General features: G+C 70.3%; 85 protein-coding genes, 3 tRNA genes and 1 pseudogene (2 of these 89 only partly in view). 41 read left to right on the top strand and 48 right to left on the bottom strand.

Annotation, left to right across the window (positions count from 1 at the left end; translation table 11 throughout):
- The 5 genes from IPJ17_04810 to IPJ17_04790 all read left to right on the top strand — a co-directional run.
- A protein-coding gene (locus IPJ17_04810) for a F0F1 ATP synthase subunit alpha (GenBank protein QQR74910.1) crosses the window boundary here: on the top strand, positions 1–603 show its end. The gene continues 1,125 nt to the left of window position 1, outside the view; only the last 603 of its 1,728 coding nucleotides appear in the window; its start codon lies beyond the left edge, outside the window; the stop codon is at positions 601–603.
- A gap of 30 nt (positions 604–633) precedes the next feature.
- Positions 634–1,509, top strand: a complete 876-nt coding sequence (gene atpG, locus IPJ17_04805) for an ATP synthase F1 subunit gamma (GenBank protein ID QQR74909.1) — start codon at positions 634–636, stop codon at positions 1,507–1,509.
- Between the two features lie 15 nt (positions 1,510–1,524).
- On the top strand, positions 1,525–2,973 hold the full coding sequence (gene atpD / locus IPJ17_04800) for a F0F1 ATP synthase subunit beta (GenBank protein QQR74908.1): 1,449 nt from the start codon (positions 1,525–1,527) through the stop codon (positions 2,971–2,973).
- Between the two features lie 7 nt (positions 2,974–2,980).
- Positions 2,981–3,388, top strand: coding sequence for an ATP synthase F1 subunit epsilon (gene atpC, locus IPJ17_04795; GenBank protein QQR74907.1), 408 nt, complete (start codon positions 2,981–2,983; stop codon positions 3,386–3,388).
- A 72-nt stretch (positions 3,389–3,460) separates the two neighbouring features.
- Entirely contained in the window at positions 3,461–4,090 is a 630-nt protein-coding gene (locus IPJ17_04790) for a hypothetical protein (protein ID QQR74906.1), read from the top strand.
- A 66-nt stretch (positions 4,091–4,156) separates the two neighbouring features.
- On the opposite strand, the gene IPJ17_04785 is transcribed toward IPJ17_04790, so the two are convergent.
- From IPJ17_04785 to IPJ17_04775, 3 genes are read right to left on the bottom strand one after another with little or no spacing between them, the layout of a single operon-like run.
- Positions 4,157–4,885 carry an RDD family protein gene (locus IPJ17_04785; protein ID QQR74905.1) on the bottom strand — a complete coding sequence of 243 codons (729 nt, stop codon included), beginning with the start codon at positions 4,883–4,885 and terminating at the stop codon, positions 4,157–4,159.
- Positions 4,882–6,909, bottom strand: a complete 2,028-nt coding sequence (locus IPJ17_04780; protein ID QQR74904.1) for a hypothetical protein — start codon at positions 6,907–6,909, stop codon at positions 4,882–4,884. Before IPJ17_04780 ends, IPJ17_04785 begins: the two co-directional genes overlap by 4 nt.
- A 45-nt stretch (positions 6,910–6,954) precedes the next feature.
- Positions 6,955–8,373 (bottom strand): hypothetical protein, encoded by a 1,419-nt coding sequence (locus IPJ17_04775; GenBank protein ID QQR74903.1) that lies wholly within the window; start codon positions 8,371–8,373, stop codon positions 6,955–6,957.
- 12 nt (positions 8,374–8,385) lie between these two features.
- Here IPJ17_04775 and IPJ17_04770 point away from each other — a divergent pair, with 12 nt between their 5' ends.
- Positions 8,386–9,417, top strand: a complete 1,032-nt coding sequence (locus IPJ17_04770; protein ID QQR74902.1) for a DUF1573 domain-containing protein — start codon at positions 8,386–8,388, stop codon at positions 9,415–9,417.
- A 99-nt stretch (positions 9,418–9,516) separates the two neighbouring features.
- On the opposite strand, the gene rph is transcribed toward IPJ17_04770, so the two are convergent.
- The 4 genes from rph to IPJ17_04750 form a co-directional block, all read right to left on the bottom strand.
- Positions 9,517–10,353 carry a ribonuclease PH gene (gene rph / locus IPJ17_04765; GenBank protein ID QQR74901.1) on the bottom strand — a complete coding sequence of 279 codons (837 nt, stop codon included), beginning with the start codon at positions 10,351–10,353 and terminating at the stop codon, positions 9,517–9,519.
- A 101-nt stretch (positions 10,354–10,454) separates the two neighbouring features.
- Entirely contained in the window at positions 10,455–11,234 is a 780-nt protein-coding gene (locus IPJ17_04760; GenBank protein ID QQR76087.1) for a glutamate racemase, read from the bottom strand.
- Between the two features lie 17 nt (positions 11,235–11,251).
- Entirely contained in the window at positions 11,252–11,851 is a 600-nt protein-coding gene (locus IPJ17_04755; GenBank protein QQR74900.1) for a GerMN domain-containing protein, read from the bottom strand.
- Positions 11,848–13,407, bottom strand: a complete 1,560-nt coding sequence (locus tag IPJ17_04750; protein QQR74899.1) for an N-acetylmuramoyl-L-alanine amidase — start codon at positions 13,405–13,407, stop codon at positions 11,848–11,850. Before IPJ17_04750 ends, IPJ17_04755 begins: the two co-directional genes overlap by 4 nt.
- 107 nt (positions 13,408–13,514) lie before the next feature.
- On the opposite strand from IPJ17_04750, the gene IPJ17_04745 reads away from it, so the two are divergent.
- The 9 genes from IPJ17_04745 (at position 13,515) to IPJ17_04705 (ending at position 25,047) form a co-directional block, all read left to right on the top strand.
- Entirely contained in the window at positions 13,515–13,913 is a 399-nt protein-coding gene (locus tag IPJ17_04745) for a VOC family protein (protein QQR74898.1), read from the top strand.
- Positions 13,914–13,967: 54 nt separating this feature from the next.
- Positions 13,968–14,043 (top strand) — tRNA-Glu (locus tag IPJ17_04740).
- Between the two features lie 738 nt (positions 14,044–14,781).
- Positions 14,782–16,116, top strand: a complete 1,335-nt coding sequence (locus IPJ17_04735) for a TolC family protein (protein QQR74897.1) — start codon at positions 14,782–14,784, stop codon at positions 16,114–16,116.
- Positions 16,113–17,321 carry an efflux RND transporter periplasmic adaptor subunit gene (locus IPJ17_04730; GenBank protein ID QQR74896.1) on the top strand — a complete coding sequence of 403 codons (1,209 nt, stop codon included), beginning with the start codon at positions 16,113–16,115 and terminating at the stop codon, positions 17,319–17,321. The genes IPJ17_04735 and IPJ17_04730 overlap by 4 nt, the downstream gene beginning before the upstream one ends.
- Positions 17,322–17,328: 7 nt before the next feature.
- Positions 17,329–20,457, top strand: coding sequence for an efflux RND transporter permease subunit (locus IPJ17_04725; GenBank protein QQR74895.1), 3,129 nt, complete (start codon positions 17,329–17,331; stop codon positions 20,455–20,457).
- Positions 20,458–20,466: 9 nt separating this feature from the next.
- Positions 20,467–20,805 carry a P-II family nitrogen regulator gene (locus IPJ17_04720; protein QQR74894.1) on the top strand — a complete coding sequence of 113 codons (339 nt, stop codon included), beginning with the start codon at positions 20,467–20,469 and terminating at the stop codon, positions 20,803–20,805.
- Positions 20,795–22,960: a cadmium-translocating P-type ATPase gene (cadA, locus tag IPJ17_04715; GenBank protein QQR74893.1), complete on the top strand. Its 2,166-nt coding sequence runs from the start codon at positions 20,795–20,797 to the stop codon at positions 22,958–22,960. Before IPJ17_04720 ends, cadA begins: the two co-directional genes overlap by 11 nt.
- A gap of 241 nt (positions 22,961–23,201) precedes the next feature.
- Positions 23,202–24,065 carry a Crp/Fnr family transcriptional regulator gene (locus IPJ17_04710; GenBank protein ID QQR74892.1) on the top strand — a complete coding sequence of 288 codons (864 nt, stop codon included), beginning with the start codon at positions 23,202–23,204 and terminating at the stop codon, positions 24,063–24,065.
- Positions 24,066–24,171: 106 nt separating this feature from the next.
- Positions 24,172–25,047, top strand: a complete 876-nt coding sequence (locus IPJ17_04705) for a hypothetical protein (GenBank protein ID QQR74891.1) — start codon at positions 24,172–24,174, stop codon at positions 25,045–25,047.
- A 38-nt stretch (positions 25,048–25,085) separates the two neighbouring features.
- Here IPJ17_04705 and IPJ17_04700 read toward each other — a convergent pair whose 3' ends face one another.
- Complete coding sequence (locus tag IPJ17_04700) at positions 25,086–26,042, bottom strand: pirin (GenBank protein QQR74890.1); 957 nt, start codon at positions 26,040–26,042, stop codon at positions 25,086–25,088.
- Between the two features lie 589 nt (positions 26,043–26,631).
- Between IPJ17_04700 and IPJ17_04695 the strand changes: the two genes are divergently transcribed.
- On the top strand, positions 26,632–27,813 hold the full coding sequence (locus IPJ17_04695; GenBank protein ID QQR74889.1) for a hypothetical protein: 1,182 nt from the start codon (positions 26,632–26,634) through the stop codon (positions 27,811–27,813).
- A 12-nt stretch (positions 27,814–27,825) separates the two neighbouring features.
- On the opposite strand, the gene IPJ17_04690 is transcribed toward IPJ17_04695, so the two are convergent.
- From IPJ17_04690 to IPJ17_04675, 4 genes are all read right to left on the bottom strand, one after another.
- Complete coding sequence (locus tag IPJ17_04690; protein QQR74888.1) at positions 27,826–30,261, bottom strand: DUF3857 domain-containing protein; 2,436 nt, start codon at positions 30,259–30,261, stop codon at positions 27,826–27,828.
- 340 nt (positions 30,262–30,601) lie between these two features.
- The gene (locus IPJ17_04685) at positions 30,602–31,516 is read right to left on the bottom strand and encodes a hypothetical protein (protein ID QQR74887.1); all 915 of its coding nucleotides are present in this window, start codon (positions 31,514–31,516) and stop codon (positions 30,602–30,604) included.
- 252 nt (positions 31,517–31,768) lie between these two features.
- The gene (locus tag IPJ17_04680; GenBank protein ID QQR74886.1) at positions 31,769–34,303 is read right to left on the bottom strand and encodes a serine/threonine protein kinase; all 2,535 of its coding nucleotides are present in this window, start codon (positions 34,301–34,303) and stop codon (positions 31,769–31,771) included.
- Positions 34,293–34,814 (bottom strand): sigma-70 family RNA polymerase sigma factor, encoded by a 522-nt coding sequence (locus IPJ17_04675; GenBank protein ID QQR74885.1) that lies wholly within the window; start codon positions 34,812–34,814, stop codon positions 34,293–34,295. Before IPJ17_04675 ends, IPJ17_04680 begins: the two co-directional genes overlap by 11 nt.
- A gap of 161 nt (positions 34,815–34,975) precedes the next feature.
- Here IPJ17_04675 and IPJ17_04670 point away from each other — a divergent pair, with 161 nt between their 5' ends.
- Positions 34,976–36,199: a hypothetical protein gene (locus tag IPJ17_04670; protein ID QQR74884.1), complete on the top strand. Its 1,224-nt coding sequence runs from the start codon at positions 34,976–34,978 to the stop codon at positions 36,197–36,199.
- A gap of 58 nt (positions 36,200–36,257) precedes the next feature.
- Here the strand turns inward: IPJ17_04670 and IPJ17_04665 are convergent, their stop codons facing one another.
- Both IPJ17_04665 and IPJ17_04660 read right to left on the bottom strand, forming a co-directional pair.
- Positions 36,258–37,964 carry a VWA domain-containing protein gene (locus IPJ17_04665; protein ID QQR74883.1) on the bottom strand — a complete coding sequence of 569 codons (1,707 nt, stop codon included), beginning with the start codon at positions 37,962–37,964 and terminating at the stop codon, positions 36,258–36,260.
- A 93-nt stretch (positions 37,965–38,057) separates the two neighbouring features.
- Positions 38,058–39,587 carry a polysaccharide pyruvyl transferase family protein gene (locus IPJ17_04660; protein ID QQR74882.1) on the bottom strand — a complete coding sequence of 510 codons (1,530 nt, stop codon included), beginning with the start codon at positions 39,585–39,587 and terminating at the stop codon, positions 38,058–38,060.
- 160 nt (positions 39,588–39,747) lie between these two features.
- On the opposite strand from IPJ17_04660, the gene IPJ17_04655 reads away from it, so the two are divergent.
- Complete coding sequence (locus IPJ17_04655; protein ID QQR74881.1) at positions 39,748–40,623, top strand: phytanoyl-CoA dioxygenase family protein; 876 nt, start codon at positions 39,748–39,750, stop codon at positions 40,621–40,623.
- Between the two features lie 48 nt (positions 40,624–40,671).
- Here the strand turns inward: IPJ17_04655 and IPJ17_04650 are convergent, their stop codons facing one another.
- Both IPJ17_04650 and IPJ17_04645 read right to left on the bottom strand, forming a co-directional pair.
- The gene (locus IPJ17_04650; protein ID QQR74880.1) at positions 40,672–43,926 is read right to left on the bottom strand and encodes a protein kinase; all 3,255 of its coding nucleotides are present in this window, start codon (positions 43,924–43,926) and stop codon (positions 40,672–40,674) included.
- Positions 43,923–44,477 (bottom strand): RNA polymerase sigma factor, encoded by a 555-nt coding sequence (locus IPJ17_04645; GenBank protein ID QQR74879.1) that lies wholly within the window; start codon positions 44,475–44,477, stop codon positions 43,923–43,925. Before IPJ17_04645 ends, IPJ17_04650 begins: the two co-directional genes overlap by 4 nt.
- A 106-nt stretch (positions 44,478–44,583) precedes the next feature.
- Here IPJ17_04645 and IPJ17_04640 point away from each other — a divergent pair, with 106 nt between their 5' ends.
- Positions 44,584–45,633, top strand: coding sequence for a hypothetical protein (locus IPJ17_04640; protein ID QQR74878.1), 1,050 nt, complete (start codon positions 44,584–44,586; stop codon positions 45,631–45,633).
- Between the two features lie 36 nt (positions 45,634–45,669).
- Here IPJ17_04640 and IPJ17_04635 read toward each other — a convergent pair whose 3' ends face one another.
- Both IPJ17_04635 and IPJ17_04630 read right to left on the bottom strand, forming a co-directional pair.
- Positions 45,670–47,232 carry a hypothetical protein gene (locus IPJ17_04635; protein QQR74877.1) on the bottom strand — a complete coding sequence of 521 codons (1,563 nt, stop codon included), beginning with the start codon at positions 47,230–47,232 and terminating at the stop codon, positions 45,670–45,672.
- Positions 47,229–49,364 carry a sulfotransferase gene (locus tag IPJ17_04630; protein ID QQR74876.1) on the bottom strand — a complete coding sequence of 712 codons (2,136 nt, stop codon included), beginning with the start codon at positions 49,362–49,364 and terminating at the stop codon, positions 47,229–47,231. The genes IPJ17_04635 and IPJ17_04630 overlap by 4 nt, the downstream gene beginning before the upstream one ends.
- A gap of 215 nt (positions 49,365–49,579) precedes the next feature.
- Here IPJ17_04630 and IPJ17_04625 point away from each other — a divergent pair, with 215 nt between their 5' ends.
- From IPJ17_04625 to IPJ17_04615, 3 genes are read left to right on the top strand one after another with little or no spacing between them, the layout of a single operon-like run.
- A complete protein-coding gene (locus tag IPJ17_04625) occupies positions 49,580–52,516 on the top strand; it encodes a PAS domain S-box protein (protein ID QQR74875.1) in 2,937 nt (978 codons plus the stop codon).
- Positions 52,513–52,947: a response regulator gene (locus IPJ17_04620; GenBank protein QQR74874.1), complete on the top strand. Its 435-nt coding sequence runs from the start codon at positions 52,513–52,515 to the stop codon at positions 52,945–52,947. Before IPJ17_04625 ends, IPJ17_04620 begins: the two co-directional genes overlap by 4 nt.
- Before the next feature lie 7 nt (positions 52,948–52,954).
- Entirely contained in the window at positions 52,955–55,006 is a 2,052-nt protein-coding gene (locus IPJ17_04615; protein ID QQR74873.1) for an EAL domain-containing protein, read from the top strand.
- A gap of 60 nt (positions 55,007–55,066) precedes the next feature.
- On the opposite strand, the gene IPJ17_04610 is transcribed toward IPJ17_04615, so the two are convergent.
- From IPJ17_04610 to IPJ17_04600, 3 genes are all read right to left on the bottom strand, one after another.
- Positions 55,067–55,936, bottom strand: coding sequence for a DNA cytosine methyltransferase (locus IPJ17_04610; protein ID QQR74872.1), 870 nt, complete (start codon positions 55,934–55,936; stop codon positions 55,067–55,069).
- A 17-nt stretch (positions 55,937–55,953) separates the two neighbouring features.
- Positions 55,954–56,532 (bottom strand): peptidylprolyl isomerase, encoded by a 579-nt coding sequence (locus tag IPJ17_04605; GenBank protein QQR76086.1) that lies wholly within the window; start codon positions 56,530–56,532, stop codon positions 55,954–55,956.
- A gap of 143 nt (positions 56,533–56,675) precedes the next feature.
- Positions 56,676–57,518, bottom strand: a complete 843-nt coding sequence (locus IPJ17_04600) for a hypothetical protein (protein ID QQR74871.1) — start codon at positions 57,516–57,518, stop codon at positions 56,676–56,678.
- Positions 57,519–57,891: 373 nt separating this feature from the next.
- Here IPJ17_04600 and IPJ17_04595 point away from each other — a divergent pair, with 373 nt between their 5' ends.
- The gene (locus IPJ17_04595; protein QQR74870.1) at positions 57,892–60,363 is read left to right on the top strand and encodes a DUF4388 domain-containing protein; all 2,472 of its coding nucleotides are present in this window, start codon (positions 57,892–57,894) and stop codon (positions 60,361–60,363) included.
- A gap of 60 nt (positions 60,364–60,423) precedes the next feature.
- A complete protein-coding gene (locus IPJ17_04590; GenBank protein QQR74869.1) occupies positions 60,424–60,594 on the top strand; it encodes a hypothetical protein in 171 nt (56 codons plus the stop codon).
- 33 nt (positions 60,595–60,627) lie between these two features.
- Here the strand turns inward: IPJ17_04590 and IPJ17_04585 are convergent, their stop codons facing one another.
- The 5 genes and pseudogenes from IPJ17_04585 to IPJ17_04565 all read right to left on the bottom strand — a co-directional run bounded on the left by IPJ17_04585 (position 60,628) and on the right by IPJ17_04565 (position 67,618).
- Entirely contained in the window at positions 60,628–61,752 is a 1,125-nt protein-coding gene (locus tag IPJ17_04585) for a homoserine dehydrogenase (GenBank protein QQR74868.1), read from the bottom strand.
- Positions 61,753–61,856: 104 nt separating this feature from the next.
- A pseudogene (locus tag IPJ17_04580) lies at positions 61,857–63,636 on the bottom strand (acyl-CoA dehydrogenase C-terminal domain-containing protein).
- 3 nt (positions 63,637–63,639) lie between these two features.
- Entirely contained in the window at positions 63,640–65,973 is a 2,334-nt protein-coding gene (locus IPJ17_04575) for a 3-hydroxyacyl-CoA dehydrogenase (protein ID QQR74867.1), read from the bottom strand.
- A 2-nt stretch (positions 65,974–65,975) separates the two neighbouring features.
- Positions 65,976–67,112, bottom strand: a complete 1,137-nt coding sequence (locus tag IPJ17_04570; protein QQR74866.1) for a thiolase family protein — start codon at positions 67,110–67,112, stop codon at positions 65,976–65,978.
- Between the two features lie 80 nt (positions 67,113–67,192).
- The gene (locus IPJ17_04565) at positions 67,193–67,618 is read right to left on the bottom strand and encodes a MerR family DNA-binding transcriptional regulator (GenBank protein ID QQR74865.1); all 426 of its coding nucleotides are present in this window, start codon (positions 67,616–67,618) and stop codon (positions 67,193–67,195) included.
- A 222-nt stretch (positions 67,619–67,840) separates the two neighbouring features.
- Between IPJ17_04565 and IPJ17_04560 the strand changes: the two genes are divergently transcribed.
- Together IPJ17_04560 and IPJ17_04555 are read left to right on the top strand one after the other, a co-directional pair.
- On the top strand, positions 67,841–69,280 hold the full coding sequence (locus tag IPJ17_04560) for a glutamine synthetase (GenBank protein ID QQR74864.1): 1,440 nt from the start codon (positions 67,841–67,843) through the stop codon (positions 69,278–69,280).
- Between the two features lie 113 nt (positions 69,281–69,393).
- Complete coding sequence (locus tag IPJ17_04555; GenBank protein QQR74863.1) at positions 69,394–69,891, top strand: periplasmic heavy metal sensor; 498 nt, start codon at positions 69,394–69,396, stop codon at positions 69,889–69,891.
- A 58-nt stretch (positions 69,892–69,949) separates the two neighbouring features.
- On the opposite strand, the gene IPJ17_04550 is transcribed toward IPJ17_04555, so the two are convergent.
- The 5 genes from IPJ17_04550 to IPJ17_04530 form a co-directional block, all read right to left on the bottom strand.
- Positions 69,950–71,275, bottom strand: a complete 1,326-nt coding sequence (locus IPJ17_04550; GenBank protein ID QQR74862.1) for an ABC transporter permease — start codon at positions 71,273–71,275, stop codon at positions 69,950–69,952.
- Complete coding sequence (locus IPJ17_04545) at positions 71,265–72,167, bottom strand: ATP-binding cassette domain-containing protein (GenBank protein QQR74861.1); 903 nt, start codon at positions 72,165–72,167, stop codon at positions 71,265–71,267. Before IPJ17_04545 ends, IPJ17_04550 begins: the two co-directional genes overlap by 11 nt.
- An 84-nt stretch (positions 72,168–72,251) precedes the next feature.
- Positions 72,252–74,387 carry a glycosyltransferase gene (locus IPJ17_04540; GenBank protein QQR74860.1) on the bottom strand — a complete coding sequence of 712 codons (2,136 nt, stop codon included), beginning with the start codon at positions 74,385–74,387 and terminating at the stop codon, positions 72,252–72,254.
- The gene (locus IPJ17_04535) at positions 74,384–77,098 is read right to left on the bottom strand and encodes a glycosyltransferase (GenBank protein ID QQR74859.1); all 2,715 of its coding nucleotides are present in this window, start codon (positions 77,096–77,098) and stop codon (positions 74,384–74,386) included. Before IPJ17_04535 ends, IPJ17_04540 begins: the two co-directional genes overlap by 4 nt.
- Positions 77,099–77,148: 50 nt before the next feature.
- A complete protein-coding gene (locus IPJ17_04530) occupies positions 77,149–78,516 on the bottom strand; it encodes a hypothetical protein (protein ID QQR74858.1) in 1,368 nt (455 codons plus the stop codon).
- A gap of 208 nt (positions 78,517–78,724) precedes the next feature.
- Between IPJ17_04530 and IPJ17_04525 the strand changes: the two genes are divergently transcribed.
- Entirely contained in the window at positions 78,725–80,629 is a 1,905-nt protein-coding gene (locus tag IPJ17_04525) for a hypothetical protein (protein QQR74857.1), read from the top strand.
- A gap of 34 nt (positions 80,630–80,663) precedes the next feature.
- Here the strand turns inward: IPJ17_04525 and IPJ17_04520 are convergent, their stop codons facing one another.
- The 3 genes from IPJ17_04520 to IPJ17_04510 form a co-directional block, all read right to left on the bottom strand.
- Positions 80,664–81,911: a DUF4785 family protein gene (locus tag IPJ17_04520; GenBank protein QQR74856.1), complete on the bottom strand. Its 1,248-nt coding sequence runs from the start codon at positions 81,909–81,911 to the stop codon at positions 80,664–80,666.
- 16 nt (positions 81,912–81,927) lie between these two features.
- Positions 81,928–82,746: a hypothetical protein gene (locus tag IPJ17_04515; GenBank protein ID QQR76085.1), complete on the bottom strand. Its 819-nt coding sequence runs from the start codon at positions 82,744–82,746 to the stop codon at positions 81,928–81,930.
- 315 nt (positions 82,747–83,061) lie between these two features.
- Positions 83,062–83,155: transfer RNA gene (locus IPJ17_04510), tRNA-Ser, on the bottom strand.
- A 125-nt stretch (positions 83,156–83,280) separates the two neighbouring features.
- Here IPJ17_04510 and tkt point away from each other — a divergent pair.
- The 5 genes from tkt to IPJ17_04485 all read left to right on the top strand — a co-directional run bounded on the left by tkt (position 83,281) and on the right by IPJ17_04485 (position 88,586).
- Positions 83,281–85,308, top strand: a complete 2,028-nt coding sequence (gene tkt, locus IPJ17_04505) for a transketolase (GenBank protein ID QQR76084.1) — start codon at positions 83,281–83,283, stop codon at positions 85,306–85,308.
- Positions 85,309–85,459: 151 nt separating this feature from the next.
- Positions 85,460–86,071 carry a hypothetical protein gene (locus IPJ17_04500; GenBank protein QQR74855.1) on the top strand — a complete coding sequence of 204 codons (612 nt, stop codon included), beginning with the start codon at positions 85,460–85,462 and terminating at the stop codon, positions 86,069–86,071.
- A gap of 14 nt (positions 86,072–86,085) precedes the next feature.
- Positions 86,086–87,207 carry a L,D-transpeptidase gene (locus IPJ17_04495; protein QQR74854.1) on the top strand — a complete coding sequence of 374 codons (1,122 nt, stop codon included), beginning with the start codon at positions 86,086–86,088 and terminating at the stop codon, positions 87,205–87,207.
- A gap of 10 nt (positions 87,208–87,217) precedes the next feature.
- Positions 87,218–87,931 (top strand): L,D-transpeptidase, encoded by a 714-nt coding sequence (locus tag IPJ17_04490; protein ID QQR74853.1) that lies wholly within the window; start codon positions 87,218–87,220, stop codon positions 87,929–87,931.
- Positions 87,932–87,935: 4 nt separating this feature from the next.
- Positions 87,936–88,586 carry a hypothetical protein gene (locus tag IPJ17_04485; GenBank protein QQR74852.1) on the top strand — a complete coding sequence of 217 codons (651 nt, stop codon included), beginning with the start codon at positions 87,936–87,938 and terminating at the stop codon, positions 88,584–88,586.
- A 33-nt stretch (positions 88,587–88,619) separates the two neighbouring features.
- Here the strand turns inward: IPJ17_04485 and IPJ17_04480 are convergent, their stop codons facing one another.
- The 3 genes from IPJ17_04480 to serS form a co-directional block, all read right to left on the bottom strand.
- The gene (locus tag IPJ17_04480) at positions 88,620–89,372 is read right to left on the bottom strand and encodes a M48 family metallopeptidase (GenBank protein ID QQR74851.1); all 753 of its coding nucleotides are present in this window, start codon (positions 89,370–89,372) and stop codon (positions 88,620–88,622) included.
- 70 nt (positions 89,373–89,442) lie between these two features.
- Positions 89,443–89,532 (bottom strand) — tRNA-Ser (locus IPJ17_04475).
- Positions 89,533–89,592: 60 nt separating this feature from the next.
- The gene (gene serS, locus IPJ17_04470; GenBank protein QQR74850.1) at positions 89,593–90,873 is read right to left on the bottom strand and encodes a serine--tRNA ligase; all 1,281 of its coding nucleotides are present in this window, start codon (positions 90,871–90,873) and stop codon (positions 89,593–89,595) included.
- Positions 90,874–91,036: 163 nt separating this feature from the next.
- On the opposite strand from serS, the gene IPJ17_04465 reads away from it, so the two are divergent.
- The 7 genes from IPJ17_04465 to IPJ17_04435 are packed head-to-tail and all read left to right on the top strand — an operon-like array spanning position 91,037 to position 100,355.
- Positions 91,037–92,734 (top strand): hypothetical protein, encoded by a 1,698-nt coding sequence (locus tag IPJ17_04465; GenBank protein ID QQR74849.1) that lies wholly within the window; start codon positions 91,037–91,039, stop codon positions 92,732–92,734.
- Positions 92,731–94,893, top strand: coding sequence for a hypothetical protein (locus tag IPJ17_04460; protein QQR74848.1), 2,163 nt, complete (start codon positions 92,731–92,733; stop codon positions 94,891–94,893). Before IPJ17_04465 ends, IPJ17_04460 begins: the two co-directional genes overlap by 4 nt.
- Positions 94,890–95,849 carry a glycosyltransferase family 2 protein gene (locus IPJ17_04455; protein ID QQR74847.1) on the top strand — a complete coding sequence of 320 codons (960 nt, stop codon included), beginning with the start codon at positions 94,890–94,892 and terminating at the stop codon, positions 95,847–95,849. Before IPJ17_04460 ends, IPJ17_04455 begins: the two co-directional genes overlap by 4 nt.
- Positions 95,825–96,730: a glycosyltransferase family 2 protein gene (locus IPJ17_04450; protein QQR74846.1), complete on the top strand. Its 906-nt coding sequence runs from the start codon at positions 95,825–95,827 to the stop codon at positions 96,728–96,730. The genes IPJ17_04455 and IPJ17_04450 overlap by 25 nt, the downstream gene beginning before the upstream one ends.
- On the top strand, positions 96,727–97,743 hold the full coding sequence (locus IPJ17_04445) for a glycosyltransferase family 2 protein (GenBank protein QQR74845.1): 1,017 nt from the start codon (positions 96,727–96,729) through the stop codon (positions 97,741–97,743). Before IPJ17_04450 ends, IPJ17_04445 begins: the two co-directional genes overlap by 4 nt.
- Positions 97,740–98,894 (top strand): glycosyltransferase, encoded by a 1,155-nt coding sequence (locus tag IPJ17_04440; protein QQR74844.1) that lies wholly within the window; start codon positions 97,740–97,742, stop codon positions 98,892–98,894. Before IPJ17_04445 ends, IPJ17_04440 begins: the two co-directional genes overlap by 4 nt.
- A gap of 6 nt (positions 98,895–98,900) precedes the next feature.
- Positions 98,901–100,355 carry a sugar transferase gene (locus IPJ17_04435; GenBank protein QQR74843.1) on the top strand — a complete coding sequence of 485 codons (1,455 nt, stop codon included), beginning with the start codon at positions 98,901–98,903 and terminating at the stop codon, positions 100,353–100,355.
- A gap of 102 nt (positions 100,356–100,457) precedes the next feature.
- Here IPJ17_04435 and IPJ17_04430 read toward each other — a convergent pair whose 3' ends face one another.
- The 8 genes from IPJ17_04430 to IPJ17_04395 form a co-directional block, all read right to left on the bottom strand.
- Positions 100,458–101,456, bottom strand: coding sequence for a 4-hydroxythreonine-4-phosphate dehydrogenase PdxA (locus IPJ17_04430; protein QQR74842.1), 999 nt, complete (start codon positions 101,454–101,456; stop codon positions 100,458–100,460).
- 9 nt (positions 101,457–101,465) lie between these two features.
- Positions 101,466–101,819 carry a hypothetical protein gene (locus tag IPJ17_04425; protein ID QQR74841.1) on the bottom strand — a complete coding sequence of 118 codons (354 nt, stop codon included), beginning with the start codon at positions 101,817–101,819 and terminating at the stop codon, positions 101,466–101,468.
- Positions 101,816–102,553, bottom strand: a complete 738-nt coding sequence (locus IPJ17_04420) for a hypothetical protein (protein QQR74840.1) — start codon at positions 102,551–102,553, stop codon at positions 101,816–101,818. The genes IPJ17_04425 and IPJ17_04420 overlap by 4 nt, the downstream gene beginning before the upstream one ends.
- 153 nt (positions 102,554–102,706) lie before the next feature.
- A complete protein-coding gene (gene purD, locus IPJ17_04415) occupies positions 102,707–103,996 on the bottom strand; it encodes a phosphoribosylamine--glycine ligase (GenBank protein QQR74839.1) in 1,290 nt (429 codons plus the stop codon).
- Positions 103,993–104,874 (bottom strand): 4-hydroxy-3-methylbut-2-enyl diphosphate reductase, encoded by an 882-nt coding sequence (gene ispH / locus IPJ17_04410; GenBank protein QQR74838.1) that lies wholly within the window; start codon positions 104,872–104,874, stop codon positions 103,993–103,995. Before ispH ends, purD begins: the two co-directional genes overlap by 4 nt.
- A 44-nt stretch (positions 104,875–104,918) precedes the next feature.
- Positions 104,919–105,554: a cupin domain-containing protein gene (locus IPJ17_04405; protein ID QQR74837.1), complete on the bottom strand. Its 636-nt coding sequence runs from the start codon at positions 105,552–105,554 to the stop codon at positions 104,919–104,921.
- The gene (locus IPJ17_04400) at positions 105,547–106,257 is read right to left on the bottom strand and encodes a sigma-70 family RNA polymerase sigma factor (protein ID QQR74836.1); all 711 of its coding nucleotides are present in this window, start codon (positions 106,255–106,257) and stop codon (positions 105,547–105,549) included. The genes IPJ17_04405 and IPJ17_04400 overlap by 8 nt, the downstream gene beginning before the upstream one ends.
- Positions 106,258–106,342: 85 nt before the next feature.
- Positions 106,343–107,017 carry a DUF3108 domain-containing protein gene (locus IPJ17_04395; protein QQR74835.1) on the bottom strand — a complete coding sequence of 225 codons (675 nt, stop codon included), beginning with the start codon at positions 107,015–107,017 and terminating at the stop codon, positions 106,343–106,345.
- Positions 107,018–107,080: 63 nt separating this feature from the next.
- Between IPJ17_04395 and IPJ17_04390 the strand changes: the two genes are divergently transcribed.
- The gene (locus IPJ17_04390; protein QQR74834.1) at positions 107,081–108,694 is read left to right on the top strand and encodes an AAA family ATPase; all 1,614 of its coding nucleotides are present in this window, start codon (positions 107,081–107,083) and stop codon (positions 108,692–108,694) included.
- Here IPJ17_04390 and IPJ17_04385 read toward each other — a convergent pair.
- Positions 108,678–109,805: a calcium/sodium antiporter gene (locus tag IPJ17_04385; protein QQR74833.1), complete on the bottom strand. Its 1,128-nt coding sequence runs from the start codon at positions 109,803–109,805 to the stop codon at positions 108,678–108,680. The two genes, IPJ17_04390 and IPJ17_04385, sit on opposite strands and share 17 nt — an antisense overlap.
- Positions 109,806–109,963: 158 nt before the next feature.
- On the opposite strand from IPJ17_04385, the gene IPJ17_04380 reads away from it, so the two are divergent.
- Positions 109,964–111,487: a putative Na+/H+ antiporter gene (locus IPJ17_04380; protein ID QQR74832.1), complete on the top strand. Its 1,524-nt coding sequence runs from the start codon at positions 109,964–109,966 to the stop codon at positions 111,485–111,487.
- A gap of 309 nt (positions 111,488–111,796) precedes the next feature.
- On the opposite strand, the gene IPJ17_04375 is transcribed toward IPJ17_04380, so the two are convergent.
- The gene (locus tag IPJ17_04375; protein ID QQR74831.1) at positions 111,797–114,082 is read right to left on the bottom strand and encodes a hypothetical protein; all 2,286 of its coding nucleotides are present in this window, start codon (positions 114,080–114,082) and stop codon (positions 111,797–111,799) included.
- A gap of 1,073 nt (positions 114,083–115,155) precedes the next feature.
- Positions 115,156–115,343 carry the 3' portion of a hypothetical protein gene (locus tag IPJ17_04370; GenBank protein ID QQR74830.1) on the bottom strand. Its footprint extends 1,048 nt past the window's final position, so 188 of the gene's 1,236 nt are visible here — the last part of the coding sequence; its start codon lies beyond the right edge, outside the window — the gene reads right to left on this strand; it ends in the stop codon at positions 115,156–115,158.

Raw genomic sequence — 115,343 nt, 5'->3', positions numbered from 1 at the left:
CCGGACTCCGGCGGCTCGATGACCGCGCTGCCGATCATCGAGACGCTCGAGGGTGAGGTCTCCTCCTACATTCCGACGAACGTGATTTCGATCACCGACGGCCAGATCTACCTCGAGCCCGACCTCTTCTTTGCCGGTGTCCGCCCGGCGGTCAACGTCGGTATCTCGGTGTCGCGCGTCGGCGGCAACGCCCAGCGCAAGGCGATGAAGCGGATCGCCGGCAGCTTGCGACTCGACCTCGCCGCCTTCCGCTCGCTCGAGGCCTTCGCCCAGCTCGGCACCGACGTCGACGCCGCGACCCAGCGGCAGCTCGACCGCGGCCGGCGCATGGTCGAGCTGCTCAAGCAGCCGCAGTACAAGCCGCTCGGCGTGTGGGAGCAGGTGGTCTCGATCTACGCCGGCACGCAGGGCGTGCTCGACGATCTGCCGCTGCCGAAGGTGGCCGCGTTCGAGGCTGCGCTGCTCGCCCACGTGCGCGACGAGCATCCCGAGATCCTCGAGACGATGGCCCGCACCGGCGACCTCGCCGGCGAGTCCGCCGACCGTCTGAAGAAGGTCATCAGCGAGTTCAAGCAGCACTGGCAGCGGAGCCAGGAGGGCTGAGGCGGCGGCCCGCCGCCGAGGAACGAGGTCATGGCCAATCGCCGCGTCCTGGTCAAGCGCCGCCGTTCGGCGCAGAACATCCGCAAGATCACCCGCACGATGCAGCTGGTGGCGACCGCCCGCTTCCAGGCGGCCTTCACCCGCGCCGTCGCCTCCCGGCCGTTCGTCGACAAGCTCGCCGAGCTCGTCGCCGACCTGGGCGGTGCGGGCGAGCTGTCGCATCCGCTGCTCGCCGCCGCCAATCCGCACGCTCCCGAGGCACTGCTGGTGCTGACCAGCAACCGCGGGCTCTGCGGGGGCTACAACGGCAACCTGCTGCGGACGGCCAGCGAGGCGCTGCGCCAGACGCCGGCGGCTCGCACCGAGCTCCACGCCTTCGGCAAGAAGGGCATCGCCTTCTTCCGTTTCACCCGGCGGGAGATGGCGTCCCAGAACATCGAGATCAGCGATTCGCCGCGCTTCGAGCAGGTCGAGCTGGTGGCCCGGGAGCTGATGGAGCGCTTCCGCGCCGGCGAGATCTCCGCCGTCCGCGTCGTCTACATGCGCTTCTTCTCGGCCGGGCTGCAGCGGCCGGAGGTGGTGCAGCTCCTGCCGCTGGTCGCCACCCCCGCGGCGACGACCGGCGGGGCGCCCGCCGCTCCCCGGCGGGGCGAGCTCGAGTTCCACCCCGACGCCAAGTCGCTGCTCGACGACATGCTGCCGACCACCGTCAAGGTCCGCCTCTACCAGGCGTTCCTCGACGCTTCCGTCTCCGAGCAGAGCGCACGGATGGTGGCGATGAAGGCCGCCACCGACGCCGCCGAGGAGATGATTCGCAGCCTCACGCGCCAGTACAACCGCGCCCGGCAGACCCACATCACCATGGAGCTGCTCGACATCATCGGCGGCTCCAACGCCCTGGCTTGAAACGAGAGACCGGACATGGAACAGGCCAACATCGGCAAGATCACCCAGATCATCGGCTCCACCCTCGACGCCCACTTCGACGAGGCGCGGCTGCCGTCGATCTACAACGCCCTGCGCGTCGAGGTCGAGCGCAGCGTGCTCGGCCAGACGACGCGCGAGATCCTCTGGTGCGAGGTCGCCCAGCACCTCGGCGGCGGCAAGGTGCGCGCCGTGGCCCTCGGCTCGACCGACGGTCTGCGACGCGGCCAGGACATCGTCGACACCGGGAGCGCGGTGACGGTCCCCGTCGGTCTCGAGACGCTCGGCCGGGTCTTCAACCTGGTCGGTGAGCCGATCGACGACCGCGGTCCGGTCGACGTCAAGGCGCGGCGCGCCATCCACCAGTTCCCCCCCGAGCTCGCCGACCTCTCGACCAAGACCGAGATCTTCGAGACCGGCATCAAGGTGATCGACCTGCTCTGCCCGCTGGTGCGCGGCGGCAAGGCCGGCCTCTTCGGCGGCGCCGGCGTCGGCAAGACGGTCATCATCCAAGAGCTCATCGCGCGTCTCGCCCGCTTCCACTCCGGCTACTCGTGCTTCGCCGGCGTCGGCGAGCGGACCCGCGAGGGCAACGACCTCTGGCTCGAGATGCAGGAAGCCAAGATCGGCGACACCGGCAAGTCGGTCATCGACCAGACGGTGATGGTCTTCGGCCAGATGAACGAGCCGCCGGGCGCTCGCCTGCGCGTCGCGCTCTCGGCGCTGACCATGGCCGAGCACTTCCGCGACCAGACCGGTGCCGACACGCTTCTCTTCATCGACAACATCTTCCGCTTCACCCAGGCGGGCTCCGAGGTGTCGGCGCTGCTCGGCCGCATGCCGTCGGCGGTGGGCTACCAGCCGACGCTCTCGACCGAGATGGGCGAGTTGCAGGAACGGATCACCTCGACGAATCGCGGCGCCGTGACGTCGATCCAGGCGATCTACGTGCCGGCCGACGACTACACCGACCCCGCGCCGGCCAACGCCTTCACCCACCTCGACTCGACGGTGAACCTCGAGCGCTCGATCTCCGAGAAGGGCATCTACCCGGCGGTCGACCCGCTCGCCTCCTCGAGCCGCCTGCTGTCGCCCGAGTTCGTCGGCGAGCGTCATTACGCCGTGGCCCGGCGGGTGCAGGTGATCCTGCAACGCTACAAGGATCTGCAGGACATCATCGCCATTCTCGGTGTCGACGAGCTGTCGGAGGACGACAAGCTGGTCGTGCGGCGCGCCCGCAAGATCGAGCGCTTCCTCTCCCAGCCGTTCTTCGTCGCCGAGCAGTTCACCGGCTTCGCGGGCAACTACTGCCCCCGCACCGAAACGATCCGCTCCTTCGAGGAGCTCTGCGACGGCAAGTGGGACCATCTGCCGGACCAGGCGTTCATGTACGTGGGCGCGATCGAGGAGGCTGCGGCCAAGGCCGAGAAGATGGCCCAGGAGTAACCCCGTCATGGCCAGCGGCGATACTTTTCAACTCGACGTCGTCACCCCGGAGCGGGTGGTGCTCTCCTGCCGGGCGACCTACGTCTCCTTCCCGGCTTTCGACGGCGAGATGGGCATCCTGCCCCACCGCGCGCCGCTGGTCGCCAAGCTCGGGACCGGCGTGTTGCGGGTCGAATCGGGCGCGAGCGACCACCGCCGCCTGTTCGTCGACGGCGGTTTCGCCCAGATGGCCGGCGAGAAGCTGACCATCCTCACGGAGAGTGCCCGAGAGCCCGAGGCGATCGACCTGGCGGCCGTCGACCGGGAGCTTGCCGCCGCCCGCGCGATCCGCGTGCGCGACGACGCCTCGGTCGAGCGACGCGATCGCTCCTATGCTCGCGTTCGCGCGCAGCGGGCGCTCGCCACCAAGCGTTGACCTGACCCGGCGGTCGCCATCGTGCGACCGCCGGTTTCGCCCGCTCTCCTGCCGAGCGCGTAAGCTCCCCTCATGGAGCCGAGACCCTCGTCCGCCTACGACCCGATCTTCTCGCCGCCGTCTCCCGACGCCGCCGAAGAGGCGGACCGCGGCGACCTCGAACGGGCGCGGCGGGAGTTTCGTGCCGCCAGCCGCCCCTTCCTCCGCACGCCGCTCTCCTGGCTCGTCTGGGGCCTCGTCCTGCCAGCCGCCAGCCTCGCCACGCCGGCGGCCGATCGCCGTGGCGCCGAGTCCGGCGTCCTGCTGCTCTGGTCGGTCGCCGTGCTCGTCGGCGGCGCGCTCGAGCTCGCGGCGCTCTCCCGCACCCGCGCCGTCGGCTCGGCAACACCCCTTGCCTCCTGGGCGCTGCGCGTTCAGGGCAACCTCTCGCTGACCGCGGTGCTGCTCTCCGCCGCGCTCGTCTGGCACGAGGCGGCGGCGCTGCTTCCCGGCCTCTGGCTGCTGCTGTTGGGACACTCGTTCTTTGTGCTCGGCGGCCTGGCCTTCGCGCCGATGCGCACCACCGGGGTGATCTACCAGCTCGGTGGCGCAATCGCCCTCTGGCCTGCCGGGAGCCCCCTGCTCGTGCTCGCCGCGACGACGGCCGCCGGCAATCTCTGGATGGCTTGGTCGATCTGGTCGCGCGACGGCGACGAAGACTGAAACGACGCCGAAACCGGGGTCCCACGACCCGGCTCCTCGCACGGCGAGCGCGGGAGCGGGCCCGACTCAGCTCGCCGCGGAATCGACCGGCAGGGTGAGCGACCCCGAGAGTCGATCGGCGAGGGAACGCCCGCCCAGCGCGAGCAGGCCCGGCAATCCGGCGAGAGCCAGGGTGAGGAGACTGCCGAGCCAGCGACGCGCCGTCTGGCCGAAGGCGAGCGGCTCGGCATCCTCGCTGCGCGCGACGATCCCGGCCCAGACCATCCCCGGCGTCTGTCCCCAGAAGGCGAGCGAGATCACGCTGTAGAGGAACGAGAACGCCGCGACGAAGGCCAGGTAGGCCGGCCAGTCGCTCCAGCGCACCGCCGCCCCCAGGCGCATCGCACCGATCGGCAGCAGCGCGAGAACGGCGACCAGCAGCATTCCGTCGGCGGTCGCGGCCTTGAAACGGGATGCGACCGTCGCGACGTGACCGTCCAGGCTCGCCTCCGTCGCCTCCTGCTCCTCGGCGGACCGGTCTCGCGCCCCCCGAGCCAGGCGGGGCCAGTCGGCCGGCTCGGCCGGCGGGGCCTGGGGCAGGCGCTCGAGAGGAAACGGCACGGTCGGACGGCTCTCCGGCGCCACGCTCTCGGCCTGGAACAGCGGCAGGGTCTCCCGCGTCGCCCCGCGGCGGGTGCCGCGACGGGAAGGCCGCTGGAGCTCCTCGACCCCAGTCTCCTCGGTCGTCTCGTCGGCCGATTGCAGCGGCAGATCGAAGAGACTCGGCTCGTCCGGCGAGGAGGGAGTGTGATTCATCGCGCGGGCAGGTACTTGACGAAGATACGGAACAGGAGATCCTCGCCCCGCTCCTGGTAGGACTTGGTGAAGAGGGCGAGGCGCTGGATCTCGCGGTCGCGCGCGTCGATGTTCAGTGCTTCGCGGAACTTCTCCGCCGCGGCGTTGGCGTCGCCGCGCTGCAGGTCGCGCACCCCGAGGTTGTAATAGGCGTCGACCATCAGCCGCTGCACGTCCCGATTGCGCGGATCGGCCTCTCGCTTGCGCCAGAGGTTGTTCAGCATGAACTCCCACTCGCCACGCCGGAACAGGTCCATCTCCGCGGCCAGTGGCGCCGCGCGCTCGCGGGCCTGCACGGCCAGCGCTGCCGGCTCCGCTTCGAGCGCGGCGAGCGCCGAGGCCTGGTCGAAGAGCATCACGGCGCGGACGTTCTCGCCCTCGGCGAAGGCGGCGCGGGCGGCACTGACCAGCCCGTCTCGCTTGGCGAGGATCTCGGGCGCCGGACCGTCTCCCGGCGGCTTCTTGCCGTCCTCCGCCGACTCCCACTGGGAGATCAGCGTTCGGGCCTCCGCCTGCACCGGACTGTCGGGCGGCAGACGGCGAAGCTGCGCGATGGCCAGGGTCGTCTTTCCTTCGGCATGAAGCGCCCGCGCCCGGGCGATCGGATCCACCACCGCGGCCACCGGCGTCGGTGTCGGCGTCGAGTTCGGGAAGAGGCGCTCGCGGCTCGTCCAGAGGAACCAGGCCCCGACGAGGACCGCCACGAGCACCGCTCCACCCACCAGGACGAACATCCGGCTTCCGCTGCTCGCTCCGCGGCGGGCGGTGACCGCCACCCGGGAGCCGACCGGCGCCGCGCGCTTCATCTCTTCACCGGGATCCGGAGGGACAAAGACCTCCTGCTTCAGCTCGGCCCGGCCACGCGGCTCTTCCTCGCCTCCCGGCGCGGGCCGGGACGGCGCCGGCGGAGGCGAACCGACCGCCGGTCCGAGCTCGGCAGCCGTCACCGCCCCGAGGCGATCGAGGTACTCACGAGCCGCGAAGTAGCTCGGCGCGAGCTCGAGCACACGCTCGAATCCGGCGCGCGCTCCCGCACGGTCTCCCGCCTCGAAACGCGCGGCCGCGTCGTGGAAGACCTCCTCGGCCTCCCGCTCGCGTTCCGCCTTGAGCCGTCGCGCCACTTCGATCTGTTGCGCCGCCTCGCGGTGGTCGATGTCGATCAGGAAGATCCGCGACCAGGCGTCGATGGCCACCTGATACTCGCCACGGTCGAAGGCCGCCTGCCCCTCGTGCATCAGCTCGTCGATCCGGCGGTCGCTCCCGCCGCCGGCATCGCGCGAGCCGGGCCCGAACGGCTCGTCGTCGAGCGCAAGACCGCCCAGGCTGAACGCCCCCGGCTCCACGCCCGGTGCGCCGGCAACCGCCCCGGCAGCCGGCCGCGCCAGGCGCCGGATCTCCTCGATCTCGGGATGGGTCGGGTCGAGCGCTGCGACCTTGCGCAGGAACCCCTCGGCCTCTTCCGCTCGCCCGCCGATCGCCGCTCGCCGAGCCGAGTCGAGGAATGGCCGGATGTACGGCTCCGCCTCGGCCCCGCTCTGCGCCTGCTCGGCGAGCCGGCGCAGCTCCGGATCTCCCTGCACCGCGAGCGCCTCGGATTCGGCCAGCCGCAGCGCATCGTCGAAGCGACGCTGCCCCACCAGGCTCGTCAGCTGGCTCTTGAGCTCGGCGGCATCCATGCCGAATTCCGGAAGCAGCGGCAGCTCGGGGAGATCCAGATCGTCCTCGGCCCCCCACTCTCGCTCCGCGGGGGCCGGCGCCAGGAACGACGAGACGTCAACGGGACCGGTCGCCGTCGCCAGTCGGTCGGCGAGCTGGCGAGCCGGAGCGAAATCCGGGTCGAGCCGGAGGACGAAGTCGCAGCCGAGGAGAGCCTCCTTGAGGCTGCCCTTGCCGGCGAGATCGAGCGTCTGGCGGAAGGTGCCTTCGACGCGCTGCTGGATCTCGGGGGCGAGCGAGGAGTTTCCGGGATAGGTCGGGTTCGCCATCACCTGCTCTCGCTGCGGAATGTCGGTCGCATGGTAGCAAAGGCCTCAGGGGTGGACAACTTGATCCCGACGCTCTTCCAGGCCGGCGAGGAGGCGCCGCGGCAGTTGGCCGAAGCTGCCCGACGACATCGTCACCAGCACGTCGCCCGCCCGGGCTCCGGCAAGCGCCGCCTCGAGCAGCTGGTCGAAACTCTCGCAGGCCCTCGCCGGATGCCCACTCGCGACCAGGTCGGCGACGAGCCCTGGCAGATCGAGTCGCTCGTCGGGAGCGAGTCGATCCCGGTGGAAGAGCGGCGCGAAGAGCGTTTCGTCGGCCCGACAGAAGGCCTCGAAGTAGGCCTCTCGCAACATCGCCCGGCCCGCGGTGAGGCTGCGCGGCTCGAACATCGCCACCAGGCGGCGGCCCGGGAAGCGCTCACGCAGGGCTTCCAGCGTGCAGCCCACGGCGGTCGGATGATGGGCGAAGTCGTCGACCACGACGATCCCGCCGACCTCGCCGACCACCTCCTGGCGTCGCTTCACGCCGTGAAAGCGCCCGAACGCCGCGGCGAGCTCCGGCGCGCTGATCCCGTCGGCGCGTGCCGCCGCCCACACCCCGAGAGCGTTCGTCGCGTTGTGGCGCCCCCAGATCGGCAGCGTCACCTCCACCGTCCCGGCCTGGCGATCGGCGACCTGGAGGCGAAGCCCCGCGTCGCCGAACTCCGGCGGCGCGGCGAGGCCCACCTCGTTGCCCGGCGTCAGGCCGTAGAAGGTCACCGGGCAACGCGCCTCGCCCGCGAGCTCGCGCACCGCCGCGGAGTCGCCGCACGCCACGAGGCGTCCGCTCGGCGGCAGCAGCGCGATCAGGCGGGAGAAGGCGGCGCGGAGGCTGGCGAAGTCGGGGTAGAGATCGGCATGGTCGTGCTCGAGGCTGGTCAGCAGCACGGTCTCCGGCCGGTAGTGCAGGAACTTCGCCCCGCGGTCGAAGTAAGCGGCGTTGTACTCGTCGCCCTCGATGACGAAGCGTTCGCCGGCACCGTGAGCGAAGCTCCCCGGCAGATCGAGCGGCAGGCCGCCGATGAGATAGCCCGGGGCACGCCCACAGGCCGCGTAGGCCCACGCGGCCATCGCCGTCGTCGTCGTCTTGCCGTGCGTCCCGGCGACGACCAGCGGACGGCGATCGGCGAGGAAGAAGCGCGCCATCGCCTCCGGCATCGACAGCCGCGGCAGGGCGAGCTCCTCGGCCCGGACCGCCTCGACGTTGTCGCGCCGCACGGCGTTGCCGACGACGACGAGGCCGGGACGTGGCTCGAGGTGGGCCGGGTCGAATCCGACGAGCGGCTCGATGCCCGCCTCGCCGAGCAGCGTGCTCATGGGAGGATAGAGGGGGCCATCCGACCCGGTCACCCGGTGGCCCTGACTTTGCAGGAGACAGGCGAGCGGCGCCATGCCGGTGCCGCCGATTGCGATCAGGTGGATGTGCATGGAGAGGGCGCGATGACGAATTCGACTCGAACTGCCATTTTGACACAGCTCCTGGGGCTGTTCGCGGCGACGCTTCTCGTCGCTCAGGAGCCCGCCGCCAAGCCCCAGCCCCAACCGCGCGCCTCCGTCGCCGAATCGGTCCACGACGCCGGCAGCATCGGCAAGGGCGAGAAGGTCAGCTTCGACTTCGTGATCCAGAACGAGGGCGACGCCGAGTTGCAGATCCTCGAGGTCGTGCCGTCGTGCGGCTGCACGGTGGCGAGCTTCGACAAGACGATCGCCCCCGGCGCCTCCGGCAAGGTGCACGCGGAAGTCGACACGACGAGCTTTCTCGGCCCGATCGCCAAGAGCATCACCGTGCTCACCAACGACCCGGCCAACCCGCGCTTCCAGCTCACGCTCCAGGCCGACGTGAAGTCCCACGTCTTCGCTCAGCCCGGTTACGCACGGTTCATCTACGTCCAAGGGCTTCCCGCCGGGACGATCAAGCAGCAGATCTGGTCGAGCGATCTTGCCGACTTCAAGGTTCTCGGCGTCACCTCGCCCTATCCCTTCGTCACGGCGAGCTTCCACGAGGCGGCCGAGGCCGAGCGCAAGGCGGAGGTCCCGGGGAAGCAGTGGATCGTCGAGACGAAGATCCTCCCCGACGCTGCCGTCGGCGCCCTGACCGAGTCGATGGTCGTCCGGACGAACCACCCGAAGCAGCCCGAGATCACCATCCCGATCTCCGGGTTCGTCCGCCCGCTTCTTGCGGCCACCCCTCCGGTCGTCGACTTCGGTTCGGTCGAGCTGACCGAAGCCAAGCGGGTGAGCATCACCCTGGTCAACTTCGACGAAGCGGCGATTGAGATTCAGAAGGTCGAGTCGACGCTGGCCGGGATCGAGACCTCGGTACAGGTCACCCAACCGGGACACCGCTTCCAGGTGCGCCTGCTGCTCAAGCCCGAGATGGCCAAGGGCGCCGTCTCCGGGGTGGTCAAGGTCTACACCACGAGCGAGAAGAAGCCGATCTTCGAGATCCCGGTCAAGGGCACGGTCCTCTGAGCACCGCCGCGGATCGGCCCGGCAACCGCCGGCCGGTCCGCGCCCTTTCGGCCGAGCCACGCGACCCGGCTTCGTCGTCCCGCGTTCTTCCGGACCCGGCTACCCGGCCGGCTGTCCGCGCCACAGATCGCGTTCGTCGCGCGCCGGTGCGCTCCGGCGCCGGCCCCGCTGTCGCAGCGCTTCGACTTCGGCGAGCATCGCCGCCACCTCCTGGCTCTGCAGCGCCGCCAGTCGCTCGATCCCGGCGAAGGCCAGGTCGAGGAGCGCGTCGAGCTCGGCGCGGGAGAAGCGGCGGCGTTCCGCCGTGCCCTGGATCTCGATGAGCTCACGCTCCGCCGTCGCCACGACGTTCATGTCGACGTCCGCACGCTGGTCTTCGTCGTAGTCGAGATCGAGCAGCGGAACACCGTCGCAGATCCCCACCGAGACGGCGGCCACCGTTGCCGTGACCGGCCACTGCGCCAGGTCGCCGGCGAGGAAGAGCTTGGCGAGCGCCTGCACCAGCGCCACGTAGCCGCCGGTGATCGCCGCGCAGCGCGTCCCCGCATCCGCCTGCAAGACGTCGCAGTCGACGATCACCGAACGCTCGCCGAGCTTGCCGAGGTCGATGACCGAACGCAGGCTGCGACCGACCAGTCGCTGGATCTCCGAGCTGCGTCCGGACGGCCGCCCGGCCTGGACCTCCCGCTGCGAGCGCGTCGAGGTCGCGCGCGGCAGCATCGCGTACTCGGCCGTCACCCATCCCTGCCCTTTTCCGGCGAGAAACGACGGCACACGGTTCTCCACCGTGGCGGCGACGAGCACGCGGGTGTCGCCCGCCTCGATCAGGACGGAGCCTTCGGCATGCTTGAGGACACCGCTCTCGAAGCGGACGGGGCGGAGGGCGTCGGCGGGACGTTCGTCGCGACGGCGGAGGGCGTTGGGGAAGGAGCTCATGGCGGGCATCCTATCCGCCTCGGCCGATGGCGCTCGGTCCGCGCCGACGCCGCGGCGCAAGGTCGCGACCTCGCCGCGGGTGCGGCCGGCCTCGATCCCGGTCAGACCAGCTCGACGAGCTCGAGCGACACCGCGCTCCCGAGGATGCGTTCGGCAAGGCGACCGAAACGCTCGGCGGCGTCGGTGATCAGGAAGTGATCCTCCCCGCTCCTGGCGCCGGCCAACAGGCCGCGCCCGGCAAGCTCCGCGGCGAGCTCGCTCGCCACCGCTTCGCCCGAGTCGACCAGCTTCACGCCGTCGCCGAGCAGGCGGCGCAATACCGGCGCGAGCAGCGGGTAGTGCGTGCAGCCGAGCACCAGCGTGTCGATCTTCCGGGCGAGCAGTGGGGCGAGGTAGCGCTCGGCGACCAGATGAGTCACCGGGTCTTCGAGCCACCCCTCCTCGACCAGCGGAACGAAGAGCGGACAAGCCTGACCCACCACCTCGAGCTCCGGTCGGCGCCGGCGCAGCGCCTCACCGTAGGCATCCGAGCGGATCGTCGACTCGGTGGCGATGACGCCGACGCGGCCCGCGCTCGCCGCGGCGGCACGCGCGGCGCCAGGTTCGATCACCCCCCAGACCGGCACCGGGCTGGCAAGCTCCGGCAGGGCGAGCGCCGACGCCGTGTTGCAGGCCACCACCACCGCCTTGACGCCGCGCTCCACCAGCAGGTCGACGTTGCGCTGCGTGTAGCGCGCCACCGTCGCGGCGGACTTCGTTCCGTAGGGAAGGCGCGCGGTGTCGCCGAGATAGAGCACGGTCTCGTCGGGCAGGTGGCGGCGCAGCGCCGAAACCACCGTCAACCCGCCGACTCCGGAGTCGAACACGCCGATCGGCTGCATCACGACGAGCGCCGCGCTCAGGGCGGCGAGGTCAGCAGTTGGCGGTTGGCGACCAGCGGTGAGCCGGTGTTGACGTGCCCCGAGAGCGATGGCCGCTGTTCGCCGTTCCAGAGGAGCACGACCCGTTCGGCCTCCGGCAGGTTCCACACGACGCTGTCGACGAGCGCGAAGACGCTCAGCATCTCCATCTCCGAGCCGGTCGCCGGCGGCGGGGCCCCATCGGCACCGCGCAGGTCGATGTAGGCCGTGCCGTCTGGCAGCACGAGAGCGCGTCCCAAGGTCACCTCGGCGGGAAAGGCCCGCACCAGGCCCGAGCGCGTCGGGCCGTCGAGCAGCGCGCGCACCAGGCGGCCCGCCGCCTCCGATGGCGACCCTCCGGCCATGAGCTCACGCGGCTCGGGCACCAGCAAGGCGTTCTCGGAAGGGAAGTAGAGCTTGACCTCCCAAGGGACGTCGGCGGCTGGAGCCGACGGCACGTCGTGCGGTACGGCAGCCGCTTCGGCCGGAGGGGTGGGGACGGGGAACCCTCCTCGCCGGTTCAGCAGGAAGTAGCCGACGCCGACCGCCAGGGCGCCGAGCAGCGCACCGACGAGGATCGCCACGAAGCGCCGGCTCACGGCGCCCCCACGACCGCGGCGGGCGACGCCGGAACGGCCGGCTCGGCGCTCCCTTCCGTCTCCGCCTTGAATCGCGAGATGGCGCGGACCAACGCCTCGGCGAGCGCGGCGCGGTAGGCCGGCGTGCGGAGCTTCTCCTCCTCCTCGCGCGTCGAGATGAAGCCGAGCTCGACGAGCACCGCCGGCATCGCCGCTCCCATGAGCACTCGGAAGGGCGCCTGCTTGACCCCACGGTCGGTGAGCTGGAGCTCCGTGTTGAGCTCTTCCTGGATAACCGCGGCGAGGCGCTGGCTCGCCGCGAGATGCTGGCTCTGGGCGAGGTCCCAGAGGATGAGCTGCAGGCCGGGATCGAGCCCTTCGGCTCCCGGCGTCGGCGCGGCCAGGTTCTCCACCTCCGCCGTGCTCGCCGCCCGCTGGTCGCTCGCCTTGAGGCTCAGCAAGTAGGTCTCAGCTCCCCGCGCCCCACCCCGTGGCGAGGAGTTGAGATGGATCGAGACGAAGAGGTCGGCCTTGTTCTGGTTGGCCAAGGCCGCACGGTCGTCGAGCCCGAGATCGACGTCCTCGGTCCGGGTGAGCAGCACCTTGGTCCCGAGCCGCTGCGCGAGCCGCCCCTGGAGCTCCTGGGCGATCTGCAGCGTCAGCTCCTTCTCGGCCGTTCCCGCCGGTCCGATCGCCCCGGTCTCCGAACCGCCGTGGCCGGGGTCGAGCACGATGGTCCGCAGCTCCCGCCGGCGCGGTGCCGTCGCGCCACCCGCTGCCGGTGCGCCGGGCACCGCCTCGTCCTGGTGCACGATGTCGAAGACCAGCCGGAACGGCTCGCGGAGCTCGTAGTGGTCGGCACGGCAGCCGGGCGCGAGCTCGATGCGGATCCGATCGCTGGCGATGCCGATCTCGCGCACCAGCGGATCGTCGCCCCACTCCTTGCGCGCCGGCGCGATCACCCGGTCGCCGAGGAGCTCGACGTCGACGCCACCTTGCCGAACCCGGACGCGATAGCGCGGCGGCTCGGGAAAGCGCAGGACGAGGGTGCTGATCCCCTGGAGATTGACCAGGTCGACCGCGAGGGGCAGGTCGCGCGCCTGTGGCCGATTGACCCGCAGGCTGCCGCCGTCTTTCCATTCGAAGCCGATGCCGAGCACGGCGCCGAAGGTGCGCTGCAGCAGGTCGATCGGCACGAAGAGCTCGCCGTCGACGACCACCGGCGCCTGCGACAGGGCGAGGATCTCGTCACCGATGGTCAGCGAGGGGCTCCCCGGGGCCAACAGGGTCTTCGACTCGCCGAGAAGGAGGCCGTAGCCCTCACCGAGGGCCGCCGGCTCGAGCTGTCCACCGAGGCGGGCCACGACCGGCGTCAACGCGACGAGCGGACCGGCGGTGGTCATCGCCCAGTCGAGCGGGCGACTCTGCTGTTCGACCACCAACTCGCCGGTGCCGCGGCCGGTGAGGGCCGCCGGAGGGGTGGTGGGGGGCTCGGGCGGGGCCTCCTGGGCAAGGACGCCGGCCGCCGCGAAGAGAGAGGCGACGACGAAAAGCGCGCGAGAGCGGAGCGCGGTCACGTCCGCGGAGGATAGCATTAGGGCGTCGCGCGATCTGGCGTCGCCGCCGCGAGGTGTAGGATGCTCGGCGTCGATCGGAATCACGCGAGGTCCGCAGGAGAGACGGCATGGAGATCCGGCAATTCCGCGTGGTGGTGCGCGCCCGCGACTTCGAGCGCACCTGCCGCTTCTACGGCGAGGTCCTGGCGTTCCCCCGCCTCCAGAGCTGGGATCGCGAGGACAGCCGTGGCGCGCTCTATCAGGCGGGTGCGGGAGCGATCGAGGTGCTCGGCCGCGGTCACGGCGCTCGCCTCGACGGACGCGACGAGGCGTTCGACTACGAGGGGCCGGAGCAGAAGCTCGCCCTCTCCTTCGTCGTCGCCTCGGTCGAGAAGGCTTACGAGGAGATCTCGTTCCGTGAACGCAACATCCCCGGCGGTCTGATCCGCGAACGCGACGGCTCGACGGTCTTCCAGACGCACGACCCGGACGGCGTCCGCCTGTCCTTCCGCCAGAACGGCGCCTGACTCTTGGCCGCCACGCGCGGTCCTGCTATAGTTCCCCGGCCCTTCGGGGCGTCTGGCGCATTCGTCTAGTGGACTAGGACGCTGGCCTCTCACGCCGGTAACACGGGTTCGAATCCCGTATGCGCTACCAGCATCTAAACCACCTAAATCAAGGGATTTATTGTGTCTCGATGCATCGCGGCGATGCTTCTGACCTTCTATTCTTCGGAACCGCGAGGTCGATCTTGTCGGGGCTGCCTTGCCGCGAACGAACGCGAGCATTTTCTGCCTTCCGGCGCACCGCCGGATGACGGCGAGGGCGTACGGGAATCTTGGGGAGCGCTTCGATAGGTCCACCGCCAAAGTCGAACGAGAGTCATTGCCTCGCTGGCGGACGGCGTGGCCGCTGCGATACTCTCCGCCGGTGATTTGGCTCCGTCGCATCGCCGCCACCTTGGCGCTTCTCGTCGCCTTACCGGGCGCGGGCGAAGCCCTCGAGAACGTGGTGCATATCGTCGCGCATGGCCACACGGCGCATGCCGACGGTACCTCGGACCGTCACCAGCCTCCAGGGCGTGAGCATGGCTGCTCGGGAGCGTTCCACCTCTGCCACTGTTGCCCCTCGGCATCTGCCGTGCTGAGCTCCGCAGGGAACCTTCAGCAGGTCCAGACCGCTCGAATCGCAGCACCCTCAGCGTTCGCCGAGCCGGCTTCGTTCACGCACGCCACGCCCGAACGCCCTCCTCGCACCTAGCTCTCCGACCGTAGTTCCGCAAGCGCGAGGGTCGAGCTCGACCGGTCGCGGCGCTGCGCGCCGCACCCTCGTGCCATGCCGGATGGGCCACAGCGCGCCTCGGTCGCGCGCGTGGCCGTCATCGGAGAGCACAACTTGGCCTACTCATCTCCTTCGCGTCGGCGCCTGCGCCGGCTCGAAATCAGCCTTCTGCTCGGTTGCCTTCTGGCGAGCCCGAATGCCCGGGCTCAGCCGGCGGCGGTTGATCCTGCCGCGGCCGGCCTGACCATCGACCGGGCGATCGCGCTCGCGTTCGAGCGCAGCCCGCAGGTTCAGTCCCAGTCAGCGGACCTCCGCCGAGCTGAGGCCGAGCTCCTGGGTTCGCGCGTCTATCCCTTCAACCCTGTCATCGAGGCCTCGCGAGCACGACGCGACGATGGTCAGGAGCAGACTCATGATCGCGAGCTCGGGATCTCGCAGGAATTCGAAATCGCCGGCCAGCGCGGCAAGCGCATCGCCGCTGCGTCCAGTTCTCTCGACGCCATTCGCCTGCGCGTCTCGCGGGCGCGCCAGGAGCTCGCGGCGAGCGTCGGCGAAGCCTTCGTCGTCGCCCTTCAGGCTCGCGAGCTCGAGAAGCTGGCGAGATTCGAGCAGGACATTGCTCGCAACCTCGCAGAGTTCGAGCAGCGACGGCTGGACGCCGGCGCCGGGACGCTCGTCGACTTGAACCTCGCGCGGGCCGCGGAAGGGCGCGCCGAGCGGAAGGTGGAGCTTGCCATCGCGGCCGCGATCGCCGCCCGGGCGAAAGTGGCCGAGCGGATCGGACTGTCACCCGCCGAGCTTCCGAAGCTGGAGGGTGACCTCCCCGAGTCGTGGCCCAGCGCGGCTCCTGTCGAGGACCTCGAGGCGCGGGCGCTGGACCAGCGGCAAGACCTGGCGGGGCTGAAGATCGAGATCGAGACCGCCGCGGCTCGCCTGCGGCTCGAGCAGTCGCTCGCCGCTCCGAACCTGGTGCTCGGTGTGGCGACCGGTCGCGAAGCGGACCGAGAGGATCTCACCACCGTCCTTGCCGGCGTGACCATCCCGCTCTTCGCCCGTAACCAGGGGGGCGTCGCCGCTGCGCGTGCGAGCCAGGAGGGCGCGGCGGCCCAGCTGGCGCTGGCCACCGTCGCCCTTCGCGCCGAGGTGGCGACAGCGGCCAGCCGCTACCAGGCCACGACGCGCGCACTCGCGGTCTTCCGCGAGACTGTCGCCGGAACCCTGGACGAGAATCTCGCGCTGGTCCAGAAGGCCTTCGCCAGCGGCAAGCTTCGCGCCAGCGAGGTGCTGGTGTTCCGGCGCGAGTTCGTCGACAGCCGGCGAGAGCTGATCGAGGCTACCGCCGATGCCTGGCTCGCCAAAATCGCCCTGGATCTCGCCACCGGAGACACGCAGATTCCCGCGCCGGTCCCCAATTCGCCCTCTTCGACGCCTCCGGAGACCTCCCGATGACCCGGCTCGTTCGCACCGCCGCATCTACCTGCCTTGCGATTCTCGGTCTGAGCCTCGGCGCTTGCGACCGAGCCGCCGTCCCTAACGCCGAAACCACCGTGAAGGAGAGCCCCTCCGGAGACGCCAAGAGGATCATCCACCTTGCACCAGAAGCATTGGTCAGCGCTGGCATCACGCTCGGTGCCGCCGAGCTCCGCCCCCTCCACACCCAGATCGAGACCACCGGCTCGGTCGACTTCGACCAGCGGCTGTTCGCGCACGTGAGCCCTCGGGTGGGTGGCCGCGTCGAAGCCGCCCTCGCGGAGGCCGGCGACTTCGTGCGATCCGGGCAGGTCCTCGCGCGCGTCGACTCGATCGCTCTCGGCGAGGCGATCGGCGAGTACCTCCAGGCACGAGCGCGAGCGGAGCTGGCCCGGGAGACCTTCGAGCGTGAACGGGGCCTGTTCGCCGATCGCGTCTCCTCGCAACAGGAGATGCTGTCCGCCCAGGCCGCGGCCCGCGAAGCCGACGCCGCGCTGCGCGGCGCCGAAGAGCACCTCCATCTTCTCGGACTCTCGGACGACCAGGTGCAGGCCCTCGGGTACGATCAGCCGCGAGCCTCGATCTACGAGGTCCGGGCGCCTTTCGCGGGCACGATCGTCGAGCGTCACGCCACGCTGGGAGAGATGGTCGAGCCTCAGGCGCCACTCTTCCAGATCGCCGACCTGTCACGGGTCTGGGTGTGGATCGACGTCTTCGAGCGGGACCTCGCGCGCGTCCACTTAGGGGACGATGTCGAGCTCCACGTCGAGGCCTTTCCGGGGGTCGCCTTCGAGGGCAAGCTGGTCTACCTCGGGAGCCGCGTCGAGACCGAAAGCCGCACGGCCCGCGCGCGCATCGAGGTGCCGAATCCCGACGGCAGGCTCCGTCCCGGCATGTTCGCCCGCGTCCGGATCTCGGACCCTCATGCCGCCGACGGCAAGGCGGAGTCCGTGTCCGTGTTGGCCGTGCCCGAAAGTGCCCTGCAACGCGAGGGAGACGACTTCGTCGCTTTCGTCGCACTCGGGGACGGGAGGTTTGAGTCGCGAAAAGTCCGCACCGGGAGAAAGGGCGATGGCTTCGTCGAAATTCTCGATGGGCTGTCCGCCGGCGAGTCCGTGGCGGTTTCGGGCACGTTCGTCCTGAAGTCCGAGGCTTCGAAAGAGAGCCTCGGGGGCGAGGAGTGACCCGCTCATGATTCGCCGAATCATCGACATCTCGCTCGACAATCGCTTTCTCGTCATCGTCCTCTGGTTGCTGGTCGGCCTGGGTGGAATCCACGCTCTCGCCGACCTGCCCATCGATGCCGTCCCGGACGTGACGAACGTCCAGGTCCAGGTTCTCACCAACAGCCCCGGGCTCGCACCCGAGGAGGTCGAGAAGTTCGTCACCTTCCCGGTCGAAACCGCGATGAGCGGCCTGCCGAAGGTCCATGAGATTCGCTCGATCTCGCGGTTCGGCCTTTCCGCGGTGACCGTGGTCTTCGAGGAGGACTCCGACATCTACTGGGCCCGCCAGCTCGTTGGCGAGCGCCTCAATGAGGCGCAGGAGGCGATTCCGGCGGGGTACGGCACCCCGGAAATGGGGCCGATCTCGACCGGTCTCGGCGAGATCTACCAGTTCGAGGTGCGGGGCGAGCCCGCGTGTGCCGCCGGGGCGCCGGATCGCCCCGACTGCTACACGCCGATGGAGCTTCGCACGCTGCTCGACTGGGTCGTCAACTATCAGCTCCGCTCGGTCCCGGGCGTGGTCGAGGTCAATTCCTTTGGCGGCGAGCTGAAGACCTACCAAGTGACGCTCGACCCCGACCGGCTCGTCGCTTACGGGCTCTCGGTCGGCGACGTTTCCCGCGCCCTGGGCGCCAACAATCGCAACGTCGGCGGCGGCTACATCGAGCACCGCGGGGAGCAGTACGTCGTCCGCGGCGAAGGGCTGGTCGAGCGACTCGAGGACCTCGGAGAGGTCGTGCTCTCGCACGACGAGCGTGGGACGCCGGTCTACGTGCGCGACGTGGCCAAGCTCGAGTTCGCGCCGATGATCCGCCAGGGGGCAGTGACGCGCGACGGGCGCGGCGAGGCGGTTGTGGGCGTGGTGATGATGTTGATGGGCGAGAACTCGCGTGCCGTCACCGAGGGGGTCAAGGCCAAGATCGAGGAGATACGCAAGACGCTTCCCGCGGGCGTGACGATCGACACCTTCTACGATCGTACGGAGCTCGTCCACCGCACCATCCGCACCGTCGCGACGAACCTCGCCGAGGGCGGCCTGCTCGTCGTGCTGGTTCTCCTCGTTCTTCTCGGGAGCTTCCGTGCCGGCCTGATCGCCGCCATCTCCATCCCGCTGTCGCTCCTGGGCGCCTTCATCCTGATGCGCTGGTACGGGATCTCCGCCAACCTGATGAGCCTCGGCTCGATCGACTTCGGGCTGGTGGTCGACGGCTCGGTGATCCTCATCGAGAACGTCCTCCGACGTCTCCACGAGCGACGCCACGAGGCCGAGTCCCTCCTCGAGAAGGTACGGGCGGCAGCCCAGGAGGTCTCCCGCCCGGTGGTCTTCGCCGTCGGGATCATCGCCATCGTCTTCCTGCCGATCCTGGCTCTGCGCGGCATCGAGGGAAAGATGTTCCGTCCGATGGCGACCGCGCTGATCTTCGTGCTCGGGTTCTCCCTGGCCTGCGCGCTGACGTTGGTCCCAGTGCTCTCGTCGTTCTTTCTCGGCAGGGTCTCGGAAAACGAGCCGCGCATCTTCAGCTGGCTGCATGCCGTCTACCCTGGCGCCCTCGTTCGGGCCCTGTCTCGCCGCGGCTGGACGGTCGCCACCGCGGCGACGGTTTTGGTTGTGGCCGTGGCGATTGCCCCGTTCCTGGGCGGCGAGTTCATTCCTCGCTTGGACGAAGGCACGATTGCCCTTCAGATCTGGCGCCTCCCCAGCATCTCGCTCGAGGAATCCAACCGGATCAGCACCGAGGTCGAAAAGGTGATCCGGGCAGAATTCCCGGAGGTGAAGACCATCGTCTCCCGGACCGGCCGCCCCGAAATCGCCACCGATCCGATGGGCGTCGAGGTCAGCGACACCTACATCGTCCTGAAGCCGGGCGACCACGAGCGCTTCCCGGACCGCGAGTCTCTGGTCGCCGCGCTCGACGAGGCCCTGGGAGCGAAGGTCCCAGGCGCGGTCTACAGCTTTTCGCAACCGATCGAGCTTCGGGTCTCCGAGCTCATCTCTGGCGTCCGCTCCGACGTCGCCGTTCACCTGTACGGCGACGACCTCACGCTCCTCAAGACCAAGGCCGACGAGATCGTGCGCGTCCTCTCGCGGGTCCCTGGTGCGGCGGACGTGAAGGCCGAGCAGACACAGGGCCTGCCCATGCTCCGAGTGCGCATCGACCGGGATGCCATCGCTCGATACGGGGTCAACGCGGACGACGCGCTTGAGGTGGTCGAGGCGATCGGGGGTCGGACGGTCGGTACGGTGATCGAAGGCCAGAAGCGCTTCGATATCCAGGTCCGCTTCGATCCGTCCGTAAGGCGCGGTCTGGAACGCATAGCGGATCTCCGGGTCGCGGCACCGGGGGTGGCAGGTGGACCCCCGCGCCTCCTGCCTCTTTCCCAGTTGGCAGCGGTCACCGTCCAAGACGGACCGGCGCAGATCAGCCGCGACCGCATCAGCCGCCGAATCAACGTCGAGCTCAACGTCCGGGGACGAGACCTCGCGACGTTCGTGGCCGACGCGCAGCGGGCTGTCGAAGCCGGGGTCAAGCTGCCGACGGGCTGGACCGTCGAGTGGGGCGGCCAATTCGAGAATCTCCGCGAGGCCTCGGCCCGGCTGGCGGTGCTGCTGCCGCTCGCCCTCCTGATCGTGTTCCTGCTGCTCTACACCACCTTCGGCTCGGCCCGACTAGGCACGCTCATCTTCCTCAACGTGCCGATCGCGGCGACCGGGGGCGTGGTCGCGCTCGCCCTGCGGGGCTATCCGTTCTCGATCTCGGCAGGCGTCGGCTTCATCGCCCTCGTCGGCGTCGCGACGATGAACGGCCTCGTCCTCGTCTCCCACGTCGAGAAGCTCCGCCAGATGGGCATGACGCTCGAGGACGCCCTGCTCAGGGGTGCCACCGAGAAGATGAGGGCGATGGTCCTCGCTCCCTTCGTCGCCGGCCTCGGCTTCCTGCCGATGGCGGTGTCGTCGAGTGCCGGCGCCGAGGTCCAGCGGCCTCTCGCCACCGTGGTGATCGGCGGTCTCGTGACGTCGACGCTGCTCACCCTCTTCGTCCTGCCGGTGCTCTACCGGTTCTTCGCGGCCCGAGCCGCCGAAATCGAGATCTAGGAGGTTGCGATGAAAGAGATCAAGGCAATCGTGCAGACGTTCATGGTCGAAGAGATCCTTCATCGCCTCGAAACCCTCGACATTCCGGGTCTTACTCTCTCCGAGGTTCGCGGCTGGGGTCGCTCCCGGTCGGAGGGGGCGCGGGAGACCGTGCAGGAGGCCGGTCACTCCTTCGCCCGCAAGACGAAGCTCGAGATCGTCGTGCCGGACGCCATGGTGGCACCCATCGTCGACGCGATCGCATCGGCCGCGCGCACCGGCCGCCCCGGAGATGGCAAGATCTTCGTCTCCGGGGTCGAGCGGGTACTTCGCATCCGAACGGGGGAGGAGGACGAGGATGGCCTCTGAGAAGGCGCGCGCGTTCCGCGTCGCCGGCATGGATTGTGCCGAGGAGATCGCGACGCTGCGCCGGGAAGTCGGCCCTATAGTTGGCGGCGAAGCGAAGCTCGGCTTCGATCTCCTGCGCGGCAGGATGACCGTCGCCGCAGACGTGAAGTCCGTGCCCGACACGGCGATCGTCAACGCGGTCGCGAGAGCCGGTCTCGCCGCCGAGCCCTGGCGAGCCGAAGGCGACGACGGCAGCAATGATCGCCTGCGGAAGCGGCGCCTCATCTCGACCGTCGTCTCCGGCTCCGCGACCATCGCCGGCTTCCTGCTTCACGCCGTCCTGGCCGGCGGCTTCGGCGCGGCGCTGGGGCGGGAGGGCATGGGTGGCGGGCACGCGGTCCCGCTGGCCGCACGACTGGTCTACGCCGCCGCCGTGCTGGCCGGGCTCGTGACGGTGGCACCCAAGGCATGGCTGGCCTTGCGGCGGTTCCGGCCCGACATGAACCTGCTGATGACGATCGCCGTTTGCGGCGCCATCGTGATCGGCGAGTGGTTCGAGGCGGCCACGGTCGCCTTCCTGTTCGCCTTCTCGCTCGCGCTCGAGGCTTGGAGCATTGGACGGGCGCGTCGGGCCATCGCCAAGCTCCTCGATCTCGCGCCCCCTACGGCTCGCCTCGTGACGCCAGAAGGCGAGCGCGAGGTCCACCCTTCGGAGATCCCGGTCGGAGCGCGCGTCGCCGTCCGACCGGGCGAGCGCATCCCGCTCGACGGGCGAGTAGTCTCCGGGCGCTCGACCCTGAACCAGGCGCCGATCACCGGCGAGAGCCGCCCGGTCGAGAAGCAACCGGGGGACGAGGTGTTCGCGGGCACCATCAACGGCGCGGGGGCACTCGAGGTCGAGACGACGGCGGCGGCCGAAGCGACGATGCTGGCCAAGATCCTGCGCTTGGTCGAAGAGGCGCAGGCGCGGCGTTCTCCTTCCGAGCGCTGGGTCGATCGGTTCGCCGCGATCTACACACCATTCGTGTTCGTGACCGCCCTCCTCGTCGCGCTGCTGCCGCCGCTCCTGGCGGGCGCGAGTTGGGGCGAGTGGGGCTACCGGGCGCTCGTGCTCCTCGTTATTGGGTGTCCGTGCGCGCTGGTCGTCTCGACGCCCGTCGCGGTCGTCGCGGGGCTGGCAGCCGCCGCGCGTCACGGCGTGCTGGTCAAGGGCGGGGCGTTCCTCGAAGCACCCGCCAGGATCCGCGCTTTCGCCTTCGACAAGACCGGAACTCTCACCCACGGCAGGCCGCGGGTGCTGGAGGTCGTGCCGCTCGCCGGTCACGACGAGCGCGAGCTACTCGAGCGCCTCGTCGCGCTCGAAGCGCGGAGCGAACACCCGCTCGCCACGGCTATTCGCGACTACGCCGCAGAGAAGGGCGTCTCCGCACCGCCCGCGGAGGACTTCCAGGCCTTCGAAGGCAAGGGGGCCGCGGGTACCGTCGGCGGGCGTACGTTCTGGGTCGGCTCGCATCGCTACCTCGAGGAGCGCGGCCAGGAGACTCCCGACGTTCACGAGCGGCTCGAAGCCATGTCGCAAGCGGGTCAGACCGCCGTGGTGGTCGGCAACGAGACCCATGTCTGCGGCCTCGTCGCGGTGGCTGACGGTGTGCGGTCGAACGCCCGCGAGACCCTCCGGGAGCTCCAGCGACTAGGAATCGAGACGACCGTGATGCTGACCGGCGACAACCGCGGCACCGCCAAGGCGATCGGCCGCGAAACGGGGGTTTCGGAGATCCGAGCCGAGCTCCTTCCCGACGAGAAAGTCGCGGCGATCCAGGGGCTCGTCGAGCGCTACCAGCGTGTTGCGATGGTTGGCGACGGGATCAACGATGCACCCGCCCTGGCCAGTGCGAGCCTCGGCATCGCCATGGGCGGCGCGGGCTCCGACGCCGCGATCGAAACGGCCGATATCGCGCTGTTGTCGGACGACCTGTCTCGTCTCCCCTGGCTCGTTCGGCACTCCCGACAGACGCTGCGCGTCATCCGCCAGAACATCTCTTTCTCGCTCTCCGTGAAGGCGATCTTCGTCGCCCTCACGTTCCTCGGAGCGGCGTCGCTCTGGGCAGCCATCGCCGCCGACATGGGCGCCGCCCTGCTCGTGGTCGCCAACTCGCTTCGGCTGCTTCGCGGCTGAGGGTGTTGCGGGGCCCGCAACGGCGCGCGTCACAGTTTCATCGGTGGCCCACCGCCACGACGGCGACCCCTGGGCTGGCTCGAATCCGGGGTGCTCACCAGCTCTGGCGTGACCGTTTCTCTCCGGGGATACCAGCAACCCACCCGCGCCGCGGCACCACGTCGTCCCCCGCGCCAGGCCTGCTTGGAGTCGCGGGTCAGCGGCCCGACATCGTCGCCGAGACTCGGTGTGGAGTCTACGAATGCTGCACCTTGGGGGATCGCGTTGCCCCTCGGTCGTTTTGACAACACGGACTGAATCGGTACAGTATTGCTGGGTGTGTCGTGGCTGCCTTGAAGCGCCGCAGGTCACCCCAACGTGCCGCGGGCTGCACGCGGAGAGCCTTCGCTCCGTCTATCTTTTCGAAGGTCTTTCGAAGCGGCTCCTCGACGAAGTTGTGGCGAGCAGCGGCGAAACAGAACTCCAGGCGGAGCAGTGGCTCAGTTTCGCGGGGGAAGTAGCCCGCCACTTCTATCTCGTTCTCACCGGCGAGATCGCCCTGCTGAGACACACCGAGAAGGGCGACGAGTTCATCATTGCTCTGTTGGGCCCCGGCGAGCTCTTCGGCGAGGACTTGGCGCTGCACGAGGTCGCCACCGAGCCGCTGAGCGTCCGGGCACTCTGCGCCAGCCGGGTGGCGATCTTCGACCGTCGTCGACTGCATGCGATGCTCGCCGACGAGCCGCGGCTCGTGGGCCGGCTCCTCGAGACTCTCCAGCGCCGCAATGCGATCCTTCTCGACGAGATCGAGCGGGTGACCGTTCGGAACGCGAGCGAGCGCCTGCTCTCGTTTCTCGACCAGCAACAGGCGCTCGGTGGCGCAGCCGCGCCGCGGATCTCGAAGCGCACTCTCGCCGCGCGGCTCTCGATCCGGCCCGAGACGCTCTCTCGCATTCTCGGGCGTCTCAAGGCCTGCGATCAGCTGCACGAGGTCAATGGCTGCCTCTACTTGAACGGCTCTGCCGGCCGCGGCGCGAGTGCATGCGGGCAGTGTCCGGTGCGACTGTGGGGCTGCCCGCGCCCGGGCCAACAGCAGCCATCGGCAACACCCTCCGCCGAGGCTTGACCCAGGTCAAGGTGCTGCCAAGCGGAAGCTGGGAAGCTCCCACCCAGCGGCGCCCTTGCAGCGGCGTTCCTCGAACGATTCCACTGCCTTCGACCGGAGGTCTCTCATGGCACGTGCTGGCCTGCCCCGTTCTCTACGCCTCCATCTGTTGTTCGCCCTCGCAGTTTCCTCGAGCCTCGGCCTGGTCTCCGGCACCGCTGCGTGGGCCGGAAGCGGGCCCTATTTCGATACCTACACCCACGGCATGGAGGTCGGTGAGCTCGAGCTCGAGCTGGGGGTCGACGCTGTGCGCTCGCCACAGGGAGGCTGGATCTACGGCCAGGTCGCCGAGCTCGAGCACGGCTTCAACCCGCACTTCGCGTCGTCGCTCTACCTCCTCGGCACCTGGGAGCCGGGCGACTCGCCGCGTCTCGATGGCTTCAAGCTGCAGGGGCGGGTCCGCCCGTGGCTCGTGAACAGTTTCTTCGTCCCGGTCTTCTACCTCGAGTACGAGCAGTTCCACCATCCGGAGACCTACCGCGAGGTGGTCGTCGGCTCGCTCGAAGAGGAAGCGGAGGGGAGCTTCTCGACCGAGCACGAGGTTGAGGGGCGCCTGATCTTCTCGCAGAATTTCGACTGGGGGAATCTGTCGCTGAACCTGGCCGGCGAGAAGAACCTCGACGGCGGCAAGATCGCCTTTGGCTACACCGCCGGCTTCTTCCTCAAGGGCCCCAACCGGATGATCCCGGGCGCCGCTGCCTTCGACCCGGACGGCGACGGCGACTCCCACGTCCTCTATGGGCTCGAAGTCTTCGGCGGGATCGGCGAGCAGGGCGACTTCGGCTTCCACGCGTCGCGCCAGGAGCACTACGCGCAACCGTTCGTCGCCGTTCCGCTGTCCGCCCGCCTGGCGCTCAAGACCGGCGTGGCGATCGGGCTGACCTCAGGCGCCGACGACCTGATCCGGGCGCTGCTCGTGGTGCGCCTCGGCCGGGCGCAGTAGCACGGTGGCAACCCGGACCTCAGAGACGGGCAACCACGTCACCGCCTGGCAGGTCGCTCCTCGACGTGTGTCGGAGAGGGCTTGAGCAGCAGGCCCGCAGCCAAACTCTCAAGCCTCACCTCCGGGTAGTAGTCGATGACGCTCCGCAGGTAACCCAGAAAGCGCTTCTTGAAGTGGCGAGGATTGGAGTACCGTGATCCGAACTGAAGCGCCAGCGAGGCCCAGGGAATCGTGACCGGCCGCCGAAGCCGGAAGAAGCGCCACGTCAGCCAGACGTAGATGTCGATCTCGAAGGGCGACCGGAGGGCCCGCAGGACCCGCAGGTCGAGAGGGACCGGCGCCTCGGTCGCTTCCCTGAAGAAGCGGTCCGAGAGCAGGACGTGCGAGCCCCAGGCTGCCTCACCCTTCCCGGGCCGGGGGTCCCACCAGAGCTCGCGCTTCTCGGCGATCAGGGGGCCGTCGCCGGCGTGCCGGCCTTGGCTCTCGTCGTGAAAGATGCACTGGAAGGTCGAGGCGAACAGCCGCTGGAGCTGTTCCCGGAGCATGGGAAGCGATCCGCGCGGCCCCATGGTCGGCGGAATGCCGAGGGCGGCACAGAAGTGGGAGAAGTGGCTTCCGAGCTCGATGTCGGGGCTCTTGCGCCGCACCGCCTCCGTCGTCAGGTAGGCCAGAACCAGGCGCGGGTATCGGCCAAACGGGAGCCCCACGTCCTTCGGCGCCAGGATCGAGAGGGTGAAGTGCCCGTTGCGTCGGACGAACTCGTTGGCCTTGGGGTCGCTGTGGGGAAGCGTCGCCTGGACCAGCGCCCGCGCGAGGAAGCCCACCTCGCCGGCGGCGTTGGCGTCCTCCTGGTCGAGGTAGAGCGCCTGACGGATCAGGCTGCCGGAGCGGCGCGCTGCGCGGCTCGGCCGCTCAACAGCTGTTGGATGAAACTGTGACGCCGAGCCTGCCGGAACGACCAACTCGAGCTGCGGGGTTGCGGGCTTCCAGACCATGCTGCCCCTCCACTCCGCCACGGTTGGGCGGTCGCCGGAGAGGGACGGCTCCTGCCTCACCGAAAGACCACCTCGGCGCGGTGGAGCATGCGGCGGCTGGAGCAAATGGCTCGAAGTTGCTGATTCTCAAGCCGCTTGCCTCAACGCCGCGACTTCATGGAGCCAAGCGTAAATGCGGTTCGAATCCCATACTGGGTTCGAACTCGCCACCGAATGGGCTACCAGTCTCCCCCCTCCTGAAATCTAGAACCCAGTCGATCGCGCCGGGGGCACCCGCCTCCGCTCGGGGCCTTGTCTCCCGAAGCGACGCGCGTCAGGTCAGCGAGGACTGGCCCCGCCCCCTTCCACAGCGGGTCCGTCAGCCCTTCTCGGTTCTCGCCGTCGACGGTGCGGCAGGGGCGGCCCTGGAGTCCGGACTCGAACGTTCGGCCGTTGCCGACCGAGACCAGGCCGTCGCGACTCGGCGGCACGCCAATCCGAGCCGCAACCTCTCCAACTCATCGACCATAATGCGCCTCCGCTCCATTCGCATCGCCTGCCGCACCACGCGCCGCTCGCATCGGGCGTCCAGCCATCGGGGGACCCGAGTTTGCACCCACGCATCGATCGCCTGAGACAGACCCTGCTGTCACTCCTCCTGCTCGCCAGCGTCCGGCCCGCGGCGGCGAAAGACCTGGAAACGATCGACCTCGTCTCGGCCGTGCTCGGTGAGCCCCGCCATGTCGAGGTCCGTCTTCCCGCAAGCTACTCCTGGGCCACCGAACGTCGCTACCCGGTGCTCTATCTGCTCGACGGCCAGACGCACGGCGCGCACGCGATCGCGTCGAGCGACTTCCTCGCCGCGCAAGGCCAGCTCCCCGAGCTGATCGTGGTGTCGGTTCACAGCACGATCCGTGTGCGCGACTTCACGCAGACCGACTGGCCGCAGGCCTGGATCGGCGGCGGCGGTGCCGCCAACTTCACCCGATTCCTCACGACCGAGCTGATTCCGCGCATCGAACGCGACTATCGCGTGGCGCCGTTCCGCATCCTCGCCGGGCATTCGGCGAGCGGCCAGTACGTCCTGCATCAGTTGGCGACGGCACCCGCGACGTACCACGCCTACCTCGCCCTGGCCCCGAGCCTCGACTGGGACGGCCAGTTGCCGATCCGCGAGCTCGAGTCGGCGCTCGCCCGCACCGACCGTCCGGCGCGTTTCGTCTATTTCGCCTACGGTGACGACCGCGAGCAGGCGCTCTCAGCCGACGAACGCCTGGCACGCGCCCTCGCCGCGGCCGCACCCGGCACGCTCCGTGTTCGGGTGCGTTCCTTCCCCGAGGAGACGCACTCGGCCCTGCCCCTGCTCGGCATCGTCGACGCGCTGCGCTCCCTCTACGCCGGCTACGCGATCCCCGAGGATCTGGCGGCGAAGGGACTGCCCGCTGTGGACGCGCATTTCGCCGCCCTCTCCGCGCGACTCGGCATTCCAGTCGCCGTGCCGGAATCGGCGCTCAACGAAGTCGGGTACGAGCTTCTCGGCAGCGACCGCGTGACCGAGGCGATCGCGGTCTTCGAGCGCGCCGCACGCGAGAACCCGAGCTCCGCCAACGCCTGGGACAGCCTCGCCGAAGCGCTGGCGCGCGGCGCGCGCTGGGACGACGCGCTCCAGGCCTCGAGGCGAGCGGTCGAGCTCGCCGTCCGCTTCGACCTGCCCGACCGCGCGAGCTTCGAGCGGAACCTCACGAAGCTGCAGCAGAAGGCTCAAGCCGCCGCGGCCCCGCGCCTCAACTGAAGACCGCCGCGCTCAGTTCACGAAGGTGGCGCGCACGCGCCGCGAACGGACGAAGTACGGGATCCAGAGGAACCCCTGGATGGCGGCTCGCCCCACCTCGGTCGTCGCCGCCGCCGAGGCAGGACGCACGCTCGCGGGAAGGAACTGCGCCGCGGCGTTGTCGGCCACGGAGAGGACGAACATCACCGTCAGCGTGGCGATGGCGAGCGGCGGAAAGACCCGCTTCTTCTGGAAGAAGACCACCACGAGGAGGAGCGAGAGGACGAAGAGGGCGACGTTGACGAAAAGCTCCCCGAGCAGGAGCGGCGCCCAGACCGGGTGGTACGACGCACCGCCGGGACTGGTGAGCGCACTCCAGGCGCTCGAACGGAAGACCGTCGGCGCATGGCTCGTCGCCACCTGGACGAGAATCACCACCGGCCGCACGACGCAGCCGAACCCGAAGAGCGCGAGCCAGCCGCCGAGGCCGACGAGGGACTCGTCCGATGGCGACGGCGGAAGGGTGGGGGTCGTGAGCTGCCACTTCGCGAGCTTCACCGCCGCCGCCGCGCAAAGGACGAGGAGAAGCAACGTCGCCGCGATGACGGGGAGGTTCAGGTCCGCCCACGCCGAGGTCGGCTGCGCGACCGGGGCGTCCGGATCGTAGGTCAGTTCCCAACCGAGGCCGTCGACGATCTTCGAGATCTTCGCCAGAGCCGGACCCGCTTCCGCCACCGCGATGGCGTCCCGGAGCGCATTCCATTCGTATCGGAACCTCACCTCCCGGCCGGCGCTGCTGGCCTGGCTGACGAAGCGGAAGGCCCAGGTCGCCACCGTCTCGTCGTGCACCGGCATGGTCCAGTCGGTCGGCAGGTGGACGACGGCCTCGTGCACGAGATGATCGGGGTAGGGCAGGGCGAGCGGCATCGTCCGCTGGCGCGACCCCGGGTCGGGCAGCGCGTTGCGGATCTCCTGCGGATAGAACGAGGCTTTGAGCAGGCGCTTTCCGTCCTCCGCCGCGAACAGCCCCTTCACCGAGTAGCTCTCACGCACGACGAAAACGTTGGCCGCCAGATCGTCGGTCGTCTCGATCGGCGCTTCCTGTGAGATGCCGGGGTAGCGCTCGGTGTAGAACTCGAGCGAACCCTTCTCGATGACGTCGCGAGAGGTCTCCGCAAAGTTCGCGCGAGCCGCGTCGGCAGCGAGGCCCCGGCGGGTCGTCGTGACCACGAACGACGCCGCGGCGTCGAAGGCGGGAACCGTCCAGGTTTCGGCCACGCTCACCCACGGCCCGCGCCCGGGATGCTCCGGGATCGTCGCCAGGCCCTCCGTCGACGAATCGACGATCAGCGCCCGGCGGAAGGGCGGAAGCCAGATCTCTTCGAGCGCTCCTCCCTGCCGCGTCCGCGTCGGATCGAGCCAGAGCTCCTTGCCCTCGAGGATCACGCGGACGATCACGTGGTTGAAAGCCACCGGAGAGGGGTGCCATCGCTCGAGCCCCTGACGCTCCTCCGTGTGAACGAGCGCGGGTCTCGCCTCGACGCCGAGCTCGCCGAGGAGCGCCACGAAGAGCAGCGCCTTGTCCTTGCAATCGCCGAAGCGGCGGGCCAGGACATCGCGTGGCGGGTTCGGGCGATAGGAGCCGGTGCCCATCTCGAGACCGAGATAGCGGATCTCCTCTTGCACGAAGCGCAGGGCCGCCACGACACGGTCGCGCGGCGTGGCGCCCGCGGCCTCGATCCGCCGGGCCTCGGCGCGAACCGCCTCGCCTGGGGTCGCGAGCTCGTAGAGGGGAACGGCCCAGCGCGCGACGTCGCGCCACGAAGCCAGCTCGGAGATCTGGACCCAGGGATACGGATCGAACCACGAGGGAAGGTCCGAGTCGGCGAGCAGCGCCGGCACGTTCTTCGCCTCCCAGAGGTACTCGGTGAACGCTCCCTGCGGCGTGACGACGGGGTCGGGGACCTCCCCGTGGGCCTTGGTGTACAGGGCCCGCCCCGGCGGCCAGAGAAGGCGGTAGCGGACCTCGGCGTAGGGCACCGAGCCACGCATCCCCAGCCCGTCGAAGTACCGTCCGCCGAGGATCGGGTTCTCGCCGTGCACCGAGTAGGCGTAGTCGACGACATCCCCGGGCCGCACGTCCTTGAGGACCAGCAAGGCGGTCAGCGACCCGTCGTAGAGATGCCAGTCCATCTCCGTTTCGCGCTCGAGGACCTTGACGTCGGCCCGGCGAAGCGCGTTGATCCGCTTGCCGCCACGCAGCACGGAGACGAAGTGGAGCGTGAGCGTCTGGTAGCTCGGATCCCATCCGAAGGAGAGTTGGGAGCCTCGCTGCACCCCGGCAGCGTTGGTGAGCTTGCGCGCATCGTGGACGAAGAGTGCCTCGTCGGCGGGGCTCATCTGGTGGTCGAGCAGGAGTTGGACGATCCCGTTGCCGGCGTCGGCCGCCTCCATCCCGTCGACCGGCACGGGGAGGGGCCTGACCCAGCGAGGAACGGGGCCGAAGCGTGGTGCTCGTGCTGTCGTCGCTGCTGCGGCGAGCACCGGCCACATCGCCAGGAGGAGACCTCCGACGAGCGCGACCGATCGTGGCCCTCGCAGCAATCCGTTCGGTCTCACGTCGGGTCGGCCCTCGGCTCTCCGCGCTTCGTCGCGTCCAGCAAGCGAACTGTACAGCGAAAGCGTGTCCTCAAGGAGCCGCTCCCGTGCCCGGTCGGCGAACGGACGGCGCGCTGCGAGCCGGCGCACCCTTTCGTGCGCGGCGACCGCTCGGCAAGCCGCGCGGTCGGGGCGAGCCCGCTCGACCCGGCTACTGGGTGGACGTCGACCAGGTGATCAAGTCACCACCTTCGAAGCTGTCCCCGAACAGGAGGCTCCAGGATTGCGTCACCCCGGGGCTCACCACGACCGTGTAGCTGGCGGCATTGGGGAAGCTGGGATCCACGGAGAAGACCGGGTCGATGTAGGCCGTGTAGATTCCCGTGTAGGCGAGGCTGTAGGTCCACGCCAATGCCGAGATCCGCACCGGAATCGGCGTGTTCGCCGCCACGGATCGACTGAAGACCCCGGAGAACGACTCCTGCGCGCTGCAGGCCACCGCCGGGAAGGGGGAGGCGGCGCAGGCGATCATCACCCCGTCCACCGTCAAGTCGACCGACGCGGCGGTGCCGCCGATCGGCCCCATGTAGAAGCCGTTGCTCGCGCTGACCGCGCCGGATGCGGAGATGAGCATCGGCACCGCGCCCGGCGGGCCGACGATCTCGACGGAGTAGTCGATTCCTCCCTGCGCGCGACTGATGCCGCGGTCCCATTCGGCCCCCATGGGCAACGACGCCGCGAGCGCCATGACGGACGGGCCCGAGGCGGCGAACGTCAGCTGGGCTCGTGCGGCAGGCGTGCCCGGCCCCGACGTCGAGACGGTCCCCGGGGTGGTCAGCGACTTCGAGCTGGCGCAGGTCTGCGGCGGCGTCGTGCAGTTGGGATTGGCCGACGGGAACGCCCAGGTGGACACCGACCCGGTGTAGGTCGGCGACGACAACTGCCCCTGAACGTCGACGGCCGCCAGCGACAGGGCGGACCACCACAGCAGGACCAGGCCGACGAGGGTGAGCGGGTGGGCAGGATGCCCCGGACCCGCGCCCGGCTCCCGGCGCGGACTCCCGCCGGTCCGGGAAGCGGCGGTGCGTGCCGGATCCGAAGTGTCGATCGTGCGAACGGTCGTCATGGCCCCCTCCGAAGGATCCCGGGCTCGTGCGTCGAACCCGATCTGTTGCCGCCACCGACCTGCCAGGAGGTCCTCGGGCGGCATCGAGCGGGGGCGGCGACGCCACGTCTCCGGCTCCCTGCTACCGACAACGAGAATTTCCGGGGGGGCGGGCCGCGAGTCCGGCACGACGGCTCGACGAAGCCAGGACACCGGATCGCCCGGGGCCACCGGCCCGCGACTCGATCCGGCTTGCAGCGCGACGAGGGCCGATCAGCGAGCCGGCCGCGGCGGTGCCGAGAGGTCTCGATACCGCTCTGCCTCGGCGGGGCGATCGGTCGCAGCGAAGAGCCGGGCGAGGCGAGAGGCGGTCAAGAGCGTCTTCTCGTGGGTGACCCCGCGATCCCTGGCCAGCACCTGGTAGGCCTCGGTCAGCTCCTGCTCGGCCTCCGCCAGCCGACCCGCGCCGAGAAGGGCGGCGCCGAGGTTCGACTGCGCGCTGGCGATCAGCCAATGCCCTCGCGGAAGGGTGCGGCGTCGCGCCTCGAGGGCGAGGCGAATGTGCGGCTCGGCTTCGCGGGCCTTGCCGAGGTCGAGCAGCACCGAGCCGAGCGTGTTCTCCGCGTACGCCACCATCGGGTGATCCGGCTCGAGGGCCGAATGGGCCAGCGCGAGCGCACGCTGCGCGATCGGCTCGGCCTCCCCCGGCCGCTTCATCAGCCAGAGCAGATTCGCGTAGGAGGTGAGCGTCCGGACGAAGGCGAAGTGACGCTCGCCGCGAAGCGACTCCTGCAGCGTGAGCGCCCGACGATAGAGCGGCTCCGCCTCGGCGAACCTCCCTTGCATGTCGAGCACGCCGGCGAGGTTGCCCGTGAGGTCGGCGGTCAGCGGGTGGCTCTCTCCTCTCGCCGCCACCGCCATGTCGAGGGCCCGGCGATGGAAGGTCTCGGCGGTGACGAGATCGCCCTGGTTGCCGAAGCAGATGCCGAGGTTGTTGAGCACCGCGGCGAGCTCACCGCGCTCCTCGGGGAACGAGCTTTCGAGGAGTGCCAGCGCCTCGCGGCCGACCGTGATCGCCTCCTTCGTCTTGCCGAGGTTCTGCAGGACGAGCGTCTTCAAGCTGAGGGCGAAGGCGCAGGCCGCCTCGGGTGGCGAAGCGGCCGCGCAGACCGCGAGGGCCCGATCGATCTCGGCGTCGGCCTCCTGCCACCGCCCCTGATCCGCCAGCGCCTTGCCGAGCCGCTCCCGCTCCACAACCGCTTCGGGCGGCGAGAGCGCCACGGCGCGGCGCAACTCGCGCTCGGCCTCCGGCAGGAGGCCGAGGCTGAGGTAGGTCTCGCCGAGTGTGCGGCGGAGGCTGCGCTCGACCTCGGGACGCCCTCCCAGCTCGGAGCCGAGATGCCGCGAGGCGTTGTCGAGCACCTCGGCGACAGTGACGCGGCGCCCCGCCCCGGCTCCCGGGTCCGCTGCGGAAAGGACGCGCCCGAGAAAGGCCAGCTCCTGCTCGGCCGTGGCCCGCTCGATCTCGGCTCGTGCGGCCTCGGCGCGAGCCATCCGCGCCTGGCGCGCGTAGGCAAGGAGACCGCCGGCCAGCCCGAGCGCCACGAGAGCCGACGCCGCGACGCCCAGCCAGTGGCGCCGCACAAACCGTCCCACCCGATAGGGCACCGTGTCCGGCCGAGCATGAACCGGGAGGCCACGGCGATGGCGGGCAAGGTCTTCGGCGAGCTCCGTCACCGAGGCGTAGCGCCGGGGCGGCTCCTTGCGCAGGGCCTTGAGGACGATCTGGTCGAGATCTCCCGCAAGGCGCCGCGCGAGCCGCGACGGCTCCGGCATCCCCGGAGGCGACTCCCTCGCTGCGGCGGCGGTGGTCGACGGCAGGGCCGGGAGCACTTCGCGAACGATCCGCACCCGCTCCGTCGGCGTCGCCTCGTCGAGTCGATAGGGATGACGCCCGGTCAGCAGCCGATGCAACAGGACGCCGAGGGCGTAGACGTCGGTGGCCGTAGTGATCGACTCGCCGGCGAGCTGTTCGGGGCTCGCGAAGGCCGGCGTCGCGTAGCCGAGCGCCTGGGTCATCGCCGCGCCGGCCTCGCCCGCTCGATCGAGGAGCTTGGCGACGCCGAAGTCGAGGAGCTTCGCCGTGCCGCTCTCGTCGACGAGGATGTTCGCCGGCTTGATGTCGCGGTGGACGATCAGGTTGCGATGGGCCTCCTCGACGGCCGCACACACCGTGGCGAAGAGCTCGAGCCGTGCCTCGACCGACAGCCGGTGGGCCGCGCAGTACTCCTCGAGAGGAGCTCCCTCGACGTACTCCATCACCAGGAACGGCAGGCCCTCCTCCGTCGAGCCACCGTCGAGCAGGCGGGCGATGTTCGGATGGCGGAGATTGGCGAGCGCCTGGCGCTCGGTACGGAACCGATCGACGAGGTCCGGCGAGGCGAGCTCCGGACGGAGGAGCTTGACCGCGACCCGCTGCTCGAACGACTCGTCGGCGCGATGCCCGAGGTAGACGACGCCCATGCCACCCCGTCCGAGCAGGCGTTCCAGGCGGTAGGCCCCGACGCGCCGCCCGACGAGGCTCGCGCCGAGGTCGTCGTCGAGGGCCCGCTGATGCACCGCAAGCGCCGCGGAGACGAAGTCCCCCGCCTCCGCCTCGGCGCCGAGGAGCGAACGAAGCTCCTCGACGAATGCCGCGTCCCCCCCGCCGAGGGACGCGAGATAGCGCTCTCGTCCGTTGTCCGGGAGCTCGACCGCCTCGTGGAAGAGCTCGCGAAGTCGTCGATAGCGCTGTGGATCAGGTTCCACGAGAGAGTCCGAGCTCGCGGAAGAGCCACGCCTTGGCCATCGCGGCGTCGCGCTTGACCGTCCGCGGCGAGATCCCGAGAGCCTCCGCCGTCTCCTCGACCGAAAGACCGACGAAGCAACGCAGCTCGAGGATCCGCACCTGCTGGTCGTCGAGCGCCCCGAGACGCTCCATCGCTTCGTCGAAGGCGAGCAGGTCGAAGATCTCCGGCTCGGCGGACGGCTCGGCAAGCGACAGCGTGACCTTGACGGGGCTCGCGCCGCGCTTCTCGCTGGCACGCGCCCGGGCGTGATCGACGAGGATCTGCCGCATCGCCCGCGCGGCGGTCGCGAAGAGGTGCGCCCGGTTCACGAGCTGGTGCGACGACCCGGCGAGCTTGAGGTAGACCTCGTGAACGAGCGCGGTGGGTTGGAGGGTGTGGTCGGGCCGCTGATCGCGCATCGCCCGCGCCGCGAGCCGACGCAGCTCGTCGTAGGCCTCGGGCAGAAGGCGTTCCAGGGCAGGCTCGTTCATCGTCCGCAGCGGCCCGATGCTGAAAGAAATCGCCGCCCGCGGCAAGGCCCGTCGGACCTCGAAAGGCGCCGACTCGGCCTGACGCACCCTCTCGTCAGCTCGTGAGAACGACGTCGGGCCTTGCAGTGCGACCGCACATCGCTCAGCATGATGGGAGACCGATGGACCATCGATACCGCTACCAGCCCCTCGCCTCGCCCCTCCACGACCCGGTGGCAGTGGCGGGTCTTCTCGGCGGCATCGAGGCCATCTTCGCCCAGACCGGCGGAGAGACGGCTTCGCCGGAGGGATCGGCGACGCACGAACCGCTCGTCTACGTCGTCTTGACCGGCGGCACGGAGCGGCTGGTCCTCGAACGGCTGGCGCAGCGCCCTCGGGAGCCGGTCGTGCTGGTGGCCCACCCGTCCCACAACTCGCTCCCCGCCTGCCTGGAGATTCTCGCCCGCGTGCGCGGCGACGGTGGCACCGGCCGAATCGTCCTGCTCGGGGGCGGGACGGACGACGCCGGGCGTCTCCGCGAAGCGGTGCATCTCGCTCGCGTCGCCGCGGGCCTGCGCCGCGCCCGCATCGGCGCGATCGGTCCACCCTCGGACTGGCTCGTGGCCAGCGCGCACGAGGCGGCGGTGGTCCGCGCCACCTGGGGCCCGGAGCTCGTCACCGTGCCGATGCAGGAGCTGACCGGCCGACTTGCCGGCCTCGCTCCGGATCCCGTCCTGACGCAGGGCTTGGTCCGCCAGGCCCGCACCAGTGCGGTCGCGGAGGCGGAGATCCAGAGGGCCAGCACGTTGCGGGGAGCTCTCGCCGCGCTCGTCGCGGAACACCGACTCGATGCCGTGACCGTGCGCTGTTTCGACCTGGTGACGGGACTTCGCACCTCCGGCTGTCTCGCCCTCTCCCAGCTCTCCGACGACGGCGTTCCCGCCGGATGCGAGGGCGACGTGCCCTCCGCCCTCGCACTGCTCTGGCTGCACCGCCTGCTCGGCGGCGCCGCCTGGATGGCGAACCCGGCCCGGCTGGCGCCCGAGCGCGGCGAGATCGTGCTCGCCCACTGCACCGTGCCGCGCAGCCTGGTGCGAAGCTACGACGTGCAGACCCACTTCGAGTCCGGCCTCGGCGTCGCGCTCGGCGGCGAGCTGCCTCCCGGACCGGTGACGCTGGTGCGGCTCGGCGGACCGCGACTGGAGAAGATCTGGATGAGCGAGGGAGAGTTGGTCGACTCACCGCACGAGGCGGCGCTCTGCCGCACGCAGGCGATCGTGCGAACCGATCCCGCGGCGTTGGCCGAGCTGCTCCGCGCCCCACTCGGCAACCACGTCGTGCTCGTCCCGGGTCATCACGCCGAGCTGCTTCGCTCCTCGCGGGAGCTGATCCTCGGCGACGGCTGAGCGCGCTCCGCCGCGCCGGCTCGACCCGCCACCCGGGGGTGGCGCGAACCTGCACCGGCTACTGGCCGGGATCGAACGGGGTTGGCCCGAAACCTGCCGGCCGGCGGGTCCGCGTGCCGCCCTTGCCGACCTCGATCGGCACCGCCAACGTCGAGTGCACCCCCCCGACCATGTCCGACGCGGTCACCGCCAGCCGATAGGTGCCCTGGAGCAGCTGGAGCTCGAACGAATAGCCGAGCCGCTGCTGGCGCGCCGCCGCCAGCTTGGCGGCAGGGATTTCGAGCGGGAGCTCGCGCGGCTCGAGCCGTCGGTAGCCGCCGTCCGGATCCTCGATCACGAACTGGAAGGCAAGGCGCCCGAGGTGCCGCCCACCTTCCGCGAGCAGGGTGAGGCCACCGATCGGCAGACGCAGGGCGACCGGCACCCGCAGTCCACGACCGAGCTTGACCGGTTGCGGGGTGCCGACCTCCACCGTCAGGCCGAGGGGATTCGCGGCGGGACGCGCGGATGTCGGCGACGCGAGCAGCGCCGCGAGCGTCTGCTCCTCGGCGTTCTGCTCCGGGCTCCTCCCGCGCAGCGCCCGGCGGTGACGGACGTGGAGCCGTTCGTCGCGAACGCGGACTTCGAGCTTCTGGCTCTTCGCCGAGCTGCCGGCCGGCGGCCGATAGCCGAGCGAGTAGTAGGTGTCGAAGTCGTCGCGGGCGCGCGAGAGGCTCGCGGCCAGGTCCTTGGCACTGACGAAGGAGAGCCCCCCGGTCTCCTCGGCGAAGGCCGCGAGCGTGCTCCGTCCCTCCGGCGTCGGGGCATCGACAGCGGCATCGAGCTTGCTGAGCAGATCCGGCTCCTGGTCCTTCGGCGTATCGGCACCCACCGGCGGGAAACGGTCCGGACCCGCGTAGATCGAGTACATCGTCACCCGCCCGCTGTTGGCTCGCTCGAGGAGACGGCGATAGTCGCCGAGCAGGACGCCGCGGCGATCGTCCGCCACCCCCGCGAGGTCCATCCCGCCGCCGACCAGCAGCAGCGCCACCCGCCCCTCGAGCGCGTCGACGATCGACAGCAGGTCGCGGAGGGCCCCGATCTGCAGCTGCAGCGCCAGCTCGACCTCCTGCTCGTTCGCCGCGCGCTCGATCGGGTCCGCATCGAGTGCCACGGGTTGGCCTGGAATGGCCGCCCGGCCCTCGATACCCTCGAGCGCCCGCCCCGCCGCCGCGGCGTCCCCGAGCTTGCCCAGCACGCGCAGTGAGCGCGTGTCGAAGCCGACGACTAGGACCTCCTCGCCCGGGTGCATCGACCGCTCGAGAAAGCGACGCGTCTGGCGCACCGCTTCGACCCGTGCGAAATGGCGTAGTCGCGAGAAGTCGACATAGACGACCCAGGTGGCCGCCGGCGGCGGCTCCGCTGCCGGGCTCGTCGCGGGCGCCGCGACCGCGGGAGGAGCCGCAGCGGGTGACGCGGACGGCGCCGCGGCCCGCGGCGGAGCGGCATCGAACCGGTAAGCGGCGAAGTTCGTCAGCTCGACCGGGCGTCCGTCGACCAGCACCGTGAAGTCCTCGCGCCCCAGGCCCTGAACGGGCTTCCCTTCCCGGTCCTCGACCACCACGTCGACGTTCGCCAGCTCGACGGAGATCGCTTCGCGATAGGTGGTGGCAACCTCCGTCGGTGCCGGCGCAACTCGTGCGGAAAACAACATGCCCGTTGCCACGAACGCCGCGGCGCCCACCCTCGCCTTCCATCGCCTCTCGGACCGCGTGATTCGGCGCATCGGATCGTCCTCTCGGTGGCGCCCGCTCGAGCATCGGACGGGTGGGCTCGACGGCAAGGCTAGCAGGACCCGGCGATCGCCAAGCGACCAGGGTCAGCGCGCTCCGTCACGGCGTCGCGACAGCGTCCGATAGGCAGAGAGGAGTGGGCGCAAACGGAGCAGCCGGGAGCGGAGCTTCCAGGTCGACGTCCCCACCACCCAGCGCAGCTCGGCGCGCCGGCGCTCGAGCTCCGCGCCGGCCGCCGCGCGCTCCTCCTCCAGGGTCTCGAGAAGCGCCAGGGCGAGAGCCTGCGGGTCGGCACCGAGCAGAGAATCGCGCGGCTCGAGCGCGGGCTCGGCTCGCCCCGTCGAGCTCTCGCTCGGCGTGGCCCGCGAGCTCGACAGGCCGAGGGCGGCGAGGAGCCGTCTCCAGCGACGTTCTTCGCGGACACGCCATCCAGGGTGCAGAGCGGCCAGGTGCGCACTCGTCACGTCGCGTCGCTGCCAGAGGTCGAGGCCACGGGCCAGGAGCGCTCCGGCTGCGCCCTCCTCCAGAGCGCAGCTCCATTCGCTCTGACCGGCATGGCGCAGGGCGCCCTGGACCTTGATGCGGCTGTAGTCGTCGCTCCAGAGCCCGAGACACGGCACTCCGGCGGCGAGGCCGAAGACCAGCGGGTGGTAGCGCGTGCTGACGACCATGCAGGCCTGCGCGGTGATCCAGCGCACGAGTCGGGCGGGAAGTACGGGACAGATCCAGGATTCGACCCGGCGCGGAAGCCGCGCAACCAGGGCGTGGCTCACCTCGCGGTCGCTCCGTCCGGCGTCATCGGCCGCTTCGTGCGGCAGGAACAGCAGTCGCGCACCGAGAGCGGAGGCAAGCGCTCCCAGCTGCTCGCCGATCCGGTCGCACGCGAGGTCCGAGGGGGCGCAGAACGGGTGAAAGGTGAGGGCGATCCAGCGGCCGTCCCCCCAATCGGGCAACTGTCGTCGCTCGTCCGGCTCCGGCGGGCGTGGCTGAAGGAAGCAGGCGTCGTCGAGCTGATAGTCGACTCGGCCCTCCGGCACACCGAGCGCCAGGGCGAGGGCCGCCGAAGGGAGCTCGCGCACGCCGACCCAGGCGGCAGAGCGGAGCGCCTCGCCGAGCACGGCCCGCTGGTCGGGGGCGAGCGCCGGACCGAGCGTCTGACCGAGAAAGGCCACCGGCCTGCCCAGGCGGCGAGCAACCTCGACCGCGGCGGCCCGCTCGAAGAGATGTTCCGGCCATCGCGCGTTGAGGTTGCCGCCGCCCGAGACGACCAGCGCATCCGCGCGGGAGAGCGCCGCCACCAACGCTGCGACGGACTCGGCACGTCGACCGAGTGTCGCGAAGCGGCCGCTCCGCACCGCGGCGCTGACCAGTTCGAGGAGCTTGCGGCGCTCGCCGTCCGACGCCTCGTCCAGGCGTGGGAAGTCGAGCGCCGGGAGCTCGGCGACCCGTATCTCTGCCGATCGCCAGGGACGGCGAGCCAGCAGGCTCACCTCGAGGCCCGGGAGACGTTGCGTCAGCGCCGCCACGTTTGCCTCGAACATGGCGTTGTCGCCGACGTGTTCGGCGTTCCCGCTCCCCACGTCGGCCACGATGACGACGCGCGGTGTCGCTCCCATGAGCTGCAGTCTACCGGCGCGGCGCCGGGAAGCGCCGACGCTTGGAAACCGCTGCGGCACCCGCCCAGCAGGTAGACTCCGCGACGCACCGGACCACCGACGAGAAGCGAGAGGTCCTCGGCCGGTGTCACGGCATCCGCTGACTCCGGAGGAGGGATCGATGCTCGACGAGCAACAGTGGTCGGACTACTCCCGCGACGGCTACCTGCGCCTCGGCCGGGTTCTGGAGCCGACGACGGTCACCGAGCTCTGCGCCCGGGCCGACGACCTCGCGCTCGGGCGCGTCCGCAACCCGGCCATCGAGATGCAGCTCGACACCGGTGGCGCCTACGAGGCGCTGCCCGGCGCCGTGCGATCGTTCGCCGAGGGGACGTTGCGTTATCGCAAGATCCAGGGGCTGGAGAGCGATCCGCTCTTCTCCCCGCTGGTCCGGCACCCGCTCATCGCCGAGATCTGCGCTCGCGTCTACGGCGCCCACGCCCCGGTGTCGATCTTCCGCGCGATGGTGATGAACAAGCCGGCCGGACAGGGGACCTTCCTGCCCTGGCATCAGGACGGCGGCGACGTCTGGAAGCTCGATCGCGACCCGCTGGTGACGATCTGGGTCGCTCTCGATCCGGCGACGCGCGAGAACGGGTGCCTCGAGGTCGTTCCCGGCACACACCGCCTCGGCCTGCTGAGCGCACACGGCAGCACGGTCGCCCCGCAGGAGGTCGAGCGCCACTGCCCGCCGGAAGCGGTGCGCGCCGTCGAAGTGGAGAGCGGCCACGCCATCCTGCTGCACAACTGGCTCATCCACCGGTCGGGGATCAACCCTTCGCCGGTCTCCCGCCGGGCCTTCACCGCCTGCTACATGGACGGTCGCACGGTCAGCACGTTGACCGGCGATCGCTTTCCGATGGCCTTCGGCTCCGACGGACCGCACCTCGACCTGCCGTATGTCGTTCAGCTGCGGGCAGACCAGCGCGCCATCACCACCAGCTTGCGGGTCGCCCTCGGCCACCGCCTGCGGGGCCTGTTCCGGCGCGCCAGCTGACGGGCCGGAGACTCCATTCCGGACGAGCTGACGAGGCTCGCCCCAGCCTCATGACCGGCCGAGGCGCGCCGCCGCGTCGGTCGCCCGGCGAGCGGTCCGCAGATAGCCCTTGGCGCGCGCCTCGGCAGCGAGATCGACCAGATTGGCCCGCGCGCGCGCCGCATCGCCGTGAGCGGCGGTGAGCTTGGCCGCCAGCAGCTCTCCTTCGAGCTCCTCGCTGACGACTCCCAGCCGGCGGGTCAGCTCGAGGAGGCGAGGGACCTCACGATCGAGCTCGGCGAGCTCGCCGCGGGCGAGCAAGACGTCCCCGCGGATCCACCAGTTGAAGTAGCAGATGAAGGGTGTGACCGGCGGCGGCACGAGCTCGATGGCGTGTCGGGTCTCGCTCTCGGCCAGGTCGAGGCGGCCGCGCCGCAACGCCGCGAGGCCGCGCATCGCCCGCGCCATGCCCTCGAGGTCGGTGTCCTTCTGCTCGGCGGCACGGCGGGCGACGGCCGCCAGCTCGCCGTCCGGATCGATGTCCGCGCCGCCGTCGAGCTCGACCCAGAAGACGTTGGCCCGAGCCCAGTCGATCAAACGCGGCTCGCCGTTCTCGCGCATGAGAGCGAGCCACTGTCGCGCGAAGCCGGCCGACGCGGCAAGGTCGTCGCGCTTCTGCGCCCATTCGGCGAGGAAGGCGACCGCTTCGCCCTCGCGGCTGCGCTGCCCGTGCTGACGGTGGTATTCGAAGGCGCTGGTCAGCAGCTCGTGCGCTTCGTCGATCGGCCCGGTATAGAGGAGGACGCCACCGAGCATGGTCGACAGCTCGACGCTACAGCTTTCGAGCCGCAGCTCGTTGCAGATTGCCAGCGCCTGCCGACCGTGCTCGGCCTGTCCGTGGAGATTGCCCTGATCCCCGGCCAGCACCGCCAGGTTGTAGAGCATCGTCTGTTCGTTCAGCCGATCGCCGATGGCGCGCGCCGCCGCCAGCGCCTGGCGCCAGATCGCCTCGGCGGCGGAACGCTCGTGCGAGTACTTCGCCACGGTCGCTTGGGCGTTCAACGCGTCGATCGACAGCTTGGGATCGGCAACGAGCGCGGCGAGACGCACCGCCTCGGCGGCGAGCGGCGCCCCTTCGTGCGGGCGGCCCAGGTAGCAGAGCGCCGCCGATTGATGAAGGCTCGCCCGCGCTTCGTAGTAGGGCGACGCCTGGGCCTTGGCCATCTCGCGCGCCACGCGGGCGGCTTCGACCATGCGCGGCCAGTCGCCGATCCGCTGGAGCACGCGGCAGCGCGCGATGGCGAAGCGCGCATCGCGCGCCCCGGGGGTTCCGGGTGCCTGCAGCTTGTCGAGGAGCGCAAGCGCTTCCCGTGGATGGCCAGCTGCCACTTCGAGATCGACCCGGGCGAGCTCGAGATCAGGATCTCCGGGCGAGGCGGCGACGGCAGCGCGCACCGCCGCCAGCGCCGCCTCCCATTCGTTGGTCATCCGGTAGTAGAAGACCTCGATGCGCCGCCGCTCGAGCTCGGGCAGTCCGGCGGCCAGGCGAAAGGCCGTGCGCGCCGGCTCGACGGCTCGCGCCCGCCCGCCCAGCGCCTGCTCGGCCTGTGCCCAGGCGAACCAGGGACCGGCCGATTCGGGCGCCAGCTCGGTGGCGCGGGAGAGAGAAGCGAGCGCCCCGCGCGCGTCGCCGTCGCGCAGCTTCTCGAGGCCGACGGCATAGAGGCGGCTCGCTTCGGGCGCGAGCGGCCAGAGGCGCGAGGTCGCGGCGACCGCCGGCGGCGCGCCGAGCGCGCGGCGCAACTCCTGGGAGAGGTCGGCGACCAATGCCAGCAGCTCCGTCTCGCTGCCGCTGCGGCGTGCCGTCAGCACCGTTCCCGGGCGGTCGACGCGCTCGAGTCGGACGACGATCTCGAGCTGTCGGGGCTCCCCGGCCGCAGCGCGGACGGCTCCGCTCGCCACCACGACGACGTCGAGGTTGCGGCCGATCGCCGCCAGCGTCGCCGGAGGGAGTCGGTCACTCCCATCGAGGCGAAGGTCCCGCCGCATCCTCGCGGTCGCCTCGGGCGGCGCCAGGTGAAGTCCGCTTCCGGCGCCCAGATCGGTGACCAGGAGCTCGGTCAGAGCCGATCGGAGGCCCGTCGTGTCCCCGGACCCGCTGGTCTGAAACCCCAGCACCGCGAGACCCGGGTTCACCGGAAGCCCCTCGGCAAACCGCGGACCGGCCTGCACAGCGAACCAGAGTCCCGCCGCGCCGGCGATGCCGACAGCTCCGGCGACGAGGCCCCGGCGTCGCCAGCGACCGGCTCGATCGGTTCCGGGCGAGGGTGTCGCCTCCGGCTCGACCGCCAACGCCTCGGCCATCTCGACGGCGCTGGCGAAGCGCTCCCGCGCATCCCGGGCGATCGCGCGGTCGACCGCCCCGGTCAACGCCTCGGGCAGGTCGGCCCGCAGGAGCGCCAGCGACGGAACCGGCGATGCGGCAAGTCGCTCGCGCAACTCGGCGAGCGTCGTCGCCTCGACCGGATGGCGCCCGCTGAGAAGGCGGAAGAGCAGCGCCCCGAGCGCATAGAGGTCGGAGCTCGGGCCCGGCGTTCCGCCTTCGAGCAGCTCCGGCGCCATGGCGAGCGGCGTCCCTTCGAGCGCGCCCACCGGGGAACCGTCGAGCTCCCGGGCGGCCGAGAGGTCGGCGAGCACGACCCGACCGCCCCGCTCCTGCAGCACATTGGCCGCCTTGACATCTCCGTGAGCCAGGCCGGCGCGATGGATCGCGGTGAGCGCCGAAGCGAGATCGAGCCCGATGCGGAGAGTCTCTTCGGCCGGGAGTGGACCCTCGCGCACCAGCCGCTCCTCGAGCGACTCGCCGTCGATCAACTCGGTCCACAGCCCCACCCTCCCGTCGTGCACCGCGGCACCGTAGACCGCCAGGACGTGCGGATGGCGAACCCGCGCCAGGCGTCTGGCCTCCTCGAGGTAGCGCCGGCCGCTCTGCTCGACCGCGCTCGGTCCGCCGCGCCGCAGCTTCAGCGCGACTTCGCGCTCGAGCACCGGGTCGTAGGCGCGGAAGACCTCGCCGAACGCCCCTTCGCCCACCTTCTCGAGCACCTCGAGACTGCCCCAACGAAACAGCGTCGGCGCCCGTGGCACGGCCGCCGGGGAGCCCGCCGCAGCGGCGCGAGAGAACGCCTTGGCGATCCGCTCGAGATCGCGGAAGTCGGTGACCTCCTGGCTCTCGCTGAGCGCGACCGCCTGGGGATAGTTGACCGCTTCGCCGTCGGCGATCGCGGCGGCCAGCCGCTCTCGCCAACTCGGCTCGGCGCTCATCGCTTCATCTCGGCCGCAAGCTTGACCAGCGCCCGGGTCACCGTCATCCGGGCCGCGTCTGCCGAGGGACTGCCGATCGCGGTCGCCAACTCTTCGTAGGTATAGCCGAACTCCACCCGCAAGATCACCGCCTCCCGGGGCTCCTCGGGCAGCGTCGCGAGGGCCCGCTCGTAGGCGGCAAAGGTCTCCGCTCCGACCTCCGCCTCGACCAACGAGCGCCCGTCCGCCTCCGCCTCGTCCAGTGACTCGCGGCCGGGACGGCGACGGTGGCCGCGGATCTCGTCCCGGACGAGGTTGAGCAGGACGCTGCGCAGGTAGGCGAGGAACGCACCCTCCCGTCGCGCCTCGAACCCCTTCAAGTGATCCAACGATCGGAGGAGGGCAACCTGAACGAGGTCGTCGGTCTCGGCAAGATCGCGGACGCCCTGGGGCAGCCGCCCGCGCGCCCAACGCCGAAGCAGGGGAAGGGCACGCGCGAAGAGCGCCTCCCGGGCACGGTCATCGCCCTGGCGCACCCGCTCGAGAAGCATCGCAGTCGTGTCGAGGCTCACGGTGGTGTCGTCAGTCTATTTGATGTCGCGGGCCCGTGAGCAGGATCGACGGGCTGGGATGTTCGGGCTGGGGGCGGGCGGACGTTGATCGTGGAAAGGAGACTCGATGCTTCTTTCGGTCACGCCATCCCCACGGCCGGGCGCTGCCCGCCAGGTCCGTCGCCTCCGTCTCGCCGTGTCCGTCGTGGCACTCGGAGCCGCCAGCATCCTGCCGCTCGCGCCGGCCCGGGCCGCGACGGTCTGCGTCGGCAACTCGGCCGAATTGCAGAATGCCCTCGACACGGCCGAGAGCAACGGGACCGACGACGTCATCCACCTGCGGACCGGGACCTATCCCGTCCCCGGCGGCGGCTTCAAGTACCTCTCGAGCGAGTCCAAGAGCCTCACGCTCGTCGGCGGCTACATCACGTTCATCGGCGGCAGCTGCGCCCGGCTCCAGTCGTCGCCGTTCGGCACGGTCCTCGACGGCGGCCATCAGGAGCGGGTGCTTTCCATCTCGATCGCCATGCCCGCGGGCAGCACCGGGACCCCGCTCGTCCACATCGAGGGACTGAAGCTTGCCAACGGCGACGGCGGTCCGGGCGATTCGGGCGTCGGGTTGTCGGTGCGGGTCACTCCCGCCACCGTCCACCCGACGATCGAGGTGTTCGGCAACGCCTCCGCCCTGGAGGTCTACGGTACGGCCGGCTTCGACGCGGCGGTGACCAACAACACGTTCGTCGGCAACAGCGGCGGAGCGTCGTCCGTCGTCGCGTTGAGCCTGGCGAACGCCTCGGCCACCGCCTGGGCCTCGAACAACATCCTCTGGGCCAACGGCGGCGACTACGATTTCGGCATCTTCAGCATCGGCACCGTCGCGCTGGTCGCCAACGACTATCCGCGGGCGCTCAACAACCCGGTCGCCCTCGAGGTCGACCGCTATCAGGTCGACCCCCGGTTCATCGATCTGGCAAGCAACTGGGACCTGAAGCCGGACTCGCCCCTCTCGGGCAAGGGCGTCTACCAGCCCTACGGGAACGTCGGGCCGGAGGATCTCCTCGGCCGTCCACGCGTCACCGGCTCCACCATCGATCTCGGAGCCTACGAGATCCAGGTCCTGACCGCCGACGGCTTCGAGTTTGGCTCGCTGGTCGCCTGGTCCACCAAGAGCCCCTGAGTCGGAGCTCCGCCGCGTCGCCGCCGGACGCACCGCTCACTCTCCCGCGTTGCAGCCGGCGAACGCTCGCGTCGCGGCCAGGCGATCCGCCCGCAGTCGGTAGAGGCGGTAGTCCTCACTCTCGAGGATCGCCCCGAGAATCTCCCCGACCGGTTCGATCTCCGGCCAGCCGGGGAGCTCCTGGTTCACCACCAGGCCGACATCCTTTCCCGTGCGACGCGCCAGGCCACGGGCACGGCAGCGGACTGTGTCGAGGGGCAGATCGCGCTGCTCGGGTCCCCAATCGGGATGGGTGGTGAAGAGCCCGCGGGCAGGCGAGAAGAGCGGCTGGCCGAGCGCGAGGGCCACCGACGCCGCGGGCGGCTCGCGATAACCGAGGAGCGGCAAACGGTCGAGGCCGACCGCGCGGACTTCCGCCGCCGTTCGTGCCGCATTCGAGAACGGGTGGACGAGGTCCATCGCGCTGGCGAAGCCGCCGGCGATCACCTGACACACGACGACGGCCGAAACGGTCCATTCCCGCCAGGAGCGGCGCCCCACCGTCTCGTGCAGCCCCCCACCGAGCCAGAGGGCGGCGAGGAAGAGCAGCCAGAGGTGGCCGGCGTGGCGGCCCTCACCCACGTACTTGGTGTAGGCGAAGGCCGCGAGGCCGAGCCCACCCACCGCGAAGGTGACGAGCGACGCGCGGCGCGGCCGGAGAATCGCCACGGCGACCACGAAGGTGACCCACCCCAGCCAAGGCTGGAGGCTGGCGACGCCATCGAGGAGGTTGCTGTTCCAGAAGTGCAGCTCGAACCGGGGCAAGGGCACGAAGGCGCGCCATGGGAGCCGCAAGACGCGCGTGGCGATCGCCGGCTCCCATCCGAAGTGCCAGCCCGGGGCGAAGCTCGTGCCGGGAAGCGGGCGCAGCTGCCACAGTCCGGCAAGAGCTCCACCCAAGGCGAGCGCGCCGCCGGCGATCGCCTCGCCGCGGGGGATCCGCGGGAGGTCGTCGCGACGCGGCCAGCGGTCGGACAGCCAGCCCACGCCGACCGCAACGGCGAGGATGAAGCCGTAGACCGTCGTCTGGCAGAGCAGTCCCAAGGAGGCGCCGAGCCCGAGCGCCGGCCGCCGACTCGCTGCCGCCGCACAGGCGATCCAGAGCAGCAGCATGCCGAGCGCGTAATGCCGGCTGAACACGGCGTACTCGTAGAACGGGAAGTAACCGAGCAGGACGAGGACGCGCAGCGGGCGAGCGAGCGGTGCCCAACGCGCGAAGAGCAAGGCCGCCGCGGCAGTGATCACCAGGTTGAGCGCCTGGAGCGCGCGCCAGGAATCGGAGAGCTGATGGACGAGATCGGCCAGCAGCGGATAGAGGTTCCCCTGGCCGCTGCGACCGAGCGCCGCGAACATCTCGGCCAGCGAGCCGCTCTCCCGCACCACCAGCCAGAGCCAGGCCTCGTCACGCCAGAGCTCGTGCTCGATCAATCTCCAAGCGGTCAGGAGCGTGAAGAGGCCGGCGGTGATCGCCGCGAAACGCCAGCTCTCTCCCCTCGCCGACGCGAGGTGCCCGACGACCCGCGGTGGGCACGCCGGGAGAGATCGCCGCAGAGCGCTCACGATCGGCGGTGATCGCCGCCGCGACCGGCTCGAGGGTTGGCCCCTTGCCCACCGGAGCCGACGCGTCGCAGCCCCGTCCGCAGTGCCCACCAGGCTCGGACGGCGGCGTAGCCGCGCGAGCCTTCGATCTCGGCGAGCACCCCGCCCAGCTGGTCACGCTCGGCGATGACCTCCACGAGCTCGGCCGCCAAGCGGCGGCCTCGTGCCCGCTCACCCGCCAGCTCGCTCGAACGCGCTGCCGCCGCCTCGGGTGTCGCCGGCGAGCGCTCGAGCAGGGCGAAGAGCAGCGTCTCGGCAAGCCGCAGCTCCCGGCGGAACTCGTTCGACAGCGTCTGCACGAGGGCGCGCGGCTCGACCGGCGATTCCGGCAGGTCCGCCGCCGCCTCGAGCTGCGCATAGAGCTCGAGCGGGCCGGCGAGCAGCTCCGTCCAGGGCGGTCCTCCGAGCTCGGGCCGCGGTGCAAGCTCCGCAGGGGCGAGGACCGCGGCGACCCCGTCGTCGCGCAGCGGCAGGTCGAATCGCTCGCCGAGCGCCCGGACCAGAGCCGGCAGGTCGTGCGTCACCGTCGGCACCTGGGCAAGGTAGCAGCGCGCAGGGTGCCGCTTGCGCAGGGCGAGCAGCTCTCGGTTGTGGAGCTCCCAGGCGCGCATCGCCAGCCAGGGGTCGCGCTGGAGCTCGCCATCGCCGCCACGGCGCCAGAGCGACAACGCCACGTCCACCGGATGCCGGTAGAGCGCGAAGAAGCAGGCCTGCGGCAGAAGGCGCTCCCAGAGCTCGAGGGCGAGACAGGTCCGCGGGTCTTTCCAACCCCAGAGCGGCCGATCCGCTCGTCGCGCGACGAGCTCCCGGGCCGCCCGCTCGAAGGAGGGACCGACGACGCGCAACGGCTCGCTCGCGGTCAGCCAGGTTTCGCCCACCGAGGCCAGCAGCGCCTCGTGAAAGCGGCGGAATTCGCCATCTTCGAAGTGCCCCCGGGGATTCCCGACCCCACCGGCATCGAGGTCGTCGCCGATCGCCACGCCGGAGCGCTGGAGCGCGCTGGCGACGAGCGAGGTCCCGGAACGGTGCATGCCGAGGATCACCAGCGCCTGGTTGCGTCCGCGGCCGGCGGAGGGGCCGGCGACGGCGGGCACCCGCGCGGCCGAAGGCGATCGACTCGGCGCCAGGCGGGCCTCGATCCACGCGAGCTGATCGCGCGAGACGCCGAGCTCGGCAAGGCGGGTGAGCGCGCCGGCGCGCCGCGACGGCTCGAGCATCCGGTGGTAGTGGACATGAAGCGGGCGCAGGTCGCGCCACGACTCGCGCTCCGCCGCTCCCGCCTCGGCAAGGAGGTGCAGCGGCACGTTGGTGCGTCGGTCGAGGAGTCGGACCCGTCGCGTCGACGACCACGCGGCGACGGCAAGCGCTGCCTGATTCGACCCCCAGTAGCGACTGGCGAGCGAGGAGACACGGCCGGTCGAAGCGACGACATGCTCGGGGTTGCCCGCGGTCGGCCACAGCCCGGCCTGGAGGGATCGCAAGAAGAGCTCGGCCGCCCTTCGTGGGATGCCACTCGCCCGGCGCACGGCCGAAAAGCCGCCGTTGTAGGTGGCCCGCACGCGCGCGCCGCCGAAGACGGTCTCGACCCACGGCAGCGCCTCGACGCCCACCCCGGCGAGGGCGCAGAGCGCGGCCCAGTAGGGTTCGCATGGGTCGTCCGGCCCGGCGCTCGCACAGCCCTTGACGTCGACGGGGCGCACCGCGAGGTCGCTTTCCTCACCGGGCGGCTCCGGTTCGCCCAGCACCAGCGTGTCGCTGTCGAGCACGAAGAGCACCTCGGCGCTCGAGCGTTCCGCCGCCCAGGCCGCAGCCAAGAGTCGATTCGCGCTGCCGTACCAGGGAGCGATCCGGTTGATCGCCGCTTCGTGGTAGTGGACCTCGAGCGCGTCGAGACGGGCGCGCGTCTCTCGATCGACGCCGAGGAAGGCCCGGGGCGCCACGGCGAAGATCTCGCTCGACGCGCACCGCCCGGCGAAGGCGCGGATGCTCTCGATCAACAGCAGCGCCTGGTCCCGAAGCTCGTTGTCCTCGATGCAGAGAACAAAGGCGGCGGCGTGCGACGGGTCCACGTCGGCGACTCTAACAAAGGGCATCCGGCCGGCAGGTCGACTGGAGTATCCTGATCGCGACGGTGGGGAGCCGCAGGGATGGACCCAACCTGTACGAGACGGCGCATCGACTCTCGTTCGCACCTCGGCGAACCGGACCGCTGGCCCTCAGTTGACCGACCGACGGGCTGCGGACCGGTGTGATGACCGCTGACGAACCGCGGCCTGCGGCCACGAGGCCGACGAGATCCGTCGCCCGGTTGTGGCACTCGATCTCGCTCGCCCTGCTCGCCCTGGTCGCCGTCGCCTCCGGCGCGATGCTTCTGCGCCATGACCGCATGGTCCGGGCGGAGCGCCAGAAGCAGCTCGCGTCGATCGCCGACGAGCGAGTCGCCGCCGTCGAACGCCTCCTCGCCGGGCGGCTCGCCGACGCCACGGTCTTCGCGTCGTTCCCCAGCGTGCGCGATGCCCTGAGCGCCTCCTCACCCGCTCCCGGTGGCGAGGCGACACAGCATCTCCTCGACGTCCTCGAGGTCGGGCGCACCCGCTGGGAGAGTCTCTCGGTCGCCATCGTCGATTCCCGTCACGAGGTCCGAGCGGGCGTCGGGCGAGAGCTCTCCGAAGAGCTCTTGCGCGCCCTTCCGCAGCTCGCGTCCGGGGTCGGCCTCGTCGGACCGGACGGGAACCGGCAGCTCGTCTTCCTCTCTCCCGTGACCTCGTCACGTCATGCCCGTTCTCCGCTCGGCTGGGTCGTCCTCGTGGACGATCCGGCCACCGCGCTCTGGCCGATCCTGCTCCACGAGCCGGTGATCACCGAGACCGGCGAGTCCCTGCTGTCGCGGGTCGAGGGGGATCGACTCGCCTTCCTGTCGCCGCTTCGCTTCCCCGTCGCCGGCGACCTTTCGACATCCGACGCCGCGACCTCGCGCCTGCCGGCGATGCTCGCCGCCCGCGGCGAAATCGGGGGCGGGGAGTTCCTCGACTACCGCGGGCAGCGCGTGCTGGCCGCCCTGCGCCGCATCGAGCGCACGGGCTGGGGACTGGTGGTCAAGGTCGACCGGTCCGAAGCGCTCCTCGGCGAGGCTCGCGAGCACACCTGGGCGGCGATCGCGCTCCTCTCGCTCACGCTCGGCCTGCTGACTCTCGTACGTGCCGTCCGCACCTCCGATCGGCTCGCGGCCTCCGAGGAGGGGCGCCTGCGCGAGGAGCGACATCGACTGGTGCTCGAGCAGGTGCGTGACGCCGTGGTCTGGCTGCGTCCGGGTGACGGCCGGATCCTCGAGGCGAACCTCGCCGCCGAAGCGCTCTGGGGCTACTCGCGCGCGGAGTTGTTGCAGCTCACCGCCAGCGAGCTGCGCGTGCCCGACGAACGCGGCTCCGCCGCGCACCACCTCGCCAAGGCGCAGCGCGACGGCGACTACTTCACCGCGCGCCATCGCCGCCGCGACGGCTCGACCTTTCCGGTCGAGGTCTCGTCGCGCCGCGTCCAGCTCGCTGGGAGCGAGGTGCTGGTCGCCGTGGTGCGCGACACCACCGAGCGCGAGGCGGCCGTCGAGCGCATCCTCCTGCTCAACCGCCTGCTCCGTACGATCGGGTCGGTCAACCAGGTCCTCGTCGAGGTACGCGATCGCTCGCGCATGATGGACGTGGTCTGCGAGACGATCGTCCGCGACGGCGACTTCACCATGGCATGGATCGCCGTGCCGGATTCCCAGGGCCGCCTGATTCCGGCAGCGTCGGCAGGTCGCGTCGACGGCTATTTCGACGAGGTTCGAATCCTCGCCACGGACGCGCTGCTGGGACAGAGCCCCGCCGGCACCGCCTTCCGCGAGCGTCGCGCCACGGTGGTCGAGGACTGGGAGACCGATCCGCGCCTCGAGCCGTTCCGCGAGGCGGGGCGCAAGCGCGGCTTTCGCTCGAGCGCTGCCTGTCCCATCCTCTCGCACGGCGAAGCGATCGCCGTCCTCGGGCTCTACGCCGATCACCCCGCTGCCTTCGTCCCGGAGATCGTCGCCCTGCTCGAGGAGCTGGCCGGCGACCTCGGGCTCGCGCTCGATCTGGCCACTGCCGACGAACGACTGCGGCAGAGCGAGGCACGCTATCGCGATCTGTTCGACAGCAACCCGGCGCCGATGTGGGTCTACGACCTCGAGACCCTGCGCTTCGTCGCGGTCAACGACGCCGCGGTGGCCTCCTACGGCTACACCCGCGAGGAGTTCCTCTCCCGGACGCTGCGCGACATTCGTCCGGAAGAGGACCTTCCAGCGCTCGAGGCCAACCTGCAGTCCTCGCGCCCGGGTCTCGAGATTTCCGGCCCATGGCGTCACCGCCACCGCGACGGCTCGCTTGTCGCGGTCGAGATCCGGAGCCACGATGTCGACTTCTCCGGCCGGGCCTGTCGACTGGTGCTGGTCACCGACGTCACCGAACGGCTTCGCGCCGAGGAGGAGATCCGACGGCTCAACGCCAGCCTCGAGGCGCGCGTCGAGTCGCGCACCGCCGAGCTCGTCGCCAAGAGCCGCGAGCTCGAGGCCTTCGCCTACTCGGTGTCGCACGACCTGCGCGCGCCGCTGCGCGCCATCGACGGCTTCTCGCGCATGCTCGAGGAAGACCACGCCTCGCGCCTCGATGCCGAGGGGACTCGCCTGCTCGCGGTGGTGCGCCAGAGCGCCAACCGGATGGGGCTGCTGATCGACGACTTGCTTTCCTTCTCGCGAGCGGGCCGGCACGAGATACAGCGCGTCCCGGTGGAGGTGACGCCGCTCGTTCACGGGCTTCTCGACGAGCTGCTGCCGGCGGACGAAAGGGACCGAACCGAGATCGTGCTGGGGGAGCTGCCGGAGGTCTCGGCCGATCCCGCGCTCCTCCGCCAGGTCTTCGTCAACCTGCTGTCGAACGCGATCAAGTTCAGCGCGGGTCGGGAGCGTCGTAGAATCGAAATCACCGGCGACCGCGAGGGTTCCTGGGCGAGCTTCCAAGTCCGGGACAACGGCGTCGGCTTCGACATGCGCTACGCCAACAAATTGTTCGGCGTCTTCCAGCGGCTGCACGGACGCGAGTTCGAAGGAACCGGCGTCGGCCTGGCGCTCGTCCAGCGGATCGTCGAGCGCCACGGCGGCAGAGTCCGCGCCGAGGGCGTCGTCGATCGCGGCGCCACCTTCACCATCCAGCTTCCCGTTTCAGGAGATGCGGAATGAACAGCAACGAGAGCCCCGATCTCCTGCTTGTCGAGGACAACCCGGACGACGTCGAGTTGATCCTGCGGGCGTTCCGCCGCGTCCATCTTGCCAACCCGGTGCAGGTCGCCCGCGACGGCGCCGAGGCGCTCGAGATCCTCTTCGGCCCCGAGGTCGCCTCCCGCAGCCCCCTGCCGCGCGTGCTCTTCCTCGACCTCAAGCTGCCGAAGGTCAGCGGACTCGAGGTCCTGGCGCGCGTGCGGCAGGAGGAGCGAACCCGCCAACTGCCGGTCGTCGTGCTTACCTCCTCGCGCGAGGAGCCCGATATCCGGCGCGCCTACGAGCTTGGCGCCAACAGTTACATCGTCAAGCCGGTGGAGTTCGAGAAGTTCGTCGCCGCCGTCGGCGAGGTCGGACGCTACTGGCTGCGAATCAATCAGCCGCCCTGCTGAGCTCGCCATGGCCAGCTCCGACCCGGCTTCCGGCGAATCGGTCCGGATCCTGATCCTCGAAGACGAGCCGCTCGACGCCGAGCTCGAGATCCGCGAGCTGCGCCGTGCCGGCCTCGCTCCGGAGTGGACCCGCGTCGAAACCGAGAGCGACTTTGCCGACCGGCTGCGGACCTTCGAACCCGAGCTCGTGCTCGCTGATTTTTCGCTGCCGGGCTGGAACGGCCTCGCCGCGTTGCGCCGGGTGCGCGAACAGGGCATCGAGCTGCCGTTCATCGTCGTCACCGGTTCGCTCGACGAAGAGACCGCCGCCGATTGCATCAAGGCGGGAGCCGACGACTACGTGCTCAAGGAGCGGTTGGCACGCCTTCCCTATGCGGTGCGCTCCGCCCGCGAGGCGTGGGCCACCCGCGTCGCGCGGCGGCGGGCCGAGGACGCGCTTCGGCTGCGCAACGCTGCGCTCGAAGCCACCGCGAACGGAATCGTGATCACCGACGCCAACGGCACCATCCTCTGGGTAAATCCTGCTTTCGGCGAGCTGACCGGGTACTCGCGAGAAGAGGCCGCGGGAAGGAACCCGCGAATTCTCAAGTCCGGTGTGCAGACCGAGGTCTTCTATCGACAGATGTGGGAGACGATCACCGCCGGCGGCGTCTGGCGTGGTGAGCTGCTCAACCGCCGCAAGGACGGCTCGCTCTACCTCGAGGAGATGACGATCACCCCGGTCCGCGGGGCCAAGGGGAGCATCGAGCACTTCGTCGCGGTCAAGCAGGACACCACCGCGCGGCATCGGCAGGAAGAGGTGATCCGCAGTCTCGCCACCCGTGACCTGCTGACCGGTCTGTCGAGTCAGGCTCAGCTGCGTTTGGATGTCGAGAAGGCCGCCCAGAGTGGCGAAAGCGGCGCTCTGGTGATGCTCGACATCGATCGTTTCGCTCTGCTCAACGACGCGCTCGGTCACTCGACCGGCGATCGCCTGCTCGTCGAGCTCGCCGGGCGCCTGGCCGAGCGGCTCCCCGAGGGGGCGACCCTCTACCGGTTCGGCGGCGACGAGCTCGCGGTGCTCGCCTCCAAGACGACGCTCGAAGAGGCCGAAGCGCTCGCCGAAGAGCTCCGGCGCCGCGCCGCCGCCGTGCGGGTCGAGAGCGAAGGGACGGTCTTCGACGTCACCGTCAGCGCCGGGCTCGCCCCGATCGATGCAACGAGGTCCGGCGCCGCGGCCCTGGCACTCGCCGATGCCGCCCTCCAGGCCGCCAAGACCGCCGGACGCGATCGCATCGTCACCTACCGCCAGGAGCCTGCCGAGCAGGCGGAGCTCGACGAGCTCGGGCGATGGGCAGCCCGCCTCAAGGACGCCTTGCGAGACGGCCAGCTTCGGCTGGTCGTCCAGAAGATCGTCGCTCTCCCGGATGCCGGGAGCGACCGCGGCGAGGCGCTCGTCCGCATGGTCGACGACTCTGGCGGCTTGATCCCCCCGGGCTCCTTCCTGCCGGCCGCCGAGCGCTTCGGCCTGGTCTCGGCGCTCGACCGCTGGGTGGTGGAGACGGCGGTCGAGCTGCTCGCCTCCGGCAAGGCGAGTCGCCTCTTCGTCAACCTCTCCGGGTCGAGCCTGGGCAGCGCAGCCCTGCTCTCCGAGATCGAGGCGCTGGTCGTCCGTGCCGGCCTGCCGCCCGGCGCGCTGACCTTCGAGATCACCGAGACCGCCGCGATCGCCGACATCACCGGCCTGCAGCGCTGGGCCCGCCGGCTCAAGGAGCTCGGCTGCTCCTTCGCTCTCGACGACTTCGGCACCGGGTTCTCGTCGTTCGCCTACCTGCAGAACCTGCCGGTCGACCTGGTGAAGATCGACGGCTCGTTCGTCTACGACCTCGACAGCAACCCCACCAACCGGGCGCTCGTTCAGGCGATGGTCACCGTGGCCCACGCGTTGGGCAAGGCGGTGATCGCCGAGAAGGTCGAGCGGCAGGGCGTCGCCGACATCCTCGCCGAGCTCGGCGTCGAGTTCGGACAGGGTTGGCTCTGGGGCAAGCCGGTCGATCCGAACGCCGCGCCGGCGACCTGACCGCCGGTTTGTCGAACGCCGGCACGGCGTGCCGGAGGCGGGAGCCCTGCCGCCGGTTCTTCAGCCGTCGAGCAACCCGACGACCCAACGCGCCACCGGCAGCGAGAGCGAGTTGCCGAGCAGGCGAAAGCGCCGCTCGAGCGACAGCGCGCCGGGAAAGTGAAAGCCGTCGGGAAAGCCGAGGAGGCGCGCGATCTCGGCGGGCGAGAACCGGCGGACGCCGCCGGGTCCTTCGAGGAACGATCCACTTCCCGAGAGGCGCTGCCCGTAGCCGCCGATGAAGCAGGCGGTGCGTCGCGCGGCGCTCGTCACCAGGTCCATTCCCGGGCGATGGCGCGCCAGGAGGCTCGCGTCGAGGAACAGCTGCGGGTCCTCGACCTCGTCGAGATACCGGTCGAGCGCCGCCGGCTCGCGGTCGGGAGGCTCGCGATCGGCCAGCGGGCGGCGCGACGCAACGACGTAGACCCGCGGCCGGCGGTTCGGCACCCCGAAGCGGCTGGGGCAGAGTTGCAGCTCGCGCCAACTCATGGCGTGAGCCCGCATCCGCTCGGTCAGCAGGGCATGCGCGTCCGAGCCAAGGAAGCCTTCGACGTTCTCCAGCACCAGGTTGTCCGGCGGGTTCTCCGGGAAGAGCTCCATGAGGCGCCGAAATGCCGTCGACCGACGATCCGTCAGCCCGTGCCGACGCCCCATGCGGCAGAAGGGCTGGCAGGGCGGGCTCAGCGCCCAGGTGTCGGCGCCGTGGGAGGCGAGCTCGGCGGCCGACAGCGAGGCGATCTCGCGTGAGCGCGGTCGCTCGCCGTGGTTGAGCGCATAGACCTCGTTGGCGCCAGTGTCGATATCGTAGGCCGCGACGACGCGATCGGGCTCGCCGAGCGCCAGCCGCCAGCCGCCGAGACCGGAAAAGAGCTCGAGGACGCGCCGTCCCATCACCCCATCATGGACGATCAGGGCAGGCGGCGCACCGTCCGGATGAGGATCGGCGGCGTGAGCGTCTGCCCGCTCGCCGGGGCCGCCTGGATGCGCCGCAGCACCCCCATCCCGGAAACCACTCGCCCGAAGACGGCGAAACCTTGTCCATCGGGATTCCGCTGACCGCCGAAATCGAGCGCCGGCTGGTCCCCGAGGCAGACGAAGAAGTCGGAGGTCGCGCTGTCCGGCGCATCGCGTGCCATCGAGATCGCCCCGTCGACATGCCGCAATCCGGTGTCACGCGTCCGTTCCAGGGAAATCGGCGGGAAGTCGTCGAGCTCACGCCCGGGTGCCACACCGGCCTGAACGACCTCGATCGGGATCTCGGGGCGCACCTCGTTGTCAGGCCGCACCGTGCGATGAAAGCGACCACCGTCGTAGCGGCCGGCATCGACGTAGCGCAGGAAGTTGGCCACGGTCGTCGGAGCCCGGGTCGGTTCGAGGGCGATCTCGATCACCCCGAGATCGGTACGGATCTCCACCCGAATCGGTGTCGAGGCCGCCTGAGGCGGCGGTTCCGCTCCCCGTACCGCCCCCGCCAGGAGCAACACCATCACGATTGGAAGACCGGCGGCTCTGAGGCAACACAAGGACCGGCGGCGGCGAGGCGGGTTCGGCGGCACGACTCGGGTCCTCTAGAAAAAGGGCCTCGCCCTGCCGTGAGCAGGACGAGACCCAATGCTCCTTCTGTTTCCGGTTACGGACAGGGGAAGGCGCTGGTGTCGGTGATCGCCGCCGCGTTCACGCCCTGGGAGTTGAAGTAGTCGCGCCGGGTGGCCGACGAATAGTCGTAGATCGCGATGTGGTAAGCCTGATTGGTCAGCGCCCCCGCGAACACCCACCACTTGTTGTTGATGGCGCAGGCGTTGAGGACCTTGATCATCACTTCGAAGTTCTGGTCGCCATAGAACCAGAAGAAGGCCGTTTCCTTCGACCCGAAGCGCGCCGGGGTCGCGATGCCATCGGTCGGGTGGTTGCTGATCCCGTTGATCGCCACCGCGAAGCGCTCGAACAGACAGACCTCCTGGTCGTTCGGAATGTCGCCGAAGCCACAGCTGCCCTGCGTCGGCTGAGCGGTCTCGCAGTGGATCGTGTTGGTGAAGCTCCCTTCGCCCCCGTTGCTGAAGGCGCTGGTGACGAGGATGTAGTTGCCGGCGGTGAGCGCGATCGAGGCGACATCCGCGTCGCTCGGGATGCGCGAGGTCCCGGTGCCGAGCTCGCCGTCGTCGTTCAGATCGACCAGGTTGGTGAACTGCGCCGCGGGATTGAACGACCCGCGATACAGGGCGATGTGTCCGTCGTGGGCCTGCTGGCCCACGATGTAGCAAGCCGAGTTGGCGGCCAGCTTGAAGACCTGGGTCGAATAGCGGCAGGCCGTGCAGGAGGCGCTCAGAAGCGACGTCGTGGTGGGCCGATTCCAGGTCGGTCCCCCGACCGTCGTGCCGGCAAACGTCTGGCCGTAGTCCGGCGCCTGGGCCAAGCCAGACAGAGCCGAGATTGCCAGCATGAGGGTGGCGAGCATCAGCGTCTTGCGGAACATCGCTCCACTCCTTTCTGCCGTCGGGTCGCTCGGCAACCTCGGACGGCGTCGACATTCACTGGACGGCGAGCCATGCGACCCGTGGATCGCACCTCACCGTTCCGATCGCATCGCGCAGACCCGCCCGCCGGAATCGGTAGGCTTCTCGCTCGGTCGCTCGGCCTGCCGGGATTCGGCGAGCCGCCGGAGCGAGCTCTCGGCGCTGCGACGTCAGTTGACTTCCCTTCTCTTCAATCTACGCCAATCCGTGCCGCTCCGGGACAGAAATCCACGGTCACCCGCTGGACGATCTTGGCCTTCTCGCCATGGGGATACCCCGCAGGCGTCGGCTGTTCCCAGATCCCGGACCAGCGATGTGCTGAAATAGGGCTCGATGCGCGAGGTCGATGCTCGCCTGAGCGAGGCGCTGGAGGACCTTCAGGGCTATCTGGCCGACGCCCTGGCGCCGCTCCTGGTCGCCGACGCCGTCAACACGCTGCTCGACTACCCTCCGGCGGTCACCGCCGAGCAGTTGCGAATCTGGGCCTTCTTCCAGTTCGAAGGCCGACGGGGAACGACGCCCCTCTCCGACCTGCTCTACCACGCGATCAAGAAGATCCAGCAGCTCGAGGTCCACCACCTCGTCGCCGAAGAGCGATTCGGCGACTACCTCGGCGCGCTCGCCGGGGAACTGCTCGCCGCCTGCCCCCCCGAGGAGCGCGAACGTCTCGCCGGCCTCCTCCGTCACCTGCGGGAGTCAGTCGGCGGGGCCACCGCCCTGGTCGAGCGGCTTCACCGCCCGACCGCCGCCCCCGGCGGCGAGGGAGAAGGAACCTCGGCGGCTCCCACCCCCGTCCTGAGCGCCGCGGCGGCGCGCGATCTGCATCGTTTCTCGCTCGCCCTGGAGCGCGCCCTCGCCGCGCCGGCGGCCACCGGAGCGGCGTCCGCCGAGGGAGCGGCGCAACAGCTTCTGGTTCTTGCCGCCGCCGGGGCCCACACGTCGGCCGACCTCGAAGCACGACTGGCCCGGCTGCGCGAGGCCGGATTCGCCCCGGGCGACGCCTCCGGCCTTTTCCGCTCCCTGGTCGGGGCGATCCCCGACTGGGCCGTCGCCCGACCGAAGGACCGCGTCGCTGCCGGCGGATCGGTCGAGGCGGTCCACCAGGCCGTCCGCCTCGCCGGCGGGAAGGAGGCGGCCAGTGAGCGCTGGAAAGAGCTGCTCGCCGCGGCGGCAGAGCAGTTCAACTCGCGCTCCTTCGGCCGCGCGATGGCGCTGCTCGACTTGGCCGAGCGCATGGTCCGTGACGACGAGGTCGATGCGCGCCTGGCCGACATCGCGCTCGGCCACGCGCACGAGGCTTACGAGGTCGCCGCCGTGCTGCAGGCCGCCGCCGAACGCCGACACTGGCCGGTCCTGCGCCGGCTGGTCGAGATCTTCCCCGGCTGGTCGGTGCGCGATCTGCTCGACGCGCTCGTTTTCCAACCCGACGCCAAGAAGCGCCGGTTGCTCATCGCCCTGCTCGAGGTGTGGGGCGTCGCCGCCCGACCCGAGGTGATCGATCGCCTGGAGATCTCGGTGGCCGAGCGTTCGCGCGACCCGAACCTCTGGTGGTACCAGCGCAATCTCGTCTTCCTGATGCACCGGCTGCCGCGCGAAGAGGGAGCCGACGCGGCACGGGAGCTCGGCCTGGCGGCCCCGTTCTCCTCGCTGGACCAGCATCCGTCCTTCCAGCGTGAGGCGATCCTGCTGCTCGCTCAGCTCCCCGGCCACCTGGGCGTCCCGACCCTCGCTCAGCGGCTTGCCGAGGCCGAGCACGCCCTTGACCTCAATCCACCGGTGCTCCCTGCCGACGAGATCTGGAAACTGATGAACCACCTCGCGCTGGCGCTGGCACGATCGGGCTCTCCCGCCGCCCGCCGCGTCCTGCTCGATCATGCTCTCGCCCGGCGACCGCGGGACGGGGACGCGCTCTCTCGTCTGCGCGAGCTCGGACGGTTCGATCTGTCCAGCGACCGCGAGACGGTCGCGCGACTGCTCGGCGCGTTGCGCGAGCTCGCGCCACGAAAGCTCCTGGGCTTCGTCGTCGCCCGACGCACGGAGGAGCTCGGACACGTTCTGCGCGCCCTTGCCGGTACCCCGAGCGGAGAGGTGCGCCAGGCGATCGCCGAGCTCGTCGCGCGCCACCCCGAGCTCGAACCGCTTCATCAGGAGGCCGTCGCAGCGGCCCCGACCGGCAGCGGCGAGCTCTCCGCGGTCGCGCCGAGCGAGGTCGACTCCCTCGTCGAGGACTCGGGCGGAGCCCCGGCCCAGGCGCAGGCGTCGCTTGTCGGCGACCTCGAGGTCTTCGGGCTCGCAGGTCTCCTCCAGTCGTTCCAACAGTCAGAGGTGTCCGGCCGCCTCGTGCTGCGCGACCCCCAGAGTCACCCGTTCGCCGAGATCGCTCTCCACAGCGGACGCCTCGCCTCCTGTCGCGCCGGTCGACTCGTCGATGCGGAGGCGTTCTATCAGCTCTTCGAGGTGCCGAGCCGCGGCACGTTCGAGTTCGTCCGCGCCGAGGCGCCACGCGGCACCGTCCCCGGGCTACGCGACCTCGTCGGTCTGCTGCTCGAGGCGATGCGGCGGTACGACGAATTGCAGCGCCTGCGCACCGAGATCCCCGACACCCTGCGCCTGAAGGCCACCGGGAGCCGCCCGAGCGCTCCCGAAGAGGAGCACGACGGGGAGCTCGTGCGGCGACTGTGGGGAAGAGTCCGCGACGGGGCCACCGCCCCCGATTGCGAGGAGGCCGTCGCGGTCGACTCCTACCGGGTCCGCAGCCTTCTCGCTCACTGGCTCGACGAGGGGGCCCTCGCGGTCGCCCGCTGAGTCCGCCGCTCCAATTCCTCAGAACGCTTCGACCAACCTCGACCGACCAGGAGACGCGAAATGACCGACGACCTCAGGAGCGCCGCCAACTGGGCCAAGGAGCTCGGCCTCTCGGAGAAGAAGCTCAAGGACGCGTTGAAAGCCGCTGCGTTGGAGCCGGACGGCAAGAAGGGAGTCTGTTCCCTCTACTCGAAGGCGACGATCGCCAAAGCCCAGAAGGCGCTCAAGTAGACGGGGCGCGTCGCTCCGCCGCCCCGGGGTTTCCTAGGCGCGAAGCACTTCGCGCACCAGGCCGATCAGGTCGCCCACGACGCCGGCCGCGGTCATCTCCACCCCGGCGCCCTTGCCGCCGATGAGCAGCGGCTCGTCGTCGTAGCGGGCCGTGCGGATGCTCACGTACTTGAGATTGGCGTACGGGCTCTCGTGCGGGATCGGCGTGAGTCCCACCTCCGCCCGTCCCGGGGCGAGGCGCGCCAGGTAGCGTAGCCGCAGGCCCGCCTCCTTCGCCGCGGCGAAGCGCGCGGCGAACGCCCCGTCGAGATCCGGCGTGGCGGCGAGGAATCCGGCGACGCTGCGCTCGGCGAGCTCGGCGGGAAAGAGCGCCTCGACCGCCACGTCGGCGGCTTCGATCGGCCAGCCGGCCAGGCGTGCCAGGATCACCGCCTTGCGAACGACGTCGCGACCGGCGAGATCCTCTCGCGGATCCGGTTCGGTGTAGCCCCGTTCCACGGCCTCGGCGAGCGCGCCGGAGAACGGACGCCCGGCTTCGAGCGCCGCGCAGAGGAATCCGAGGGTCCCCGAGAGCTGTCCCTCGATGCCGAGGATCGGGTCGTCGGTGTCGACGAGGTAGCGCAGCGTGGCGATCACCGGTTGACCGCCGCCGACGGTCGACTCGTGACGCAGCCGCGGATTGTCGAAGTAGCGCCGGGCGCGGCCCCATGGCCCGGCCAGCGCCTTCTTGTTAGCAAGTGCGACGCTCCAGCCGAGATCGAGCGCGCGGTCGAGCACCGGTTCGAGCCCGTCGGCAGCCGTCACGTCGACGAGGATCGCCGGCTGCCCGAGGAGCTCCGCGACGCGGTCGACGAGGGCGACCAGATCGTCAGAGCCTGTCGGCAGACCCGCGGTCCCACCTCGCCGCGCCGGATCGACCGGCTCGCGTCGCGCCTTGGCGGCGACCGCGTCGCGCAGCTCGGCGTCGGAGAGCCCACCGGGCGCGACCCAGGCGCTCGTCCGGTCGGCGATGGCGACCACCTCGAAGCGACAGCGTGCGCGGTCGGCCGTGCGCGCCCGGCCGTCGGCGATCTGACGCAGCAGGGCCGCGCCGACGCCGCCGGCACCGAGCACGACGATGGGAATGCGCTGCAGCTCGTCCCCCCGGCTCTCGCTCATCGCTCCATCTCCTCGGCCACGCAGGATAGCGCCGGCCGGGACGAAAAGAACACGGGCGCCGGGAAGCGATCCCGGCGCCCGAAGAGAAGACCTCGACCCGTCACTCAGAACGCAGAGTCCGGGAACTCCATGATCGCCTGGCTGCCCGCCATGATCGACGCGAAGAGACCGCCGGTTCGCGGCAGCATGCGCTGCATGAAGAAGCGGGCCGTGGCGATCTTCGCCTCGTAGAACGCCGACTCTTCGCCGCCGCGCTTGGCGAGGGCGACTTTCGCCATGCGCGCCCAGAGATAGCCGAAGGCGACGTAGCCGAACAGGTGGAGGTACTCCGAGGCAACCGCCCCGGCCTGGTCAGGGCTCTTCAAGCTCTCCTGGCCGAGCCATCCGGTGGCGCGCTGCAGGCGCTCGAACGCCTTGGCGACCGGTGCGACGAACTCTTCCATCTCCGGGTTGACCGCCTCCTGTTCGAGAAACTGCTGGACCGGATGGAAGAAACGCCGCAGGTAACGCCCGAGGTGGGCCGGCGCCTTGCGGCCGACGAGGTCGAGGGCCTGGATGCCGTTGGTGCCCTCGTAGATCTGGGTGATCCGGCAGTCGCGGACCAGCTGCTCCATGCCGTAGTCACGGGTAAAACCGTAACCACCGCAGACCTGGAGCGAGTGGTTGCACGACTCGAATCCGAGGTCGGTCTGGAACGCCTTGACGATCGGGGTGAGCAGCGAGGCGAGGTCGTCCCCCTGCTTGGCCCGTTCGGGATCCGGGTCGTGCTCGGCGTGGTCGATCTCGAGCGCCGCCCAGGCGGTGAGGGCGCGAGCCCCCTCGACGAAGGAGCGTGCGGTGAGCAGCATGCGCCGCACGTCCGGATGGACGAGGATCGGATCGGCCTCGAGCTCCGGATACTTGGTGCCGGTCAACGCTCGGCCCTGCAGGCGTTCGCGGGCGAACTTCACCGCGCCCTGATAGGAGGCCTCGGCGAGCGCCAACCCTTGGATGCCGACATGCAGGCGCGCCGCGTTCATGAAGGTGAACATCGCCTTCATGCCCTTGTTCGCCTCGCCGACGAGGTGGCCGATGGAGTCCTCGAAGTTGATGACGCAGGTCGACGAGCCCTTGATTCCCATCTTGTGCTCGATGGCGCTGCAGGTCACGTGGTTGCTGACCAGCTTGTCGCCGGCTTCGAGCATCTTCGGCACGACGAAGAGACTGATCCCCTTGATCCCTTCCGGCGCACCGGGAAGGCGGGCGAGCACGAGATGCACGATGTTCTCGGTCAGGTCGTGCTCCCCGGCGGAGATGAAGATCTTGCTGCCCGTCAGGCGATAGCTGCCGTCGCCGACCGGTTCCGCCTTGGTGCGCACGAGCCCCAGGTCGGTGCCGCTCTGCGGCTCGGTCAGGCACATGGTTCCCGACCAGGTCCCTTCGATGAGCTTCGGCAGGAAGCGCGCCTTGAGCTCCTTGCCGGCGTGCTTGTCGAGGGCCGAGATGGCGCCGAAGGTCAGCCCGAGGTACATCGCGAACGAGAGGTTCGCCGAACAGAGCAGCTCGGCGATGAGGTTGCCGACGGCGTGCGGCATCCCTTGGCCGCCGTACTCCTGCGGCCCGGTCAGCGCCGGCCAGCCACCCTTGCGCAGGAGCTCGTAGGCCTCCTTGAACCCCTTGGGCGTGGTGACCTTGCCGTTGTCGAAGTGGCAACCCTCCTCGTCGCCACTGCCGTTGAGCGGCTGCAGAACCTCCTCGCAGATGCGGCCGAGCTCCTCGGCCACCGCCAGGACGACATCCGGGGTCGCCTCCTCGAAGCCGGGGAGGCGTGCGAGCTCCGTGCCGTCGAAGAGCCTCGTAGTAGACGAAGCGCAGATCGCGCAGGGGCGCTTTGTAGCTCGGCATGCGCTAGTTCCTCAGAGGCTTGCCGGTTTCGAGCATGTGCTCGATCCGGTCGAGAGTGGCGGGGGTCCGGACCAGGTCGAGGAAGGCCTCGCGCTCGAGTCGCGAGAGGGTGTCCTCGTCGACCGTGTCGACCGGGTCGGTGTCGCCGCCGGTGACCACCGTGGCGAGTCGGCGCGAAACCACCGCGTCGTGCGGCGTCGCCATGCCGTTGGCACGGAAGCCGGCCACGGCCATGTCGAGGGCCGCCCGGCCCGCCGGTCCCGGAAGCGAGATCTCCACCGGCTGCGGCGGAGTGTAGCCGGCGGCCACCAGCGAGAGCGCCTTGGCCTTGGCGTCGGCGAGCAGGCGATCGCGGTTCATCGTGATGCCGTCGCTCTCGCGCAGGAAGAGCACCTCGCGTGCCTCCTCGGCGGAGGTGGCGACGTAGGCGGTGCTGATCATCTCGAACACCTTGGCCACCCCGGGCATCGGCCCGCCGGGTCGCTGCGGGTTGGTGGCCCAACGGATCGACATCTCCTTGCAGCCGCCCCAGCCCGGGATGACGCCGACGCCGACCTCGACGAGGCCCATGTAGGTCTCGGCGTGGGCCTGCACCGCGTCGCAGTGCAAGAGGATCTCGCAGCCGCCGCCGAGCGCCATGCCCGACGGGGCGCCGACGACCGGGAACGGCGCGTACTTCATCGACTTGAACGCCTGCTGCCCCTCGGCGATCGACGCCTCGATCGCCGGCCAGAGGGCGATGTTGGCGGCGAAGAGCGCCAGACCGATATTGGCTCCCACCGAGAAGTTGGTCCCCTCGTTGTAGATGACGAGCGCCTTGTAGCTGCCGTTGCCGATCAGCGACGAGGCCTTGCGCAGCTGGCGCAGGATGCCGTCGTCGAGCGAGTTCATCTTGGTCGTGAACTCGAGGCAGAGCACGCCGTCGCTGAGGTCCCACAGGCTCGCCGACGAGTTCTTCGCCACCGGCTTGCCGGCCCGCTTGAGGTCGGCGAGGAGAATGACTCCCTCCGGCCGTCGTACCGGCACGTAACCGCCCGCCGGCGCGAGTTGCTCGAGGCGTCCGCCCTCGACGCGGTAGAAGGTCCCGGCACCCACCGCCTGGAGAATCGGCGGTACCGGCCGCCCCTCCGCGGCGAGCTTGCCGGCGAACCACGCCGGACCGATCTGGTCGAGCAACTCGAACGGGCCGCGCTCCCAGTTGTAGCCGCAGCGCATCGCCTCGTCGACGCTGGCGATGTCGTCGGCGATCGCCGGCACCAGCGAGGCGGCATAAGCGAGGGTCTGCGAGAGCATCCGCCAGCCGTACTTGCCGCCCTTGTCGGCGTGCTCGAGGAGCGAGCGCAGGCCGCCCTTCCTGGCTCCGGCGACGCTCGCCAGGCGGGTGTCGCGCACCGGCCGGTACTCGCCGGTGGCGAGATCGACCGCCTGCTTGACCTTCTTGCCCGACGAGTCGTCCATCCGATAGAAGCCGCCCTTGCCCTTGCGGCCGGTGTAGCCGGTCTCGATCATCTTGCGGATGACCGGCGACTCCTCGTGGATCGCCCGATAGGCGTCGTCGGCGGGCAGCGTCGACAGCAACGAGGCCGCGATGTGCGGGCCGAGATCGATGCCGACGAGATCCATCAGCCCGAACACGCCGGTTTTCGGGAAGCCCATCGGCTTGCCGGCGACCGCGTCGGCCTCTTCGACGTCGAGCCCACCGTGGATCGCCTCGCGCGTCGCCACCTCGATCCAGAAGGTACCGACGCGATTGGCGATGAACCCGGGCGTGTCCTTGCAGTCGACGACGCTCTTGCCGAGACGGCGGTCGCAGAAGTCGCGGATCGCCGCCACGGCTTCGGGCCGGGTGGCCGGCCCGGCCACCAGCTCGAGGAGACGCATGTAGCGCGGCGGGTTGAAGAAATGGGTGACGAGGAAGTCCGCGGCGAAGGCGGCACCGAGACCGTCGATGAGCTTGCCGAGCGGAATCGTCGAGGTGTTGGTCGAGACGATCGAGCCGGCCTTGCGGACCGCGTCGACCGCGCGGTAGACCTTCTGCTTGACGTCGATGCGCTCGATGACCGCCTCGACGATCCAATCGCAGTCGGCGAGCAGCGCCAGGTCGTCCTCGAGGTTCCCCACGGTGATCAACTTGGCGCGCGACGACGACATGAACGCTGCCGGCTTCGCCTTCTTCAGCTTTTCGAGCGCGCCGGCCGCGACGACGTTGCGGTCGCTCGCCCCCTCCGGGACGATGTCGAGCAGGACGACCGGAACTCCCGCGTTGGCGACGTGCGCCGCGATGCCGGAGCCCATGACTCCGGCGCCGAGGACGCCGACCTTCTGGATCCCGGCCATGGTCACACCGCCTCGAGCACCGTGGCGATCCCCTGGCCGCCGCCGATGCACTGGGTCGCGAGCGCGTAGCGCTTCCCCTCACGCCGCAGGAGCGATGCCGCCTTGCCGGTGATCCGCGCCCCGGTGGCGCCGAGCGGATGGCCGAGCGCGATCGCGCCGCCGTCGAGGTTCACCTTGGCCGGGTCGAGACCGAGCTCGTCGATGCAGGCCAGCGACTGGGCGGCGAACGCTTCGTTGAGCTCGATGACGTCCAGGTCGGCGACGGTAAGCCCGGCCCGCTCGAGCGCCTTGCGCGTCGACACCACCGGGCCGATCCCCATGATCTCCGGGCGGCAGCCCGAGATCGCGATGCTCTTGATCCGGGCGAGCGGCACGAGCCCCTTGCGCTTGGCGTACTCCTCGGAGCAGATCAGGGTCGCCGAGGCGCCGTCGGTGACCGGCGACGAGGTCCCCGCCGTGACGGTGCCCTTGTCGTCGAACGCCAGCTTCAGCTTGGCCAGCCCTTCGAGCGTCGTGTCGGAGCGGATGCAGCCGTCGAGCGACACGGTGCCACCCTTCCAGGTGATCGGCACGATCTCGTCGGCGAGCCTGCCCGCCGCCTGGGCCGCCGCGGCCTTCTGCTGGGAGAGGAGCGAGAACTCCTCCTGCCGCTGGCGCGAGATCTTGTAGTCGCGGGCGAGGTTCTCCGCCGTTTCGCCCATGCCGGCGAACGCCTGCGGATAGCGGGCGTAGAGCCCCGGGTGCGGCAACGGGTTGAAGCCGCCCATCGGCACGCGGGTCATCGACTCGACGCCGGCGCAGAGGAACACCTCTCCGGCGTTCATCTGGATCGCTCCGGCGGCGATGTGGATCGCCTGCATCGACGAGCCGCAGAAGCGGTTCACCGTGGCTCCCGCCACCGAGAGGGGCAGCTCGGCGAGGAAGCCGATGAGCCGAGCGACGTTGAACCCTTGCTCGCCTTCCGGGAAGGCGCAGCCGAGCAGGAGGTCCTCGATGTCGGCGACGTCGATTCCGGTCCGCTGGACGAGACCGCGGACGGTCTGGGCGGCGAACTCGTCGGGTCGCACCTTCGCGAGCTCGCCCTTCTTGGCAGGAGTGAACGGGGACCGGGCATATCCGGCGATGACGACGTTCCTCATGGGGAGATCCACCTCCGTCGGGTTTGCGGTGACGACTCGCGTCGCTTGGTCTCGGCCATCCGCATCAGCAGCTCGGACGGTCAGGAATCGGCTTCCGGCGCCGGCAGCGCGATGCCCATGCGCGCCATGGCGTCGAGGGTCTGGGTTTCGATGTCGCGCAGCTCGGAGAGCGCCTGTTCGAGGTCGCGGCGCCGGGCTTCGAGCTCGCCGATCCGCTTCCGGGCACCGCGCAGCAGATGGACGATCTGCTCGCGTCGGGTCGGGTCGGCGTCGTAGAGGTCGAGGTACTTCTTGATGAGGGCGAGAGGAAAGCCGAGCCGCTTGCCGCGCAGGATGATCATCAGCCGCGCCCGGTCCCGGTAGGTGTACGCGCGATTCGCGCCGACGCGCTGCGGTGCGACGAGGCCCTTCGTCTCGTAGAAGCGAATGGCACGCGCCGTGACCCCGAGCTCGGCGGAAAGCTCGGTGATGGTGAACAGCCTCGTGGGTTCGATGCGCGTCGGCATGTTCGCACCTGCGGCAATAAGCCGCATTGCGGCAATTGTACGCCCACCCTACCTTTGCTTGACGCTTACGTCAAGTGCCTCCCCATTGCGGAAACCCGAGTCGATCGGGATGATGAAAACAGGCCCGTTCGACTCATTACGATGCGTTAGAGATAAAATGGCCTCTCGGTACGCTAAAACCAGCCGCTTCAGATCCAACACCCCAACCCGCGAGGAGGCCATATGACGACCCCACCACTCCGCGATTTTCTGGAGATCCCGTACGACCACCTCGAAGAGCTCAATCTCGAGGCCAAGGCCGAGCGCCTTTCCCGGACCGATCCGGGCAAGGTGCGCGAGGCCCGGATGAAGTACCTCGCCGACGAAAAGCGGATCAAGGCGGTGACCGTCGTCTTCACCGACCTCGAAGGCCGTTTCCACATGCTGGACTACGACAAGAAGTTCCTGCTCAAGTCGGCCGACAACCTAACGTTCGACGGGTCGTCGATCCGCGGCTTCTCGCAGCAGGCCGAGAGCGATCTGCGGCTGGCGATCGACTGGCCGGCGTTCTACTGGCTCCCCTCCGACATCTTCGGCCCGGGCAAGGTCCTGGTCTTCGGCGAAGTGCAGGAGCGTGACGGGACCTCGTACCGCGGCGACATGCGGGTGCGGCTCAAGGACCACTGCGCCGCGCTCTGGGGCGCCGACGGGACGGTGGCCAACGTGTCGAACGAGATCGAGGGGTTCCTCTTCCGCGGACGCGACGCCGAGCGCCGCTTCCACGAGACCGGCGCCTTCGAGTTCATCTCGACCGGCGGCTACTACCACTCGCTGCCCGGCGACGCGCTGCGTCAGTTCATCGACACCGCCGCCGAAGTGCAGCGCGCGATGGGCTTCGGCAACGAGAAGGACCATCCCGAAGTGGCACCCTCGCAGTTCGAGATGAACTATGGCTACACCGAGGCGACGGTGGCCGCCGACCAGGTGCAGCTCTACAAGCTGCTCTCGCGGCAGGTCGCCGCCCGGCTCGACATGACCGCCTGCTTCCTGCCGAAGCCCGTCGCCGGCGTCAACGGCAACGGCATGCACACCAACATGTCGCTCTCGCGCGGCGGCAAGAACCTGTTCTGGGACGCCGCCGGCCAGGACAACCTCTCGACCGCCGGCTGGAGCTTCGTCCACCGCATCCTCGAGAGCGCCAACGACCTCTGCCTCATCCTCAATTCGTCGGTGAACTCCTATCGCCGCCTCGACCCGCACTTCGAGGCGCCCAACCAGATCAAGGCTTCGGCGATCGACCGTGGTTCGATGGTGCGCATCCCGCTGGCCAACGAGAAGTCGGCGCGCATCGAGGTGCGATCGATCGCCCCCGACGCCAACCCCTACCTGGCGATCTACACCCTCCTGCGCACGGGGCTCGAAGGCCCGCTGCCCGAGGAGGAGAGCGAGCCGAAGCGCCCCCGCACGCGATTCCTGCCCGACAACATCTACGACGCGATCCGGCTGTTCAAGACGAGCCGCTGGTCGGCCGAGCTGATCGGCGAAGAGGTGCACGGCAAGTACGCCGAGCTCAAGCTCGCCCAGGCGGAGCGCTGTCCGAAGGCCCTCGGCACGCGGGTCAAGACCTCGGAGGTGCAGTTCCACCACGAAGTCACCAACCAGTACCTCTGGTCGATGTTCTAGGACCGGGCCGCAGGAAGCGACGAGCTCGCGGGTTTCTTCCCGTGGACGGCGGGTCCGGTGCGACAATCGAGCCGAACCGGACCCGCCGACGGACCGAGATCAGGAGACCTGCGATGAACAAGAGAAACCCCGTTCCATACCTCGCCGTCGCCGCGCTCGCCGCGATTCTCACCGCTCCCGCTTTCGCCCAGCCGCCCGGCGGCCCCGGTGGACCGGGAGGACCGGGCGGCCCCGGCGGCGCTTTCGGCGAGCGCATCGTCGAGCGGCTGACGCGGCTGCTCGAGCTCACCGACGCGCAGCACACGACGCTCGAGCAGCTCGCCGACCGCCTGGCCGACACGACCCGCCCGCTCCACGAGCAGATGCGGACCAATCAGCAGCAGATCGAGACGCTGCTCGAGGGCGCCAACCCCGACGCCACCGCCGTCGGCCGCCTGGTGGTCGCGAACCATGGTCTGCACCAGCAGGTGAAGGCGGCGCGCGAGCGGTTCGACACCGACTTCTCCGCCGTGCTCACGGCCGAACAGCGGGCCTCCTACGACACGGCGAAGAAGCTGCTCCACCAGCGCGGTCCCAGGGGTGGCTTCCGCGGTCGGGGACACGCCCGCTGAATTCGCGGCTCGAGGTTGGAATTCCGAGGGCCCGGCGACCCGCCGGGCCCCTGTCGTCTCAGGCGTGGCGCACCCAGCGCCAGAGCTCCTGGAAGGTCGGCTTCTTGCCGTACATGAGGATTCCGACTCGGTAAACGCGGGCGCAGACCCACACCAGCACGACGATAAAGGCCGAGGTGAGCAGGTAGCCGAGGGCGATCTGCCAGGCGGGCGGCATCTTCACCGCGATCCGCAGCATCATGAGCAGCGGCGTGAACGGCGGCACCAGCGACAACACCACGGCGAGCGTCGAATCCGGGTCGTTGATCACCGGAACCATGAGGAGCACCGGAGCGATCAGGAAGATCACCACGACGCCGGCGAACTGCTGCGCCTCCTGGATGTTGTTCGTGGCGGCGCCGATCGCCGCGTACAGCGTCGCGAAGAAGAAATAGCCGAGCAGGAAGAGCACGAGGAAGTGGCCGAAGACGGCGAGCGAGATCTCGGGAAGCTTCCCACCCGGCAGCCAGGCCATCGCCGTGATGACCCCTGGCGCCGTCAACGCCGCCATCGTCGCCAACCAGATTCCGAGCTGCGTGAGCCCCACCAGACCGATGCCGGCGAGCTTGCCGAGCATCAGGTCGAACGGCCGCACGGCGGCGACGATGACCTCGACGACGCGTGACGCCTTCTCCTCCAGCACGCCGTTGAGCACTTGCTGGCCGTAGATGGCCACCACCATGTACAAGAGGAAGAACAGGAAGTAGGCGAGGAAGAAGCCGGCGATGCCGGCCTCCGCACGCTCGCCCTCCTTCGACAGTCGAACCGTCTCGAGCTCGACGTCCCGGGTCATCGCCGCGATCCTCTCGGCGTCGAGCCCGGCCGACTCGATCCGATACCGGCCGACGACTTGCGACAGCACGCGCTCGAGCCGCCGTTGGGTGATGAAGTTCGACACGCTCTCGGCGCGGTACTCGACCTGACTCTTGTCGAGCACCTCGTTCGAGATGCGGATCCAGGAGTCGATCTTCCCGTCGAGCACCCGCCGGTCGAGCGCGGCGCGCTGCGCCGCCGGCTCCTCCGGCTTGACCTGCTCGATCACGAAGCTCGCCGTCTCGGGCTGCTCGCGCGCCTTCTCGAGCACACCCTCGTTGCCGGACTTCTTCTGTCCCTTGCCGGTGAGGGCGGCAGCAAGGGCTTCGCCGACCTTGCCGGTCTCGTCGACCACCGCCATCCGATGGGTCGCCCGCGCCTTCGACGCCACCAGGCTCGGCACGAACACCATCGCTCCCATGAAGAGAGGCAGCAGGACGGTCGAGATCCAGAAGCCCTTGGTCTGCACCCGAGCGAGGTACTCGCGTCGGGCGATCGCACCGATCGAACCGAGCTGCAGGTCACGAAGCATCGCCCACCGCCTTGATGAAGAGGGTTTCGAGATCCGGCTCCTCGGAGCGGAACTCACGCACCGCGAGGAAGCTCACCAGCTCGCGCAGCACCGCCGTGGCATCGGCCTCCGGCGCCAGCAGCAGGCGCTGTCCACCGGGGCCGTCGATCACCTCGACGACGCCGGGAACCGCCCGGGCCCGCGCCAGGTCGCCGATGGCCGAAAGCCGGAACACGTTGCCGCCGCGCTCGCGCTTGAGTGCCGCGAGCTCGCCCTCGAGCAGCACGCGACCACGCGAGATCAGACAGATCCGGTCGCAGAGCTTCTCGGCGTGCTCCATGATGTGCGTCGAGAAGAGGATCGTCGTGCCCGCCGCCCGCAGCTCGGAGAGCACCTCCTTGAGCGTCCCCTGATTGATCGGATCGAGGCCGGAGAACGGCTCGTCGAGGATGACGATCTCCGGCTGGTGCACGAGCGCGCCGACGATCTGGATCTTCTGCTGCATCCCCTTCGAGAGCGCCTCGATCTTCGCCTTGCCCCACGCTCCGAGCTCCAGTCGCTCGAGCCAGGCGGCGGCACGACGCTGTGCTTCCCGCCGGGCGACGCCGTTGATCTCGGCGAGGAAGACGAGCTGGTCGATCACCGTCATCTTGCGGTAGAGACCGCGCTCTTCCGGCAGATAGCCGATACGCCGCAGGTCCTGACGCGTGCGCGGTCGCCCGAAGAAGAGAACCTCGCCGCGGTCCGGAGCGAGGATGTCCATCACCATGCGGATGGTCGTCGTCTTGCCGGCGCCGTTCGGTCCGAGCAGGCCGTAGAGCGAGCCCTTCGGCACCGCGAACGACACCGACTCGACCGCCACGAAGTCGCCGTACGCCTTCCTGACCTCGCGTAGCTCGAGGGTCGCTTCCACGTCGCACCTCCCAGGCGCCGACGGTCGCCTCGTGGCGAGGTCGAACCAGGCGCCGGGGCAGTTTGACCGAATCGGTCGCGCCGCTCAACTGGCTGCGGCGCGCCGCGCCAGGAGCTCCTGGTAGAGGGCGTCGATGCACGCCGCGTGGCCTTCGCTCGAGCCGACGAGCGCCGGGGCCTCCCGCCAGCGGGCGAGCCGACCGGGATCGCGGACGGCGCTTCCGAGGAGCTCGACGAGCTCCCCCGGCCGCTCTGGGTCGAAGAGCGCTCCCCGCCCTTCGCGCGCGCCGCCGAACAGCTCGGCGAGCGCGCCGCGTGACGATGCGAGCACCGGAATCCCCCGCACCAGGGCCTCGCGCGCGGCGATGCCGTAGGACTCGAGACCCAGAGAGGGCACGGCCAGGAGGTCGATCCCGGCGAATGCTGCGTCGCGCTCGTCTTCCGGAAAACGCTCGCGCAGCTCGAGGCGGGTCTCCCCGGCGGCACGTCGGACCTCGTCGACGTAGGCGGGATCGACGCTCGCGTCGCCCCAGAGTCGAAGCTCGACCGATCCGGGCGGCAGGGACGCCGCCGCGGCAGCGAGAAGATGCGCCCCCTTGTGGGGCAGCAGGGAACCGAGGAAGCCGACGACCAGCGGCCACCCCGGCTCGCGGTGCCGCGGCGGTGCATGCGTCGGCCCCGGGGGCGGCACTCCGTAGTCGAGCACCCAGACCGGAACCCCCGCGGGGAGCAGGCCGCTGCGCCGATACGATTCGACGACCGCGGTCGATCCGGCGACGAATCCGCTCGCCCGGCGCATCGCTCGACGCACCAGCTCACGACGCAGGGCGAAGAGGAGCCGGTTGAGCAGCGGCGCCGGCGGCAGGGCGGTCAGCTGCAGGCAGGCGGCGCAGCGCCCCGGCGCAGGCCCTGGACAGAGCCGCCGGGCGCGGTCGAGCAGGTTGGCCCGCGCGCAGAGACCCCACCAGTCCTGCAACTGCCAGACCACCGCCGCCCCCGAGCGCGCCGCGACGCGCGCCAGCCCCAGCCCGTGCCCGGCGAGATGATGCAGGTGAACGATCGCCGGTCGCTCCGCGGCGAGAAAGCGCGCGAAATCGCGCTCGCCCCGCGGATCGCTCAGGGCATTGCGAACGAGCGGGTGGCGACTGCGGAAGTTGTTGACCCGCAAATGGACGCGCACCGCCCCTTCGAGCCGTTCGCGCACCGCGCCGTCGGAGCGCATTTCGTCGGCCAGGCGCGCGTACACCGAGACCGGCCGCCCTCGAGAGGTCTGCCAGGCGACGAGCCGAGCCGCATAGATCTCGGTCCCCGCCTGGCTCCAGGGTGGCCAGCCGTGGACCACGTGTGCCACCGGCTCGAGGGCCGGACCCGACGCTCCCGTCCGCGCGTTGGCCGCCGCGGCCAACGCGGCCAGCAGCGGCGTGCGCGCCTCCGCCAACGGGTCGGCGGCGAGGAAGGCGGCGAGGTCCCGCCAGAATCCGGGATGGCGGCGACGCAACCGACGCTCCGCCCGCCGGACGCGGCGCCCGCGTTCCGCTCCGAAGCTCGCCTGACCCTCGTGGAAGATGAAGGTCGCATCGTCGAGGACGTTCTCCCAGCCTTGCGCGGCCAGGCGGAGGCAGAGATCGGTCTCCTCGCCGTAGCCGAGTCCCCAGGTCGCTTCGTCGAACCCTCCCACCTCCTCGAGCGCCGTGCGGCGCAGCCAGAGGCAGTGTCCGACCCCGGTCGGCAGTCGCGGGTAGAGCCGCCGCGAGACCCGCGCCACCAAGGCGGCGAAGCGATCGACGTCGTAGCCTGCCGGAAGGGTGTTCTCTTCGAGCCAGCGCGGCACCGAGGCGATCGTGCCGGCATTCGTCAGCGGCGTCACCGTCGCGACACGCGGGCCGCTCGCCGCGGCTTGCGCGAGCCCGTCGAGCCAGCCGGCGGCCACCTGCGTGTCGGCGTTGAGCAGCACGATGTCGCGACGGGCAGGCCGCGTCGCCGCGATGCCGTCGTTGACCGCGGCGGCGAATCCCCCGCGCACCGCAAGTCGCCGCACCTCGGCCCGGCCGAACGCCGCGACCGCCGCTTCGACGGCCGGCGGCTGCGGACCGTCGAGCACGAGCGTCACCCGGTGCCGCGCGCCGTCGGTGTGGCGCTCCAAGGTGGCAAGACAGCGGGCCAGCGCCTCGGCCGCACCGTAGACCGGGACGATGACCTCGACCCCGGACGGGTCGCTCACCGTTGCCCCCGCCGTTCGATCGCATCGTTCCCGAGCCGAGCGAGCTCGGCCCGCAGCCGGCGTCCCGCCGCCTCCGGCGAGTAGAGCGCGGCGACGCGCTCGCGCCCGGCCGCCGCTCGGCGGCGGACCTCGTCGCCGCCGGCAGCGACCGCCAACATGAGCTCGCTCGCCCGCCCGAGGTCGGGATCAGCCCATACCGCCGCAGCCGGGTAGGGCGCGTTCCCTGCGCCGACGCAAACCCGTCGATGGGGAATCACGAAGCCCGTCTCGTCGTCGAGGAAGTCGTCGACCCCGCCGTAGCCGGTCGCGATCACCGGCTTTCCCAGGGCCATCGCCTCGATCAGCGGAACCCCGAGCCCCTCGGCGCGATGGAGCGACACGTAGGCGTCAGCGGTGGCGTGCAGGCGTTGCATTCCTGCCATGTCGAGGCTCGCGTCGACCACCGTGACCGGCAGGCGGGCGACCTGCCGACGGATCTCTCGGGCGAGCGACGAGTCCGGATCGAGGTGCTGGGTCTTGAGGACGAGCGCCAGCGGTCGCTCGGCGCGACGACAGGCCTCGCCGAAGGCCGCCAGCAGACCGAGCGGGTTCTTGCGTTCCGGCACCGAGCGCGCGTCGAACGCGAAGAGGAAGAGGAAGGCGCGCGGATCCACGCCGAGCTCGGCGCGATCCGCTGGCGGTTCCTGCGGCGCCGGCACGCAGGGCGGAACATGCCGCACCGGGATCGGCGAGAGCGATTCGAACGCCTCGGCCGCGAAACGAGTCGGCGCCCAGACCTCGTCGAGCGACGCGAAGGCGGAGGCAAGCTCGAGTGGGAAGTGCGCGACCTCCCAGAACCAGTAGCCGACGTGGATCCGGCCGGCGGTCGCCGAGCGTGGCAACCGCGAGAGCGCCTCGGCTGTCATGTCGGCATTCGCATGCAGGAGGGTGATGTCGAAGGGGAGGCCCTCCTGGTCGCTGCGCGCTCCGGTGATCCTTGCCGCGTCGCGGTCGAGATCGAAGAGCACGCCCGGTACGCCAGCCGCCTCCAGGGCGACGCTCATCTGGCGGCAGATCGCGGCCGTTCCCGTCGTGCCACTCGCCCAGCCGACCACATTGACGCCTCCCTCGCGGCGAGCCGCGGGATCCGGCGCTCGCCCCGCGATCGTCGGTCGACCAGCCGACGGCTCGGGGAGCCTCGAGCTCTTCCAGGAGGCATCCACCGCCCGCGCCCGCTGGCGCAGCCACCAGAGGCGGGACCACCACGCGTCCTTGATCGACAGGGATCGACGAGTGGGCAACCAGACTTCGCGAGGAAGCGCCAGCTCGGCCCGGGCATGCGTCACGAACCAGATCGCGAGGTCTCTCCGGTCGGCTCCCTCCGGGTCCGCGAAGCGCACGCGAAGGTCGCGGCGGCTGGCCACCAGCTCGAGCGCCAGCGGCGGCAGGAACGCGGCCCGTCCGGTCGTGGTCGCTTCGCCGATGGCGACCTTGCCGCTCGAGCCGACCGGCCGCACCATGCTCGCCGCCTCGAGCTCGGCGAGGACCGGGTCCGCGAGCCCGAGGCTCGCGCGGTGCGCCACCAACCAGGCCGAGAAAGCGCCGCGATCGCGCCCCTCCGGCTGCGGAAAGCGCACGCGAAGATCGGCTCGACTCTCCCAGAGAGCCATCGCCAGGCGGGGCAGGGTCGTCCCGGCGCTCCGTCCCGAATGCTCGGCCCAAGCACGAAAAGCGTCCGTTCCGGTCACCTGGAACGGGTCGGGCCAGCGGCGACCGCCCGGGTCGACGCGCGCCAGCAGGTGCCGGGCAGCCGCGGGGATCGGGACGCCGTCCGCGTAGCAGCCGTAACCGTAAGCGAGCCGCCGCTGCTGGCGATGGCCGGCGGTTTCGAGCCGCTCGGCATAGTCGGCGAACAAGGGGGCGAGATCGGGACGGTCGCTCAGCCGGTATCGATTCTGGAAGCGCGACAGGAGGTCGGGTCGCTCGAGGTCGTAGCCGCTGAAATGAAAGAAGCGCAACGGCTGGTCGCCGACACGGAACGCGCCTTCCGCATTCCGGTCGAGCCGGCGATGCGGCAGATTCCAGTAGGCCATGTTGAGGCCCGGATCGCGCAGGACGGCGACCCGCTCGACGAGCGCCGGCGCCAGGTCCATCCACTTCTGGTCGACGAAAAGCCCGTCCTCGATGGCGTGAACGCAGTCGCGCGCCAGCCTCTCCTCCCACCAGCGCAAGAACGAGAGGGCCTCCGGCGAGAACCGGACGCCGAGGAAGCCGAGGTTGTAGACGCCCGAGACCAGCAGCTCGCGCTCACCCGGAACGGCATCGTCGCCGATCGGAGCGGTGATGTGGGGCGTCAGCAGGAGATCGGCGTGCTCGAGCCGGTCGAAGAGCTCGTCGAGTGGCGAGAGCACCAGGATGTCGGGATCGAGGTAGACGGCGCGGTCGCAACCGAAGCGTGAGTGCAGGTGGCGAAGAAGGGTCGGCTTGAGCGCCGTGCCGAGCTCCAGCACGGAATACCGGAAGGCCATCGTGCGCAGACCCGGGAGATCCAGGTCGCTCGCGGCCACGGTCTCGAACGGCTCGGTCGCCGCGACGGCACCTTGCGGGGGCGGATCGACGAGGAGCACGACGAGTCGCGCGTCGCGATGATGCTCGCGCAACGAATGCGCGAGGACCCGGGCATACGCCAGGTAGTTGTGCGCAACGATGGTGCAGAAGCAGGAGGTGCTCACGACCGGATGATTCTAGAGGCCGCGGCGAACCCGCGCCGCGGAGCCGCCGGTCACAGCAGTCCGAGACTCCGGTAGAGCTCGAGATGAGCCTCCACCGCGTCGGGAGCTTCGGTCATCGCCACCGAAGGAAACGGTTCGGCGAGCGCCGCCATCACGCCGGTGACACCCGCCTCGAGCGGCACCAGCCGGCCGGCGCCGAATCTCGGGAGCCGCTCGGCGAGGGCTCCGTGCGCGAAGGCGACGACCGGCACGCCGGCCGCGGCACACTCGTCGAGCACCAGGCCGTACGACTCGGGGACGACCGAGAGCATCAGCGCGGCGTCGACCTGCTCGCGAACCAGCAGCCTGGTGAGCGTCCCGGTGCGGTAGTAGCCACGCACGGTGACCCCGGCGCCGCGCAAGCGATCGAGCCAGACCGGGTCGCCGTTGCCGAAGGAGCTCCAGCGCACCGGCGGTCCGCTCCAGCTGCGCACCAGGCGCTCGAAGACATCGGCCCCTTTGTGCGGCTGGACGCTGCCGACCAGAGCAAGATGACGCGGCGGGCTGAGCGGCGCGCGCCGCGCGGCGCCGTGGCCGCCAGACGAGGTGGGCGGCACGATCAACCGGCGAGCCGGAAGACCGGGAAACAAATCGTCGTAGGCCCGGGCAAGGAAGGTCGAGGGAAAGAGCAGCGCCTCCGCTCGCCCGAGTAATTCGGCCATCGCTTTTCGCCGCTCGGACTGGAAACCGTCCGGGAGCGACCAGCTCTGCGCCAGGCAACGTGCACAACGCGCCGCGTCGCGAGAAAAGTCGCAGAAGCGCTCGTCCGGCAAGGCGAAGAGATGGGGGCGCAGGCAGAAGCCGGAGAAATCGTGCAGGCTGACGATCAGGCGCACCGGACGATGCGCTACCGCCAGCAAGGCTCGAGGCGACCAGCCGGCGAGGCCGTGGAGGTGGATCAACTCGGCCCCGACCTGATCGACCGCGGAGCCGACGAGCGCCACCTGTTCAGGGAGTTCCAGCGCGCTCGGCGAGGGCGCCGGAGCCGCGAAGCGCAGGTGGGCTCGCCAGGCACCTCGACGCAGCTCGAGACGCCAGTTCACCCGATCGGGGTAGAGCATGGCGAGAGGCCGACGAGCTCCTTCGCGTTCGAGCCTCGCGCCGAGCAACAGCTGCGACCCGCCGAGCCAGGGAACGGGCTGCGCGGCGGTCAGGTCGAGGACCGGAAAGGTGCCATGCGTGCGGGCCGCAGCGCTCTCGAGGTGTCGGTAGCGGAACCGCCGCCGTGCTTCGGCAAGGTGGTCGAGCAGACGCTCGCGTACCGCTCGTGCCCCTTCGCTCTGTGCGACCCGGCGAACCACGTCCCGCAGGCGCGCCGGTCGCTCGCCTTCGACCGGTGAGGTGGCGATGGCGGGCGTGGGGCGGCGAGGGGCGGGCATAGTTGCGCGACTCGGGCGGCTCGCCGTTGCACCTCCGGACGAGGTGCGGACGTGGGCGGTCAGCCTACCGCAGTCTCAGCGGCCCTTGCGCCGCGGCACGTCGAGACCCGCTGCTAGAGTTCGCGGCAATGGTTCCTACGCCCGGCGACCGGAGGAGGTCCCGCCTCGCCGCGAGACCCGGGTCGGCGCACGGACCTCGGACCTCGCGATGATCGCCGCCCTCGTCTGCTTCGTCCGGCCGCTCGCGGTCGCCGCCCTGCTCTCGCTGCTGGCCGCCGGACTCGGGCGACGGATTCTCGGCCGGCGACCGGGCACGTGGGAGGAGCTGGCCCTCGCTCTGCCCCTCGGCCTGACCGCTCTCGGACTGGCCGCATTCGCCCTGCTCGCCCTCGACCTGCTCCGCCCAGGGCCCTTGGCCATCGCCACGGTCGCCCTCGCTCTGTTCGCCGTCCGCGGGCTCGGGATGCTGCGCCACGACCTCGCCGAGCGCAGGCAGGCGGCGTCACGAACGCTCTGGCGTCTCGCCATGATGGTCTCCGGCGCCAGCGCGGTGATCCTCTCGGCCCTCGCGCTCTATCCGCCGACCGCATGGGACGCGACGATCTATCACCTGCCGCTCGCCCGTGCCTTCGTCGAGGCCGGGGGGTTCGTCTTTGCCTCCCACCTGCGCGTTCCGATCTTCCCGCTCCTGGCCGAGAGCCTCTTCGCGGTCCTGGACCTGGCCGGCGGGGAGCTCGCCACGCAACAGTTGCAGGTCCTCGCCACCCTGGCCACCGCCCTGGTCGCTGCCGCGTGGGCACGCGTGCGTCTCGGCCACGGCTTGGCCAGCGCTGCGCTGGCCGCCGCGGTCTTTCTCGGCTCGCCGATCGTCGTGCTGTACGCCGGAACGGCCTACGTCGATCCGCTCCTGGCGATGTTCAGCTCCGCATCCCTGTTGGCGCTCGACCGCTACCGCCGCAGCGGAGAGCAACGGCTGGCGATCGTGGCCGGGCTGCTGGCCGGCAGCGCGGCAGCCGTCAAGTACCTGGGGCTCTACTTCGCGGCCGTCGTCCCCGTGGCCGTGGCCTGCACGTCACCGCGTTCCGCCGAGGTCCGGCAACGCCCCGTCCGCATGCTCGCCGTCGCCGGAGTCGCGGCGGCCCTGGCCCTGGCTCCGTGGTACCTGCGCCTGCTCGCCACCACCGGGAACCCGGTCTTTCCGTTTGCGTCCGGGATCTTCGGCGCCAACGAATGGACGGTGGTCTCGCGAAGCGCCACCGAGCTGCGGACGAGCGAGGGCGGCGTGTTGCCCGAGGGGATAGCGGCGGTCCCGCAGCGGCTCGCGGCGCTTCCCCGACTGCCGGTCGACCTGCTGCTGGCGCGGGCTCGCTATAACCGGCAGGCCCCCTTCTCACCGGCGTTTCTCTTGTGGTGGCCGATGGTCGCGGTCCTGCTCTGGCGCCGTCCGTGGTCTCGACTCCCGCTCGCGATCGCGGGCGCCTACGTGCTCTGTCTGCTTCCGCTTCCCGCGGACTCACGCTACCTGTTGCCGGTGTATCCGCTCGTTGCCGTGCTCGTCGCCGACGCGCTCGAAGCCGCTCTCGAGCTCTCTCGCCCCGCAAGAGGGCGGGCGCGAACGCTCGTCACCCTGGCGGCGACGACCCTCGGCCTCGGACTTCCCGCCTATGCCGCCGCTCATGCGATGCGCCTGGGTGCCCTGCCGACGGACTCGCGATCGCGGGAGGTGTTTCTCGAGCGGAACGTCCCCGGCTACCGGGGAATCGCCGCCGCCAACGCTCGGCGGCGGGGTGAAACCACCTACCTCCTCCTGCTCGAGCGTCTGCACTACTACGCCGAGCACGACGCGATCGGTGACTTCAGCGGGCCCGCGCGCTTCGAGCTCGTCCTGCCATTGCTCGACGACCCGGCAGCCCTTCGCTCCCGCCTCGTCGGCCTCGGCGCCGACCTCCTTCTCCTGCCACGGAGCACGGCCGAGAGCCTCCCGCGGAACGAGGTCTTTGCCCATTGCTTCCGCACCGTGTATCGCGACGACGAAGTCGAGCTTCTCGAGGTCGTCGCACCGGAGCCGCGGGGCGAGAATCGCGGCGGAAGCGGAGGACGCGACGCCGGTTGAGATCCGGCGTCGCGTCCCCGCCCCGTTCGTCAGGTCAGGGGACGAAGGCGAGCGCCCGCTGACGCCGTTCGAGCAGTCCGAGTCGCCCTTGGTCCCGCAGCTCGAGCCCTCGCAACTCCCAGGGGCCGGTGAGTCCGGAAGACTTCAGCGTGGCGGCGTCGAAGCGGAGGGTCAGTGCTCCCTTTCCGGCCGGCAACCAGGCCGCCGCATGGCCGGTCGCTGCAGGGCGCAACTGCCCTTCCCGATCGAGGCCGTAGAGCAGACCACGCACCTCGTAGCGACCCTCGCTCGCCGCTTCCACCCCCAGACGAACCGTCCGCTCACCCTGGCGACCGCGCAACGCCTCGGCGTTGCCGTCGAAGCGTCCGGTCGGCGCCGCCACCGAGAAGGCCACCCGGGTCGAGCGCAGGACCGGCACGCCATCGCGCACCCCGCCCACCGAGCCGACGAGCTCCCAGAGCCCACCGGTGCCCGACTCCACCGCTGGCGGCAGGCTCGCGACGGCAACGAAGCCACCGTCGGAGCTCCGCTGGAGCGACACCGGGAAGACGCGCCCGCTCGGCGAGGTCAGGAACCCGTCGGCACGATCGATTGAGGGGACGACGCCGTCGGCCTGCAGGCGCAGCGCGACGTCGATCCGCTCACCGGCGAGGAAGTTCCCTCGGGAGGCCTCGGCGACGAGCGCGACGGTGCTTGCGCGATCGAAGACGTGGACCACATAGCGACCCGCTGCCGCCGCCGGCAGCTGCAGCACGAAGCGTCCGCCACCGAGCTCGTCGCGCAAGCGCAAGGCACACGTTCCCTCGGCGAACGGAGCGTCCGCCGCAGCGAGCTGCTCGGCGGTGACGAGCGTGTCGGCGGCCTCCTCGGCGGTCAGTTTCTGGCCGTTCGGCGACTCGATCCGCAGATCGTGCGGATCGACGACCTGCCCCGTCGCTCCGGGATCACCGGGTTGGATCCGCACCAGGGCTCCCGGGGCGGTCGTGAAGATGGCGAAACCGGCTGCGAGCTCGGAGCCGCTGACGGCGACCCAGTACTCGCGGCTCGCCGACCGCGGCGGCGCCGGGACGCTGTCGATCTCGGTCGTCGCCTCGACGGGCCAGCTGAAGGAAAGCTCGGCCCGCTCGGCGGTCGCCATCGCCTCCACCCCCTTCGGTGCCGACAGCGTCGAGGCCACGAGGTCGCCCGCCGTCGGGCGTTCGAGCTGCGCCGCCCCTCCCGCGGCAACGACTGCAAGCGGCAATGCTAGGAGCCAAAGCACCATCTCTCGCTTCATGCGCATGGTCTCTCCCCTTGTCTCAGACGTCGTCGCGCAGGAAGACGTCGAGCCCGAAGCACTTGCGACGGCTCTGGTTGTGCGAGAACGGCTCGGCCCCGTTCGTCCGGCTCTTGTCGTAGAACCAGATGCGTCCGGCGCCAGCCTGGCTGGTGCAGTTGAGGAAACCGTCCGAGCAGCTGTCGAGCCAGGCCTGGGTGATCTCGAGGCCGAGGTTCAGCGAGTAGCCGCCGCAGTAGCTGTCGGGATCCCAGATCGCCGTGTCGACGTCGGTGCCGACGACCGCCCAGAAGCCCTTGGGCAGCGCCGGACGCCCGCTCGTCCCGTAGAGGTTGTTGGCGTTGTAGTAGGCCATCCACGAGACCTGTTGCTGGCGTACCGCGTCGCTCTTGTAGCCGAGCAGCCAGCCGAGCGACTGCTCGAAGACGGTACCGTTGATCACCGCATCGGCGAGCGGGGTGCCCAGCGAGGAGGGCGCGAGAGCATCGACCCAGCGGATGCGGCTGATGATCGTCGGGTAGCGGCTGTCGAAGGTCGGATTCGACAGGATCCAGCGCATGACGTTGCCGCCATTGGAGTGGGTGATCACGACCAGGTCGTCGATGCCGCGCGAGGTCACGAAGTTGTAGAGCGCCCCGGCAAGGCACCCCGCCGCCTCGGGTTTCCACATGTACTGGGTGAAATCGCAGTTGACGACGGCGTAGTTTGCCGTGTTCGGCAGCCCCTGCCGGACCGAGTCGACGAGCTCGCGCGTCCAGTAGTCGTCGAGGGCGTTGGTCTGCTTGCCCGTGCCGTGCACGAAGGCGACGCCGGTCACCGCCGCCTGCACGGGAGCGCCCAATGCACCGGCAAGCGCCGCGGCCGCGAGCCCGCGGGAGAGTAGTCGACGCATCGTCGCGACCTCCTTGGTCGATCGTGCGGAGCGCCGATGCTCCGCGCTGGCGGCCCAACGCAAGGTCCATACCGACCTGGCGGAGCGCTCGCCCCGGCGAAAGGGGTGACGCCGGAACGATTTGGCGGGGGGATGGCGGGGCGAAGCGTCAATCGTTGACCCGGCGAGGGGTCAAAGTGCGGCCTGGGCTTCGGCCTTTCGGATCAATCGATGACCCGAGGCGCCCACTGAACGGATGGGAGATCGAGCTTCCGAGGGGGAAACTGGCGGAGAGGGAGGGATTCGAACCCTCGATACAGGTTTAGGCCCGTATGACGGTTTAGCAAACCGTTGCCTTCAGCCGCTCGGCCACCTCTCCGGAAGGCACTGGGAGGCCGATTCTAGGGAGAGCGCCGGCGAGAGTCAAAGCGGCGGCGAACTCGCGGGTCGGAGTAGACTGAATTGTCGGGCGCCGCCCGCCCGCAGAACCTTCCGGACTTCTCGATGATCTCCCGCGAACGCGACCTGCTCGCCGTCAACACGCTGCGCTTCCTCGCCGTCGACATGGTCGAACGGGCCCGCTCCGGACATCCGGGAGCACCGCTCGGACAGGCGCCCGTCGCCTACACGCTCTGGTCGCGCCTCCTCCGTTTCGACCCGGCCGACCCCGACTGGCCCGACCGCGACCGCTTCGTCCTGTCGTGCGGGCACGCCTCGGCGCTCCTCTACTCGCTGCTCCACCTGGCCGGCTTCGACCTGCCGCTCGCCGAGCTCGAGCGGTTCCGCCAGCTCGGTTCGCGCACCCCGGGACACCCGGAGCGCGGCCTGACCCCCGGCGTCGAGGTGACGACCGGCCCGCTCGGCCAGGGAGTGGCCACCGCCGTCGGCATGGCGATGGCCCAGCGGCTGCTCGCCGCTCGGTTCAACCGGCCCGGATTCCCGCTCTTCGATCACCGCATCTGGGTTCTCGCCGGAGACGGCGACCTGATGGAGGGCGTCGCCGCGGAGGCCTGCTCGCTCGCCGGTCACCAGCGGCTCGGCCAGCTCAAGCTGATCTACGACGACAACCGGATCACCATCGACGGCTCCACCTCGCTCGCGTTTTCCGAAGACGTGACCGGGCGCTTCGCCGCCTATGGCTGGCGGATCGTCGAGGTGGCAGACGGCAACGACCTCGACGCGTTGGGCACGGCCCTCGAGACCGCCGCCGCCGAGAGCGAACGACCCGTGCTGCTGCGGGTGCACACCCACATCGGCTACGGCAGCCCGAACAAGCAGGACACCGCCGAGGCCCATGGCTCGCCGCTCGGCGGGTCGGAGATCGAGCTGACCAAGCAAGCTCTCGGCTGGCCGACCTCACCGACGTTTCTCGTTCCGGACGGGGCGCGCGAGGCCTTCGCCCCGGCACGCGCACGCGGCGCCGCGGCGCGCGCGGAGTGGCTGGCGCATGTGGCGGCCTACCGGGTCGCCCACCCCGACCTCGCCGACGAGCTCGCTCGCCGCATCGCCCGCTGCCTTCCGGCGGACTGGGATGCCGGGCTCCCGTCCTTCGCCGCGGACGCGAGCGGCCTTGCCACGCGCGTGGCCTCGGGCAAGGCGATCAACGCCCTCGCTCCCCGATTGCCCGAGCTCGTGGGTGGCTCGGCCGACCTCACCCCGTCGAACAACACCCAGATCGACGGCGCGGCGGACTTTTCCTTCGCCCATCCGGACGGCCGCTACTTCCATTTCGGCGTGCGCGAGCATGCGATGGGCGCCGCGCTCAACGGGCTCGCGCTCTCGGGCCTGGTGCGACCGTTCGGAGGCACGTTCCTGGTCTTTTCGGACTACATGCGGCCGGCGATTCGGCTGGCGGCGCTGATGCGCGTGCCGGCAATCTATGTCTTCACCCACGACTCGGTCTTTCTCGGCGAGGACGGCCCGACCCACCAGCCGATCGACCAGCTTGCCGCGCTGCGGGCCATCCCAGGCCTTGTGGTGCTGCGTCCGGCCGATGCCAACGAGACGGTCGCCGCCTGGCGGGTGGCGATCGAACGGCAGGACGGTCCGACCGCACTCGCGCTGTCGCGCCAGAAGCTCCCGACCCTTGCCGGTACCGTGCATGGGGCCGCCGAGGGCGTCCGGCGCGGCGCCTACGTCGTCTTCGACGGCGCCCCGGGGACGACGCCGCGGGTGCTCCTGCTCGCCAGCGGATCGGAAGTGGCACCGATCGTCGCCGCCGCGACGGCACTCTCGACAGAAGGGATCCCCTGCCGGGCGATCTCGATGCCGTCCTGGGAGCTCTTCGCCGCCCAGCCGGCGGACTACCGAGAGCAGATTCTCCCGCCGAGCGTTCGTGCACGCCTGGCAGTGGAGGCGGGGTGTGGTCTCGGCTGGCACCGCTGGGCAGGAGATCAGGGCTCCGTGGTGAGCCTCGACCGCTTCGGGGAGAGCGCTCCCGCCGAGGTTCTGGCCGAGCATTTCGGACTGACCGCAGCGGCAATCACGACCAAAGCCAGGGCTCTGGCGACCGGCCTTGCCGCGGAAGCCTAGCGGGCTCCGATCCTTGTGCTATACTGCGCGCGTATGAAACCCAGATCGGGGCTGTTGTAGGACAACTCCTCCAGCCCGCACCCCCAACAATCACGACGTCCCCAACTCATCGATCGGAGTGGGAAGACCCCATAAGGAGGGAGAGAAAGTCATGCGTAACAAGAAGCTTGTCCTTGGGTTCGCCGCGCTGATGGTCGTGGCTCTGACCACCGGTTGCGCCAAGCCCCCGCAGCAGGAGATCGACGCTGCCAAGGCCGCCGTCTCCGCCGCCGAGGCCGCCCAGGCCGCCAAGTACGCTTCGGAGGCTTGGGACAAGGCGCAGCAGGCGATGAACGCCGTCAACGCCGAGGTCGAGGCGCAGAACCAGAAGTTCGCTCTGTTCCGCTCCTACACCAAGGCCAAGGAGCTCGTCGCGGCCGCCACGCAGGCTGCCAACGAGGCCAAGGACGCCGCCATCGCTGGCAAGGAGAAGGCGAAGAACGAGGCTCAGGCTGCCATCGACGCCGCCAAGGCCGTGGTCGCCGAGGCTCAGACCGCTCTTGCCGACCTTGGCAAGTGCAAGCGTCAGCCGAAGGACTTCAAGAAGGACCTCGAGGCGATGAAGGGCAACCTTGACGGCCTCGCCGCCCAGGTCACCGGCATCGAGAGCGCGTTCGCGGGTGAGGACTTCTTCGGCGCCAAGGCCCAGGCCGAGTCGCTGAAGGCCCAGGTCGACACGCTCAAGACCGACATGGCGGGCGCCAAGACCAAGATCAAGTGCTAAGAGCCTAGTCGCTCTTGGTCGATCTTCTTCGCATCATGCGACCGGCGGTTTCCTTCCGCCGGTCGTTTCTTTTTCTCTCGATCGGATTGCTCGCCCTGCTCGGGGCGACCACCGTCTGGATTCATCGGACGGGCGAATCGCCTTCGCGTTTCTCCGTCGCCGCCTCTCGCCGGGCCGCTCACCGCGCACTGCGCGTCGTCCGGCCGGAGTCGCCGGACACCGCGAAGCTGGTCGACCGCCTGGTCGCCGACGCGGAAGTGATCACGGCCCAGGAGGGCGCGGCACAACCGTGGGACCGCTCGCCGGGCCGGGTCGAGACCGCCTGGGTGCGCGTCTTGACGACCGTTCGGCGCGCCGCCGTCGACATCAATACCCGGGCAGCCGCCGCCGAGAAGCGCTGGAAGGAGCTCGCCGCCGCCGCCAGCACCCAGGTCGCCCAGGCCCACGAAGAAGCCGGCGAGGCCGGCGTCGGGGCACGCGAGAGCTCGGCCGCCCGCCGCGCCGAGTATCACCTCGGCCTGGCCCGCAAGTTCGCCGCCAGTCGCGCCTTCGACCGCGCCAACGTCTCGGCGATGATGGCCCTCGACTTCGCTCAGGTCGTCCACAAGAGCTGGAAGGACCTGCATGCCCGTTTCGGCGAGCCGCGCAACCTCGCCACCTGGCGCGGCTGGGTCGAGGAGACGATCGCCCAATCGCGTCGCGACGGCGGCTCGGCGATCGTCATCGACAAGCTCAAGCGCCGCCTCTACCTCTATCAGCGCGGCGAACGGGTGGCGACGCTCGAGGCCGAGATCGGCGCCAAGGGGTTGAAGCGCAAGCTCCACGCCGGGGACATGGCGACGCCGGAGGGGCGGTACCGCGTCGTCCAGGTCAAGGACGGGCGGAGCACCAAGTACTACAAGGCCCTGCTGATCAACTACCCCAACTCCGAGGACTACGCCCGCTACCGCATGGGGCGGGCGACCGGACAGGTTCCCGTTCGAGCCGGAATCGGAAACCTGATCGAGATCCACGGTGACGGGGGCCAGGGACGCGACTGGACCAACGGCTGCGTCGCGCTCACCAACAAAGACATGGACCTCGTCTTCGCGCGCTCTCGGGTAGGGACGCCGGTGACGATCGTCGGAACGTTCTAGGATGGCCGTCATGAACGACCCGCTCGGCTCGACGAGGAGCATCCCGCCCCCGGAGCCGCCTCCGCCGAAGCGCCGGATCTGGCTGCGCCTGCTCGGCCTCGCCCTGCTCGCCGTGGTGCTGGTCGCCGTCGCCGCCTCGGCGGCTCTCGCCCGCTTCGGTGGGGCCTACGCCGACGTCCCCTTCGTCGCCACCAACAGCCTCGCTGTCGATCCCGAAGCGAAGGTCATCTCGCCGGCCAAGGCGGAGAAGATCGAGGCGCGCCTCGCCTCGTTCCGGCCGACGGGGATCTACGTCACGGTCGACACCTACCGCAATCGCCTGAAGGTCTTCGAGGGCGATCGCCAGGTGCGCGAGGCGGTCTGCTCGACCGGCACCGGCATCGTGCTGCGCGACCCACGCTCGGGGCGCAAGTGGGTCTTCGACACGCCGCTCGGCGAGTTCCCGATCCTTCGCAAGCAGAAGAACCCGGTCTGGAGCAAGCCGGACTGGGCCTTCGTCGAAGAGGGCTACGAACCGCCGCCGGCCGGCTCGGAAGATCGTTTCGACAACGTCTCGCTCGGCGACTACGCGCTCTACATGCCCGACGGGTACATCATCCACGGCACCATCTTCAAGACGCTGCTCGGCAAACGGGTGACGCACGGCTGCGTCCGGCTCGGAGACCAGGACCTTGAATTCGTCTACAAGACGGTTCCTGTCGGCGCTCGCGTTTTCATGTACTAGCGCGGTGCTCGGGGCCGCCGAGCCACCCCCGGCGCGCACGCCCGAGCAGTTGCGACTCGTCGAGCTCGAGGGCAACCTCGCCAAGCTCCCGCAGGTCTACCTCGCTCTCGACCCGGCGGCCCAGCGTCTCGACGTGCGGCTGCGCGGCATCGTGCTCGAGCGCATCGAGCTCGTCGCCGTGACGACGCTGCGCTTCCGACCGCTCTTCGGCGAGGACCAGGCGCCGCCTCTGCTCGCCCCGGCGGTCTGGTCGGTGAGTGAAGGTCCGGGCGACACCGATCGCGAGACGATCGCCCCGGTCACCCTCAAGCCCTATCCCAAGGAGGGCGAAGAGGAAGAGGCGCCGGCCGAGCCCGGGGCCACCCCCACTCCCGCAGCGAAGAAGCCGGGAGACGACGACAAGCCGTCCACCTATCGCGTCCGGCTCGACAACGAGTGGCAGCTCTACGTGATCAACGAGGTGCCGCAGCTCGATGGATGGAGGCGCTATCAGGACGCCGTGATGGACGGCTGGCAACGGATCCGTGGCGAAGAACCGGCCCATCCGCCGCTGCTCACGCTCGTCATGTCCGCCGACGACGCCAAGCGCCTCCACCACCTCTTCCGCGCCAAGATGCCGATCCTCGTCGGCGACGGCATCGCCGCGATCCGCTGAGCAACCGGCCGCGGACCCCGCTCCGCGCCACCTTCAGTCCCAGGTCCACCCGATCTCGACGCTGGCGTGCCGCAAGGCACGCCGGCGTGCGCGAAAGTCCGGCTGATCGCACTCGACGAGGCGCCAGAACGCGGGCCCGTGATGGTGCTCGGCCAGATGGGCGAGCTCGTGCACGATGACGTAATCGACCAGCGCCGGGTCGAGGAGGATCAGCCGCCAATTGAAGGCGATCCGGCCGTCGCGCGCACACGAGCCCCAGCGCCGCCCCATCTCGCGGACCGCCACGCCGATCGGAGCCCGTCCGACCTCGCCGGCAATCCGCTCGACGCGCTCGCCGATCCACGCGCTGGCATGCCGCCGGGCCCAGCGCACGAAGTGATGACGTCCCTTTCCCACCGCCTCACGCGACAGCTCGAACCTCCCGTCGACCAACTCGAGAATCGGCCGACGGCGATCGACGAGATGCAGGGGCAACGGCTCGCCGAGGCAAGGGAGGCGGTCGCCTTCGCCGAAGGTCGGGGCCGCCGGCACGGGGCCGCGCGCCGCCCGCGCCGCGAGGTGCTTGTCCACCCAGGGACGTTTCCGCCGGGCGAACTCGACGAGGAACGACGGGGCGCAGCCCGACGGCGCGGCGAGGCGCAACCGCCCGCGCGCGTCGATGGCGATCTCGACCGTCCGTCGGCGCGTGCTCCAGCGCAGCTCGTAGACGAGACCGTCGACGTCGAGCGAGCGCGGCTCGGTCTGCGGCGCGCGACGTTTCCGGCCGAACAGGCGCACGAGACTCATCGAGAACCGACCTGCCCGAGAAACGGCGTGCGAGACGGCAGCCGGAGAGGACTGTCGCAGGGGACGAGCATGGCGGAGGGGGCGGGATTCGAACCCGCGGGACCGTTGCCGGCCCTCCGGTTTTCAAGACCGGCGCAATCGACCGCTCTGCCACCCCTCCGCAGGGTCAGGAGCTTAGCAGTCCGTCTCCATTCGAACGGCGCGCCGCGCCGCGTCGACCTCACCGGCCGGTGATCCGCTCGACACCACCCATGTAAGGCCGGAGCGCCGGCGGCACGGTGACACTGCCGTCGGCCTCCTGGAAGTTCTCGAGAATGGCGATCAGCGTCCGGCCGACCGCGAGGCCCGAGCCGTTCAGGGTGTGGGCGAGCTTCGGCTTGCCGCCGTCGGCAGGCCGGTAGCGGATGCCGGCGCGTCGCGCCTGGAAGTCGCCGCAGTTCGAGCAGGAGGAGATCTCGCGATAGGCGTTCTGTCCCGGCAGCCAGACTTCGAGGTCGTAGGTCTTGGTCGCCGAGAAACCCATGTCGCCGGTCGAGAGGCAGACGACGCGGTACGGCAGGCCGAGCCGCTCCATCACCCGCCCGGCGTTGGCGGTCATCAGCTCGAGCTCGTCGAAGCTCGTCTCCTCGGTAGCGAAGTGCACCATCTCGACTTTGTTGAACTGGTGCTGGCGGATGAGGCCGCGCACGTCCTTGCCGTACGAGCCCGCCTCGCTACGGAAGCAGGGCGAGTAGGCGGTGTAGCGGATCGGCAGCGCCGCGGCTTCGAGGATCTCGCCGCGGTGCAGGTTGGTGACCGGCACCTCGGAGGTGGGGATCAGGTAGTACGGGAACCCTTCGAGGTGGAAGAGATCCTGCTCGAACTTCGGCAACTGTCCGGTCCCGAGAAGGCTTTCCCGGTTGACGATGAACGGCGGCAACACCTCGGTCAGACCGTGCTCGAGGGTGTGCAGGTCGAGCATGAACGAGATGAGCGCCCGCTCAAGTCGCGCCCCGGCGCCGAACGAGGCGGTGAACCGTGCCCCGGCCACCTTGGCGCCACGCTCGAAATCGAGGATGCCGAGCGCCGTGCCGAGGTCCCAGTGCGCCTTCGGCTCGAAGTCGAAGACCCGCGGCTCGCCCCACACCCGCTCGACGCGGTTGGCCCGCTCGTCGGCACCGCGCGGCACCGTCTCGTGCGGCAGGTTGGGAATCGTCATCTCGATCGCCTCGAGCTCGGGATCGAGCGCCGCGAGGCGTGCCTCCCCCGACTCGATCCGCCCCTTGAGATCCGAGACCGCGGCGATCGCTGCCCCGGCGTCGGCGCCCTGCGCCTTGAGCTTGCCGATCTCCTTGCTCGCCTCGTTACGCCGACGTTTGGCGTCCTCGAGGTCGACAAGGAGGGTGCGGCGTTCGGTGTCGAGCGCCTGCCAGGCGTCGAGCAGGTCGGTCGAGTGGTGGCGGTCGGCGAGAGCGCGGCGAACGCGCTCGGGGTCGCTGCGGAGAAGGTCTCGCGAGAGCATGGGCCGGTCACTCTAGCCCCCGGCTCGCGACAGCGTCAAACTCACAGCGCCCCGCGAGCGACGGCGGCGGACGCCGGCGCGTAGACCTCTCGAGCGGCCGCGCGCGCTCGTGCTGCGGATAGGATGAGCCGTTGCCGCCCCTTCAGCCTTGTCGAGCTCTTTCTTGCGCTTCCCGACCGTCCGCCTCGCGGCCTTGACCGGCGCGCTCGTCGCCCTCGGCAGCGGTCTTGCTCTGGCCGCCCTCGCCGGCTCGCTCGACGAGCCCACGGCGCGCGCCGAGACGGCCTATCTTTCCCTCTGGGTCACGGCGGTGCTGCTCCCGGCCGGCCTCGCTCTGCCGCGGGCACCGTTCGCCCTCGGGCTCGGCGGCCTCGCCGTCGAGCTCGCGGCGTGGCTCCTGCCCGCCGGCTCCCAACGCGGTGCCGCCGTGGCGCTCGCGCTTGCAGGTGGCCTCGCACTCGCCACCGCGCAAGGGCTGGATCCGCGAGCTTTTTCGGTGCGCTCGCCGCGGCTGCCCCTGCTCGCCCTGGCCATGGCGGGGCTCTTCAGCTCCAGCCTCGTGCTACAGCCGCAGCTCGGGACGGTCTTCCTCACCGCACTGGCCCCCGCCTGGCTCGCCGGCATGGCCGCCGCCAGCCTGTCCGAAGTCCGCGGATGGACCGCCCTGCTGGCGGCTGCCGCGGTCCTCGTCGCCGGCGACGGCCCCGGCTGGCTCGCCGCCGCCACCCTGGCCGCGCTCGCCGTGGGCGAACAGCTTCGGCTCGGGCGCCTTCGGCTCCCGGTCGCCCTGCCCCTCCTCCTCTGCGCCGCGCTCCCGCTGCGCGATGAACCTCTCGCCGCCCTCGGCGTCGTGTCGGCAGGCGTCGCGCTCGCCTTTCCGCGGCCGGCGGTCCGCTGGACTCTGTCCGCCCTCTTGCTCGCCACGGCTCTCTTGCCCGGCTCCACGCACACGGCGAGTCTCGGGGTGCTCGTCGCGATGATCCCGATCGTCCCGATCGCCGCCAGCCGCAGCGCCGAGCGTCGAAGCGCACTCGCGGCGTGCCTCGTCTCCGTGCTCGTCGCCTGGGTGGGCGGCAACGCCGCGCTCCCCGCGGCGGCCGGTCTCGCGGTGCTGGCGAGCGCGCCGCGGGGCACGTTCCGGCGACTTCAGGCCGGCTGGACCGGGTGGCTTCTCGCCGGGTCGGCGCTCTCTGCCGCCTATCCGTGGCTGCGCAGCACCCCGACCTCGAACGCGCTCACGCTCTGGAGCCTGCCGACGACGGCGTCCGGCGCCGGCCTCCTGCCGCTCTTCGTGCCGTTTCTCGTCGCGGCCGCCGTGCTCGCTCTCGGTGCCACGCCGGGGCCGCTCGGCGCGACGGTCGTGCGTCGTCTCGCACCGGTGCTCCCGGGTCTCGCGCTGCTCGCGCTCGGCGTTCGCGGGCCCGGCCGGCCGCTCCTCGGCACCGAGCCGGTCGTCCTCGACCAGGGAATGGCGGCCTGGTCGAGCGCCACCGAGCCCGGTCCGATCGCCTTCGTCCTGGTCGAGGCCGCGCTGTCGAACTCGACCGCGCTCCCCGACGGCGCCGAGGTGGCGAGCGTGCGCCTTCGCTCGGCAGACGGTCACGTCGAGGAGCGCCCGCTGCGCGTCGCCCACGAGGTCGACGAGTGGGCGGCAAGACGGCCCGACGTCGCCACGACACGCCCTTCGTGGGCCAGCGCCTGGACGAGCTGGGTGCCGCCGGGCGGCGGTTTCTTCGCCCAGCGCTATCGCACGCGGCTCGCGTTCCACGCGGCTCAGGTCACGGAGGTCGAGATCCGTCGACGTGACTCCGCTCCCGCCTCGCTCGCCCTGGCCCTCTACCGCGTCGAGGTCGAGCGATGAGCCGTCTCTGGCGTTGGGCCGCGGCGCTGGCAGGCTTCCTGTTCATCGCCTGGGCCGACCCGCACGGCGCCCTGCGCTCGACCCTGTTCGTGCTCCCCTGGGTCGTCGCAGCCCTCGACGAGATCGCCGCCGTGCCGGGCATCCGTCGCCTGTCGACCGCGGCGACGACGGTCGAGGCCGTCTCCCTCGTCGCCCTCGCGGCACTCGCGCTGCGCGGTAGCAGCCTCGGCCTCGTCTTCTGGGAGCACCTCGTCGCCGGTGGCCTCTTCACCCTGCTGCTCGTCGCCGCGACTCGTCGCGCCCTCGCCCTGTCGCCGCTGCTCACCGGAAGGCTTCCGCGCCGTCCGGCGTGGCCGTTCTTCGCCCTGCCGCTCGTCGTCTACCTGGCGATCCTTCCTTGGGTGACGGAGCGTCGGCCGCCCAACGGCGACGAGCCGTACTATCTGCTCGTCGCCCACAGCCTCGCCTACGATTTCGACGCCGACCTCGCCAACAACTACGCCGCCGGCGACTCGCGCCAGTTCGTCGGTCGCGCGCTCGAGCCGCAGCCGGGCGATCCCGTGGGCTCCGAGGGACAGGTCTACTCGCGCCACAACCTGATGCTGCCGCTCCTGCTGGCACCGGCCTACCGGCTCGCCGGCGCGCGCGGCACCGAGGTCGGCATGGCGATTCTCGCCGCTGCCCTCGCCTGGTGGACGCTGCGCCTCGGACGGCACTACGTGCGCGAGCGACCGGGCGAAGCGACGCTCGTCTGGTGGCTGCTCGCGGTCTTCTCGCCGCTGCTTCTCTACTCACACCAGATCTGGGTGGAGGTCCCGGCAGCGCTCGCCTGCGTCATCTCGCTCGACCATCTACGCGAGTTGCGCTACGACCGCCAGTGGACACCGCGCCGTTGGCTCGGCATGGGCCTTCCCCTGGTCTTTCTGCCGCTGCTCAAGATCCGCTTCCTGTTGCTCGCCGCGCCGTTGCTCGCGCTGGCCTGGTGGCACGGCGGACGCCCGCGCAAGCCGCTGATCGCCATGGGGCTCGTGCTCGCCGCCGTGACCGCCGGGATCCTGGTGCACAACACCCTCGTCTACGGCAACGCCCTCAAGATCCACTCGACCGCCGAGCTCGGCCTGTTCTCGACGCCGCTCTCGGCCTACGCCGACGGCGGCTTCGGCCTGCTCTTCGACGGCGCCTTCGGGCTCGTGGCGAGCTTCCCGATCTGGCTGCTGCTCGTCCCCGGCCTGATCGCGGCCGCTCGGAAGCTGCGGCCGCTGCTCTTCGACTCGATGGTGGTCTCCTTCCCGTACCTGATCGTGGTCGCTTCGCGGCGGGAATGGTACGGCGGCTGGTCGCCGCCCTTCCGGTACGCCCTCGTCGGGCTGCCGGCGCTCGCGCTCGCGCTGGTCCCGCTGCTTGCCACCCGACGGCGCTGGGGTGCGCGGGTTCTTCTCGGCGCGCTCGGCGCGTTCACCCTGGCGCTGACGCTCGTCTGGCTGATCGAGCCGGGCTGGACCTACAACTTTGCCGACGGCCGGACGCTGCTGCTCGATCGCCTCGAAGCGGCGACCCACCTCGATCTCGGACGGCTCGTGCCGAGCATGGTGCGGCCCCGTCCGGCGACTTGGGCCGTGCCGCTGGCGTTCGGACTCGCGGCAGTCGTTCTGTGGCACCTGCCGTCGCGTCCCGCCGCACCCCGCGCCAGCGCCGCCGGAATCGCGCTCGCACTGGGGCTCGCCGCCGCGGCGCTGCCGCTCGCCGCCGCGTGGCCGACGACGAGGATCGACCTGGAGGATCCGTGGGTCGCCAAGAGCGGCGGTCACGTCCATCCCGGTCCCTGGGTGATCGAGCGACCGCTCCACCGCGGCGGCTGGGTCTTGCGCGAAGGCGAACGGGCCACCGCCCGGGTGATCCGCGGCGGGGATTCCCTCGCTCTCGCCCTCGAGCTCGAGTGGGTTCGCAACACGCCTTCGCCTCTCGCCCTCGAGATTCGAGCGGGCGAACAGTTGCTTGCCCGTTGGGAGCCGGTCGAGCCGCGTCGCTGGGAGCGACTCGAGCTCGGCCCCTTCCCGTTCCCGCTCGACGCTCCCCTGGTCTTCGCCGTTGTCGGCCCGCCCGGCGCGCCGCCGCTCAACGGACTGATCCTCGATCGAGCGGAGCTCTCCTGGCGGTGAGCGACACGGTCGCCGTGGTGCCGACGCTCGGCTGGAGCCCCCGGCTCGCCGAGACGCTCGCCGCGCTGCGAGCCGACGGCGGCGCGCGCCTCGAAACCGTCGTCGTCTGGCAGGGCGAGGCGTCGCCGCCGCGGGAGCTCGCGGCCGATCGCCTCCTCACCTCTGTTGCCAACCTCGGTTTCAGCGGTGCGATCAACCTCGCGCTCGCCGACGGCGACGCTCCCTTCGTCGCCCTGGTCAACGACGACGCGACGGTCGAGCCGGGCTGGCTCGCCGCGATGCACGCCGGCCTCGACGAGGCGCGCGAGGTGGCCGCGGTTCAGGGCGTCAATCTGCTCGACGATGGCACGACGACCGATCGGATCGACGGTTGCGGTCTCGCCTGGAACAACGCCTGGCAGGCGGTCCAGGTCGGGCGCTCCGCTCCCGCTCTGGCGCCGACAGCTTCGCCCTTCGAGGTCTTCGGGGTCTCGGCCACGGCCGCGCTCTACCGCCGCGAGGCACTGCTCGACGCGAGCCTTCGTCCCGGCGAGTTGCTCGACGCCTCGCTCTTCGCCTACTACGAGGACGTCGACCTTGCCTGCCGGCTGCGCGGCCGGGGACGCTCGGCGCTCTGCGTTCCGGCCGCGCGGGCGCGCCACCTCGGCTCGGTGAGCGGCGACAGGATGGGAGACCGTCGCTGGATCTGGATCCACGCCCACCGTCTCCTGGTGCTCGCGCGGTTGCTCGGTCGCCGCTTCTGGCCCCGCCTGCCACGACTCCTGCTGCGCGATCTCGCGGACACGCTGTCGCCGCGCGCCGCGCGTCCCGGACCCGCCGCGCTCGGCGCCGCCTGGCGTGCGGCCTGGCGTCTCCTCCCGCGCTTCGCCCGCCGCGGCCCTTCGCTCGTCCCGCTCGCCGAGCTCGCGCGCTTCCGGGTAGGCTCGGACGGATGGCCGCCTCGTCCGTCCCGCTGATCAGTGGCGTGGTGGTGCACTGGCGGGCGGAGGAGGATCTCGCCCGGCTGGTCGCCGCCTGGCCGCCCGACCCTCGCTTCGAGCTCGTGGTCGTGGACAACGCCTCCTCCCGGGCGTTGCCCGAGCGGGAAGACGTGCACTGGCTGCGCCCGGCGGAGAATCTCGGGTTCGCCGGCGGCGCCAACCTCGGTGCGCGCAGTGCACGGGGAGGGGCCATCCTGCTGCTGAACCCGGACGTCGTCCCGCGCGAGGGGGCGCTTCGCGCGCTTGCCGAAGGGCTCGCAGCCCGACCCGACGCGGCGGGGCTGGTACCCCGCCTCGTCGGACCCGACGGCGACGAGCAGGCTCGCTGGCAGCTTCGCCCGCTGCCCACCGTCGTCGATCTGCTCGGTCACGCCTTCTTTCTCGGCGGCCCGACCGGCCCCGCCACGCCGCCGCTCGCCGGAGCCCCGATCGCCCAGCCCGCCGCCGCCGCGCTTCTCGTGCGGCGGTCCGCCTGGGAGCAGCTCGGTGGTCTCGACGAACGCTTCCACCCCGCCTGGTTCGAGGACGTCGACCTCGCCCGTCGCGCCGACGCGGCGGGCATGCGCTTCCTCTACTGGCCTTCGGCCGTCTTCTCGCACCGGCTCGGCGGAAGCGTCTCCGAGCTCGGCTACGGACCGTTCCTCGCCGCCTACTTCCGCAACCTGGCGCGCTATCTGGGTCTGCACCACGGCCCGGCCGCCAGGATCCTCCTGCGCCTGCTGCTGCCGCTCGGACTCCTGCTCCGCCTCGCGCTCCTGCCGCTGCGCAAGGCGCGCCATGCCGCCTCTCGCTCCGCAGCCGCGGCGGCCCTCTGGCGCGTGGTCGGCGATGCGCTTCGCGGCTGGCCCGAGCCATGAGCCGTTCTCCGTTGGTCTCGGTGGCGATCGTCACCCACGATTCGGCTGCCGACCTTCCCGCCTGTTTCGCGGCGATCGACGCCCTCGAACACCGGCCGCTCGAGCTCGTGGTGGTCGACTGCGCGAGTCGTGACGAGAGCGTCGCCGTCGCCCGGCGGCACGCTCCGGTGAACCTGCCGACGACCGTCGAGCCGCTCGGCGAGAACCGTGGCTTCGCCGGCGGAATGAACGCCGCCCTGGCGCTTGCCACGGGCGAGTGGGTGCTGACGCTCAACGCCGACGCACAACCGCGCCCCGACTTCCTCGCCCACCTGCTCGATGCCGCCCGGGTCGACCGGGGTGCGAGTGGACCCTCGGCACCGGTCGGCGGGGTGACCGGGCGCCTGGTGCGACCGGCACGGGGGAGCGAGCCGCGGCGGCTCGACGCCTGCGGCATGCGCCTGGTGCCGACCTGGCGACATCTCGATCGCGGCTCGGGCGAGCTCGATCGCGGTCAGCTCGCCACGCCCGCCCGCGTCTTCGGCGCGACCGGTGCAGCCTCGCTCTGGCGACGGGCGGCGCTCGAGGACGTGGCCGTGGACGGCGAGATCTTCGATCCGCGCTTCCACTCCTACCGCGAGGACGCCGAGCTCTGCTTCCGCCTGCGCGAACGGGGCTGGGAGGTCGTCTACGAACCGCGGGCGGTCGCCGAGCACCGCCGGCACAACCTGCCGGCGAGACGGGCGGCGATGGCGACGGCGATCAACCGTCACTCGCTGAAGAACCGCTACCTGCTGCGGCTGTATCATCAGACGACGCTCAATCTCGTGACGACGGCGCTGCCGGCGCTCCTGCGCGACGCGCTCGCTCTCGGCTACGTACTAGTCAGGGAGCGCGAGTCCCTCGACGCCTACGCCTGGCTCTGGCGCAACCGGAGCGATCTCTGGCGACGGCGCAAGGCGATCCAGGCCCGCCGTACCGTCGGTGCGCTGGCGCTCGAACGCTGGTTCTGGCGGAGCGCACTTCCCTGGTGAAACCTCTCTCGATCGCCCTGCTCGGCAGCCGCGGCGTCCCCTCCCGCTACGGCGGCTACGAGACGCTGATGGACGAGCTCGCGCCGCGCCTCGTGGCGCGCGGCTTCGCGGTGACCGTCTACGGACGGACGCACGCCGTGCGCCGCCGCGTGCGGCGCCATCGCGGGGCGCGAGTGATCCTCCTGCCCGCCCTGCGCGGCAAGCACCTCGAGACGCCGAGCCACACCTTCCTGTCGTTCCTCCACGCCCGCGGCGAAGGCTTCGACGCCGCGCTGGTGGTGAACTCCGCCAACGCCATGTTCTTGCCGCTTCTGCGCCTCGCCGGCATTCCCACGGCGCTCAACGTCGACGGGATCGAGAAGCGCCGTGCCAAGTGGGGAGCCTTCGGCCGCGCGGTGTACGCGCTCTCCGAGCGGCTCGCCTGCCACTTGCCCGACGTCCTGGTGACCGACGCCGAGATCATCCGCCGGCACTATCTCGCCCGCTACGACACCCCGTCGGTCGTCATCACCTACGGCGTCGCTCCCCGCCCGCTGCCCCCGACGCGGCTGCTGCCGAAGCTCGGACTCGAGAGCCGGCGCTACTTCCTCTACGTCAGCCGCTTCGAGCCGGAGAACAACCCGCACCGCGTCGTCGCGGCCTATCGCGAGGCGGGCGGCGACCTGCCGCTGGTAATGGTCGGGGACGCACCTTACGCGCACGCCTTCATTCGCTCCTTCACCGAGGGCACCGACCGCCGAGTGCTCTTTCCCGGGGCGATCTACGGCCCGGGCTACCGCGAGCTGCTCTCGCATGCGCTCGCCTACATCCAGGCGACGGAGGTCGGCGGCACGCATCCGGCGCTCGTCGAGGCGATGGGTTACGGCAACTGCGTGCTGGCCAACGACACGCCCGAACACCGCGAGGTCGCCGGCGACACGGCGCGCTACTTCCCGGTGCGGGATCCCCGGGCGCTTGCCACCCTGCTCGACTGGGCGCGGCTCGAACCCGGCGAAGCCGCTGCGCTCGGGAAGCGTGCGGCCGAGCGTGCGCTCACCCGCCACGGCTGGGAGGAGGTCGCCGACCGCTACGCCGCGCTGCTCACCGCCCTCGGCCGAGGGCGTTGCTACAATCCACCCGACGTCGCTCGGGCGGATCCAGCCGCTCTCTGACGCCCCATGCTCAAGCAACGCGCTCGCATCGTCGCCGCCTTCGTCTTCTCGCTCGATCTCGCACTGATCGCGGCGGCGTTCTTCCTTGCCTTCTGGGGTCGCCACGACCTGGCGCCGCGCCTCGCGCCAGGGCAGTTCGGCAGCAGCTTCTATCCGCTCCGCCAGTACCTCCCCCTGCTGCCCATCTCTCTCGCGGTGTGGGCTCCGCTGCTCTGGTTCTCCGGCCGCTACCGCTCGCATCGCACCGTCTCGCTGCGCACCGAGACCGTGGCGTTGCTGCGGCTGACCGCTGTCGCCGCCGCCCTGCTCACGCTGGTCGTCTACGCCCTGCGCCTCGACGCCCGCCTGCTCGCCGGCGACAAGATCAGCCGCCTCTGGCTGCTGCTCTTCCCGGCGCTCTCCGGCGCTCTGCTCATCTCGGAGAAGATCGCGCTGCGAGCCACCTCGCGCTGGGTGCGCTCGCGGGGGCTCAACTTCCGCACCGTCCTGGTGGTCGGGACGGGCCGGCAGGCGCGCTCGCTCGCCCAGTTCCTCGAGGGCCATCGCCAGTGGGGCTACCGCCTGCTCGGCTTCGTCGCCGGGCGCGGCGAGGAGCACGACGGCACGGTCGCCGGCCATCCGGTGCTCGGCGAGCTCGCCGACCTGCCCGCGCTGGTGCAACAGAACGTCATCGACGAGGTGCTCTTCGCGGTGAGCCGCCGCGACCTCGACGACATCGAGGACCTCTACCTCTGCCTGCAGGAGCAGGGGATCATCACCCGGTTCGCGCTCGATTTCTTCCCGCACACCCAGGCGCGGATGGCGATCGACGAGCTCGACGGCGTGCCGCTGCTGACCTTCACCACCTCGCCGTCGAGCCCGTTGCTGTTGCTGATCAAGCGCCTCCTCGACGTCGCGCTCTCGGTCCTGCTCATGCTGCTCGGGCTGCCGGTGCTGCTGCTCGTCGCCTTCGCCATCAAGCTCAGCACGCGAGGCACCGTGCTCTTCCGCCAGACGCGCTGCGGGCTCAACGGGCGTACCTTCACCCTCTACAAGTTCCGCACCATGGTCGAGGACGCCGAAGAGCTGCAACGCGACCTGCTGCACCTCAACGAGATGGACGGACCGGTGTTCAAGCTGCGCGAGGACCCGCGCGTGACCGTCCTGGGCCGCTTCCTGCGCAAGTTCAGCCTCGACGAGCTGCCGCAGTTCTGGAACGTGCTGCGCGGCGACATGAGCCTGGTCGGCCCGCGGCCGCCGATCCCCGAGGAGGTGGCGCGCTACGAACGCTGGCAGCGCCGGCGCCTGGCGATGAAACCCGGACTCACCTGCCTCTGGCAGGTCAGTGGGCGCAACGAGCTCGACTTCCAGCAGTGGATGGAGCTCGACCTCGAGTACATCGACACCTGGACCCCCTGGCTCGACCTGAAGATCCTGCTCAAGACGATCCCCGCGGTGCTTTCCGGCCGCGGGGCGTCTTGAAGAGACGGGTCGCTCCGCGACTCGGTGGTGGCGACGGACTGAAGAGGCGCGGCGATCGGGGCGGCGGAAACACCCCGCTCGGTTCTCCGGCGGTTGCCGCCCTCAGCCGGGCGACGCGAGCAGCTCGAGGGTGGTGTCGAGCACCGCGAGCATCGGCCCCTCGTCAGCTCGTCCGGTGCCGGCGAGGTGGAAAGCGGTGCCGTGGTCGACCGAGGTGCGCAGGAAGGGCAGACCGACCGTCCAGTTCGTCGCCGCGCCGAAGCTCGCCGTCTTGACCGCGATCAGCCCCTGATCGTGGAAGAGCGACAGGACCCAGTCGAACTCCCCGCGCCGGGCGCGTGCGAAGAGCGAGTCGGCGCTCTCCGGCCCGTGCGCGTTGATGCCGCGCCGCCGCGCCTCGGCAACCGCCGGGGCGAGCAGGTCACGGTCTTCGCTGCCGAGCAGGCCCTCTTCTCCGGCATGGGGATTGAAGCCGGCCAGGGCGATCCGTCCGGCGCCATGGCGATGAAGACACGTCAACGCCTCGAGCAGGCTCTCCCCGGTGATCGCGCGCAGCGCTTCGAGCAGCGGCACGTGCACCGAAAGCAGCGCGACGCGCAGGCCCGGCGACAGGAACGCCATCAGGTAGTCGCGCCCGTAGCGCTCCAGCCCGCAGGCGGCGGCGAGGTAGTCGGTGTGGCCGACGAAGCCGGGCAACAGGTGGCGGGCGATCGACCCCTTGCTGACCGGCGCCGTGACCAGGGCGTCGACGGTACCGGCCCGAGCGAGGGCGATGGCGGCGTCGAGGGCGGCCATCGCGCCGGCCGCGTCGTCGCTACCGGAGCGACCGAGCGCGATCACCCGAGGCGCTCCGACCGGATCGAGAACCGGAATCCGCTCGCCGGCGCGTTCGAGCTCGCCACGCGTCGGCGGCGAACCGAGGAAGAACAGCCGCTCCCACACACCGGCGGGGACGAGCGGACGGACCGCCTCGAGCGCGGCGCGCTCGGCCACGAGCAGCGGCAGCGCCCGCTCGGCAGAGAACCGAGCGAGGGCCTTGAGCAGGATCTCCGGGCCGATTCCGGCAGGATCGCCCTGGGTGAGGGCGAGAACAGGGCGCATCGACGGAGCTCAGCTCTCGTCCGCGCGCTCGGGGTCTCCCTCGCCGGCGGACCGGCGGCGCGGACGACGCAGCTCCTCCTCCTTGAAGAGGTAGAGGATGCTGCGCTTGGGGATCAGCAGATTCGGCCCGCTCCAGCGATTGAGCTTGATGGCGCCCTTGTCGTACCACTCGATCCAGCCGCGCAACTCTTCGCCGTTGGTGAGCAGGACGACCATCGGCGTCTTGGCCGCCATCTGCTTGAGGTAGTAGAACTCCTCGGCGTTGGTCTGCTCCGGCGGGCTCTGCTTGCGCCGCACGACGCGCGTCGGCGTCTCCTTCTTGAGCTCCCCGAGGTCGGGGCGGATCAGCTTGCGATTGCTCATCGGTCTGGGATCACCGGCAGCACCGGCGCCGGGCGCGGCGGCCCGCTCCTCTTGTAGTCCTCGTCTTCGTAGGCGAGGCAGCAGAGCAGCCGGCCACACTGCCCCGAAATCTTCGACGGGTTGAGCGAGAGGTTCTGCCGCTTGGCCATGCTGATGGCGATCGGCTTGAAGTCCTTGAGCCAGCTCGAGCAGCAGAGGGTGCGACCGCAGACGCCGACGCCGCCGAGAAGCTTCGCCTCGTCTCGCGCGCCGACCTGGGTCATCTGCACCCGCGCGCCGAAGCGTTGCGAGAAGTCCCGAACCAGCTGCCGGAAGTCGACACGCTTCTCGGCGGTGAAGTAGACGATCGCGCGTTTGCGGGAGAGGGAGAACTCCACGCGGGCGATCTTCATGTCCAGGCTCTGGCCGCGCGCCCGCTCCTGGCAGAAGAGCTTGCCCGCCGTCTCGGCGGCGAGCTGCCGCTCGTGGGCCTCGCGGTCCTCCGGCGCGGCACAGCGCAGGATCGGCTTGGCGCCCGACTTCTGGCAGGGCTTGAAGACCGGCATCGGCGACTTCTCGACGCGGCCGAAACGCGGCTCACCGTCGACTTCGACGACGACCTGCGAACCGACGGCGTAGAGCGTTCCTCCGGTGGTGCAGAGGGTCATGTTCGCCTCCTCTGCAAACCGCACGCCGACGTAGGTGTCTTCCACCGCCGTCGACTTGCCGAGGAACGAACACCCACAGCCGCTCAACCCTGGTCACTCCTTCCATCGTGTCGCTCGCCGCCACCCGGGAAGCACTCGGCATGCCCCTGCCGCACGAGAGGCCGATCGCCGGTCCCGAGGGAGCGAGTGCGCGCCATTGTGGCACGGCGCCAGGGGGGGGTCAAACCGCGAAAGGGGCGATCAGCTGTCGGCTGCAACCACCGAGGCGACGACCCGACGGCCGATGTCGTGGCGCAGGATCTTGCTCGGCCAGTCGATTTTGGCGGCCGCGGCGTAGGCCCGCCGCAACGCCTCGGCGAGGTTCGCTCCGGTGGCGCAGACGTTCAACACCCGCCCTCCGGCGCTCACCACCCGCCCGTCCTCGAGCGCCGTCGCGGCATGGAAGACGGCGACGCCTTCGACCGCGGCGGCCTCGTCGAGGCCGTCGATCGGTTCCCCGGTGACGGGACGGTCGGGATAGCCCTGGCTCGCCAGCACGAGACAAGCCGCCGCCTCTTTGCGGAAGTGCAGCCGCGACGTGCCGAAGGCTCCCTCCGCTCCCGCGGCGAGCAACGGCAGAAGGTCGTCTTCGAGTCGCAGCAGGAGAACCTGCGCTTCGGGATCGCCGAGGCGCGCGTTGAACTCGAGCACCCGCGGCCCGTCGGGAGTGAGCATCAGTCCGGCGTAGAGAAAGCCGCGAAACGGGCGATTCTCCGCGGCGAGCCCATCGACGGTCGGCCGCAGCACCTGCTCGAGCACCGCGGCGGCTTCGTCGGCGCCGAGCACCCCGGCCGGGCTGTGCGATCCCATGCCGCCGGTGTTCGGTCCGCTGTCGCCGTCGCCGACCCGCTTGTAGTCCTTCGCCGCCGCAAGCGGCAGGACACGGTGCCCGTCGGAGAGGGCGATGAGCGAGACCTCCTCGCCGACCAGGCACTGTTCGACGACCACGCGATCCGCCGAGACGCCGAACCGCCGCTGGGTGAAGAACATGTCGAGCGCCGCGGCGAGCTCCTCCTCGTTCTGCGGGATGACGACGCCCTTGCCGGAGGCCAAACCGTCCGCCTTCAGGACGACCGGGAAGCCGAAGCGTTGGCAGGCAGCGCGTGCCGCCGCCACATCGCGCACCACCTCGAAGGCTGCGGTCGGGATCCCCTGTCGCGCCATGAACTCCTTGGAGAAGACCTTGCTGCCCTCGATCTCGGCGGCAGCGCGCCGCGGCCCGAAGATGGCGAGCCCACGCTTCTCGAACTCGTCGACGATGCCGAGCGAGAGCGGCAGCTCGGGACCGACGACGGTCAAGTCGATGCGCATCTCCTGGGCGAACTCGGCGAGCTCCTGGATGTCGTCGGCGGCGAGCGGCACGCGGTCGGCCACCGCGGCGATTCCCGGATTGCCCGGCGCACAGTAGAGCTCGGTGAGCAGGGGGCTCTGCCGCAGCTTCCAGCACAGGGCATGCTCCCGGCCACCGGAGCCGACCACCAGGACCTTCATCTCGAGCTCCCCGCGATCGCCGCAGGTGACGTCACCCCGAGCGCGACGACCGCCGCCTCGACCTCGTCGATGACGTAGTCGGGGGTCGAGGCGCCCGCGGTCAGCCCGACGGTTTCGACTCCGTCGAACCAGGCGGGATCGAGATCGTCGATCCCCTGGATCAGGTAGCTGGGCTTGTAGCGCTGGCAGATCTCCCAGAGGTGGCGCGTGTTGGCGCTGTGCTGCCCGCCGATCACCAGGATGAGGCCGACCTCGGCGTCGCGTCCGAGTGCGTGGGCCGCCTCCTGGTTCTCCTTGGTGGCGTAGCAGATCGTGTCGGCGCGCCGCGTTGCCGGCACCCGCGCCTCGATCGCCCGCACCACGTCCTCGAATTCCTCGGCGTTGAGCGTCGTCTGGTAGAAGACCTTGACCTCGCGATAGCGCGACCAGTCGATCGACTCGACCTCCTCGACGCGGGTCAGCACGTGGTAGGTCGCCGGGTCGAGGTCGCGCGTATAACCGACGACCTCGCGGTGGCGCGGGTCGCCGATGAAGACCAGATGGCTGCCGGCCGCGAGCGCCGCCTCGGCCTCGTCATGGATGTCGTAGACGAACGGACAGGTGGTATCGAGGATGCGCAGCCCGCGACGTCGCGCCGCGTCGTGGAAGGAGGGTGGAACGCCGTGGGCCGAGAAGACCAGCGTTCCCGCGCTCGCCTCCTCGACGTCCTGAACCGTGCCGACCCCGAGACGCTCCATCTCCTCGACGACGCGCTCGTTGTGGACGACCTGACCGAGGATCTGCCCGGCGTTGCCCTCGCGGACGAACTTCTTGACCTTCTTGTCGGCGATCCGGACGCCGGCGCAAAAGCCGTATTTCTCGGCCCGCTTGACTCTCACAGTCGGGCGATTCTACCAGAGGGGTCGCGCCGGACCCGACGCGCTCAGTGTCCGGCCAGGCGCTGGAGAAGACCGCGCCAGCCGTGAAACCGCACCGGGCGTTCGAGGCAGAAGAGGATCCAGCACGGCTCGCCTTCGAGCGTGTCCGGACCGTGGTCGGAGCCGGGCGGACAGACGCCGAAGTCGCCCTCCTCGAACGTCCCGCTCTCGTCGCGGTAGCCGCCGGCGAGTACGACCGAATGCTCGTACCCGAGATGCGTGTGGCGTGGGAAGCGGCGACCGCCTGGCATCTGCGCCATGCCGAGGATCGACTCGCCTTCGCGATCGACGTCGAGAACGAAGAACCGCGCCCCGCGGGTGAAGAACCCGCCCCAGGAGCGCTGCACGCCGCCGGTCAGCTCGGCCTGTGCCGCGGGCGGAACCGGCGCCCCCGGCGGCAGGGAGGGGGCCGATAGCGGCTCGTCCAACCGGGCCAGCAGCCGGCTCCAACAGCTCGTCGACGGCGGCGGACCGTCGACTCGCCGCAGCAACTCGCCGCCAGGCACGGCGAGCGCCGCAACCGTCGTCCGGCAGGTCGGACAGAGGTCGAGGTGCGCTTCGACGACCGGCCGCAGGTGGCGGCCCAGCCGGCCCGAAGCATGATCGAGCAGCGTCTCCTCGGCGGGATGGAGCTCAGGCATTGCGAACCTCTCGCGGACGCGACTCGGCCAGCCGCGACCGCATGCTCATCAGGCCCGCCCGGATGCGGGACTTGAGGGTGCCGAGTGGCAGCCGCAGGCGCGCGGCGGTCTCCTCGTAGGTCAGACCGCCGAAATAGGCGAGCTCGACCGCCTGGCGCTGGTCGTCGGAGAGCTCGGCGAGGACCTGGCGGACCGAGAGCCGCAGGTCCGCCGCGAGCTCGGAACGCTCGTCAGGCAGGCGGGAAAAGTCGAACTCCTCCTCTGTCGGCTCTCCCGGACCGCGTCGCCGCCAGAGGTCGACCATCTTGTTGCGGGTGATCGTGTAGAGCCATCCGGCCACGTCGCCGCGCTCGGGTCGATAGCTTCCAGCCTTGCGGAAGACGGCCAGGAAGACCTCCTGGACAATGTCTTCCGAGACCGCGGCGTCGCGGCTCAGCATCCGCACGTAGGCCAGCACCTTGGCCGCGTAGCGGTCGTAGAAGTCGCGAAAGGCGTCCCGGTCGCCACCCGCGATGCGGGCCAGCAGACGGGAGTCGTCAGCAGCGTCGGTCACGGTGGGTTCGCGGCGAAGGTCAGGCTCCGCCAGGACGATCTTCTCACGTGCTTCGCGCTCCCGCGGGGCGTTCGTGGCAGCGGAGCGCCAGCGCGGCCGGGGTAGCAGGGGAAGGTCGAAAGCGAGCTCGCTGGGCCAGGTGGTCGTCACGGAGTCTCTCCGTGGTCAGGTACGGCCCCGGCGCCGGGGCGGATGAACCCCGGCGACGGATCCTCGCGTGCGCGCCGGGCGCCGTTCAGTCGACGAGCGTCAGCATGACGCTGGCGAGGCTCCGCTCGACGCGGATGGCCACCGGCGTCGCCGCCGGGTCGGCGGCCAGCCAGAGGTCGATCTCGCCCTTCCAGACGCGCCGCTGCGGCAGCTGGATCGGTCGGATCGAGTAGCGCCGCGCGGCCACGGCGACCCCGTGGAGACGCTTCTGCTCCACCTCCTGGGGCACGACCAGCACCGGGTAGAGGCGGCCGTCGCTCCAGATCTCGAGCTGCCGCGGGCGGCGCGGCGGGTCGCGGCGCAGCAGCAGGATCGCCGAGGCGATGTCCACCACCCGGGCCTGGTCGATCCGCGCCTCGCGCGACTTCGACTCGCCGCGCCAGCGAGAGCTGCTCCAGGCGCGCAGCGCCAAGCCGGTCGTCGCGTCGCGCTCCGAGCCGTAGCGGAAGTACTCGCCGTCCTCGTTGCGGTCCGAGACCAGGTAGAGCTCGATCGACTCGTGCCCCCCGCCGAGATCGCGATGGGTCAGTGTCGCCGACCCGTCCGCCGGCATCGAGAAGATCGCCAGACCGCGGAGAAAGCCCTGAAGCCTCCAACGGTAGGTGAGGACTTCGTCCCCCGGTTGGGCGGCGGTGGCAGCGGATCCCCACGCCATCAGGACGAGGAGAAGGGCGGCGAGGCGGGGCGAGGATCGGCGCATGCGCGGAAATATACGGGATCGGGCCCGGCGGACCGAGCCCCACCCGTCGACCGGGCCTGTGCCATGATCGCTCCGGTACGCCGCGCACCACCCTCGAGAGGCGCGCCGGCCGGTCCCTTTCGGCTCTTCGAGCTCGCCGTGAGCGCTTCTCACCCCTCGCCACCGACCGACGATCTCGCCCTCCTGCTTGCCACGCTGCCGGAGGACCTGCAGCAGGCGATTGTCTCCCGGGGCAGCACCGACGAGCTTCTCGAAGTGGTGATGGACCTTGGCCGACCGCCGGAGGCGCGCTACCCCGGTCGCGCCGTCGAGCTCGCCGAGCGGCCGATCGGCGCCGACGATCTGGCGCAGGTCCTCGCGCGCGTCGGCCTCTTCGGCCGTGACAACCGGGCGGGCATCGAGCGCACCCTGCATCGCATTTCGGCGCTGCGCAACCGTGCTGGCGCGATCATCGGGCTGACCTGCCGGATCGGACGGGCGGTGGTCGGCACGCTCGACATCGTGCGCGACACGATCGAGGGGGGACATTCGGTCCTGTTGCTCGGCCGGCCGGGCGTCGGCAAGACGACGCTGCTGCGCGAGGCGGCACGGGTGCTCGCCGACGAGCTCGGCAAGCGGGTGATCGTCGTCGACACCTCGAACGAGATCGCCGGCGACGGCGACGTCCCGCACCCCGGCATCGGCCGCGCCCGGCGATTGCAGGTGGCGGCACCCGAGCAGCAGCACGCGGTGATGATCGAGGCGGTGGAGAACCACATGCCGGAGGTGATCGTCATCGACGAGATCGGCACCCAGGCCGAGGCGCTCGCCGCCCGGACGATCGCCGAGCGGGGCGTCCAGCTGATCGGCACGGCGCACGGCAACACGCTCGCCAACCTGCTGCAGAATCCGACGCTCAACGAGCTGCTCGGCGGCATCCAGTCGGTGACCCTTTCCGATGACGAGGCCCGGCGGCGAGGCACGCAGAAGGCGGTGCTCGAACGGCGAGCCCCGCCCACCTTCGACGTCCTCGTCGAGATCCAGAGTCGCGACGCCTTCGCCGTCCATCGCGATCTCGCCGAGGTCGTGGATCGGGCGCTGCGCGGCCTGCCGCCTCGCCCGGAGATCCGGACCCGGACCCCCGACGGCGGGGTGGCGATCGCCCCCGGCGAGGCCGGGCCCGACGGAGACGAGGAGGCCGCCGTCGCGGCCGCCGGACATCTGCCGCGGCGCGATTCCCCGGGTCCGGCCCGGCGACGGACCTTGCGCCTTCTGCCCTACGCCATCTCGCGACCGCGCCTCGAGCGCGCCATCCGTCAACTGCGGGCCAACGCCCGGCTGGTCGAGAGCGTTCACGAGGCCGACCTCGTCGTCACGCTGAAGTCGCAGGAGAAGCGGCTGCCGCGTCCGCTCCGCGAGCGGCCGCTCCACCTGCTGCGCAGCGCCACCATTGCCCAGGTGGAGGGCTTCCTGCGCGACGCCTGCGATCTGCCCGACGGCCTTGCCGACCAGCAGGCGGCGCTGCGCGAAGTCGATCACGCCGCCCACCGCGTCCTCGATTCCGGAGCGGCCGTGGAGCTCGCCCCGCAGCGCGCCTACGTCCGCCACCTGCAGCACGAGGCGGCGCAACGTCTCGGCCTCTCCTCGGCGAGCCGCGGCGAGGAGCCGCTGCGGCGGGTGGTCATCCTCCCCGGTTGAGGTCGCCGGGACCTCCGCCGGTCGCCGCGCCCCGCCGCTCGCGCCAGGCGCGGTAGCCGAGCACCGCCAGGGTCAAGCCAACCAACGGCAGGACGAACGCCTCCATCACCCCGCTGTAGGCCGGCAGGGCGTCGTGCCCGGTGGCATCGAGGATCAGGTAGGCGGTGTAGGCGAAGTAGCCGCCGAGGAAGAGCAGACCCTCCCAGCGGTGGATCACCGAGCCGTGGGCGAAGATCGGCAGGCAGGCCACCGCCACGGCGAGCATCACCGGGATGTCGAAGCGCAGCGCGGCCGGCGACACGGCCACGCCGCCGGGGCTCAACGCCGCGGCCAGCCCGAGCACCGCCAGCAGGTTGAAGATGTTGCTCCCCACCACGTTGCCGACCGCGATGTCGCGCTCGCCGCGCACGGCCGCCAGCACCGAGGTGGCGACCTCCGGGAGCGAGGTGCCGGCGGCGACGATGGTCAGGCCGATGACCAGCTCGCTCAGGCCGAAGGCACGGGCGATCTGCACCGCGCCGCCGAGGAACAGGTTGGCGCCGACGACCAGCAGCCCGAGTCCGGCGGCCGCGAGAAAGCCGGCGAGCACCAGCGCCGCCGCCCCGCGCGGCGCCGGCACCGCGTACTCCTGGTCGTACTCGGCGCGCACCGCGGCGCTCTCGCGCCGGCTCGTGCGGATCATGAAGACCGTGTAGGCAACCATCCCGGCGACGAGGAACAGGCCGTCGACCCGGCCGATCGACCCGTCGAGGCCGAGCAGCAGCGTGGCGAGCGAGACGGCGATCATGATCGGCACGTCGAGGCGCACCAGCTGCTGCGCCACCACCAGCGGGGTGATCCCCGCCGAGAGACCGAGGATGAAGAGGACGTTGAAGATGTTGCTCCCCACCACGTTGCCGAGCGCCACGTCCGCCTGACCGGCGAGCGAGGACTTGAGCGACACCGCGAGCTCCGGCGCGCTGGTGCCGAACGCCACCACGGTGAGCCCGATGACCAGCGGCGAGATTCCCGCCGCTGCCGCCAAGCGTGAGGCGCCGCGCACCAGCCCCTCCGCTCCCGCCACCAACAGGATCAACCCTCCAGCCAGCATCGCGGCGATCTGCCAGGTCATCTCGCGCTCCTCTCCCCTCTCCCCGCCAGCGGGCGGGCGCGGCGCGCATCCTATGCCGGGCCGACGCCGGCGGGTGAGCCGCGCGCCGACGCCCCCTGCGATAGATTCCGCGCCGCGCCCGCCCGACGGCGCGCGCGGTCCTTCTCGAGGGAGAACCGATGCGCCAGCCGCTCCGCCGCCCGTTGTTCGCCGCCCTCGGCCTCCTGCTGCTCGCTTGCGCGCCCGCGGCGCTCGCCGCCGCCGGCGCTGCCGGTCCGCCCCCCGACTTCCCGCCGCCGCTCGAGAGCTACACCGGCGAGGAGGGGCTCTCCACCGGCCAGGTGCTCCTCCAGCGCGCCGCCGCCGAGCCGCTCAACGTCGTCGCCACGGTGATCTTCGCCCTCGCCATCCTCCACACCTTCGCCGCGCCCCGGATCGCCGCCTACGCTCACCGACTGGTGCACCGGCCGGCGGCCGACCACGACCGGGACGGCACGATCGAGCCGCACGAGCGGCCGGTCGACCGGCGCAGCTTCAAGGCCGAGATCCTGCACTTCTTCGGCGAGATCGAGGCGGTCTTCGGGCTCTGGGTGGTGCCGCTGGTCCTCGTCCTGCTGTTCTCCGAAGGCTGGGGGACGGTCGACCACCTCTTCGCCCACCGCCTCACCTTCGTCGAGCCGATGTTCGTGGTGGTGATCATGGCCATCGCCGCCACCCGCCCGGTGCTGCAGTTCGCGCGCACCGCGATCGGACGCCTGGCGGCGCTCGGGGGCGGCACGCCGTTCGCCTGGTGGGTCAGCATCCTGGTGGTGGGGCCGCTGCTCGGCTCCTTCATCACCGAGCCCGCGGCGATGGTGATCAGCGCCCTGCTGCTGTCGCAGGAGGTCTTCGACCGCGGGGGCAGCCGGCGGCTGCGCTACGCCACGCTCGGCCTGCTCTTCGTCAACATCTCGGTCGGCGGCACCCTGACCCACTTCGCCGCGCCGCCGGTGCTGATGGTCGCCGGCAAGTGGGGCTGGGGGCTCTCGCACATGCTCACCGAGTTCGGCTGGAAGGCGGCGCTCGGCGTCCTGCTCTCGACGGCCCTCTACGCCCTCCTGCTGCGGCGCGAGCTCGCCGCGCTCGCCGGCGCCGCCGGCCGCTCCCGCGCCGGTGACGACGGCCGCGACCCCGCCCCGGTCTGGGTGGTCGGCATCCACCTCGCCTTCCTCGGCTGGACGGTGTTCACCGCCCACACGCCGGCGCTGTTCATCGGCGGCTTCCTCTTCTTCCTCGCCTTCGCCCAGGCGAGCGCCCCGCACCAGGCGCCGATCGACCTCAAGCCGCCGCTGCTCGTCGGCTTCTTCCTCGCCGGCCTGGTGATCCACGGCTCGCTGCAGCAGTGGTGGATCGCCCCGCTGCTCGCCGGGCTCTCGCCGGTGCCGCTGATGCTCGGCGCCACCGTGCTGACCGCCTTCAACGACAACGCGGCGATCACCTACCTCGCCTCGCTGGTGCCGGGGTTCACCCCGGAGATGAAGTACGCGGTGGTGGCCGGCGCGGTGACCGGCGGCGGCCTGACGGTCATCGCCAACGCCCCCAACCCGGCCGGCCAGGCGCTCCTCGGCCGCTACTTCGAAGGCGGCATCTCCCCCCTCGGCCTCGCTGCGGCGGCGATCGTGCCTACGGTCCTCGTCGGCTGCTGCTATCTGCTGCTGGGCTAGGTTGGGGTCACCGATGATGGGCCATGGATTGAACCGTTGTCAGCGTGGAGGCTGTACGGCCTGCCTGCCACCAGCTGAGCCGAAAGGCCCCGGCTCGCCCATGCTGCTGCGCGGCAGCTTGCCGCCGTAGCATCTATTCTCGCAACTCGCCCCTTCGCCGCTTCGCGCCGGCACGTCTAGCGCTGAACGGCTGCGTGTGCCCGCCACCCTTGCTAGCTGCGTCTCCCCGCCACGAATCAAACTGCAAGTTCGCGGCTGAGCCGCGTCGAGAACCGGGCATTGTCTGAATGCCCTTCGTCAACCGGCGCCTCAGTGGGGGCCGCAGGTCGGGAACGCCGAAGTATCAGCCACCGTCTCGAACGGCCGCCCTCCAACGCTGAGATAGGTCTTGGACTGACCCGCGATGATGTCCTCTACTGTCAGCTCGACCGTCACGTCGGTCATCCCGGCAGCGAAGAACCAGAAGCTATTGAAGGGGTCCACACAGGCGTCGATGACCTTGACAACGAGTTCGACATTGGCAGGGCTGAAGAACCAGAAGTACCCAGCATCCTCCGTCAGGGACACCGCAGTGCCGTCGCCTGCTCCGCCTGCAGAAGTCGACCAGTGCGCTCGTGCGACAAAGCGCCCCTGCCCCAGCAACAACTCGCTCCCCGTGGCGGCCGGTGCCCAAGGCTCGCTCCCGGTGTCGTCGCCTCCCGACTCGGCACCCTCCGTCTCCTGAACGCCCCCCTCGGCTTGTACCGCTTCCTCCCCGCAGAGCGGAAAGGCCGCGGTGTCCGTCACTGTCTGATAGAGCCTGCCTTCGGGGTTCGAGTATCGCTGGACTGCGCCGGTCCTCGTGTCGGCTACGTAGAGGTCCACGCCGACATTCGTTAGGCCGGCCGAGAAGGACCAGAACGAGTTGAACGGCGGCACGCAGGCATCGACGATCTTCGTCACGACCTCGATGTTCCTGGGGTCGAAGAACCAGAAGTACCCGGTATCCTCGGTGAGTTTCACTGCCGTTCCCGCACCACTCCCACGCGAGCTCGCCTTCCAGTCCGCAGTCAGCAAGAACCGATCATCGGAAAGACAGAGGCTGTCCGCACCTCCGCAATCGCCGCAGACACTCACCCAGAGGCGACCCTCGCGATCTCCTCTGGCGATCCTCACTGGCCCTATCCCAGCCAGCAGCTTGGACTGTCCGCCGCGCCACTCGACCTCCGGGAAGGCGCCCGCGTCCAGAGCCCAATGTGCACCGTCCCGGCTCCGCATCGAGGTGCCATAACCGATCGCACAGAAGACGCCGCTCGACCACGAGACCCCGAGGTCCGCGCGGGCGGGCTGGGCCTCGGCCGACGCCCATGTTGCACCTTGGTCTGTTGAGCGGAGGACCGCGCCGCCTGTGGTAGTTGCCACAACGACACTTCCGTCAGCGGCTGCGGCCATTCCGCTGATGACGGAGCCACCAAGATCTCTCGTTGCCACCACTGACGACAGGGCTTCGGTCGTGACGATGCTCCTGCCTGCCAGGATGATGTGCGTACCAACGCGAAGGACTTCTGTGAAGGTGTTGGTCCCATCGAAGCTTGGGTATCGCCTCCATGAAGCTCCATCGACACTTGCCAAGACGGCGCCGTCTTTGGTCAATGCGACAAATCTGTCTCCTACCCAGTCGATGTTCGTGATGCGGAGGGACGACTCGCCCACCTGTGTCCAAGTCACCTTGTCCGAGCTTCGCCAGAGTCCCTCTTTGCCGGCGACGAATACCCCATTGCCGTAGGCAACTCCAGCGCCAGGCGACGCGAAGCCCTCATACGACCAGCCCCAGGCGAGACTTCTCCTCCACGATCTCAAGTCGCGGCTGAGGAAGACACCGACTGGCGTAGCGGCCAGGAAGTCACGCCCGTCGAACGCCAAGTCATCGAACATGGCATTCATCGTCTCCCCTTCGGGCAGGTTCCAATGAACCGCATCGTCGCTCCAAAGGACGGTACCCCCCGTCGCGGTGAAGTAGCGACCGTTGATTCTGCGGAGCCGAAAAAGCCAGATGTCAGTCTGCTCCGTGGGCATTACGCGCCGTTCGAGGCTCCACGCTCGCCCATCTACGCTCGAAGCCAACGCTGGGCCGAGCCCCGATGAGCCAAAGTTGGTCGCCAACGCCACGAATCTCACTCCGTCCCAAATGGGATTGCCGGGGATGGTATTGAACGGTAGGGCCGCTACCTCCCAGTGGTCGCCGTCGTCGCTGTAGAGGAGGTGAATGTTGCTATTGACGACATATGTGTGACCGTTCCAAGCGACATCCGAATCGCGGGAAAACGCCGCCGTTGTGTTCAGAACTTTCGAAAAGACAACGCCATCGAAACTCCGGTATATTCCGCCATTCCCCAACCCAAAGTACCCCGACGAGAATCGGCGAATGACGCTTAGTTCGGGAGCGTTCGGTTCCGTCGAGAGCTGCCTCCACTGAAGGCCATCCACGCTTTCGATGATGTAGTGACCGCGAACGCCGAGGAATCTGGCGCCGTCCCACATCGCGGCGTGGACCGTTTCTGGGGTCTCCCACGGGACACTTTCCCAGCTCGCGCCATCCGAACTAACCAAGGTCATGAAGCTTTCCCTTGCGTCATACGCATCAGCAACAATACGAGTTCCGCTGGTCGCGACATCCTCTAACCATAGTGACTCCAGCGGTCCTCCTAGCCGCTTCCAAGATAGGCCCTGATCCGTGCTCCTGGATGCCCCACCATGCTCGCCGACGGCGTAGAGTGCGCCTTGGAGCATTAGGACATCACGAAGCCCAGTGTCACCGAACCCCACCGGTTGCGGGCTCGTCCAAGCTGTGCACCGTGGGAACCCACTCCGCGGCGAAGGGCTTACTGTGGCATCGTCTAGTCTCACTCCGTACCCAGCCGCTCCAAAGGAACACTCTGCAACGAAGCGGTAGTACCCTGGCGGGTAGTACCTGGTGCCGCCGATTCGCAACCAACCACTGCCTCCATCTAGCCTCTCCGAGGCGAGCGGAGTGATGGGCAGCACTTGGGCCGTGCACTGCTGGTCTACGAACCGCTGAAGGCCCAATTGGCAGGGGCCCCAGCCATTCGCCGGGATGCCGTTCTTGAGCGGCCTAAACTGCGCTCCGACATCCCAGTTTTCGCTTGAGGTGATCGCAAAGCAAGGGCTCGCGACTTTCACGTGGTACGGGTCGCTCGGTTCCCCTTCAAGGAGCTGCAGTGCGCCCTGTGTTCCGAGGCCGTCCGTCCCGTTCCAGGACTTCTCGGCTCCTGCGAGGAGCGTCCAGGAACTGACCTCCGCAGGTGAAGCGAACCCGCAGGATGGAACAACGTTGCCAGGTGTAGTTCGGCAGTCGCCCCGCGCGGCACCGGCACCGACGAGGAGGAGAATCGCCAGGGGTAAGAGGCGGGCGCACCCCCACCGGTCGCGGTGTCTTCTCACTGCATGCCCCGTTGCTACCGCTTGTCCTGGCCTTCGTTGCCCCTCGTCGTGCTTCATCATCGAACCACCTCGCCCTGAATTGCCAATGCCGCCCCATTGCTCCCGCCGGCGATGCAATTGCCACCTGCTCCCAACTCAGCCTGCTGCTGACTACCATCGCGTCTTGGAACACACATCTACCGACTTCTCGCAGACCGCCGCTGAGTCCGCCTGCGTGCGCGTCTCGCTCATTGAGACGAACGCTTTCGGAACAGCAGCCAGAAGAGCGCCCCGACCGCGAAGAGCCCAATGCAAAGCGGAGCCGCTTTCCATGGGTCGATCGCCGAAAGCGTTCGCTGATCCGCCAGGTAGGCGCGCAAGTCTGTGAACACAGAGAAGACAGTCAAGCTGGCGAGGCCGAGAACTGCGATCTGGA

The sequence above is a fragment of the Holophagales bacterium genome, from assembly GCA_016699405.1.
In the GTDB taxonomy this organism is placed as follows: Bacteria; Acidobacteriota; Thermoanaerobaculia; order Multivoradales; family JAGPDF01; genus JAAYLR01.
Note: the sequence above shows the minus strand (reverse complement) of the source record. Positions and strands in the feature narration are given on the sequence as shown.

Bases quoted from the DNA above. Each gene is read 5' to 3' on its own strand.
- atpG (QQR74909.1), top strand. From the start codon at position 634: ATGGCCAATCGCCGCGTCCTGGTCAAGCGCCGCCGTTCGGCGCAGAAC.
- atpD (QQR74908.1), top strand. From the start codon at position 1,525: ATGGAACAGGCCAACATCGGCAAGATCACCCAGATCATCGGCTCCACC.
- atpC (QQR74907.1), top strand. From the start codon at position 2,981: ATGGCCAGCGGCGATACTTTTCAACTCGACGTCGTCACCCCGGAGCGG.
- IPJ17_04790 (QQR74906.1), top strand. From the start codon at position 3,461: ATGGAGCCGAGACCCTCGTCCGCCTACGACCCGATCTTCTCGCCGCCG.
- IPJ17_04785 (QQR74905.1), bottom strand. From the start codon at position 4,885: ATGAATCACACTCCCTCCTCGCCGGACGAGCCGAGTCTCTTCGATCTG.
- IPJ17_04780 (QQR74904.1), bottom strand. From the start codon at position 6,909: ATGGCGAACCCGACCTATCCCGGAAACTCCTCGCTCGCCCCCGAGATC.
- IPJ17_04775 (QQR74903.1), bottom strand. From the start codon at position 8,373: ATGCACATCCACCTGATCGCAATCGGCGGCACCGGCATGGCGCCGCTC.
- IPJ17_04770 (QQR74902.1), top strand. From the start codon at position 8,386: ATGACGAATTCGACTCGAACTGCCATTTTGACACAGCTCCTGGGGCTG.
- rph (QQR74901.1), bottom strand. From the start codon at position 10,353: ATGAGCTCCTTCCCCAACGCCCTCCGCCGTCGCGACGAACGTCCCGCC.
- IPJ17_04760 (QQR76087.1), bottom strand. From the start codon at position 11,234: ATGCAGCCGATCGGCGTGTTCGACTCCGGAGTCGGCGGGTTGACGGTG.
- IPJ17_04745 (QQR74898.1), top strand. From the start codon at position 13,515: ATGGAGATCCGGCAATTCCGCGTGGTGGTGCGCGCCCGCGACTTCGAG.
- IPJ17_04730 (QQR74896.1), top strand. From the start codon at position 16,113: ATGACCCGGCTCGTTCGCACCGCCGCATCTACCTGCCTTGCGATTCTC.
- IPJ17_04725 (QQR74895.1), top strand. From the start codon at position 17,329: ATGATTCGCCGAATCATCGACATCTCGCTCGACAATCGCTTTCTCGTC.
- IPJ17_04720 (QQR74894.1), top strand. From the start codon at position 20,467: ATGAAAGAGATCAAGGCAATCGTGCAGACGTTCATGGTCGAAGAGATC.
- cadA (QQR74893.1), top strand. From the start codon at position 20,795: ATGGCCTCTGAGAAGGCGCGCGCGTTCCGCGTCGCCGGCATGGATTGT.
- IPJ17_04710 (QQR74892.1), top strand. From the start codon at position 23,202: ATGCTGCACCTTGGGGGATCGCGTTGCCCCTCGGTCGTTTTGACAACA.
- IPJ17_04705 (QQR74891.1), top strand. From the start codon at position 24,172: ATGGCACGTGCTGGCCTGCCCCGTTCTCTACGCCTCCATCTGTTGTTC.
- IPJ17_04700 (QQR74890.1), bottom strand. From the start codon at position 26,042: ATGGTCTGGAAGCCCGCAACCCCGCAGCTCGAGTTGGTCGTTCCGGCA.
- IPJ17_04685 (QQR74887.1), bottom strand. From the start codon at position 31,516: ATGACGACCGTTCGCACGATCGACACTTCGGATCCGGCACGCACCGCC.
- IPJ17_04675 (QQR74885.1), bottom strand. From the start codon at position 34,814: ATGAACGAGCCTGCCCTGGAACGCCTTCTGCCCGAGGCCTACGACGAG.
- IPJ17_04670 (QQR74884.1), top strand. From the start codon at position 34,976: ATGGACCATCGATACCGCTACCAGCCCCTCGCCTCGCCCCTCCACGAC.
- IPJ17_04665 (QQR74883.1), bottom strand. From the start codon at position 37,964: ATGCGCCGAATCACGCGGTCCGAGAGGCGATGGAAGGCGAGGGTGGGC.
- IPJ17_04660 (QQR74882.1), bottom strand. From the start codon at position 39,587: ATGGGAGCGACACCGCGCGTCGTCATCGTGGCCGACGTGGGGAGCGGG.
- IPJ17_04655 (QQR74881.1), top strand. From the start codon at position 39,748: ATGCTCGACGAGCAACAGTGGTCGGACTACTCCCGCGACGGCTACCTG.
- IPJ17_04650 (QQR74880.1), bottom strand. From the start codon at position 43,926: ATGAGCGCCGAGCCGAGTTGGCGAGAGCGGCTGGCCGCCGCGATCGCC.
- IPJ17_04640 (QQR74878.1), top strand. From the start codon at position 44,584: ATGCTTCTTTCGGTCACGCCATCCCCACGGCCGGGCGCTGCCCGCCAG.
- IPJ17_04630 (QQR74876.1), bottom strand. From the start codon at position 49,364: ATGCCCTTTGTTAGAGTCGCCGACGTGGACCCGTCGCACGCCGCCGCC.
- IPJ17_04620 (QQR74874.1), top strand. From the start codon at position 52,513: ATGAACAGCAACGAGAGCCCCGATCTCCTGCTTGTCGAGGACAACCCG.
- IPJ17_04615 (QQR74873.1), top strand. From the start codon at position 52,955: ATGGCCAGCTCCGACCCGGCTTCCGGCGAATCGGTCCGGATCCTGATC.
- IPJ17_04610 (QQR74872.1), bottom strand. From the start codon at position 55,936: ATGGGACGGCGCGTCCTCGAGCTCTTTTCCGGTCTCGGCGGCTGGCGG.
- IPJ17_04605 (QQR76086.1), bottom strand. From the start codon at position 56,532: ATGGTGTTGCTCCTGGCGGGGGCGGTACGGGGAGCGGAACCGCCGCCT.
- IPJ17_04600 (QQR74871.1), bottom strand. From the start codon at position 57,518: ATGTTCCGCAAGACGCTGATGCTCGCCACCCTCATGCTGGCAATCTCG.
- IPJ17_04595 (QQR74870.1), top strand. From the start codon at position 57,892: ATGCGCGAGGTCGATGCTCGCCTGAGCGAGGCGCTGGAGGACCTTCAG.
- IPJ17_04590 (QQR74869.1), top strand. From the start codon at position 60,424: ATGACCGACGACCTCAGGAGCGCCGCCAACTGGGCCAAGGAGCTCGGC.
- IPJ17_04585 (QQR74868.1), bottom strand. From the start codon at position 61,752: ATGAGCGAGAGCCGGGGGGACGAGCTGCAGCGCATTCCCATCGTCGTG.
- IPJ17_04575 (QQR74867.1), bottom strand. From the start codon at position 65,973: ATGGCCGGGATCCAGAAGGTCGGCGTCCTCGGCGCCGGAGTCATGGGC.
- IPJ17_04570 (QQR74866.1), bottom strand. From the start codon at position 67,112: ATGAGGAACGTCGTCATCGCCGGATATGCCCGGTCCCCGTTCACTCCT.
- IPJ17_04565 (QQR74865.1), bottom strand. From the start codon at position 67,618: ATGCCGACGCGCATCGAACCCACGAGGCTGTTCACCATCACCGAGCTT.
- IPJ17_04560 (QQR74864.1), top strand. From the start codon at position 67,841: ATGACGACCCCACCACTCCGCGATTTTCTGGAGATCCCGTACGACCAC.
- IPJ17_04555 (QQR74863.1), top strand. From the start codon at position 69,394: ATGAACAAGAGAAACCCCGTTCCATACCTCGCCGTCGCCGCGCTCGCC.
- IPJ17_04550 (QQR74862.1), bottom strand. From the start codon at position 71,275: ATGCTTCGTGACCTGCAGCTCGGTTCGATCGGTGCGATCGCCCGACGC.
- IPJ17_04530 (QQR74858.1), bottom strand. From the start codon at position 78,516: ATGCCCGCCCCTCGCCGCCCCACGCCCGCCATCGCCACCTCACCGGTC.
- IPJ17_04525 (QQR74857.1), top strand. From the start codon at position 78,725: ATGATCGCCGCCCTCGTCTGCTTCGTCCGGCCGCTCGCGGTCGCCGCC.
- IPJ17_04520 (QQR74856.1), bottom strand. From the start codon at position 81,911: ATGCGCATGAAGCGAGAGATGGTGCTTTGGCTCCTAGCATTGCCGCTT.
- tkt (QQR76084.1), top strand. From the start codon at position 83,281: ATGATCTCCCGCGAACGCGACCTGCTCGCCGTCAACACGCTGCGCTTC.
- IPJ17_04500 (QQR74855.1), top strand. From the start codon at position 85,460: ATGCGTAACAAGAAGCTTGTCCTTGGGTTCGCCGCGCTGATGGTCGTG.
- IPJ17_04490 (QQR74853.1), top strand. From the start codon at position 87,218: ATGAACGACCCGCTCGGCTCGACGAGGAGCATCCCGCCCCCGGAGCCG.
- IPJ17_04480 (QQR74851.1), bottom strand. From the start codon at position 89,372: ATGAGTCTCGTGCGCCTGTTCGGCCGGAAACGTCGCGCGCCGCAGACC.
- serS (QQR74850.1), bottom strand. From the start codon at position 90,873: ATGCTCTCGCGAGACCTTCTCCGCAGCGACCCCGAGCGCGTTCGCCGC.
- IPJ17_04460 (QQR74848.1), top strand. From the start codon at position 92,731: ATGAGCCGTCTCTGGCGTTGGGCCGCGGCGCTGGCAGGCTTCCTGTTC.
- IPJ17_04450 (QQR74846.1), top strand. From the start codon at position 95,825: ATGGCCGCCTCGTCCGTCCCGCTGATCAGTGGCGTGGTGGTGCACTGG.
- IPJ17_04445 (QQR74845.1), top strand. From the start codon at position 96,727: ATGAGCCGTTCTCCGTTGGTCTCGGTGGCGATCGTCACCCACGATTCG.
- IPJ17_04435 (QQR74843.1), top strand. From the start codon at position 98,901: ATGCTCAAGCAACGCGCTCGCATCGTCGCCGCCTTCGTCTTCTCGCTC.
- IPJ17_04430 (QQR74842.1), bottom strand. From the start codon at position 101,456: ATGCGCCCTGTTCTCGCCCTCACCCAGGGCGATCCTGCCGGAATCGGC.
- IPJ17_04425 (QQR74841.1), bottom strand. From the start codon at position 101,819: ATGAGCAATCGCAAGCTGATCCGCCCCGACCTCGGGGAGCTCAAGAAG.
- purD (QQR74839.1), bottom strand. From the start codon at position 103,996: ATGAAGGTCCTGGTGGTCGGCTCCGGTGGCCGGGAGCATGCCCTGTGC.
- IPJ17_04405 (QQR74837.1), bottom strand. From the start codon at position 105,554: ATGCCTGAGCTCCATCCCGCCGAGGAGACGCTGCTCGATCATGCTTCG.
- IPJ17_04395 (QQR74835.1), bottom strand. From the start codon at position 107,017: ATGCGCCGATCCTCGCCCCGCCTCGCCGCCCTTCTCCTCGTCCTGATG.
- IPJ17_04390 (QQR74834.1), top strand. From the start codon at position 107,081: ATGATCGCTCCGGTACGCCGCGCACCACCCTCGAGAGGCGCGCCGGCC.
- IPJ17_04385 (QQR74833.1), bottom strand. From the start codon at position 109,805: ATGACCTGGCAGATCGCCGCGATGCTGGCTGGAGGGTTGATCCTGTTG.
- IPJ17_04380 (QQR74832.1), top strand. From the start codon at position 109,964: ATGCGCCAGCCGCTCCGCCGCCCGTTGTTCGCCGCCCTCGGCCTCCTG.
- IPJ17_04375 (QQR74831.1), bottom strand. From the start codon at position 114,082: ATGACCTTGGTTAGTTCGGATGGCGCGAGCTGGGAAAGTGTCCCGTGG.